The organism is Kumtagia ephedrae (assembly GCF_003012745.1).
In the GTDB taxonomy this organism is placed as follows: Bacteria; Pseudomonadota; Alphaproteobacteria; order Rhizobiales; family Rhizobiaceae; genus Kumtagia; species Kumtagia ephedrae.
Map to the genome: position 1 here is coordinate 1 of NZ_PXYK01000016.1, position 111,963 is coordinate 111,963.

107 protein-coding genes, 1 other RNA gene, 2 pseudogenes and 1 riboswitch are annotated in these 111,963 nt (G+C 67.6%); of the genes and pseudogenes, 48 read left to right on the top strand and 62 right to left on the bottom strand.

Annotation, left to right across the window (positions count from 1 at the left end):
• Positions 1–581 precede the first annotated feature (581 nt).
• From C7I84_RS16715 to C7I84_RS16730, 4 genes are all read left to right on the top strand, one after another.
• Positions 582–1,532, top strand: a complete 951-nt coding sequence (locus C7I84_RS16715; protein ID WP_106773358.1) for a ribokinase — start codon at positions 582–584, stop codon at positions 1,530–1,532.
• Complete coding sequence (gene rbsD, locus C7I84_RS16720) at positions 1,529–1,987, top strand: D-ribose pyranase (protein WP_106773359.1); 459 nt, start codon at positions 1,529–1,531, stop codon at positions 1,985–1,987. Before C7I84_RS16715 ends, rbsD begins: the two co-directional genes overlap by 4 nt.
• A 12-nt stretch (positions 1,988–1,999) precedes the next feature.
• Entirely contained in the window at positions 2,000–2,830 is an 831-nt protein-coding gene (locus tag C7I84_RS16725) for a 3-methyl-2-oxobutanoate hydroxymethyltransferase (protein ID WP_106773360.1), read from the top strand.
• A 786-nt stretch (positions 2,831–3,616) separates the two neighbouring features.
• Positions 3,617–4,468: an SDR family NAD(P)-dependent oxidoreductase gene (locus C7I84_RS16730; protein ID WP_106773361.1), complete on the top strand. Its 852-nt coding sequence runs from the start codon at positions 3,617–3,619 to the stop codon at positions 4,466–4,468.
• A gap of 216 nt (positions 4,469–4,684) precedes the next feature.
• Here the strand turns inward: C7I84_RS16730 and C7I84_RS16735 are convergent, their stop codons facing one another.
• Positions 4,685–5,494: a lytic murein transglycosylase gene (locus C7I84_RS16735; protein ID WP_106773362.1), complete on the bottom strand. Its 810-nt coding sequence runs from the start codon at positions 5,492–5,494 to the stop codon at positions 4,685–4,687.
• Positions 5,495–5,651: 157 nt separating this feature from the next.
• Here C7I84_RS16735 and C7I84_RS16740 point away from each other — a divergent pair, with 157 nt between their 5' ends.
• The gene (locus C7I84_RS16740) at positions 5,652–6,890 is read left to right on the top strand and encodes a flavin monoamine oxidase family protein (protein ID WP_106773363.1); all 1,239 of its coding nucleotides are present in this window, start codon (positions 5,652–5,654) and stop codon (positions 6,888–6,890) included.
• 181 nt (positions 6,891–7,071) lie between these two features.
• Positions 7,072–7,737: a DUF1236 domain-containing protein gene (locus C7I84_RS16745; protein WP_106773364.1), complete on the top strand. Its 666-nt coding sequence runs from the start codon at positions 7,072–7,074 to the stop codon at positions 7,735–7,737.
• A 128-nt stretch (positions 7,738–7,865) separates the two neighbouring features.
• Here the strand turns inward: C7I84_RS16745 and serA are convergent, their stop codons facing one another.
• Positions 7,866–9,464 (bottom strand): phosphoglycerate dehydrogenase, encoded by a 1,599-nt coding sequence (gene serA / locus C7I84_RS16750; protein WP_106773365.1) that lies wholly within the window; start codon positions 9,462–9,464, stop codon positions 7,866–7,868.
• A 173-nt stretch (positions 9,465–9,637) separates the two neighbouring features.
• On the bottom strand, positions 9,638–10,813 hold the full coding sequence (locus C7I84_RS16755; RefSeq protein ID WP_106773474.1) for a phosphoserine transaminase: 1,176 nt from the start codon (positions 10,811–10,813) through the stop codon (positions 9,638–9,640).
• Positions 10,814–11,080: 267 nt separating this feature from the next.
• On the opposite strand from C7I84_RS16755, the gene C7I84_RS16760 reads away from it, so the two are divergent.
• The 5 genes from C7I84_RS16760 (at position 11,081) to C7I84_RS16780 (ending at position 20,370) form a co-directional block, all read left to right on the top strand.
• Positions 11,081–12,214 carry a helix-turn-helix transcriptional regulator gene (locus C7I84_RS16760; RefSeq protein WP_106773366.1) on the top strand — a complete coding sequence of 378 codons (1,134 nt, stop codon included), beginning with the start codon at positions 11,081–11,083 and terminating at the stop codon, positions 12,212–12,214.
• 306 nt (positions 12,215–12,520) lie between these two features.
• Entirely contained in the window at positions 12,521–14,347 is a 1,827-nt protein-coding gene (locus C7I84_RS30875) for a calcium-binding protein (protein ID WP_106773367.1), read from the top strand.
• A 330-nt stretch (positions 14,348–14,677) separates the two neighbouring features.
• Positions 14,678–15,850, top strand: coding sequence for an efflux RND transporter periplasmic adaptor subunit (locus tag C7I84_RS16770; protein WP_106773475.1), 1,173 nt, complete (start codon positions 14,678–14,680; stop codon positions 15,848–15,850).
• Complete coding sequence (locus tag C7I84_RS16775; protein ID WP_106773368.1) at positions 15,847–19,032, top strand: efflux RND transporter permease subunit; 3,186 nt, start codon at positions 15,847–15,849, stop codon at positions 19,030–19,032. Before C7I84_RS16770 ends, C7I84_RS16775 begins: the two co-directional genes overlap by 4 nt.
• Before the next feature lie 492 nt (positions 19,033–19,524).
• Entirely contained in the window at positions 19,525–20,370 is an 846-nt protein-coding gene (locus tag C7I84_RS16780; protein ID WP_106773369.1) for a hypothetical protein, read from the top strand.
• 120 nt (positions 20,371–20,490) lie between these two features.
• Here C7I84_RS16780 and C7I84_RS16785 read toward each other — a convergent pair whose 3' ends face one another.
• The 3 genes from C7I84_RS16785 to C7I84_RS16795 all read right to left on the bottom strand — a co-directional run bounded on the left by C7I84_RS16785 (position 20,491) and on the right by C7I84_RS16795 (position 21,781).
• Entirely contained in the window at positions 20,491–20,799 is a 309-nt protein-coding gene (locus C7I84_RS16785) for a BrnA antitoxin family protein (RefSeq protein ID WP_106773370.1), read from the bottom strand.
• Positions 20,783–21,052, bottom strand: a complete 270-nt coding sequence (locus C7I84_RS16790) for a BrnT family toxin (RefSeq protein ID WP_106773371.1) — start codon at positions 21,050–21,052, stop codon at positions 20,783–20,785. Before C7I84_RS16790 ends, C7I84_RS16785 begins: the two co-directional genes overlap by 17 nt.
• Before the next feature lie 90 nt (positions 21,053–21,142).
• Positions 21,143–21,781, bottom strand: a complete 639-nt coding sequence (locus C7I84_RS16795; RefSeq protein WP_106773372.1) for a class I SAM-dependent DNA methyltransferase — start codon at positions 21,779–21,781, stop codon at positions 21,143–21,145.
• Between the two features lie 160 nt (positions 21,782–21,941).
• Between C7I84_RS16795 and xth the strand changes: the two genes are divergently transcribed.
• Positions 21,942–22,748, top strand: a complete 807-nt coding sequence (xth, locus tag C7I84_RS16800) for an exodeoxyribonuclease III (protein WP_106773373.1) — start codon at positions 21,942–21,944, stop codon at positions 22,746–22,748.
• A gap of 39 nt (positions 22,749–22,787) precedes the next feature.
• On the opposite strand, the gene C7I84_RS16805 is transcribed toward xth, so the two are convergent.
• From C7I84_RS16805 to C7I84_RS16820, 5 genes are read right to left on the bottom strand one after another with little or no spacing between them, the layout of a single operon-like run.
• Positions 22,788–23,927, bottom strand: coding sequence for an alanine racemase (locus C7I84_RS16805; protein ID WP_165816103.1), 1,140 nt, complete (start codon positions 23,925–23,927; stop codon positions 22,788–22,790).
• Complete coding sequence (locus C7I84_RS30045) at positions 23,924–24,580, bottom strand: GNAT family N-acetyltransferase (protein WP_165816104.1); 657 nt, start codon at positions 24,578–24,580, stop codon at positions 23,924–23,926. The genes C7I84_RS16805 and C7I84_RS30045 overlap by 4 nt, the downstream gene beginning before the upstream one ends.
• A gap of 47 nt (positions 24,581–24,627) precedes the next feature.
• Positions 24,628–25,632 (bottom strand): ABC transporter substrate-binding protein, encoded by a 1,005-nt coding sequence (locus tag C7I84_RS16810; protein ID WP_165816105.1) that lies wholly within the window; start codon positions 25,630–25,632, stop codon positions 24,628–24,630.
• Between the two features lie 4 nt (positions 25,633–25,636).
• Positions 25,637–27,622, bottom strand: a complete 1,986-nt coding sequence (locus C7I84_RS16815) for an MFS transporter (protein WP_106773376.1) — start codon at positions 27,620–27,622, stop codon at positions 25,637–25,639.
• The gene (locus C7I84_RS16820) at positions 27,619–28,221 is read right to left on the bottom strand and encodes a hypothetical protein (RefSeq protein ID WP_133170108.1); all 603 of its coding nucleotides are present in this window, start codon (positions 28,219–28,221) and stop codon (positions 27,619–27,621) included. The genes C7I84_RS16815 and C7I84_RS16820 overlap by 4 nt, the downstream gene beginning before the upstream one ends.
• 184 nt (positions 28,222–28,405) lie before the next feature.
• Between C7I84_RS16820 and C7I84_RS16825 the strand changes: the two genes are divergently transcribed.
• The 3 genes from C7I84_RS16825 to C7I84_RS16835 are packed head-to-tail and all read left to right on the top strand — an operon-like array spanning position 28,406 to position 33,193.
• A complete protein-coding gene (locus C7I84_RS16825) occupies positions 28,406–29,185 on the top strand; it encodes a hypothetical protein (protein ID WP_106773378.1) in 780 nt (259 codons plus the stop codon).
• The gene (locus tag C7I84_RS16830; protein ID WP_106773379.1) at positions 29,175–31,031 is read left to right on the top strand and encodes a hypothetical protein; all 1,857 of its coding nucleotides are present in this window, start codon (positions 29,175–29,177) and stop codon (positions 31,029–31,031) included. The genes C7I84_RS16825 and C7I84_RS16830 overlap by 11 nt, the downstream gene beginning before the upstream one ends.
• Positions 31,031–33,193: a SpoIIE family protein phosphatase gene (locus C7I84_RS16835; RefSeq protein WP_106773380.1), complete on the top strand. Its 2,163-nt coding sequence runs from the start codon at positions 31,031–31,033 to the stop codon at positions 33,191–33,193. Before C7I84_RS16830 ends, C7I84_RS16835 begins: the two co-directional genes overlap by 1 nt.
• Here C7I84_RS16835 and C7I84_RS16840 read toward each other — a convergent pair.
• The 3 genes from C7I84_RS16840 to C7I84_RS16850 form a co-directional block, all read right to left on the bottom strand.
• The gene (locus C7I84_RS16840) at positions 33,180–33,857 is read right to left on the bottom strand and encodes an amino acid ABC transporter permease (protein ID WP_106773381.1); all 678 of its coding nucleotides are present in this window, start codon (positions 33,855–33,857) and stop codon (positions 33,180–33,182) included. The two genes, C7I84_RS16835 and C7I84_RS16840, sit on opposite strands and share 14 nt — an antisense overlap.
• A gap of 156 nt (positions 33,858–34,013) precedes the next feature.
• Positions 34,014–34,814 (bottom strand): ABC transporter substrate-binding protein, encoded by an 801-nt coding sequence (locus C7I84_RS16845; RefSeq protein WP_207771014.1) that lies wholly within the window; start codon positions 34,812–34,814, stop codon positions 34,014–34,016.
• 70 nt (positions 34,815–34,884) lie between these two features.
• The gene (locus C7I84_RS16850) at positions 34,885–36,099 is read right to left on the bottom strand and encodes a pyridoxal phosphate-dependent aminotransferase (RefSeq protein ID WP_106773477.1); all 1,215 of its coding nucleotides are present in this window, start codon (positions 36,097–36,099) and stop codon (positions 34,885–34,887) included.
• Positions 36,100–36,370: 271 nt separating this feature from the next.
• Here C7I84_RS16850 and C7I84_RS16855 point away from each other — a divergent pair, with 271 nt between their 5' ends.
• The 5 genes from C7I84_RS16855 to C7I84_RS16875 all read left to right on the top strand — a co-directional run bounded on the left by C7I84_RS16855 (position 36,371) and on the right by C7I84_RS16875 (position 39,580).
• The gene (locus tag C7I84_RS16855; RefSeq protein WP_207771015.1) at positions 36,371–37,078 is read left to right on the top strand and encodes a GntR family transcriptional regulator; all 708 of its coding nucleotides are present in this window, start codon (positions 36,371–36,373) and stop codon (positions 37,076–37,078) included.
• A complete protein-coding gene (locus C7I84_RS16860; protein ID WP_106773382.1) occupies positions 37,075–38,169 on the top strand; it encodes an LLM class flavin-dependent oxidoreductase in 1,095 nt (364 codons plus the stop codon). The genes C7I84_RS16855 and C7I84_RS16860 overlap by 4 nt, the downstream gene beginning before the upstream one ends.
• Before the next feature lie 35 nt (positions 38,170–38,204).
• Positions 38,205–38,957: an HpcH/HpaI aldolase family protein gene (locus C7I84_RS16865; protein WP_165816106.1), complete on the top strand. Its 753-nt coding sequence runs from the start codon at positions 38,205–38,207 to the stop codon at positions 38,955–38,957.
• An 81-nt stretch (positions 38,958–39,038) separates the two neighbouring features.
• A complete protein-coding gene (locus C7I84_RS16870; protein WP_106773479.1) occupies positions 39,039–39,281 on the top strand; it encodes a type II toxin-antitoxin system CcdA family antitoxin in 243 nt (80 codons plus the stop codon).
• Positions 39,281–39,580 (top strand): CcdB family protein, encoded by a 300-nt coding sequence (locus C7I84_RS16875; protein ID WP_106773384.1) that lies wholly within the window; start codon positions 39,281–39,283, stop codon positions 39,578–39,580. Before C7I84_RS16870 ends, C7I84_RS16875 begins: the two co-directional genes overlap by 1 nt.
• A 22-nt stretch (positions 39,581–39,602) precedes the next feature.
• Here C7I84_RS16875 and C7I84_RS16880 read toward each other — a convergent pair whose 3' ends face one another.
• Both C7I84_RS16880 and C7I84_RS16885 read right to left on the bottom strand, forming a co-directional pair.
• Entirely contained in the window at positions 39,603–41,426 is a 1,824-nt protein-coding gene (locus C7I84_RS16880) for a hypothetical protein (RefSeq protein ID WP_106773385.1), read from the bottom strand.
• 69 nt (positions 41,427–41,495) lie between these two features.
• On the bottom strand, positions 41,496–42,785 hold the full coding sequence (locus tag C7I84_RS16885) for an adenylosuccinate synthase (RefSeq protein ID WP_106773386.1): 1,290 nt from the start codon (positions 42,783–42,785) through the stop codon (positions 41,496–41,498).
• Positions 42,786–43,342: 557 nt separating this feature from the next.
• Between C7I84_RS16885 and C7I84_RS16890 the strand changes: the two genes are divergently transcribed.
• The 4 genes and pseudogenes from C7I84_RS16890 to C7I84_RS16905 all read left to right on the top strand — a co-directional run bounded on the left by C7I84_RS16890 (position 43,343) and on the right by C7I84_RS16905 (position 48,492).
• On the top strand, positions 43,343–44,608 hold the full coding sequence (locus C7I84_RS16890; RefSeq protein WP_106773387.1) for a calcium-binding protein: 1,266 nt from the start codon (positions 43,343–43,345) through the stop codon (positions 44,606–44,608).
• Between the two features lie 229 nt (positions 44,609–44,837).
• Positions 44,838–45,558 (top strand): annotated as a pseudogene (locus C7I84_RS31045) (DNA translocase FtsK 4TM domain-containing protein); the annotation flags it as partial.
• A gap of 65 nt (positions 45,559–45,623) precedes the next feature.
• A pseudogene (locus C7I84_RS16895) lies at positions 45,624–47,510 on the top strand (DNA translocase FtsK); the annotation flags it as partial.
• Between the two features lie 298 nt (positions 47,511–47,808).
• Positions 47,809–48,492: an outer membrane lipoprotein carrier protein LolA gene (locus C7I84_RS16905; RefSeq protein ID WP_106773389.1), complete on the top strand. Its 684-nt coding sequence runs from the start codon at positions 47,809–47,811 to the stop codon at positions 48,490–48,492.
• Positions 48,493–48,551: 59 nt separating this feature from the next.
• On the opposite strand, the gene C7I84_RS16910 is transcribed toward C7I84_RS16905, so the two are convergent.
• The 3 genes from C7I84_RS16910 to C7I84_RS16920 all read right to left on the bottom strand — a co-directional run bounded on the left by C7I84_RS16910 (position 48,552) and on the right by C7I84_RS16920 (position 51,204).
• Positions 48,552–49,364: an amino acid ABC transporter permease gene (locus C7I84_RS16910; RefSeq protein WP_106773390.1), complete on the bottom strand. Its 813-nt coding sequence runs from the start codon at positions 49,362–49,364 to the stop codon at positions 48,552–48,554.
• 352 nt (positions 49,365–49,716) lie between these two features.
• Entirely contained in the window at positions 49,717–50,514 is a 798-nt protein-coding gene (locus C7I84_RS16915; protein WP_106773391.1) for a transporter substrate-binding domain-containing protein, read from the bottom strand.
• A 111-nt stretch (positions 50,515–50,625) separates the two neighbouring features.
• Entirely contained in the window at positions 50,626–51,204 is a 579-nt protein-coding gene (locus C7I84_RS16920) for a L,D-transpeptidase family protein (protein WP_106773392.1), read from the bottom strand.
• A gap of 100 nt (positions 51,205–51,304) precedes the next feature.
• On the opposite strand from C7I84_RS16920, the gene C7I84_RS16925 reads away from it, so the two are divergent.
• Together C7I84_RS16925 and C7I84_RS16930 are read left to right on the top strand one after the other, a co-directional pair.
• Positions 51,305–51,988 (top strand): response regulator transcription factor, encoded by a 684-nt coding sequence (locus tag C7I84_RS16925; protein WP_106773393.1) that lies wholly within the window; start codon positions 51,305–51,307, stop codon positions 51,986–51,988.
• A gap of 60 nt (positions 51,989–52,048) precedes the next feature.
• Positions 52,049–52,504, top strand: coding sequence for a cyclic nucleotide-binding domain-containing protein (locus C7I84_RS16930; RefSeq protein WP_106773394.1), 456 nt, complete (start codon positions 52,049–52,051; stop codon positions 52,502–52,504).
• 16 nt (positions 52,505–52,520) lie between these two features.
• Here C7I84_RS16930 and C7I84_RS16935 read toward each other — a convergent pair whose 3' ends face one another.
• From C7I84_RS16935 to C7I84_RS16955, 5 genes are all read right to left on the bottom strand, one after another.
• Entirely contained in the window at positions 52,521–52,859 is a 339-nt protein-coding gene (locus C7I84_RS16935; RefSeq protein WP_165816107.1) for an STAS domain-containing protein, read from the bottom strand.
• 26 nt (positions 52,860–52,885) lie between these two features.
• Complete coding sequence (locus tag C7I84_RS16940; protein WP_106773396.1) at positions 52,886–53,308, bottom strand: ATP-binding protein; 423 nt, start codon at positions 53,306–53,308, stop codon at positions 52,886–52,888.
• Positions 53,309–53,319: 11 nt separating this feature from the next.
• Positions 53,320–54,534: an adenylate/guanylate cyclase domain-containing protein gene (locus tag C7I84_RS16945; protein ID WP_106773397.1), complete on the bottom strand. Its 1,215-nt coding sequence runs from the start codon at positions 54,532–54,534 to the stop codon at positions 53,320–53,322.
• Between the two features lie 146 nt (positions 54,535–54,680).
• Complete coding sequence (locus C7I84_RS16950; protein WP_106773398.1) at positions 54,681–56,492, bottom strand: ABC-F family ATP-binding cassette domain-containing protein; 1,812 nt, start codon at positions 56,490–56,492, stop codon at positions 54,681–54,683.
• Between the two features lies 1 nt (position 56,493).
• Positions 56,494–57,132: a thiamine diphosphokinase gene (locus tag C7I84_RS16955; RefSeq protein ID WP_106773399.1), complete on the bottom strand. Its 639-nt coding sequence runs from the start codon at positions 57,130–57,132 to the stop codon at positions 56,494–56,496.
• Positions 57,133–57,217: 85 nt separating this feature from the next.
• A riboswitch (TPP riboswitch) is annotated at positions 57,218–57,334 on the top strand.
• Positions 57,335–57,378: 44 nt separating this feature from the next.
• Here C7I84_RS16955 and thiB point away from each other — a divergent pair.
• From thiB to C7I84_RS16975, 4 genes are all read left to right on the top strand, one after another.
• Positions 57,379–58,383, top strand: a complete 1,005-nt coding sequence (gene thiB / locus C7I84_RS16960) for a thiamine ABC transporter substrate binding subunit (RefSeq protein ID WP_106773480.1) — start codon at positions 57,379–57,381, stop codon at positions 58,381–58,383.
• 242 nt (positions 58,384–58,625) lie between these two features.
• Entirely contained in the window at positions 58,626–60,233 is a 1,608-nt protein-coding gene (gene thiP, locus C7I84_RS16965) for a thiamine/thiamine pyrophosphate ABC transporter permease (RefSeq protein WP_245428473.1), read from the top strand.
• On the top strand, positions 60,230–60,991 hold the full coding sequence (thiQ, locus tag C7I84_RS16970; protein WP_106773400.1) for a thiamine ABC transporter ATP-binding protein: 762 nt from the start codon (positions 60,230–60,232) through the stop codon (positions 60,989–60,991). Before thiP ends, thiQ begins: the two co-directional genes overlap by 4 nt.
• 202 nt (positions 60,992–61,193) lie before the next feature.
• Positions 61,194–62,615, top strand: a complete 1,422-nt coding sequence (locus tag C7I84_RS16975; RefSeq protein ID WP_245428474.1) for a M48 family metalloprotease — start codon at positions 61,194–61,196, stop codon at positions 62,613–62,615.
• A 70-nt stretch (positions 62,616–62,685) separates the two neighbouring features.
• Here C7I84_RS16975 and C7I84_RS16980 read toward each other — a convergent pair whose 3' ends face one another.
• The 3 genes from C7I84_RS16980 to rpmE form a co-directional block, all read right to left on the bottom strand.
• The gene (locus C7I84_RS16980; RefSeq protein ID WP_106773402.1) at positions 62,686–63,162 is read right to left on the bottom strand and encodes a DUF992 domain-containing protein; all 477 of its coding nucleotides are present in this window, start codon (positions 63,160–63,162) and stop codon (positions 62,686–62,688) included.
• Positions 63,163–63,320: 158 nt separating this feature from the next.
• Entirely contained in the window at positions 63,321–63,482 is a 162-nt protein-coding gene (locus tag C7I84_RS30050; RefSeq protein WP_165816102.1) for a hypothetical protein, read from the bottom strand.
• 111 nt (positions 63,483–63,593) lie between these two features.
• On the bottom strand, positions 63,594–63,815 hold the full coding sequence (rpmE, locus tag C7I84_RS16985) for a 50S ribosomal protein L31 (protein WP_106773403.1): 222 nt from the start codon (positions 63,813–63,815) through the stop codon (positions 63,594–63,596).
• 167 nt (positions 63,816–63,982) lie between these two features.
• Between rpmE and C7I84_RS16990 the strand changes: the two genes are divergently transcribed.
• Positions 63,983–65,767: an ABC transporter transmembrane domain-containing protein gene (locus C7I84_RS16990; RefSeq protein ID WP_106773404.1), complete on the top strand. Its 1,785-nt coding sequence runs from the start codon at positions 63,983–63,985 to the stop codon at positions 65,765–65,767.
• Positions 65,768–65,769: 2 nt separating this feature from the next.
• Here the strand turns inward: C7I84_RS16990 and C7I84_RS16995 are convergent, their stop codons facing one another.
• The 14 genes from C7I84_RS16995 to ssrS all read right to left on the bottom strand — a co-directional run bounded on the left by C7I84_RS16995 (position 65,770) and on the right by ssrS (position 76,661).
• Positions 65,770–66,201 carry a type II toxin-antitoxin system VapC family toxin gene (locus tag C7I84_RS16995; RefSeq protein ID WP_106773405.1) on the bottom strand — a complete coding sequence of 144 codons (432 nt, stop codon included), beginning with the start codon at positions 66,199–66,201 and terminating at the stop codon, positions 65,770–65,772.
• The gene (locus C7I84_RS17000; protein ID WP_106773406.1) at positions 66,198–66,476 is read right to left on the bottom strand and encodes a hypothetical protein; all 279 of its coding nucleotides are present in this window, start codon (positions 66,474–66,476) and stop codon (positions 66,198–66,200) included. The genes C7I84_RS16995 and C7I84_RS17000 overlap by 4 nt, the downstream gene beginning before the upstream one ends.
• 84 nt (positions 66,477–66,560) lie before the next feature.
• Positions 66,561–67,709, bottom strand: a complete 1,149-nt coding sequence (locus C7I84_RS17005) for an amidohydrolase (RefSeq protein ID WP_106773407.1) — start codon at positions 67,707–67,709, stop codon at positions 66,561–66,563.
• 13 nt (positions 67,710–67,722) lie between these two features.
• Positions 67,723–69,381, bottom strand: a complete 1,659-nt coding sequence (locus C7I84_RS17010) for an FAD-binding dehydrogenase (protein WP_106773408.1) — start codon at positions 69,379–69,381, stop codon at positions 67,723–67,725.
• 32 nt (positions 69,382–69,413) lie between these two features.
• Positions 69,414–70,433 (bottom strand): 2-dehydropantoate 2-reductase, encoded by a 1,020-nt coding sequence (locus tag C7I84_RS17015; protein ID WP_106773409.1) that lies wholly within the window; start codon positions 70,431–70,433, stop codon positions 69,414–69,416.
• 39 nt (positions 70,434–70,472) lie between these two features.
• A complete protein-coding gene (locus C7I84_RS17020; RefSeq protein ID WP_106773410.1) occupies positions 70,473–71,957 on the bottom strand; it encodes a carboxypeptidase M32 in 1,485 nt (494 codons plus the stop codon).
• A 162-nt stretch (positions 71,958–72,119) separates the two neighbouring features.
• Positions 72,120–72,632: a hypothetical protein gene (locus C7I84_RS17025; protein ID WP_106773411.1), complete on the bottom strand. Its 513-nt coding sequence runs from the start codon at positions 72,630–72,632 to the stop codon at positions 72,120–72,122.
• Positions 72,633–72,937: 305 nt separating this feature from the next.
• Positions 72,938–73,351 (bottom strand): META domain-containing protein, encoded by a 414-nt coding sequence (locus C7I84_RS17030; protein WP_165816108.1) that lies wholly within the window; start codon positions 73,349–73,351, stop codon positions 72,938–72,940.
• Positions 73,341–74,105 (bottom strand): TerC family protein, encoded by a 765-nt coding sequence (locus tag C7I84_RS17035; protein ID WP_106773413.1) that lies wholly within the window; start codon positions 74,103–74,105, stop codon positions 73,341–73,343. The genes C7I84_RS17030 and C7I84_RS17035 overlap by 11 nt, the downstream gene beginning before the upstream one ends.
• An 84-nt stretch (positions 74,106–74,189) precedes the next feature.
• The gene (locus C7I84_RS17040) at positions 74,190–75,020 is read right to left on the bottom strand and encodes a TIGR00282 family metallophosphoesterase (RefSeq protein ID WP_106773414.1); all 831 of its coding nucleotides are present in this window, start codon (positions 75,018–75,020) and stop codon (positions 74,190–74,192) included.
• 125 nt (positions 75,021–75,145) lie between these two features.
• Complete coding sequence (locus tag C7I84_RS17045) at positions 75,146–75,475, bottom strand: HigA family addiction module antitoxin (RefSeq protein ID WP_106773415.1); 330 nt, start codon at positions 75,473–75,475, stop codon at positions 75,146–75,148.
• A 9-nt stretch (positions 75,476–75,484) separates the two neighbouring features.
• Positions 75,485–75,775: a type II toxin-antitoxin system RelE/ParE family toxin gene (locus tag C7I84_RS17050; protein ID WP_106773416.1), complete on the bottom strand. Its 291-nt coding sequence runs from the start codon at positions 75,773–75,775 to the stop codon at positions 75,485–75,487.
• A 47-nt stretch (positions 75,776–75,822) separates the two neighbouring features.
• A complete protein-coding gene (locus C7I84_RS17055; RefSeq protein ID WP_106773417.1) occupies positions 75,823–76,428 on the bottom strand; it encodes a 5-formyltetrahydrofolate cyclo-ligase in 606 nt (201 codons plus the stop codon).
• A 76-nt stretch (positions 76,429–76,504) separates the two neighbouring features.
• Positions 76,505–76,661, bottom strand: a non-coding RNA gene (ssrS, locus tag C7I84_RS17060) — 6S RNA.
• A 114-nt stretch (positions 76,662–76,775) separates the two neighbouring features.
• Here ssrS and C7I84_RS17065 point away from each other — a divergent pair.
• Together C7I84_RS17065 and C7I84_RS17070 are read left to right on the top strand one after the other, a co-directional pair.
• Complete coding sequence (locus C7I84_RS17065) at positions 76,776–77,615, top strand: AAA family ATPase (RefSeq protein ID WP_106773482.1); 840 nt, start codon at positions 76,776–76,778, stop codon at positions 77,613–77,615.
• A 161-nt stretch (positions 77,616–77,776) separates the two neighbouring features.
• Positions 77,777–78,220, top strand: a complete 444-nt coding sequence (locus C7I84_RS17070; RefSeq protein WP_106773418.1) for a GNAT family N-acetyltransferase — start codon at positions 77,777–77,779, stop codon at positions 78,218–78,220.
• 15 nt (positions 78,221–78,235) lie between these two features.
• Here the strand turns inward: C7I84_RS17070 and C7I84_RS17075 are convergent, their stop codons facing one another.
• Both C7I84_RS17075 and C7I84_RS31050 read right to left on the bottom strand, forming a co-directional pair.
• Entirely contained in the window at positions 78,236–78,664 is a 429-nt protein-coding gene (locus C7I84_RS17075) for a type II toxin-antitoxin system VapC family toxin (RefSeq protein WP_106773419.1), read from the bottom strand.
• Complete coding sequence (locus C7I84_RS31050; protein WP_425351355.1) at positions 78,661–78,933, bottom strand: FitA-like ribbon-helix-helix domain-containing protein; 273 nt, start codon at positions 78,931–78,933, stop codon at positions 78,661–78,663. Before C7I84_RS31050 ends, C7I84_RS17075 begins: the two co-directional genes overlap by 4 nt.
• A gap of 56 nt (positions 78,934–78,989) precedes the next feature.
• On the opposite strand from C7I84_RS31050, the gene C7I84_RS17085 reads away from it, so the two are divergent.
• The 3 genes from C7I84_RS17085 (at position 78,990) to C7I84_RS17095 (ending at position 81,778) form a co-directional block, all read left to right on the top strand.
• Positions 78,990–80,180, top strand: a complete 1,191-nt coding sequence (locus C7I84_RS17085; protein ID WP_106773421.1) for a vWA domain-containing protein — start codon at positions 78,990–78,992, stop codon at positions 80,178–80,180.
• A 337-nt stretch (positions 80,181–80,517) separates the two neighbouring features.
• Entirely contained in the window at positions 80,518–80,928 is a 411-nt protein-coding gene (gene msrB / locus C7I84_RS17090) for a peptide-methionine (R)-S-oxide reductase MsrB (protein WP_106773483.1), read from the top strand.
• Positions 80,929–80,977: 49 nt separating this feature from the next.
• Positions 80,978–81,778, top strand: coding sequence for an MBL fold metallo-hydrolase (locus C7I84_RS17095; protein ID WP_106773422.1), 801 nt, complete (start codon positions 80,978–80,980; stop codon positions 81,776–81,778).
• Between the two features lie 3 nt (positions 81,779–81,781).
• Here C7I84_RS17095 and C7I84_RS17100 read toward each other — a convergent pair whose 3' ends face one another.
• The 4 genes from C7I84_RS17100 to C7I84_RS17115 form a co-directional block, all read right to left on the bottom strand.
• Positions 81,782–82,117 (bottom strand): hypothetical protein, encoded by a 336-nt coding sequence (locus tag C7I84_RS17100; RefSeq protein WP_106773423.1) that lies wholly within the window; start codon positions 82,115–82,117, stop codon positions 81,782–81,784.
• A gap of 14 nt (positions 82,118–82,131) precedes the next feature.
• Entirely contained in the window at positions 82,132–82,536 is a 405-nt protein-coding gene (locus tag C7I84_RS17105; protein ID WP_106773424.1) for a hypothetical protein, read from the bottom strand.
• A 138-nt stretch (positions 82,537–82,674) separates the two neighbouring features.
• Positions 82,675–82,857 (bottom strand): 50S ribosomal protein L32, encoded by a 183-nt coding sequence (rpmF, locus tag C7I84_RS17110; RefSeq protein ID WP_006203806.1) that lies wholly within the window; start codon positions 82,855–82,857, stop codon positions 82,675–82,677.
• A gap of 142 nt (positions 82,858–82,999) precedes the next feature.
• Positions 83,000–83,746: a biosynthetic peptidoglycan transglycosylase gene (locus C7I84_RS17115; RefSeq protein WP_245428479.1), complete on the bottom strand. Its 747-nt coding sequence runs from the start codon at positions 83,744–83,746 to the stop codon at positions 83,000–83,002.
• A gap of 114 nt (positions 83,747–83,860) precedes the next feature.
• On the opposite strand from C7I84_RS17115, the gene C7I84_RS17120 reads away from it, so the two are divergent.
• On the top strand, positions 83,861–84,796 hold the full coding sequence (locus tag C7I84_RS17120; protein WP_245428475.1) for a polyprenyl synthetase family protein: 936 nt from the start codon (positions 83,861–83,863) through the stop codon (positions 84,794–84,796).
• Positions 84,797–84,803: 7 nt separating this feature from the next.
• Here C7I84_RS17120 and C7I84_RS29725 read toward each other — a convergent pair whose 3' ends face one another.
• On the bottom strand, positions 84,804–85,070 hold the full coding sequence (locus tag C7I84_RS29725; protein ID WP_133170109.1) for a hypothetical protein: 267 nt from the start codon (positions 85,068–85,070) through the stop codon (positions 84,804–84,806).
• Between the two features lie 143 nt (positions 85,071–85,213).
• On the opposite strand from C7I84_RS29725, the gene C7I84_RS17125 reads away from it, so the two are divergent.
• A complete protein-coding gene (locus C7I84_RS17125; RefSeq protein WP_106773486.1) occupies positions 85,214–87,544 on the top strand; it encodes a response regulator in 2,331 nt (776 codons plus the stop codon).
• An 18-nt stretch (positions 87,545–87,562) separates the two neighbouring features.
• On the opposite strand, the gene C7I84_RS17130 is transcribed toward C7I84_RS17125, so the two are convergent.
• From C7I84_RS17130 to C7I84_RS17165, 8 genes are all read right to left on the bottom strand, one after another.
• Positions 87,563–88,396: a lytic transglycosylase domain-containing protein gene (locus tag C7I84_RS17130; RefSeq protein WP_245428476.1), complete on the bottom strand. Its 834-nt coding sequence runs from the start codon at positions 88,394–88,396 to the stop codon at positions 87,563–87,565.
• A 251-nt stretch (positions 88,397–88,647) separates the two neighbouring features.
• The gene (ispG, locus tag C7I84_RS17135; protein WP_106773425.1) at positions 88,648–89,901 is read right to left on the bottom strand and encodes a flavodoxin-dependent (E)-4-hydroxy-3-methylbut-2-enyl-diphosphate synthase; all 1,254 of its coding nucleotides are present in this window, start codon (positions 89,899–89,901) and stop codon (positions 88,648–88,650) included.
• Positions 89,902–90,283: 382 nt separating this feature from the next.
• Entirely contained in the window at positions 90,284–91,093 is an 810-nt protein-coding gene (locus tag C7I84_RS17140; protein ID WP_106773426.1) for an SDR family NAD(P)-dependent oxidoreductase, read from the bottom strand.
• An 11-nt stretch (positions 91,094–91,104) separates the two neighbouring features.
• A complete protein-coding gene (locus C7I84_RS17145) occupies positions 91,105–91,788 on the bottom strand; it encodes a nitroreductase (protein WP_207771016.1) in 684 nt (227 codons plus the stop codon).
• Positions 91,785–92,837, bottom strand: a complete 1,053-nt coding sequence (locus C7I84_RS17150; RefSeq protein ID WP_106773427.1) for a phosphotransferase family protein — start codon at positions 92,835–92,837, stop codon at positions 91,785–91,787. The genes C7I84_RS17145 and C7I84_RS17150 overlap by 4 nt, the downstream gene beginning before the upstream one ends.
• Positions 92,834–94,075, bottom strand: a complete 1,242-nt coding sequence (locus tag C7I84_RS17155; RefSeq protein WP_106773428.1) for an acyl-CoA dehydrogenase family protein — start codon at positions 94,073–94,075, stop codon at positions 92,834–92,836. The genes C7I84_RS17150 and C7I84_RS17155 overlap by 4 nt, the downstream gene beginning before the upstream one ends.
• 46 nt (positions 94,076–94,121) lie before the next feature.
• A complete protein-coding gene (locus C7I84_RS17160) occupies positions 94,122–95,759 on the bottom strand; it encodes an AMP-binding protein (protein ID WP_106773429.1) in 1,638 nt (545 codons plus the stop codon).
• Between the two features lie 150 nt (positions 95,760–95,909).
• The gene (locus tag C7I84_RS17165; RefSeq protein ID WP_106773430.1) at positions 95,910–96,698 is read right to left on the bottom strand and encodes an SDR family NAD(P)-dependent oxidoreductase; all 789 of its coding nucleotides are present in this window, start codon (positions 96,696–96,698) and stop codon (positions 95,910–95,912) included.
• Between the two features lie 106 nt (positions 96,699–96,804).
• Here C7I84_RS17165 and C7I84_RS17170 point away from each other — a divergent pair, with 106 nt between their 5' ends.
• The 7 genes from C7I84_RS17170 (at position 96,805) to C7I84_RS17200 (ending at position 103,254) form a co-directional block, all read left to right on the top strand.
• On the top strand, positions 96,805–97,230 hold the full coding sequence (locus tag C7I84_RS17170) for a VOC family protein (RefSeq protein ID WP_106773431.1): 426 nt from the start codon (positions 96,805–96,807) through the stop codon (positions 97,228–97,230).
• Between the two features lie 65 nt (positions 97,231–97,295).
• Positions 97,296–98,474, top strand: a complete 1,179-nt coding sequence (locus tag C7I84_RS17175; RefSeq protein ID WP_106773432.1) for a CaiB/BaiF CoA transferase family protein — start codon at positions 97,296–97,298, stop codon at positions 98,472–98,474.
• A gap of 165 nt (positions 98,475–98,639) precedes the next feature.
• A complete protein-coding gene (locus tag C7I84_RS17180; RefSeq protein WP_106773433.1) occupies positions 98,640–99,830 on the top strand; it encodes an ABC transporter substrate-binding protein in 1,191 nt (396 codons plus the stop codon).
• Positions 99,831–99,908: 78 nt separating this feature from the next.
• Positions 99,909–100,682, top strand: a complete 774-nt coding sequence (locus tag C7I84_RS17185; protein WP_106773434.1) for an ABC transporter ATP-binding protein — start codon at positions 99,909–99,911, stop codon at positions 100,680–100,682.
• Positions 100,675–101,367, top strand: a complete 693-nt coding sequence (locus C7I84_RS17190) for an ABC transporter ATP-binding protein (RefSeq protein ID WP_106773435.1) — start codon at positions 100,675–100,677, stop codon at positions 101,365–101,367. Before C7I84_RS17185 ends, C7I84_RS17190 begins: the two co-directional genes overlap by 8 nt.
• A gap of 10 nt (positions 101,368–101,377) precedes the next feature.
• A complete protein-coding gene (locus tag C7I84_RS17195) occupies positions 101,378–102,256 on the top strand; it encodes a branched-chain amino acid ABC transporter permease (RefSeq protein WP_106773436.1) in 879 nt (292 codons plus the stop codon).
• Positions 102,253–103,254, top strand: a complete 1,002-nt coding sequence (locus C7I84_RS17200; RefSeq protein ID WP_207771018.1) for a branched-chain amino acid ABC transporter permease — start codon at positions 102,253–102,255, stop codon at positions 103,252–103,254. The genes C7I84_RS17195 and C7I84_RS17200 overlap by 4 nt, the downstream gene beginning before the upstream one ends.
• A 112-nt stretch (positions 103,255–103,366) precedes the next feature.
• On the opposite strand, the gene C7I84_RS17205 is transcribed toward C7I84_RS17200, so the two are convergent.
• Positions 103,367–104,164 (bottom strand): enoyl-CoA hydratase/isomerase family protein, encoded by a 798-nt coding sequence (locus tag C7I84_RS17205; protein WP_106773438.1) that lies wholly within the window; start codon positions 104,162–104,164, stop codon positions 103,367–103,369.
• Between the two features lie 137 nt (positions 104,165–104,301).
• On the opposite strand from C7I84_RS17205, the gene C7I84_RS17210 reads away from it, so the two are divergent.
• Entirely contained in the window at positions 104,302–104,751 is a 450-nt protein-coding gene (locus C7I84_RS17210) for a PaaI family thioesterase (RefSeq protein ID WP_165816110.1), read from the top strand.
• Positions 104,752–104,894: 143 nt separating this feature from the next.
• Here the strand turns inward: C7I84_RS17210 and C7I84_RS17215 are convergent, their stop codons facing one another.
• Together C7I84_RS17215 and C7I84_RS17220 are read right to left on the bottom strand one after the other, a co-directional pair.
• On the bottom strand, positions 104,895–105,659 hold the full coding sequence (locus C7I84_RS17215) for an enoyl-CoA hydratase/isomerase family protein (protein ID WP_106773440.1): 765 nt from the start codon (positions 105,657–105,659) through the stop codon (positions 104,895–104,897).
• Positions 105,656–106,537 (bottom strand): SDR family oxidoreductase, encoded by an 882-nt coding sequence (locus C7I84_RS17220; protein ID WP_106773441.1) that lies wholly within the window; start codon positions 106,535–106,537, stop codon positions 105,656–105,658. The genes C7I84_RS17215 and C7I84_RS17220 overlap by 4 nt, the downstream gene beginning before the upstream one ends.
• Before the next feature lie 98 nt (positions 106,538–106,635).
• On the opposite strand from C7I84_RS17220, the gene C7I84_RS17225 reads away from it, so the two are divergent.
• Positions 106,636–107,976: an enoyl-CoA hydratase-related protein gene (locus C7I84_RS17225; protein WP_106773442.1), complete on the top strand. Its 1,341-nt coding sequence runs from the start codon at positions 106,636–106,638 to the stop codon at positions 107,974–107,976.
• A 270-nt stretch (positions 107,977–108,246) separates the two neighbouring features.
• On the opposite strand, the gene C7I84_RS17230 is transcribed toward C7I84_RS17225, so the two are convergent.
• The 3 genes from C7I84_RS17230 to C7I84_RS17240 all read right to left on the bottom strand — a co-directional run bounded on the left by C7I84_RS17230 (position 108,247) and on the right by C7I84_RS17240 (position 110,508).
• Positions 108,247–108,753, bottom strand: a complete 507-nt coding sequence (locus tag C7I84_RS17230; RefSeq protein WP_106773443.1) for a PaaI family thioesterase — start codon at positions 108,751–108,753, stop codon at positions 108,247–108,249.
• A 2-nt stretch (positions 108,754–108,755) separates the two neighbouring features.
• A complete protein-coding gene (locus C7I84_RS17235) occupies positions 108,756–109,901 on the bottom strand; it encodes an acyl-CoA dehydrogenase family protein (protein WP_106773444.1) in 1,146 nt (381 codons plus the stop codon).
• A 79-nt stretch (positions 109,902–109,980) separates the two neighbouring features.
• Positions 109,981–110,508, bottom strand: coding sequence for a MarR family winged helix-turn-helix transcriptional regulator (locus tag C7I84_RS17240; RefSeq protein WP_165816111.1), 528 nt, complete (start codon positions 110,506–110,508; stop codon positions 109,981–109,983).
• A 221-nt stretch (positions 110,509–110,729) separates the two neighbouring features.
• On the opposite strand from C7I84_RS17240, the gene kce reads away from it, so the two are divergent.
• Positions 110,730–111,662 carry a 3,5-dioxohexanoate:acetyl-CoA acetone transferase gene (kce, locus tag C7I84_RS17245; RefSeq protein WP_106773446.1) on the top strand — a complete coding sequence of 311 codons (933 nt, stop codon included), beginning with the start codon at positions 110,730–110,732 and terminating at the stop codon, positions 111,660–111,662.
• The last annotated feature ends 301 nt before the right edge of the window (positions 111,663–111,963 follow it).

Below are 111,963 nucleotides of genomic sequence, written 5' to 3' on the forward strand. Positions count from 1 at the left end.
GAATGCCGAGCGCGTGCTGGTGCTGCGGGCGGGGCGCATCACCGGCGAGCTCAGCGGCGCCGGCGTCAGCGAGGAAGCGATCCTGGCAAGGGCGATGGCGTCGTGAGATCGGAACGGACGCCCCCTCCACCGCCGGAGCCTGTCCTTGGGCCGGCCTTCGGCCGGACCCGGGGGGCGATCCCCCTTCCCCGCTTCATAGGGGAGGAACCAAGTTTTCAGCCGGCTGCGGCATCGATCCTCCCCCGTTTACGCAGGGCGATCGCATATGGAAGTTCTGGAAGCGTCGCCCGGCCGGCTACCCCCACCCCTGACCCCTCCCCTCAAGGGGGAGGGAGACGTTGCGGCCGCCACGCCGAGCGAAATCGTCACCGATTCATGTCTGGCGCAACAGCGGCAATATCCCCCTCCCCCTTGAGGGAAGGGGTTAGGGGTGGGGGTAGCTCCATATGCGATTGCCCTGCCCGCTTACGGTGGAGGGGGATCGCCCCCCGGGTCCGGCCGAAGGCCGGCCCAAGGACAGGCTCCGGCGGTGGAGGGGGCGCGCACCCCCTCAACGGCTCCGACCACACGGGCACATTGCAATGACGAAACCCAACATCACCATCGTCGGCAGCTTCGCGGTCGGGCTGACCATGCGGGCGCCGAAGCTGCCGATCTTCGGCGAGACCATGCTCGGCACCGATTTCGACATGGGCCCGGGCGGCAAGGGCTCCAACCAGGCCGTCGGCACCGCGCGGCTGGGCGCCTCGTCCGGGCTCGTCGCCCATATCGGCACCGACAAGCTGGCCGGCATCGCCACCGACCTCTACGCCGCCGAGGGCGTCGACACGCGCTTCGTCACGGGGCGCAGCGAGCGCGCCACCGGCGTCGGCTTCATCATCCTCAACGACAAGGGCGAGAACTTCATCATCCTCGACATGGGGGCGAACGAGCTGCTGGATGCCGGCGCTGTCGATGCGGCCGAGTCCCGCATCGCCGAAAGCGACGTGGTGATGACGGTGCTCGAAATTCCCATCCCCGCCGCCGCGCGCGCCATGGACCTCGGCCGCAGGCATGGCGCGAAGACCATCCTCAACCCGGCGCCGGCGCGCGCCCTGCCGGACGCGATCTTCGCCTCGGTCGACTATCTCACGCCGAACGAGAGCGAGCTGCGCATCCTGCTCGGCCTGCCCGCCGACGATCCGCGCTCGTCGCGCGAGCTGGCCGGCGAGCTGCGCCGCCGCGGCGTCCGCAACGTCGTGGTCACGCTCGGGCGGGCCGGCGCGCTGATCCTCACCGACGAGCTCGACGTCATGGTGCCGGCCGTGCCGGTCGAGGTGACCGACACCACCGGAGCCGGCGACGCCTTCAACTCGGGTTTCGCCGTGGCGCTGGCGGAAGGCCGCGGCATCGTCGAGGCCGTGCGCTTCGGCGTGGTGTGCGGCGCCATCGCCTGCACCAGGCTCGGCGTCATCCCAGGCCTGCCCGACCGCGCCAGCGCCGACGCCATGTACAGTGAAGCCCTGCAAACCGTGTGGAAGGACAAGCCGTGAACCGCAACCGACTGCTCAACGCCGAACTCGCGCACGCCGTCGCCTCGATGGGCCATGGCGACCTGATGATCGTCTGCGACGCCGGCTTTCCGATCCCGTCGAGCGCCTGGCGCATCGACCTCGCCATCACGCCCGACGTGCCGGACCTGGAGACGGTGCTGACGCCGATCGCCGAGAATTTCATCGCCGAAAAAGTGTCCTACGCAGACACGCTGCCCGTCCATAACGCGCCGCTGCTGGAGAAGGTGAAGCGCCTGTTCGCCGACGCCGAGCACGCGCCGATCAGCCACGAGACCATTCTGGGCGAGATGGCGGCCAAGGCCAAGGTGATCGTGCGTACCGGCGCCTTCGATCCCTGGGGCAACATCCTGCTCTATTCCGGCGTCGACGTGCCGAAATGGTTTTCCAAGCCCGGCGTGGTCGCGCCGGACTATTATGCGAAGAAGATGAAGTGAGCGGCGTCCCATATGCCCCGCATCTTCGATTTCGGCGGCCGTGAGGTCGAGCGCAGCACCACCGTCGCCGGCCTGCGCGCCCTGAAGGGCAGCGGTCGCCATGCCGCGCAGGTGACGGCGGAAACCGCCGACGAGGCGGCCGCGGCGGAAGCCGCCGGCATCGAGATGGTGGTGTGCCGCGCCGTCAACGTGCCGAAGGTGCGCGAGGGCTCGAAAAAGGTCTTCGTCACGGCGGCGCTCGGCTTTGCCGACGCCGTCACTGCCGACGAAGTGCTGCGCACCGCCTTTTCGGCGATCGTCGCCGGCGCCGACGCCGTCGTCACCGGGCGCGGCTGGGACACGGTGAAGATGCTGTCGGCCGAGCAGATCCCGGTCATGGGCCATCTCGGCTTCGTACCCAGGAAATCGACCTGGGTCGGCGGCGTGCGCGCCGTCGGCAAGACGGCGGACGAGGCGCTGGAGCTGTTCGACCGCTTCCGCCGGCTCGAGGACGCCGGCGCCTTCGCCGTCGAATGCGAGGTCATCCCGGCCGCCGTGATGGCCGAGATCAACCGCCGCACCGGCCTCGTCACCGTGTCGCTCGGCTCCGGCCGCGACGCCGACGTGATCTTCCTCTTCACCTCCGACATCTGCGGCGAGGCCAAACGCCTGCCGCGCCACGCCCGCGCCTGGGGCGACCTCGCCTCGCTGCACAGACAAGTCCGCGACGAGCGGGTGCGCGCTCTCTCCGGCTTCCGCGCCGACGTGGTTTCTGGCGGCTATCCCGGCGAGGCCGAGACGGCGCGGATCGCCGATGACGAGCTGGACAGGTTCCGGGCTGCCCTGGACGGCTCGAAGCTGTAGCGCAGGGACAGTTTACCTTCTTTCCGCAGAAAAGCGGTGCCGCTTCAAGGCTGGCTCTGGCGGAAAAAGTGAACTGTCCCCGGCACTCTGGGCGATTGAGCGGGCGAGAAGTAACGGACCAACCATAGGCGAAGCGCTCCGGCGGTCCAGAACTCCGAATGCGATTTCGGCAGAACAGGGGATAGCTTTTCTTGCCACCGTCGAGTGGTTGGAAGCGCCGCCTGCCGAAATGCAAATCATTCCAATGGCTTGCAATTTTACGGCATCTGCCGAAAAGCCGCGCGTCATGGTTTTCCGCCGATTTTTATCCCCGCCCTCTCCGCCTCCCTTATCCTTGCCGACAGTCCCTTCTGCGGGAACGCCGATCATGACGGTGGTTTGCGGGGAGGGATCGGTGTCCGGAAGGTAGCGGCTAACGTGGCCGCGAGAGCCGGCGCTGCTTCAGAGTTTCTAACGATCCCGAAGAATGAGCGGGACGGGGCTCCGGTATGGCCTGAGGAGCCGTCATGAGCGGGATATCGCCGGCGTCGCTTAAGTCGGAGTAGCGAGTACGATCCCATGACCCGGAAATGAAGCGGCGAAGAAGCACCGGATGGGCGGCCGTTGGGGTCGCATTAAAATTTAGATGAGCGAGCCTGCGGCCGCCTGTCTTTCCGACCTCTTCAATGGCCAGGGCTGAAAGGCAGCGTGGCGAGGATGGGGCTTGGCTGCCGCATGCCTGTTGTTTCCGCCGGGCGACAGGTGCAAAAACATCGCCACGAACCCGCAATTCGCAAGGAGCCCCGCATGCCCCACCCCGCTCTCGTTCCAGGCGCGGTCGCCGTCGTCACCGGCGCCGCCTCCGGCATCGGGCTCGCCGCGGCGAAGACGTTCGCCGGGCTCGGCATGAAGGTCTGCATCGCCGACATCGGCGCCAAACGTTTGGCCGATGCGCGAGCCCAGGTCATCCTCGCCGCGACCGGCGGCACCGATCACGTCATGGCGGTCGAGACGGATGTCAGCAAGCCCGACGACCTGGTGGCGCTGGAGAAGACGGTGGCGCGGGCGTTCGGCGGCACCGACGTTTTGATGAACAACGCCGGCATCCAGCCGGGCAGCGCCCTGTTCGGCCCGCTGGACAACTGGGAGCGCGTGCTTGCCGTCAACCTATGGGGCGTCATCCACGGCAGCCGGGTGTTCGCGCCGGCCATGATCGCGCGCGGAAAACCGGCTCTGATCATCAACACCGGCTCGAAACAGGGCATCACCACGCCGCCCGGGGATCCGGCCTACAACGTCTCCAAATCCGGCGTGAAAACCTTCACCGAGGCGCTGCAGCACGAATTGCGCAACACGGCCGGCGGCCAGGTCAGCGCGCACCTGCTTATCCCGGGCTTCGTCTATACGGCGCTCACCGCCAACGGCCGCACCGAAAAACCCGCCGGCGCCTGGACGCCGCAGCAGACGGTCGACTTCATGCTGGAAAGCCTGGAGCGCGGCGACTTCTACATCCTGTGTCCCGACAACGACGTGCCGCGCTCGCTCGACGAGCGCCGCATCCTGTGGGCCGCCGGCGACATCGTCGAGAACCGCCCGCCGCTGTCGCGCTGGCATCCCGATTTCGCCGATGCCTTCGCCGAATTCGCGGCAAAGCGCTGATCGGCGGCGGCCTGGCTCCCTCCCGGGGAGGGAGCTACCCCCACCCCTGACCCCTCCCCTCAAGGGGGAGGGGGATCTTGCCGTTGTTGTGCCAGACATGAATCGGTGACGATTTCGCTGGGCATCACCGCAGAGTCCCCCTCCCCCTTGAGGGGAGGGGTTAGGGGTGGGGGTAACGGCCCCCCTATGCGATTGCCCTGCAGGGCAGGGCCGGGATCAGCCGCCGTCGATGGCGTCGGCCATGATGATGATGGCCTGCTGGTAGACCGAGGCGGCGTTCCATCCGGCGATCGCGCCGCGATTGGCGCTGGCCGGCCCGCCGCCATAGCCATGGCCGCGCAGGAAGTTGGCCGTCGAGGCCAGCGCATCGGCCTTGTTCCTGAGATCGACGCGTCCGTCGCCATTGCCGTCGACGCCGTATTTCAGGACATTGGCGGGCAGGAACTGCGTGTGGCCGATCTCGCCATGGGCGGCGCCGACCGAGCCGGCGGAGAGGCCGCCGCGATCCACCAGCTTGAGCGCGCCGTAGAGGTGGTTGGTGAAGAATTCCGGGCGGCGGCAGTCATAGGCGAGCGTCGCCACCGCCGACACCGTGTTCTGGTTGCCCATGGCGGCGCCGAAGCCGGTCTCCATGCCCCAGATCGCCAGCAGCGGGCCGGCCGGAACGCCGTAGCGCTTCTCGATCGAGGCGAACAGCGCCGCGTTCTGCTTCTTCAGCGAGCGGCCCTTCGAGATGATGGCCGCGCCGCCCCGCCGCTTCATGAAGGAGTCGACCGATCCGCTGAAGGCCTTCCTGACCGCCCTGTCGACGCCGATCGTCTTGGTGGAATAGCGCGTGCCCGCAAGCGCAGCCAGACCGCGTTGTCCGACGCCGTTGGCGGCGGCCTCCCGCGCGAATTCCGCCTTCCACGCCTCGAAGCCGGCGGCGCTCTTGCCGCATCGGGCGGCCTCGGCCGCGACGGCCGAAAGGCCGAGCATGGCTGAGGCGGCGATCGCGAGGGTTAGTGTTTTGGCAGTGAATGCCATCCTCATCTCCTGGTTGCCTGAATACGTCGCGGGACATTGCCAGCAAACAGCCGCCCTGTCACCGCAGATACGACCGCGAATCCCCCCGGCCGCTGGTCAGTCTCGGGGAATTTCCCTACGATCAAGTATATGGCGTGGCAAGGGGTGGTCTAGGGCCATGGAAGATATCGATGTCATCGTCGTCGGCGCCGGTTCATCCGGGCTGGCGGCCGCGAAAGTTCTGCGCTCCGCCGGATTGACCTTCAAGGTTCTTGAGGCGATGGATCGCATCGGCGGCCGCGCCTTCACGTCCGATCAACATTTCGGCATTCCCTTCGACATCGGCTGCGCCTGGCTGCACGCGGCCGACCGCAACCCGTATTTCGCCGAGGCCGAGGCGGCGGGCTGGACCCTGCACCATCACCAGATGGATGTCGACCATCTCTATTTCGGCCGGAACAAGGCCTCGCAAACCCACGAGGCGGAAATGTCGCTGGCCGACCGGCAGCTCGCCGGGCTGATGGAAAACTGGTCCGGCGGCGACGACCGGGTCTCGTCCCTGCTCGCCTCCGGCCACGCGGCGCGCGCCGCCGCGACTTTCGCCGGGCCGCTCGATTTCGGCAAGGATTTCGACGAGACCTCGATCGAGGACTTTCGCGCCGCCGCCGACCTCGATCCGAACTACGTCAGCCGCGAGGGATTCGGTGCGCTGGTGGCACGCTTCGGTGCCGATGTTCCGGTGGAGCTCTCGACGCCGGTGCGCCGGATCGCGTGGGACGGGCCGGGCGTCGCCTGCGCCACCGATCGCGGCACTTTGCGGGCGCGCGCCGTGATCGTGACGACCTCGCCTGCGGTGCTGGCCTTCGAGGAGATCGTGTTCATCCCCGAGCTGCCCGCCGCCCATGTCGAGGCGTTCTTCGATCTGCCCATGGGGATGCTGACCAAGCTGCCGGTCGAGATCAGGGGTACGCGGCTCGGCCTTTCGCCCTTCGAAGACCTGCTGATCGAGCGGCAGGCGCGGCACGACGTCTATTTCCTGTGCTTTCCCTTCGACACCGATCTGATGGTCGGCTTCGTCGGCGGCGACTTCGCCTGGGAGATGTCGGCCGCCGGCGAGGCGGCGGGCGTCGACTTCGCGACAGACCGCCTGTGCGACATCTTCGGCTCGGACGTCAGGAACCATGTGGGCCGGGCGATGATGACCAACTGGGGCGGCGAGCGCTTCGTGCGCGGCGCCTATGCGGCTGCGCTGCCGGGCAGGGCGGCGGCGCGGCGCACTCTGATGGAGCCGGTGGCCGACCGCGTGTTCTTCGCCGGCGAGCATCTTGCCGGGCCGCTGATCCAGACCTGCGGCGGCGCCAGGTTGTCGGGCGAGGCGGTGGCGCGGCAGGTCGCGGCACGCCTTGCCGCGGCCTGAGCGAAGCAGTCCCGGCACCGGGCGGCTGCGGCAGCGCATCCCGGCTACTGCAGGTTGCAAGCGTGCCGGGGAATGTACATCAGCAGTAACAAATCGTTATTGCCGGAGAGTCGCGGCCCGGAACCATGACATTCCTACCCCGTTGGTGCGCCGAGGGAACATCAAACGTGGAGAATTCATCATGAAGAAGCTCGTGACACTTGCCGCGGCCGGCACGATGCTGGCGTTCGGTGGAGCGGCCTTCGCGCAGACCTCCGTCCAGGCGACGACCGAACTCAACGTCCGCGCCGGTCCCGGTTCCAACTATCCCGTCGTCGGCGTGCTTGCCGCCGGCCAGTCGGCGACCCTGCAGGGCTGCCTGAAGAGCGGCAAATGGTGCTCGATCGCCGAAGCCGGCGGACAAGGCTGGGTCTATTCGGACTATCTGGCCGGCGATTTCGGCGGCGAAACCGTCGTGTTGAGCCAGCGCCCGGCAAACGCCGAGGTGGCGATCGTCGAAGCACCCGACACCGGTTCGGCGGGCGCGATCGTCGGCGGCGCCACGGGTGCCATCGGCGGCGCCATCATCGGCGGCCCGGTCGGTGCGCTGGTGGGCGGCGTCGGCGGCGCGGCGATCGGCGGAACGGCCGGCGAAGCGGCCGAGCCGCCGGATCGGGTGCGCACCTACGTGACCAGCAACCGCCTCGATCCCGTCTATCTCGACGGCGAGGTCGTCGTCGGCGCGCGGCTGCCCGAGACGGTAACGGTCCGCGAGATACCGGACTACGACTATCGCTACGTCAACGTGAACGGGCAGGAAGTGTTGGTGGAGCCCGGCACCAACCGCATCGTCTACGTGATGCGCTGAGGCACGCAGCCCGAAAGCCGGGGCCCCGGCCCGGGCAAGAACGGACTGATAGCGCCGGGCCCGCGGGTCCGGCGCTATCTCATCGACATACCAGGCATTCCGCTACAGCGTAGGCGCAGCCGCTCCCTTCACCCGCCGTTGACGTCGAAATGCAGCGGCTTGGCCGAATCGATCAGCTTGTGGGCGCGCAGCTCCGCCAGCACGTTCTCCGGGAAGGGCGTGTCGAGATAGAGCAGCGCGATCGCATTGCCGCCCGGCCGGTCGCGGCCGAGTTGGAAGTTGGCTATGTTGACCTCGTTCCTGCCGCAGATGGTGCCGAGCAGTCCGATGATGCCGGGGGCATCCGGATTGGTCGTGTAGAGCATGTGCTGGCCGACCTCGGCATCGAGATTGATGCCCTTGATCTGGATGAAGCGCGGCTTGTGGTCGGAAAAGCAGGTGCCGGCGATGGAGCGGGTCTGCTTCTCGGTGGTGACGGTGAGCTTGATGTAGCCGTCGAACACGCCCGACTTGTCGCGCTTGACCTCGGCGACGATGATGCCGCGCTCCTTCACCATGATCGGCGCCGACACCATGTTGACGTCCGAGACCTGCGGCCGGATCAGGCCGGCAAGTGCCGCGCTGATGAGGGCGCGGGTGTTCATGGTCGTGGTCGAACCGTCGAACAGGATTTCGACCGACTTGATCGGCTCCTCCGTCACCTGGCCGACGAAGGCGCCGAGCACCTCGGCGAGCTTGACGAACGGCTTCAGCCGCGGCGCTTCCTCCGCCGTGATCGACGGCATGTTGATGGCGTTGGAGACCGCGCCCTTGATCAGGTAGTCCGCCATCTGCTCGGCGATCTGCAGGGCGACGTTCTCCTGCGCCTCGGTCGTAGACGCGCCGAGATGCGGCGTGGTGACGACATTCTCCATGCCGAACAGCTCGTTCTCGGTCGCCGGCTCGGTCTCGAACACGTCGATGCCGGCTCCCGCCACCTTGCCGCTCTTCAGCGCGGCGATCAGGTCCTTCTCGACCACCAGGCCGCCGCGGGCGCAATTGATGATGCGCACGCCGTCCTTCATTTTTGAGATCGCCGCCGCGTCGATGATGTTGCGGGTCTTGTCGGTGAGCGGCGTGTGCAGCGTGATGAAGTCGGCACGTGCGAACAGCTCGTTCAGCTCGACCTTCGCGACCCCGAGCTCCTCGGCCCGTTCCTCGGAGAGGAAGGGGTCATAGGCGACGACATGCATCTTCAGGCCGACGCCGCGCGTCGCCACGATCGAGCCGATGTTGCCGCAACCGATGACGCCGAGCGTCTTGCTGGTGATCTCGACGCCCATGAAGCGGTTCTTCTCCCACTTGCCGGCATGGGTCGAGGCGTTGGCCTCCGGGATCTGGCGGGCCAGCGCGAACATCAGCGCGACGGCGTGCTCGGCGGTGGTGATGGAGTTGCCGAACGGCGTGTTCATGACGATGATGCCGCGGCGCGAGGCGGCGGGGATGTCGACATTGTCGACGCCGATGCCGGCGCGGCCGATGACTTTCAGATTGGTCGCGGCGGCGATCAGCTTTTCGGTGACCTTTGTCGCGGAGCGGATGGCGAGGCCGTCATAGTCGCCGATCCTGGCGAGCAAGGCATCCTTGTCCTTGCCCAGATCCGGCAGGTAGTCGACCTCGACGCCACGATCCTTGAAGATCTGCACGGCGGTGGGGGAGAGTTTGTCGGAAACGAGAACGCGGGGCATGGGCGTGATCCTCTGCGATTGGCTTCCCTCCCCCTTGAGGGGAGGGTGGTCGCGCAGCGACCGGGTGGGGTGAGTGCGGCCGTGCTCGGCCTGCTTGTTTCAGGAGGTCGGCGAGGTGGAGGTGACCCCACCCGGCCGCTTCGCGGCCACCCTCCCCTCGAGGGGGAGGGAGATCAGGCCGCGGCCTTGAGCGCCGCCTTCTGCTGTGCGAACGCCCAGTCGAGCCAGGGCGTCAGCTTGCGCAGGTCGTCCGTCTCGACGGTGGCGCCGCACCAGATGCGCAGGCCGGGCGGGGCGTCGCGGTAGCTGGCGATGTCGTAGGCGACCTTTTCCGCCTCGAGCGCGGCCGTTAAGGCCTTCACGAAGGCCTGCTGGCCGGCGTCGTCGAGGGCGGCGACCGCCGGATCGACGAAGCGCAGGCAAACCGAGGTGTTGGAGCGTGTCGCCGGATCGCCGGCGAGGAAGTCGATCGCCGGATTGCTTGCGACCCAGTCGGCCAGCACGGCGGCATTGGCGTCGGCGCGGGCGATCAGGCCATCGAGGCCGCCGACCGACTTCGCCCATTCCAGCGCGTCCAGATAATCCTCGACGCACAGCATGGACGGCGTGTTGATGGTCTCGCCCTTGAAGATGCCTTCGATCAGCTTGCCGGCCGACGTTAGGCGGAAGATTTTCGGCAGCGGCCAGTCAGGCTTGTAGGTCTCTAGCCGCTCGACGGCGCGCGGCGACAGGATGAGCACGCCATGCCCGCCCTCGCCGCCAAGCACCTTCTGCCAGGAGAAGGTGACCACGTCGAGCCTGGCAAAATCCAGGTGCTGGGCGAAGGCGGCGGAGGTCGCGTCGCAGATGGTCAGGCCCTTGCGATCGGCCGGGATGAAGCCGGCGTCGGCAACGCGCACGCCGGAGGTCGTGCCGTTCCAGGTGAACACCACGTCGCGGTCGAAATCGACCTTCGCAAGATCGGGCAGCGCGCCATAGGGCGCCTCGAAAACCCGCGCATCCTTCAGCTTGAGCTGCTTGACCACGTCGGTCACCCAGCCGGCGCCAAAGCTTTCCCAGGCGAGCATGTCGACGCCGCGGGCGCCCAGCAGCGACCACAGCGCCATCTCGACGGCGCCGGTGTCGGAGGCCGGCACGATGCCGATGCGGTAGTCGGCCGGAACCTCGAGCACCTCGCGCGTCAGCGCGATCGCCTGTTCCAGCTTGGCCTTGCCGATCTTGGCGCGGTGGGAGCGGCCCAGCGCGGCCTTCTTCAGCGCCTCGACCGACCAGCCGGGGCGTTTCGCGCAGGGACCAGAGGAAAAATTGGGATTTGCCGGACGCACGTCCGGCTTGGAGATCGTCGTCATCATTCTACCCTTCCAGATAGCAAGCCCCTCGTTGGGGAGGGGTGGCCCACTCGCGGCATTAGCGGAAGCGGGGGCGGCGCGCAAGAGGGGATGTCGCATCGGGGACAGAAAAGGGCGCGCGACGATTACTTGCGCCGGCGGCCCGACAATTGCCAAATCCAAGCAAAACCTGCAGTATTGCTTGGGGCCGGACGCTCGACTGCCGGAAGCCGGCCCCTGCCGAGGGGGCGGCGTATCCGGGGTGGGAGGGGCATCGGCCCGGCGACGATGGATCACGATGGCGTTTCCCTGCTTGCCGCCAGGATGGCGGGCGCCATCGACGCGGCCTCGCTCGGGTCCGGCCCTTGGAACGAGGTCCCGAAGCTGTTCGCGCAGGCCTTTCCCGGTTCCTTCTCCTCGCTTCACAGTATCGGTCTTACCGACGGCCGCGTTGGATTCCTCACCGCCCACAACATCGATCCCGATTTCCTGCGGACGTTCGTCGAGCACTACACCTTCATCAACCCGTGGAACGAGTCGCACTGGACAAGGGTGCCGAGCGGCACGGTCAACCTGTCCGAGGAGGTGTCGCCGGCGCGCCTGTTCTCAAGGAGCGAATTCTACAACGACTGGCTGGCGCCGCAGGATGTCGATGCGGCGGCGGCGGTCAAGATCGACGGCGGCAACGGCCAATCGGCCCTGTTCATGATCCATTATCCGCTCGCGCTGGCGGACAACTACAACGCCGCCGTCGCCGAGGTGCTGCGGCGGGTGCGCGGCAATCTGCAGCGCACGGTCGAGATCGCGGGGCGCCTGCGCTCGAGCGCCGAGGGTGCCGCGGCCAGCGCGGCGCTGGTGGAACGCGGGCGTGGCGCGGCCTTCGTCATCGACGGCGAGCGCCGCTTGCGCGACGCCAACACGGAGGCCGCCAGGCTCTTCACCGCGGGGCGGGCTGTGGTCGTGCGGTCGGGACGCTGCCATCTCGCGGCCAAGGAGGCCGACGAACGGTTCGGCGCAATGCTGTCGGCACTGGTACGGGGCGTTCCGGCGGACGGCGCCCGGCTGTCGTTCCGCGATGCCGAAGGCGCGTGGCAGGTGGCGATGGCTGCCTTGCCGGCACCTCCGGACGCCGGCCTGGCCTCGCTGTTTTCGCCGCGCCGCATGGTCCTGGTGCTGGTCACCGATCTTGGCGCCGCGTCGCGGGCGTCCGGCGATTTCTCGGCGCTCGCGGCGACCTTCCATCTCACCCCGGCCGAAATCGCCTTCTGCAACCGGCTGTTCCAGGGCGACTCGGTCTCGGAGGCGGCCGACCGTCTGGGAATCGCGCTGGAGACCGCCAGGACCCGGCTGAAATCGATCCAGCAGAAGACGGGGACGTCCCGGCAAGGCCAGCTTATGCTGCTGCTTTCGCGCTTGTCCTGACAAGCGGAAAAGCAGCCGACGGCAATATCCCCACCCCCGAGGCCCTGGGGCTGTGACTGCCGTCGGCTCACGCTGATCGCGTCGGTGAGGACGCACATCGCACCGCCAATAAGGTCAAGCATGCGGCGGTTACTCAACCCCCATTTGGGGGATGACGAGGAATTCTTGCCGCGCAAGACTTTTCCGTAGGCCAAATAAACCAAGTTTGAAAACGGTCTCTCGGATTCTTAGGAAATTCTTTACCATCTCCTTCTGAACGCATACACATCTTTTATTGCGTTGGGGATCAACGGGCGGAGTAGAGAAATGGCAACCGTGACGATGTCTTTTCCGGGCGGGACATACCTGCCGGAATTTGTCGACTACAACCCGTCGCTTGGCGAGTTGATCGATCTCGAAGGGGCGACGCTTGTCGGCACGCCGACTGCCACGCGGATCGTGTTCCAGTTGGAGAATGGCTTGGTGCTGCGGATAAACGGCACCGGCTTCAGCTTCAGCGGCAACGATCCGACTGGAGGCACGGTGACCGGGTTGCAGCTTTTCCTGAGCGACGGCACGACGGTGCTGCAGGCCATCACTGGCCTCAACCGGCCACTCATCGACGTCAATGACGCCGCCCAAGCCTTTGAAACCGATCCGTGGGCAATGAATCAATGGCTGATGAGCGGCAACGACACCATCAATGGATCGGCCGGCAGTGACGATCTGTATGGACATGGCGGCAACGACACGCTGAAGGGCGGCGGCGGAGACGATTTCATTCGCGGCGGGGCCGGCATAGACACATACGATGGCGGCGCCGACTTTGATGTCCTGGCATTCGATGAATACGACCCCACTGCCCTTCGCGGAATCTCCCTCAATGTTCAGGCGGGCACGGTGGTTGATTCCTGGGGCAACAACGAAACCTTCAAGAATTTCGAATCCTATCGCGGCACACAATTCGCCGACGTGCTGAACGGTTCGTCCTCCGATGAACAGCTCTTCGGACTGGGCGGGCGCGACAAGATCGACGGAAAGGGCGGCGTCGACGAGGTGCGTTACGACCGTGACTCGCGATGGGGCGGCTTGGACGGCGTCACGGTCAACCTGACTGACGGGACGGCCATCGACGGCTTCGGCAAGCAGGACACGCTGGTCAGCATCGAGAGGGCCCGGGGAACCTGGACCGACGATGTCCTGATCGGCAGCAGCGGCGCGAACCGCCTCCGGGGCCTCGACGGCAAGGACGTGCTGGACGGCAAGGCCGGCGCCGACGACATGCGCGGCGGCGGAGGCGACGACACCTATGTCGTCGACAATTCCGGCGATCTCGTCGACGAGAATCCGAATGCCGATTTCGCGTGGGGCATCGACACCGTGCAGTCGTCGATCACCTTCAGCCTGGCCAACACCGCACGGGTGTTCGGCGACGTCGAGAACCTGACGCTCACCGGCACGGCCGCGATCAACGGCACCGGCAACGCGCTGAACAACACCATCATCGGCAATGGCGGCAACAATTCGCTGAGCGGCGCCAACGGCAACGACCGGCTGGAGGGCGGCGTCGGCAACGACACGCTCAACGGCGGCAACGGCGCCGATGCGCTGATCGGCGGCACCGGCGGCGACACCGCCTCCTATGCCGGGGCCAGCGCCGGGGTGACGGCGAGCCTCGCCAGCCCGGCGGCCAACAAGGGGGCCGCCGCCGGCGACACCTACTCGTCGATCGAATATCTGCTGGGCTCCAGCCATGCCGACACGCTCATCGGCAACTCCGGCAACAACATCATCAACGGCGGTCTCGGCAGCGACAAGCTGACCGGAGGTGCCGGCGCCGATTCCTTCCGCATCGCCACCACGCTCGGCGCCAGCAATGTCGACACGATCACCGACTTCAGCGCCGCGGATGATGTCGTCCAGCTCGAGAACGGCGTCTTCCTGGCGCTGGCCACCACCGGGACCCTGGCCGCCACCGCGTTCCGTGCCAACACGACCGGGCTCGCCGGCGACGCCACCGACCGGATCATCTACGAGACCGATACGGGAAAGCTGTTCTACGACGCGGACGGGAACGGCGCCGGGGCCGCGATCCATTTCGCCACGCTGACAGGAGCGCCGTCGATAACCAGCGCCGATTTTACCGTGATCTGAGCGGCGGACCTGAGTCCCGGCGGGCGGCCTCCGGCCGTCCGCTGGCTTGGGCGGAGATCGCCCCCTAACCCCTTGTACAAAATCACTTGTTACCCGAATCCCCCGCCTCGCCCGCGGCCTCGCCTCCGACCGTCCCATCGGTCCGCAGGATCGCGCCCGTGCCCTGTTCCGGTGCAACGGATGTCAGGAGCTGACAGGATGTTGCATCGCAGCAGAGCTTGAACGACGCTCGCCCTCTGCATAAATCGATTGTAAGATACTCCGGACTGGACCCGGAATTCCGCGAGAGGGCCTCCAATGGAATATGCCGCCGGCACATCGTGTTTTCGCATGACCTGGCCGGGCGGAGGGGGCCTCGGCTTCCTGACCGCGGGCCTGCTTGCGGCGCTGCTGGGCGCGGCGCCGTCGACGGCGTCGGCGCAGGAACAGCAGGCGCCGACCGTCACCGTCGCCAAGCCGATCACCCGCGACATCGTCGAGGACGACCAGTTCGTCGGCCGCTTCGAAGCCGTGGACGAGGTCGCGGTGCGCGCTCGCGTCGCCGGCTACCTGCAGGAGGTGCACTTCCGCGACGGCGCGATCGTGAAAGCGGGCGACCTGCTGTTCACCATCGACCAGCGGCCTTACCAGGCCGCCTACGACGCGGCGAAATCGCAGGTCGATTCCAGCACCAGCCTGCTCGACTTTTCCAGAATGCAGCTCGAGCGGGCCGAGCAACTGGCCAAGTCCGGCAATCTGTCGGTGTCCACGCTCGACGACCGGCGCCGCGAGTTCCTGGCGGCGCAGGCGCAGAACCAGGGCGCGCAGGCTTCCCTGCGCACCGCCAGCCTCGACCTCGAATTCACCGAGATCAGGGCGCCGCTCGCCGGCCGCATCGGCCGCCGGCTGATCTCGCAGGGCAACCTCATCCAGCCGGACTCCACCTTGCTGACCACCATCGTCGCCACTGATCCGATCGACTTCTACTTCGACATCGACGAGCGCTCCTACTTCGCCTATGCGCGCGACGCCCGCACGCGCGGCGGCTCGATGCAGGAAGGCGGCGGCGGAATCGACGTCGTCGTCCACCTCGCCGACCGCAACGAGAAAGCGTTCAACGGCAAGCTCGACTTCGCCGAGAACCGCATGGACCAGGGCACCGGCACGATGCGGGTGCGCGCCCGCTTCGACAACAAGGACGGCGTCCTGCAGCCAGGCATGTTCGGGCGCATCAACGTGCCCGGCTCCCTGCCGCACCCTGGCGTGCTGCTTCCCGACGAGGCGGTCGGCGCCGACCAGAACCGCCGTGTCGTCTACGTCGTCGACGATGCCGGCAAGGTCTCGATGAAGCCGGTGCGCACCGGCCCGCGCATCGACGGCTACCGCGTCATCCGCGAGGGCCTCAGCGGCGACGAAACCGTCGTCGTCAACGGCCTGATGCGGGTCAGGCCCGGCGTGACCGTCAAGCCCGAGATGACCACCCTGCCGCCCAAGGCCACCGAGACCGAAGAGCCGTCGCAATGAGGTTCGCACATTTCTTTGTCGACCGCCCGATCTTCGCGGCGGTCCTTTCGATCGTGCTCGTGCTTGTCGGCGGCATCGCCTACACGCAGCTTCCGGTCGCGCAATATCCGGAGATCGCGCCGCCGACGATCGTGGTGCGCGCCTCCTATCCGGGCGCCGACGCCGAGACGATCGCCGCCACCGTGGCGACGCCCATCGAGCAGGAGATCAACGGCGTCGAGCACATGCTCTACATGTCGTCCTACTCCTCCGGCGACGGCTCGATGTCGCTCACCATCACCTTCCGGCTGGGCACCGACCTCGACCAGGCGCAGGTGCTGGTGCAGAATCGGGTGTCGGTCGCCGAGCCGCGTCTGCCCGAGGAGGTGCGGCGCCTCGGCGTCACCACGGCGAAGAGTTCGCCCGACCTGATGATGGTCGTGCACATGCTGTCGCCCGACGATACCTACGACCAGCTCTACGTCTCCAACTATGCGCGCACCCGCGTCCGCGACGTGCTGCTCAGGCTGGACGGCGTCGGCGACGTCATCATCTTCGGCGAGCGCGAGTATTCGCTGCGCATCTGGCTCGATCCGGAAAAGCTGTCGGCCTACGGCATGACCGCCGGCGACGTCGTCGAAGCGCTGCGCGAGCAGAACGTGCAGGTTTCCGGCGGCTCGATCGGCGCGCCGCCCATCGGCGACAACTCCGCCTTCCAGTACACGGTCACCACGCAGGGACGCTTCGACGACGCGCGCGACTTCCGCTACGTCATCGTCAAGTCGACCGAGGATGGACGGCTGATCAAGCTGGAGGACCTCGCCCGCATCGAGCTGGGTGCCCGGGACTACGTCACCAACTCCTATCTCAATGGCAAGCCGGCGGTGGCGCTGGGCATCTTCCAGCGCCCCGGCACAAACGCGCTGGCCGCGGCGGAGGAAATCCAGTCGACGATCCACAGGCTTTCCGCCGACTTCCCGCAGGGGCTCGCCTACGACATCATCTACAACCCGACCGAGTTCATCGCCGAGTCCATCAACGAGGTCTACAAGACCATCGTCGAGGCGATCCTGCTGGTGGTGATCGTCATCATCGTCTTCCTGCAGTCGTGGCGAATGGCGCTCGTGCCGATCGTGGCCATCCCGGTGTCGTTGATCGGCACGCTGGCGGTGCTGCTCGCCTTCGGCTTCTCGCTCAACATGCTCACGCTGTTCGGGCTGGTGCTGGCGGTCGGCATCGTCGTCGACGACGCCATCGTGGTGGTGGAGAATGTCGAGCGCAACATCGCGCTCGGGCTGTCGCCGAAAGCGGCGGCGCACAAGACGATGGACGAGGTCGGCACCGCCGTGCTGGCGATCTCGCTGGTGCTGATCGCCGTGTTCGTGCCGACGGCCTTCATCCCCGGCATCTCCGGCCAGTTCTACCTTCAGTTCGCCATCACCATCGCGGTCTCCACCGCGATCTCGGCGTTCAACTCGCTGACGCTGTCGCCGGCGCTGGCGGGCGTGCTGTTCAAGCCGCATCACGGCGGCCACGAACCGCGCTTCTTCCTGGCGCGGTTCGGCCGCACGCTGGCCGACGGCTTCAACCGCGGCTTCGACGCCATGGCCCACGGCTATGCGCGGCTGGTACGCTTCCTGGTCGGCTCGACGGCGATGCTGCTGGTCATGCTCGCCATCTTCGCCGGCCTGCTCTACGCCACCTTCCACATGCTGCAGACGGTGCCGCGCGGCTTCATCCCGACCATGGACCAGGGCTACGCGATCGTGGTGGTGCAACTGCCGGAAGGCGCCTCGCTCGGCCGCACCGACGCCGTCATCCAGAGGGCGTCGGACATCATCCGCAACACGCCCGGCGTCGCCAACGCGGTTGCCTTCGCCGGTTTCTCCGGCGCCACCTTCACCAATGCCAGCAATGCCGGCGTGATCTTCGCGCCGTTCGAGAGCTTCGAGCACAGGCTCGAGGCCGGCCTGTCGCAGGACCGGATCATCGGCACGCTGTTCGGCAGCCTGCAGAGCATCCAGGAGGCCTTCATCATCGCCCTGCCGCCGCCGCCGGTGCGCGGCATCGGCAATTCCGGCGGCTTCAAGATGATGATCCAGGAGCGCAACAGCGCCGACATGCGGCCGATCCTGGCGCTCACCCAGGAGGTCGCCGCCAAGGCCAACCAGACACCGGGATTGGCGGGTGTGTTCACCACCTTCTCCACGTCCAGCCCGCAGTTCTACCTGGAGATCGACAGGGACAAGGCACGCATGCTCAACGTGCCGATCCCCAACATCTTCGAGACGCTGTCCATCAATCTGGGCACCGCCTATGTGAACGACTTCAATGCCTTCGGCCGGGTCTACCAGGTGCGGGCGCAGGCCGACCAGGCCTTCCGCCTCGACCGCGACGACATCCTCAAGCTCAAGGTGCGCTCAGCCGCCGGCGCCCTGGTGCCGCTGGGCACTCTGGTCGAGATCCGCGACGTCACCGGTCCGTCGCTGGTGCAGCGCTACAACATGTATGTCTCGGTGCCGCTGCAGGGCAACGCCGCGCCCGGCGTTTCCACGGGCACGGCGCTCGACAGCATGGAGACGGTCGCCAGGGAGCTGCTGCCGCAGGGTACGGCCTTCGAATGGACCGAGATCGCGCTGCAGGAACGCCAGACCGGCAACACCGCCATCTTCATCTTCGGGCTGTCGGTGCTGTTCGTCTTCCTGGCGCTGGCGGCGCAGTACGAAAGCTGGGTCATGCCCTTCGCCATCGTGCTGATCGTGCCGCTCGGCGTGCTGGCGGCGCTGCTCGGCGTGGCGTTCCGGGGGCTCGACAACAACATCCTGGTGCAGATCGGCTTGATCGTGCTGATCGGACTGGCGGCGAAGAACGCGATCCTGATCGTCGAGTTCGCCCGCCAGGGCCAGGAGCAGGGCGCCAACCCGGTCGACGCCGCCGTCGAGGCGGCGCGGCTCAGGCTGCGGCCGATCCTGATGACCGCCTTCGCCTTCATCCTCGGCGTGGTGCCGCTGGTGATCGCGACGGGTCCGGGGGCGGAGATGCGGCAGTCGCTGGGCACGGCCGTGTTCTCTGGCATGCTCGGCGTCACCATCGTCGGCCTGTTCCTGACGCCGGTGTTCTACGTCACGCTGCGCCGGCTGGTTCCGTATCGCCCGCCGGCCGAAGCGAGCCACGACGCGCCTTCGCCGGCGGCGGCGGAGTAGGCTCTGGAGGGCAGAGCCGGGCCTGCCGCCGGGGTGCATGCGGCGCCAAGCAGGTTTGCATCGGCCTGGCCAACGGATGGCCCGGCCGATGCAATCGGCGTCATGCGTCGCGGCCGACGCGATCGTCCGGGCGCGAAGAATCGCTTGATGGACACCCCACCCTTCCCCCTTGTGGCAGGGCAATCGCATGTGAACCTACCCCCACCCCTAGCCCCTCCCCACAAGGGGGAGGGGGACAAGCTGGCATCTCCGCCAGTCGCCAATCATCAACGGTTTCGCGCGGCATGGCGGCCGCAAAGTCCCCCTCCCCCTTGTGGGGAGGGGTTAGGGGTGGGGGTACGAAACAGCGAAATTCATCGCCGTTTGCCTACGCGATCCCTCTGCGCCACGAGCGCTAACTGTCAGCATCCGTCAGGATTATTTTCGCGGTTTTATCCCCGCCCTGCCGAGCGGAGCGATACTTTCGCCGCCCGTGCTGGAAAGGAAGCGGCGATGAACTGGACTGTGGCGATCGACAGGAATCGCGAGGCGCTGAAGCGCATCCTCGCCATGCTCGTCGCCATGGCCGGGCTGGGTGATGGGGGACAGTTTCCTTTCTTTCGGCAGAAAGGCCGCGGCAGTCCAGAAGTCGCGCGGGCCGAAAAAAGCAGACTGTCCCCGGCACTTACGCCGGCGCTTACCCTGCCGCGCCATCTCCACCGCGCCGTGCTCAAGCTGCTGTATCCGGCCGAGGCGGCGGTGCGGCGGCTGATCGTCGTGGCCGCGCGCGGCCTGGTGGTCGCCCTGCCGACGCCGCGCCCGCGCGAGCCGAAACCCGCGATCCCGCGCAAGGCCGGCCGCCCCGGCATGCCGCTGCCGCCGCAAAACCTCGCCCGGCGTGTCGCGGCGCTGCCCCTGCTCGATCCGCTGCGGATGCCCCGGCCGTGGAACGGCCGCGCCTGGTGGGTCCCCAGAAGCGTGCCGCGTATCTCCTTTCCCGGCTACAGCGTGCCGTTCCGCATACCGCCCCCGCCGTCGCCCGACGATCCGGTCGACGCGACGCGGCTGGCCCAACGCCTGCGGGCGCTGGCCGCCGCACTCGACGATCTGCCGGCCCAGGCAAGACGTTTCGCCCGCTGGCGGGCCCGTCGCGACGCCGCCTTCGCCCAGGAGAGAGGCATCGACGCCGGTACGCAAGACGGAAAAGCCGGCGGCACGCGCCGGCTCCAGCGGCTACGGCCGCTGAAGCCCGGCCGGCCGCCGGGCTGGCGGCGAAAACCCGACCACCCGGTGCACGAGGTGCTGAACGAACTGCACGGGCTCGCCTTCGACGCTTTGCAGCGCCCCGACACGTCGTGACGGCACCTCGGTCGGCCCGAGAAGCGAAGCATAAACGGCCGGCGCGGATTTTTTCGCGGCCTAGCGGCGATAGGTGCTGTCCGGCAATGCCGTTTCGCTTGGCGAAGCCGGCAAACCTGCTTAGAGGCCGACTGCCTTGCGCAAGATCTCGCTCATGCGCGATTGCCAGCCCGGCCCGTCGGCCTTGAACCGCTCGATCACCTCCGGATCGAGCCGCAAGGCGATCTGCTTCTTGACGACGTCCTTGCGCGGTCGTCCCCCCTTGTTGCGGGCAAATAGCTCGTCGACCGGCTGCGCGTCGGGATCGGCCAGCGCGGCGGCGGTGATCGCCGCGTTCTCTTCGTCGGTCATGGATTCGAGCGCGGCCCGCGCCCGGCGCCTGGCCTCCGTCTTCTGCGCCGCGGTTGCCTGTCTAGAGGTTTTCCACATAGAACCTGATTTCCTTCCGGTTGGCCTTGCGCAACGAAATGACCCGGACGACATCCCCGCGCTCGGTGTAGACGACAACCATGATCCGCGTATGGATCAGTCCGATGCCGACCAGCCGTGTCTCGCCGTAGTCGAAACGATCATCCTCCACGACCAGAGCGGTGAGGATGTCGAAGTCGTGGATGAGATCGAAAACAATACCGTGCTTGGCCTTGTTCGTTTCATATTTCTCCTCGTCCCACTCAAATTTCATCAGCCGCTACCCGAGTTTCTGTATATGCAAAAAAGACGATCGTCAATGTTTTTGTATATGCAAAAAGGGTAGGTCGCCTGAGCGTGAGGCTCACACCACCTCGAACACGAAGGTCTTCACCAGCGCCTCCGGGTCGGCGATGGCATAGGCGCGGAACCACGGGCTCTGCTCGACCGGTCGCCAGCGGCCCTGCCGCTCCAGCTTGTCGAAGACATTCTGGAAGCCGCCGGCCTCGAACACCTGGTCGCGGACGGTGAAGATGGCGTGGCCGCCCTCGCGCGTGATCCGCACCAGCTCGTGCAGGCCGGAAGCCGGCGCATGGCCGATGGTAAAGACGCCGGTCGAGAAGAAGGCGCGGAAGTGACCGTCCGGCCAGGGCAGCGGCCCGCCCAGCGCCGCCTGCCTGAGATCGCCATAGGCGCCGCGCGAGCCGGCGATGGCGAGCATGTCCTGCGACAGGTCGAGGCCGCCGAGATCGCCGTAACCCAGCGCCTTGAGGCAGGGTCCGGACAGGCCGGTGCCGCAGCCGGCGTCGAGCAGCGGCCCTTCGCCCGCCGGCACATGACGTGCCACCCAGCTGGCGATCAGGAAGGGCAGGCAGTAGCCGAGCGCGGCGGTCTCGCCGTCATAGCTCGCCGCCCAGGCGGCATAGGCCTTCGACAGCTCCTCCGGCGTTTTGGCCGAATAGACCATGTCGAGGGCTGCGTTGGCCTGGTCTTCGATCGACATCGCGTTTCCTCCGTTGGCGACCGGAGGTTGGCATCGGCGGCATGCCGCCGCAACCCGCACCGGAAGTTGCCCCTTGTGAAATCACCGCCGCCGCCAGCAAAGCCTTGCCATTCGCCGCCGCCGCTGCCAGTTTCCGCGCCGCCTCCAACCGGATACCGCAATGCCTCTTTCCGTCGCCACCTGGAACATCAATTCCGTCCGCCTGCGCATGCCGATCGTCGAGCGCTTCCTCGTGGAGAACGCACCCGATGTGCTCTGCCTGCAGGAGACCAAGTGCGTGGACGACCAGTTCCCCTCCGCCGCCTTCCGCAAGATCGGCTATCGTCACCTCGCGATCAGCGGCCAGAAGGGCTATCACGGCGTCGCCATCGTGGCGCGGCGGCCGATCGAGGTGGTCGAGCGGCGGCGCTTCTGCGACAAGGACGATTGCCGGCATATTTCCGTGCGGGTTCCGGTCGGCGACAAGTCGGTGCTGCTGCACAATTTCTACGTGCCGGCCGGGGGCGACGAGCCCGATCCCGAGATCAACTGGAAGTTCAGGCACAAGCTCGACTTCGTCGCCGAGATGAACGCGGTGCGCGCCGAGCACGACGCCAACTCCGCCTCCATCCTGGTCGGCGACCTCAACATCGCGCCGCTCGAGCATGACGTCTGGTCGCACAAGCAGCTGCTCAACGTCGTCAGCCACACGCCGGTGGAGACGGAGAGCTTCGAGGCCATGCGTAAGGCCGGCAGCTGGGTCGACCTGATGCGCCACAATGTCCCTTACGAGCAGAAGCTCTACACCTGGTGGAGCTACCGCGCGCGCGACTGGGAGGCGTCGGGCCGCGGGCGGCGGCTGGACCACATCTGGTCGTCCGAAAACCTGCTGCCGGTGTTTTCCGGTTACGACATCCTGCGCGACGCCCGCGGCTGGGAAAAGCCGTCCGACCATGTGCCGGTGATCGCCCGCTTCGACATCGGCTGATCCGACGGACGCGGGGCGGCGCCCGGATGAGCGGCGACGCTATTCCTCGACATAAGCCTTGCGCGTGCCGGCGCCGATCTGCGTCAGCAACACGTTGGGCGCGCAGCCCAGCTGCTCCGCCACCGTCTCGATCGGCTGGGCGGCATCGAGCAAGACCGCCCGCTGGCCGGCGAGCGGCATGCCGGCCGGCAGGTCGGTGAGGTCGAGCATGGTGAGGTTCATGGCGATGCCGCCGACCAGCGGAACCGTAAAGTCGCCCAGCCGCGCCGTGCCGGACTCGGCAAAACGCTGCGGCAGGCCGTTGGCGTAGCCGATCACCGCGGTGGCGATGCGCGAAGGCCGCGTCAGTTGCGTGACGCCGCGATAGCCGAGCCGTGCGCCGGCCGGATAGTCGGCGACCCGGATCAGCGGGGCGCTGAGCTCGTAGCAGGGCTTGAGCCCGTCCTGCCAGGCAGCCGATGTCTGCACGCCGTACAGCGCGCTGCCGACGCGGGCCATGTCGAAATGCCAGTCCTCGCCCATGTAGACGCCGGAGGAGGCGGCGAGGCTTACCGGCGCTCGCGGCAGGCGCGCGATCCAGGCAAGCAGCCGGCGGCGCTGCTCGGCATTTCCGGGATCGCCCGGAAAATTGTAGGCGGCGAGCTGGGTGACCCAAAGGCGGATGTCCAGACCCTCCAGCATATCCGGCCGCCCGGCCAGCCAGGCGAGCTCGTCCTCGCCGAGACCGAGCCGGCCGAGACCGGTGTCGATCTGGATCGCCACGGCGAGCTTCTTCCCGGCGCGCACGGCGTGGCGCGCGCACTGCTCGACGTCCTCCATGCTGGCGAGCGCCGGCACCACGCCCGAAGCCTCGAAGTCGCGGACATGGTCGTTGCCGAGCCCCATCAGCGTGTAGGCGGTTGCTTCCGGCGCGATCGGCCGGAGGCGCACGGCCTCCTCCAGGTCGCTCGTCCAGAAAGCCCGGCAGCCCACCGCGGCGAGCGTTCGAACCACCGGCTCCAGCCCGGTGCCGTAGGCATCCGACTTGACGACGGCCGACAGCACCTGGCCGCGATAGCGGCGGCGCATCTCGAGATAGTTGGCGCCGATGGCCGCGAGATCGACGCGCAGCACCGGCGCGTTGTCCGGGAGCGATGTGCCCGCCTGCCGGCGCTTGGCGAGGGAGACCACGCCGGTCATGCCGGCCTCCCGTAGAAGAGCTCGCGAGCGCCGTCGCCGCCGCGGCGCCAGCGCAGACCAGTCAAGCCGGCGTCCAGCAGTTCGCGCTGCCGTTGCGTGTCGCCCGCCGCGCACCATACGCCCTCGCCGGCGGGTGCCGCAGGCCTGCCCAGGTCGCGATGAAGCAGATAGCGCAGGTGGCCGCCATACTTCTCGAACAGCAGGCGCACGGAAAATCCGGCGTCGACCAGGTTAGCCCAGCTGCGCGCATTGCCGGGTGCCGCGGTGGCATAGAGATGGCCGATCCCGGCGCGGCGCGCCTGCTCGACGCGGATGTCGATCAGCGCGTCGTGGATGCCCGCTCCCCAGGCTTCGGGCAGCACCCCGGCGCCGGCCAGCTTGGCGAGGCTGTCGCCGGCGGAAAGACCGATCAGCAGCCGAGCATCCTCCGACGGCGGCAGCTCCGTCTGCAGGACGCCGTAACCTACCAATCTACCGTCTTGGAAGAAGCCGGTGATGCGGCCGCCGCCTTCCAGGATGCCCCTGAAGAAATCGTGCGACTCCGGCTTGATCAGGTCGGGCCGGCCGACGGCGGCTGTCGCCGCGAGATGCAGCGCATAGACGTCGTCCAGGTCGGATGCCGAAAGCTCGGCATACCCCTCTGCTGCGGCCATTGCGGCCTTTGCCTCGACCATGGAGGACGCCCCCGTCCAGAAAGCGGTTAGCCCGTCAGCACTTCCGCATAGTTCAGCATCTCGATCGGCGGATAGAGATCGAGCTTCTTCGCCACCGGCATATTGATGATCAGCGAGAAGCGCTTCAGCGTTTCGATCGGGATCTGTTCGACCGGAACCTCCTTGCGCAGGATCTTTGCCGCCTTGGAGGCAGCGAGCTGTCCGACCGAATAATAGCGGCTGATCAGCGCCACCAGCGCGCCGCCCTGGCGGATCGCCAGCTCGGCGGCGCCGAAGGTCGGCAGGCGCGCCGCCATCGCCGCCGGCGTCACCCGGTCGTATTGCGTGCCGAGGAAGGTGTCGGGCAGCAGATACAGCCAATTGGCGCCGTCCCCGGCGATCTCGCCGACCAGCTCCTCGATCCCGTCCGGCGACGGCCGCCCGTCGGCGCCCAGCCGGAACTGCCGCTCGACCAGCGAAAAGCCCATCGGCTCGCGCAGCGCCTGCAGCTCCCCGACGATGGATAGCGAATTCTGCTCCGTCGAGGAGTAGAGCACGCCCAGCCGCTCGATCGGCCGGTAGGAATGCATCGCCCTGAGCTGGGTATCCGTCGGCACGACATGCACCGCACCGGTCAGGTTGCGCCCCGGGACGGCGCGGTCGGCCACCAGCTTGGCATTGAGCGGCGCGGCGACCAGCGCGAAGACGATCGGGATGTCGGTGATGAAGTTCTGCTTGTCCTCGGCGTCGTAGCGTCCGGCGATGCCGAGCGTCACCGGCGTGCCCCAAGTGTAGACCAGGTCTGGCTTCAGGTCGCGGATCTCCTCGACGAAGCCGGAGAGTTTTGCCGCGCCGCGGTCGGCGTCGCGCTCGATGAACTCCACCGCGATGCCGTTGCTGGCAAGGTAGTCGTCGAAGCCGTCCTCGACCTCGGTGCGGCCGCGATAGGTGACACGGTAGATGCGGAACGGCTTGTCCTGCGCGGCGAATGCCGGCGCGACCATGCCGGCGATACCTGCCGCCGTGGCTCCCAGGAACGTCCGCCGTCGCATCATCTCAACCCCCTGCCGGCAGTTCGAGTTTGGTCGTGCGCATCAGGCCGATGGTGGCCAGGAAGGTCAGCGCGCAAACCGCCATCGCAGCGCCGATGATCATGACCGTGGTCGAGAACCCGTAGGCGCCGAGCAGGACGCCGGCGACCAGGGGCCCAAGCGCATTGCCGGTGCGCTCGACCAGGCGGAATATGCCATAGATCGTGCTCTCGCTGATATCCCGCGGCAGGTCGCGGCCGAGCTCGCCGACGAGGCCGGAGAGCGGCGCGATGCTGATCGCCTGTCCGAGCCCGAGGCCAAGCAGCATGGCGGCGATCGGCAGCGTCTCGTCGCCGCCGAACAGGACGACGAAGGCGCTGAGCCCGGCGATCAGCCCGCCGGCCGCGACGAACTGCGCCCGCATGTTCCAGCGGTCGGCAAGCGAGGCGAAGAACGGGACCAGCAGCACCATGGCGATCGGATAGATCATCAGCATCCGCCCGGTCGTCGCCTGGGTGGCGCCGAGCGCCTCCATCTGCAGCGGCACCAGGAAGAAGCAGAAGGCGACCAGGATGATCTTCGCCGGCATGGCGCACAGGAAGAACAACGCCGCCAGCGGCAGCGACGAGACGATCCGGCCGAAATCGCGCCAGCGGATCGCCGGCCCCTGCATCCTGCGGGCGGAGGACGCCGGCATGCACAGGAAGGCGAGCAGCAGGCTGCAGGCGCAGAACAGGCCGGCCACCAGGAAGGTGCCGGGAATGCCGATGCGGTCGGCCAGGATGCCGCCGATCGGCGGCCCGCACAGGCCGGCGACGAGGATGGCGCTGATGAACATCGCCATGCCGCTCGAGCGCTGCCGCACGTCGGTGGCGTCGATGACGAAGCCCTGGGCGCTGACGAACACCAGCGCGAAGCCGAGCGCCGAGACGACGCGGGCGAGCGTGAGGCCGATGAGGTCGCCGACCACCGCCGAGGCGCAATAACCGGCGAGCCCGAGCGCCGCCCCCGCCATCAGGCAGTGGCGGCGGCCGACACGCTCGGTGAGCGCGCCGAGCAGCGGCTGCGCCAGCGCCACCACGATGAGGAAGGCCATCATCGGCAGGCTGACCACCAGCTCCGGCGACAGGCCCGGCACCGGCGTGGCGAGCGTCTTGATGTAGACGGGCAGGAACGGCCGGGTCAGCTCCTCGGCCAGCATGAACACGAACAGCGGGGCGCGCACCGCCACCACCTGCGCCGGCGCGGCGATCACGCCCTCGCCGAGGCCGAAGCGGCCGCGCAGAAGGTCGAGTGCCTGCTGCGCGACCTGGTCGCTGCGTTCGTTGACACGCCTGCGCAGCGCCGCATAGGTCTCGTGCAGCCGGCCGAGCCGCTCGTCGAGGGCGCGCGCGAAGCCGCCGAACTCGCTGCCGGCCTCCACGGCCGGATGCAGGCGCAGGTCGCCCTTGCGGATCGTCTTCAGCCGGCTCTCTATGCCTTCGATGGCGCCATAGAGCCCGGCCCCGAAGCCGACATAGACGAGCTCGAGGGCGATCACGGCGGTGACGAACATGACGATGGCGAGATCGATCCACAGTGTCGAGACCACCTGCCGGGCATAGGCCGGGTCGAGGCCGACCGCGAGCACCTGCGAGCCGCCGCCGCCGATCGCCATGGTGACCGTCGGCACCTCGGTAACGGCCGCCGTGCCGTTACCCTGCACGGCCTGCGTCCCGTAGAGCACGGCGCCGTCCGCGCCGCGGACCGCGATGAAGGAGAGGTCCGGGTTGGCTTCCAGGATGCGCTGCAGATAACCGTCGAGGCCCTGCAGGCGATCGAGCGGGATGCCGAGCTCCAGCGCCCGACCGATCAGCGACGCGGTCGAACCGGCTACGGTGAGCGCCTTGCGCTTGAGCTCCGGCTCGAGGATCACCTCGGCGCGGTTCACGGTCTGGAAGGACAGCACCACCAGCGCGGCGACCAGCACCGCAAGCACCGCCGCCGAAAGTCGGACGCGGAGGCTGCTCATGGCCGTGCGTCCAGGCCGAGACGCTCCATCTCGGTTGCGGCATGCGCGATCGGGTCGTCGCCGGCCCCCGTGGCCGAGCGCCGGGCGCGCCGGTGCAGGCCGGTGAGAAGCAGCAGGCAGGCGAGGCTGCCGGCGATCACCGCGCCGATGCCGGCGGGGATCGCGCCGTTGAGGATGTCGCGGCGCAGCCCGTCGATCGTGCCGTCGATCGTGCCGCGGTCGAGGCGCACCAGCACGGCGCCGACGGGGGCGCCGAAATCGTTGACGAGCCGGCGCTCGTCCCGGAACGCGCCTGGATCGTCGCCGGCACGGTCAGGCACACCGACCCGACCGGCATCGCTGCTGAAGACCACGGTGCCGTCTTCCGAGAGCACGTCGATGGAGAGCGTCAGCGGGTCGCTCGCCGCCTGCCGCGCCAACAGGCCGGGCAGCGTCGTCTGCTCGGTCAGCCGGATGCCGAGCGCATGCGCGGTGGAGACGTCGGTGCCTATGCTTTCGGCGACCATCGCCATGCGCGAGCGGATGAGGTCGAGATAGGCGGAGCGCACGCCGCTGAAATTCATGTAGGCGGCCAGGAACATGGCGAAGCCAATGATCACGGCGAAAACCGGTAAGGTGCGGATGGCTAGCCGAAACATCGCAGGATAATTGAAGCAGACATGTCATTGAAGCACGGCGAGATTAGCAGAGTGTTATGCTAACCGGTAGGTTTTGCAGGATGACAGGGATGAATCCGTCGAATACCGTTGTCACGGTCTGCTCCGATTCACTAGAAAATCCGCCATGGCGCCAAGTTCGCGGATCATCCTGGCCATTCTCGGCGCGACCTGCGCCGGGCTGGCGCTATGCGCGGCACTGGTCTTCGGCAGCCTCGACCGCCTCAGCCTGCGCACGGCCGAGGCCAATGTCGACTTCCTGCTGACGCAGCTCGGCGACACCGTCGAGGCCAATGTCGGCCTCGGCCTGCCGCTTGCCGACATCCGCGTCGTGCAGGATCTGATCGAGCGGGCCAAGGTGGCCGACGCGCAGGTGCTCGCCGTCGAGGTGTTCTCGCCGGACGGCGTGTCGCTGTTCAACACCGACCGCGGCAGCATCGGCGAGCCCATCCCGCCGGTCTGGCAGAACGCCGTGCGCTTCCGGGTCGCGAACGAGCGCTGGCGCGTCGAGGAGCCGGGCAGCATCGTCGTCGGCCAGGTCATCCGCAACGATTTCGGCGAGCCGGTGGGTTATCTGGCCGTGACGGTCTCGGGCGAGGCGCGCGGCGAGCATGCCGAATCGGTGCTGGCCGGCCTCGCCAGGCAGGCGGCGGTGGTGGTGCCTCTCGCCCTGCTCGCCGTGCTTGCCGTGGCGATGGCGCTCGCCCGCTACAGCGGGCGCGGCTTCGCCCGCCTGGCCGAACGGCTCGGCGACGCCCAGCAGCCGCCGAACCGCGCCTTGCCCGCCGATCTCGCCACGGAAGCCGACCGTGTCCTGGCGTCGGTCCGCCAGGCGACCGACGATTTCGATCGCGCCACAGCCGACGTGCTGAAGGTCGACGAAAGCGAAGAGCGCCATGCCGCCTGACGCCGCAGTACACGAACCGCATGTCTCGGATCCGATGCCGTCCTGGCTGCCGGTGCTGCTGATAGGCATGGTCGTGGCCCTCGTGGTCGGCCTCGGCGGATATCTGTTCCTGCAGGCGGGCCTTCATCGCAGCGCGCCGACCTTGGAGCAGGCGACCCGCACCGGCGCCGCGGCTGTCGGCCAGGCCGTCGCCGGGCAGTTCGCGCATGCTCTGGCGCTCGGCATTCCGCTTGCGGAGCTGCCCGGCGTCGAGCCCTACCTGCGGCGCATCGCCGAAAACTCGCCGCAGGTGGAGGGCATGGCGTTGCTCGACGCCGACGGCCGGACGATCTCCTCGACCATGCAGGGGACGGAAGGCACGCGCTTTCCCATTTCGGCGGGCGGCACGCGGGCGACGCTCGTGGTCGCGCCGGAGACGCCGCTGATCGATCGTGCGATGCGGCGGGTATGGATCGCGCTCGCCGCCACCGCGCTGTTGGCCGGAGCCGTCGCCGGCGGGCTCGTCGCCTTCGTCACCCGGCTGCACCAGGAGCCGGCGCAGCGCCGGTTTCTGGCCGACATGCGCGGCATCGCCGACGGCATCTTCGCGGTGCAGCCGTCTGGCGTCTATCGCGGACCGCTGGCGGATGCCGCCCGCGCGCTTGCCCAGTGCGTCGAGGGCGTCCGGGCGGCCCGGCGCAACCTGGTCGAGGCCGCCGCCACCATCCGCGCCATCGACTTCGACGGCAGCCTCGGCCGCCGCGTCGACGTGATCCTGCAGCCGATCGACCGCCGCTACGCCTTCCCGGAGACGGACGACGACGCGTCGGCGCGCACGCAAGGCAGCAGCGTGGCCTGGCGCCTGGCGCTGCTGTTCGGCCTCTATGCGGCCGCCTTCCCCTATGTGGCCAACTTCGCCATCGACCGCGAGCCGGAAGGCATCGCCGCCGCCTGGGCGCCGGTCCTGCCGCTCCTGGCCGAGCTCGCCGCCGCCTGCCTCGGCGCGCTGGCCGGCGCCACCCGGGCCGGACGCAATGGCGGTGCGCTTCTCGCGTTCGCGCTGCTCTTCGGCGTCTGCGTCGGCGCCACCTACTGGTGCCGCGACTACGGCGTCTTCATCGCGCTGCGCTGCGGCGCCGGCCTTTCGGCCGGCTTCGTCGCCGCCGCGCTTCTCTGTCGCTACCGGCTCGACATCCGGCCGCGCGAGCTTGCGACGCTGCTGATCTTCGCCGCGCTGTTCGCCGCGCCGCTGCTCGCCGGCCTCTATGGCGAGGCGATCGGCCGACGCTCGGGCTTCCTGCTGCTCGGCATCGTGACCGTCGTCGCCGCGCCATTCATCGCGGTCGGGATGGGTGCATCGGAAAACGGCGCGACCGCCCGTGCCGCATCGCGCTTCGGCCGCGGCGACGTCCTGCTGGGCATGGCCGTCCTGCCGGCAGCCGCGATGATCCTGGTCGAACTGCCGATCGGCGTCGGTTTCGACGACTATCTGAGCGGCGGCGGCGCCATTGCGCTGCTCGCCGCCGCTGCCCTGGCCGCTCCGGCATTGTCACCGCTTGCCTGCGCGGCGGCGATGCTGGCCGCGGCTGCCGTGCTCCACCTGCCCGTGCCTTACCCGGGCGTTTCCGTCTTCGCAGCCTGTGCACTGCTGGGGCTCGCGGCAGGCGGGATGTTCAAGCAAATCGTCGACGCTGCGAACCGTCCCTGGATCGCGATTGCCGTGGGCGTTGCCGGCGGCCTGGCCCTCATCGGCGCATTGCGCCATGCGGAGCTGCCTTTTGCCTACCTCGCCGCCGCGGCGGCGCTGGTCGTCATCGCCGTCAATCTCGCCGGCCGCCACCGGCCGGCCACGGCCGGTGCCGCCTGATGCTGCTCAGCACCCGCATCGCCCTGTTCGTGTCGCTGGCCTTCGTCGTCGCCTTCGGCCTGCTGGCGTTCATCGGACAGCAGCGCGAGACCATCGCCGCCCGCCCGTACACGCGCATCGCCATCGCCGGCCAGGAGGCGCTGTGGCGCGAGATCCTCGTCACCGAAACGCGCCGACTGGTCGAGCTGCGGCAGCAGTTCGTCGGTGATCCGGCCATCACCGATGCGATGCACAAGGGCGATCTCCCGGCGCTGCGGCGCATGGCGCTCGGCCGCACCCAGGGCTGGCTGACCTCGGGCGAGCTGTCCGACCTTCAGATCCTCGATCGGCAGGGTCAGATCGTGTTCGCGAGCTCCGTGCAGGCGGAGCCGCCCAGGCTGCTCGACATCAGCACCATCGGCGCCATCCTGGATGGCGCCGAGCCGAGCGGCATCCGCCAGGTGTCGTCCGAGAACTTCCGCATCGTCGCGGCACGGGCCTATCAGAACTGGGACGGCGAGACGACGGTGCTGGCGCTCGGCGCGGCGGTCGAGCGGCCGCTGCGCAGCTTCGCCGACGCCATGGGAGCGGAAAGCTATCTTCTCAGCACTCGCGGCCGGCTGGTCGAGGGGACGGAACCGCAGCTCTGGCAAAACCTCGCCCTGACATTCCCGCAGCGTGTCGGCTCCGTCCGGCAGGCGGCACTCGACGACCGCCTCTATGCCGTCACCGCCATCCCGCTGGCAGACCTGTCGGCCGGCTCGGCCGGCCTGCTGGTCGCCGCCCAGGACGCGACCGAGAGCCTGCGCGCGCTCGACCGCCTGACGACGCTGACGCTGGCCGTCATGGCCGCCGTCGCGGTGCTCACGGTCGGCGGGCTCTATCTCTATCTGCGCCACAGCTTCAACCCGCTGCGCCGCGCCGTGGCGACGCTGGCCGCGCTCGCCCGCGGCGATACCTCGGTGGCGCTCACCAGCCGCAGCAACGACGAGATCGGCCAGATCGCCGCGGCGATCACCGAGCTGCGCCGCAATCTCGTGGCCCTCAACGACTCCCGCCGGCAGCGCGAGCTGCAGCGGCGGCGCCAGGAGCGTTTCGTGCGCCGGCAGATGGAATCGCTGGCCGAGACGCTGGAGCCTGGCGCCCGCGACGAAGTGCTGAGCGACCTCGGCCGTATCGTTGCGGCAACCAGGGGCGCCGCCGAACCGACCGAGGCGGCCGACACCATGTCGCGGCTGATCCGCGAGGACGACCAACTCGGCCCGATCGCCGCCGTGCTGCAGCAGATGTCGGGCCGCGTCGTCGAGCAGCACCGCCGGCTGTCGGAACTGGTGGCGCGGCTGCGCGAGGCGCTGGTGCGCGAGACGCAGCTCGCCACCTTGCAGCAGGAGCTCGCCATCGCCCGCGACCTGCAGCGCTCGGTGCTGCCGGCGGATTTCCCGCCGCGCCCGACCTTCGCGGTGAAGGGGCTGATGCAGTCGGCGAACGAGGTCGGCGGCGATTTCTACGACTTCTTCGAGCGCGGCGACGGTCGTCTGGTCTTCGTCATCGCCGACGTCTCCGGCAAGGGCGTGCCGGCTGCCTTCTTCATGGCGATCTCGCGCACCCTGCTGAAGGCGATCGCGCTGTTCGAGAACGACCCGGCCGTCTGCATCCGCCAGCTCAACGACCTGCTGGCGGTCGACAACGACCAGATGATGTTCGTGACGCTGGTGTTCGGCGTGTTCGATCCGAAAAGCGGCCGCGTCGACTTCGTCAATGCCGGCCATGCCGCGCCGGTGCGGATCGCCGCCGACGGAACGGTCGAGCCGCTTCCGGCCGACAGCGACGTCGCCGTCGCCGTGCTGGAATCCGTCGAGTTCACCAGCCGTTCGATCCAGCTCGCCCCCGGCGAGATGCTGGTGCTCTATACCGACGGCGTCACCGAGGCCTTCAATGCCGAGGGTGAGGCGTTCGGCGAGACGGGGCTGCTGCACAGCCTCGAAAAGCTGGACGGCCCGGCGGAGCCCGACGCGGTGGCGCAAGGCGTGCTGGCGGCGGTCAAGGCATTCGAGGCCGGCGGCAGCCAGTCGGACGACATCACCCTTCTGGTGGTCGGCTACACCGGCGCGCCACAGCAGGCGCAGCCTCAGCGCAGGAAACGCCTCGCCGCCGTCTCCGGCGACCCGGTCAGCGCGCCGTGAGCTGGCGCTTGCCGCGCTCCTCGAGGTAGCTCACCAGCCGCACCAGCGGCCACAGGAAGGCGAGATAGATCAGCGCCGCGCCGATCAGCGGCGACGGATTGGCCATCAGCGCCTGCGCGTCGGTCGCCTGCTTCAGCAGATCCGGCATGGCGACCACCGAGGCGAGCGCCGTGTCCTTGTAGATCGACACGCAATTGCTGGTGAGCGGCGGCACCACGGTGCGCAGCGCCTGCGGCAGGATCACCTTGCGCATGGCGGTCCAGAACGGCAGGCCGAGCGCCGAGGCCGCCTCGAACTGGCCTTTCGGCACGCTCTCGATGCCGGCCCGGCACACTTCGGCGGTGAAGGCGGCGAGCACCAGCGACAGCGCCAGCGTCGCCGAGGTGAAGGCGGAGAGGCGGATGCCGACGAAGGGCAGGGCGTAGTAGATCAGGATCAGCACCACCAGGATCGGCATGGCCCGGAATATGTCGATGAAGCCGACCGCGGCGAGGCGCAGCGGCTTCGGCGCGTAGAGGCGCATCAGGCACATCAGCAGCCCGCCTATGCCGCCGAAGACGATGGCGGCGCAGCCGAGCAGCAGCGTGTTGACGAGGCCACGCATCAGCATCGGGAAAGAGCGGACGAGCACGTCCCAGTTGAAGAAGGTGGCGAACAGGTCCATCGCGCATGTCCCCGGGACTGAAGTAAGCCGAGCGACGGCCGCTGCTGGCGCGCCACGCGGGCATCATCGGCAGCCTTGGGGCTGCCGGCAAGAGATTGGCGCCCGGATCGATGTCCGGGCGCCGAACGGTCGGTTCGTTCGAGGAGAGGCGGTCGCCTACTGCGCCTGCGGGATCGGCAGGACCTTGTTGATCGAGGCGTCGGCGCCCGCCTCGGCGCCCAGCCATTTCTTGTGCAGGGCGGCCATGGTGCCGTCCTTCTTGATCTCGTCGATGGCGGTGTTGACGCGCTCCAGCAGCGGCGAGCCCTTCTTCATCATGATGGCGAACTTGTCGCCGGTCGGGATCGGCTCGACCACCTTCATGCCTTGCATCTTGGTGAAGGCGAACTGGAAGCCGGCGATGTCGCCGATCGCCCCTTCGAGACGTCCGGACTGCACGTCGAGCAGCAGCTCCTGCTGGGTGTTGTAGCCGCGATACTCGGCGATGCCGTATTTCTCGGTGTTCTCCTTGATCCAGGCCTCGCCGACCGAGGCGGAGATGGCGCCGATCGTCTTGCCCTTCATGTCGGCCAGCGTCTTCAGCGCCGTGTCCGACTTGGCGATCAGCGAGATGTCGCTGTCGTAGTACCCTTGCGTGAAGGACTGGTTCTGCAGCCGGTCGTTGGTGATGCTGATCGAAGAGATCGCCATGTCGATGCGGCCGGACGAGGTCGCCGCGAACAGCGCCTGGAAGCCGAGATCCTGGAACTCCACCTCGGCGCCGATGCGCTTGCCGATCTCCTTGACCAGGTCGACCTCGAAACCCTCGAATTCGCCGGTCTCCAGCTTGTTCTCCCATGGTGGGTTGGCCGGATAGGCGCCGACGACCAGCGTCTCGGCATGCGCGGCCGATGTCAGCCCCAGCCCGAAAGCGAGCGCGGCGAGCGCCCCGAACAGTCCACGACGATCGAGTATCATTGCTTTGTTCCCCAATTTTGCCGCCGCCCATGGGCCGCGGAGGTGAGCCCGGCAGGACGCGGGCCCGTCGTCATCCGAGCGCCTCGACCATCCGGTCGAGCGCTGTGCGAATATCCCCGGTGTCGCGCAGCACGCACATGCGCAGGAAGGCGCGCGAGGCGTCGCCGAACAGATAGCCGGGCGACAGCCCGACGCGCGCCTTCTCCAGCACGCGCGCGCAGGCTTCCCGCGAATCCGTCTCGCCTTCGAAGGCGAAGAAGGCATACATGCCACCCTTCGGCTTGGCCGGCAGAACGGCACCCGGGATTTTTCCCAGCGCTTCGTAGGCGAGGTCCAGCCCCAGCCTTGCCTTGTCGCGGATTTCCGCCACCAGCGGTTCCCCCCGGCGCAGCGCCGCCTCGGCGCCGGCCTGCACGAAGCCGGCAGTGCCGCTGTTGGCATATTGCGTCATCGCCGCGAGCTGATCGGCGACCTCGCTCGGATGAGTGAGCCAGCCGACGCGCCAGCCGGTCATCGCCCATGCCTTGGAGAAGCTGTTGACCGTCAGCACCCGGTCGCCGTCCTCGGCGATCTGCAGCATCGAGGGCGCGATCGCGCCATGGAAATAGAGCCGTGCATAGACCTCGTCGGAGATGATCCATATGCCGGTGCGCCGGCTGAAGTCGAGCAGCGCCTGAAGCTCTTCCCGGCTCGCCGTCCAGCCGGTCGGGTTACACGGGCTGGAGAACGCGATCGCCCGGGTGCGGGCGTCGCAGCGGGCGAACAGCGCGTCGAGGTCGAGTCGCCATTCGCCGTCGAACCGGAGCGGCACCGGCCGCGGCTCGCCGCCGACCTGGTGGATGGTGTTGTGGATGTTCGGCCATTGCGGCTCGAGATAGACGACGTTGGTGCCGGTATCGACCAGGAGCTCCATCGCCAGGAACAGCGCCTGCATGCCGCCGGGCGTCACGGTCGTCCGCTCGACAGCGACCGGGCGGCCGTGCATCCTTGTCTGGTAGGCCGACAGCGCCTCGATGAGGCCGGCCATGCCGCGCATGTTGGGAATGTAGAAGGTGTTGCCGGCATCCAGCGCGGAGGTCGCGGCCTCGCGGATGAAGGCCGGCGTCACCATGTCGCCTTCGCCATACCAGAGCGGAATGACGTCGCCGAGCGCCCGTGCCTTGGCAGCGAGCTGGGCGATGTTCTCGGTGCGCAGATCCTGGATCTGCGGACGGATGCCTTCGAGCGGCGGAAAGGGCCGGATATTGGCCGGATAGGTCGATGCGCGCCGACTGCTCGAAGCCATGCTGGTGGTGCCCTCCCATAGCGCCGGAGCGCTGCTCGTCATGGATTGCGTGCGCTGCCGATCGACGCCGCGCAGGTCAAAGACAATCATATAACAGTATACGGTTCAAGCTTAAAATTTATCGTGATGGCCGCTTGAAATGACGTGGCCTTCGCGGGATAAAAGCTGAACAAGCACGAAAATCGGCAATCTCGGAAATGAATGCAGGATTCGTTTCGCCGAGAGCCCGCCGGTTGTGATCGGAAACAGTATACACAACTTGGAGGCGCCGATGGTCGCGATGACCCGATTGCAGCGCGCTGGAAACGGCAGCCTGCGGGCGCGCATCTATGAGGAGATCCGCGACCGCATCCATCACGGCGATCTCGGCCGCGACGAAAAGCTGGTCGACGTCGACATCGCCGGGCGGCTCGGCGTGTCGCGCATGCCGGTGCGCGAGGCGCTGCTGCAACTCACCCACGAGGGCTATCTGGTTGGGACGACGCGCGGCTTCATGCTGCCGCGCCTGACGCCCACCGACGTCGCCAACATCTTCGAGGTCCGCCGCTGCCTGGAGCCGCGCGCCGCCGCCCATGCCGCCCGCGACATCGACGCCGACGGCATGGCGCGCCTCGCCGCCGCGCTGGACGATGCCGAGAAGGCTGCCGCCGAGGGCGACGCCGAGTTGCTTTACCAGGCCAATGTGCGCTTCCGCCGCTGCTGGCTGGAGGCGGTGCGCAACGACCGCCTCGCCTCGGCCATCGCCCGCTTCGCCGACCATGTGCAGACGGTGCGGCTGGCCACGCTGGCGCATCTGCCGACGCAGGCCGTCGTGGTCGCCGGCATGCGCAGGCTCCACGATGCCTTCGCGCGGCGCGATTCCATCGCCGCCTTCGACCATATGACCCGGTTCATCGAAACCGCCGAGGAGCGTTTCGTGGCGCTGACCGAAAGCCTGGAGGCGGAAGAGGCGGCGGCCAACCGGGAGCGGGCATCTTGATCAGGCCGCATCCGCTCAAGGGACCGAACCGCTTCAAGCTCGGCGTCTTCTCCATGAACGCCGATGGCGGACTGGCCATGACGACGGTGTCCGAGCGCTGGGCGGCCCGCTGGGAGGACAATCTCCAGGCGGCGCGCATCGCCGATGCCGCCGGGCTGGAGTTCCTGCTGCCGATCGCCCGCTGGCGCGGCTTCGGCGGCGTCACGCGGGCGCGCGAATGGTCGTTCGAGACCTTCACCTGGGCGGCCGGCCTGGCGACCGCGACGAAGGACATCGCGCTGTTCATGACCGTGCACGTTCCGCTCGTCCACCCTTTGCAGGCGGCCAAGGCGCTGGCGACGGTCGACCACATCTCCGGCGGGCGCGCCGGCCTCAACATCGTCTGCGGCTGGAACCCGGACGAGTTCGCCATGTTCGGCCAGACGGTCGGCAGCCGCGCCTACGACCAGGCCGAGGAGTGGATCACCGTCATCGAGCGTGCCTATGCTGCGCAGGAGCCGTTCGACTTCGCCGGCGAATTCTACGACCTGAAGGGCGTGGTCAGCCGGCCGGCCAGCTTGCAGGCGCCGCGTCCGGTGACGATGAACGCCGCCTTCGGCGCGCCCGGCCGCGCCTTCGCCGCGCGCCACTGCGACTACCTGTTCTCCACCTTCTCGGAGATCGAGGAGGGCCGCGGCCATCTGCTCGACATTAGCGGCCGTGCGGCGGAAGCGGGACGGGAGGTCGGCGTCTACACGGTCTGCCACGTGGTGTGCCGGGAGACGCAGAAGGAGGCGGAAGACTATTACCGCCGCTATGCGCTGGAGGAAGCCGACCACGGCGCCGTCGACGAGCACATGCGCAAAAAGAAGGATTTTGCGCATTCGCATGACGAAAAGGCGTTTGTGCAATACCGGCAGCGTTTCGCCGGCGGCGCCGGCACCTATCCGCTGGTCGGCACGCCCGAGCGCATCGTCGACGACCTGATCCGCGTCGCCGAGCAGGGCTATGCCGGCGCGGCGCTCAGTTTCGTCAATTACAGCGCCGAGCTGCCTTTCTTCCGCGACCGCGTGCTGCCGCTGATGCGCCAGGCCGGCCTCAGGCTGACCTGATGGTCGGCGGCGACCATACCGGGAGGACCATGCCGATGCCGAAACTGCTGTCGGGCCGGTTCAAGGCGGATTTGGCCACCGGCAAGACGATCGGCGTGATCTGGCTGGCGCTGGGCCATGCGCCCATCGCCGAGATGGCTGGGCGCGCCGGCGCCGATGCGGTCGTCCTCGACCTGCAGCACGGGCTGTGGGACCGGCTTTCCCTTGAAATGGCCATCGGCCTGTCGGCGGTGCCGGCCGTCGCCCGCGTCCGCGAGAATTCGACCGCTGCGATCGCCGAGGCGCTGGATGCGGGTGCGGAGGGCGTGCTGGTGCCGATGGTGGAGACCGTCGCCGAGGCAGCCCGCGCAGTCGCCGCCGCACGCTTCCCCCCGCACGGCCATCGCTCGGGCGGCGGCGTGCGGCCACTCTCGACCGGCTTCGCCGACTATATGAGCCGGTCCGATGCGATCACCGTCGGCGTCATGATCGAGACTGTGGCCGGCGTCGACGATGCCGAGGCGATCGCCGCGGTTCCCGGCCTCGACTACATCCTGATCGGCACCGGCGATCTGGGCATCTCCTACGCGGCGCGCAACGGAAGCGCGGACGCGGTCGAGTCCGCCTGCGCCCGCGTCAAGGCGGCTTGCGACGATGCAAAACTGCCTTGCGGCATCTTCACGCCGGGCCTGCGCGAGGCGGCGGCGCGGCGCGACGAGGGGTATCGCCTGGTCGTCCTCGCCAATGACGTCGACACGCTGCGCGGTGCCTTTGCCGGCGCCGCCGCCGGCTTCGCGAACGGCGCGTGACCAGCCGGATCACGTATCGCCCAGCACGTTGCAATCCGAAAATCATGCGCATATCGTATGCGCATTGAAACGGAGAGCGCCATGCGGCCCGGGGACCGTTCCATCCAGCGCAAATCCACCAACCTGTCGCTCGACGCCCGGCTGGTCGCCGAGGCAAAGAACCTCGACATCAACATCTCGCGCGTCGCCGAGGAAAGCATTGCCCGGGCGGTCGGCGAGGAGAAGGCGCGGCTGTGGCGGATCGAGAACCGGCGGTCGATCGAGGCGTGGAACGACTATGTCGAGCGTAGCGGCCGCCCGCTGGCGACGAACCGGCAGTTCTGATGGCTCGCTACGATCTCTATTCGCTGGTCGACGGCGAAATCCTGCTCGTGGACGTGCAGGCCGACCTGCTCGACCAGATGGCGACGCGCGCCGTCGTGCCTTTGCTGCCGGCCGAGCAGACGCCGACTCCGGTGCGCAAGCTCAATCCGGTCTTCGACATAGGCGGGCGCAAATATGTGATGGCCACGCAGCTGCTCTCGGCCGTGCCGGTGCGCGAACTCACGCCGCGCCACCACAGCCTGTCGCCGCACCAGGAGCAGATCCTAGGCGCGCTGGAGATGCTCTTCCACGGCTTCTGAGCCGTGGCGCGGAGAACTCGGATCAGCCGCTGCTCGCCGCCTGCCAGGCTTTCAGCGCCTCGTCGAACACCTTGGCGCCGGGAATGCCCTTCTCCATGGTGAACAGGGCGCGGCGGCCAGACTTGTACTGTACCGGCACGTCGATCCAGGCGCGCGTGCGAAGCAGGTTGGTGTTCGCCTCGATCTCGGGCTTGCTGTCGTTGAGCGCGATCAGGAAGAAGCCGTCGGCGATCTTGGCCGGGATGCCGAGCAGGGGGCTGCCGGCCTCCTGCTCCGATCCCTTCAGCGACAGGCGCAGCACGTTGTCGATGCTGCCGCCCTCGAAGCCCTGCGGCGTCAGGAAGATCATCTCGACGATATGGCTGGCCGGCAACGTCTGGTCGGCATTGCGCCGGATGGTCATGCGAAGCTGCAGGTCCTTGCCGGGAATGGTCGCCTCGGCCCGGATCGCCGGCTCCGGCGGCAGGTCGCCGCCGGGCGATTCCTGCACCAGCGACCAGACGATCGAACCGGATTCGGCCGACGCATCGGCGACGTTGGTGCGCTCCTCGTAGAAGATCGCCCGCTGGCCGACCGGAACCGCCTGCTCGGCCGACTGGCCCGGCTCGGCCGATGGCGCGGGCGTTGCCGGCGCGGCCGTGTCGGGGGATGCGGGCGGAGTGCCCGGCTCACCCGGCGGCGTAGCCGCGGCGCCCGGCGAATCCGATGGCGGCGTGGCCGCGGCGTCAGGCGCCGGCGGAACCTGATCAGGTTCGGCAGGCTGCGCCGTGTCCGGAGCCGGAATGGACGGCTGCGTGACAGCCGCGATGGAAGTACCCTCGCCGATCACCGGAGCGCCGCCGGCAGGGCCGGGATCGGTTTCCGTGCCGTCCGGGCTGAGCCGTTGCGTGAACTTTTCGGGCCCCCTGGCGGCCGGCTCGGCCGGGGCCGGGCTGGCGGGGGCCTCGTCCGGCTCCTCGGCGGGCGGCGCCACCGCCGCGACATCCGGGGCGGGTGGGGTGTCCGCTGCCGGCGGCGCGGCAGCAGTATCCCCCGAAGGCGGGGCAAAGCCCGGAATCCCCGCACCGGCCAGGAGATCGCGAACCCTGTCCTGGTTTTGCCAGGCTGCATATCCGCCGCCGGCGAGCAGCACGACGATGGCAGCGGCGGCCGCTAGCCGGCCATAGCCGCGCCGGCGTTCCGGCCTCTCTTCCTCGATGGTCTCGCGTTTGTCCTGCTCGTTGGGATAGGCGGGCTCGGCCTGGCTATCGGCGAAAGGCTGGTCCTCGGGTCCGTCGTCCGGCCGGAACCATTCGGTCGGCGGCACGGGAGCAGGCTCGGGCTCGATCGGGGCCTTTGCTACCGGGGGAGGCGGGGGAGCCGCTTTATCGACGGCCGGTTTCTTCTCCGTCGCCACCGGCTTCTCGGCTGGCGCGTTCGTCTCGGCCGGCGGGACCTTGGCGGCCGGGGTCACCTCCGGCGCGGGCTTTGGCGCCGGTGCGGCCGGAGCCGGCTTCTCGACCACGGGCGGCTTCGCGGGCGGCGCGGGCTGCACGGACGGTGCCGGCTTGGCGGGCTCCCTGAGCATGGCGCGCGCGTCGGGGTTCTTGAGCGAGGCGAAGACGCTTTCGAGCTCGGCGAGCGGATCCGACGCTTTTCGCGCGTATTCGCCCTCGACCTTGACGATCGCTTCCTCGAGCGCCTGCTTCTGCTTCTCGATCACGGCGTCCGGCAAGGGCGGGTTCATCGTCGCCAGCTTGCTGGCGATGGTGATGCGCGCCTTCTCATAGACCTTCTCCCGCATCTGCGGGGTGGTGTCGGAAAGACCGTCAAGCGTCTTCTTCAGGACCGCTACGAAATCTGCCATTCTGGTGTCGACCTGTGATCCCGTTTCTCGCGGGCGTCTCGATAAACGTCGGTTAGGGGGTTGCCAAAACTAGTCTTGAAACGGATCGGTCACAAGTATCGTGTCGTCCCGTTCAGGGCTGGTGGAGAGCAGCGCCACCGGTGCGCCGATCAATTCCTCGATATGCCGCACATATTTCACCGCCTGCGCCGGCAATTCGGCCCAGCTTCTCGCCCCGGCCGTCGTCTGCGACCACCCTTCGAGAGTTTCGTAGATCGGCTTAGCCGCGGCTTGTGCCCGCATTGAGGCAGGCAGATAGTCGATTCTCTGCCCGTCCAGCTCGTAGCCGACGCAGACCTTGATCTCCTTGAGGCCGTCGAGCACGTCGAGCTTGGTCAGCGCGATGCCGGTGATGCCCGAGGTCTTGACCGTCTGGCGCACCAGCACCGCGTCGAACCAGCCGCAGCGCCGCGGCCGGCCGGTGTTGACGCCGACCTCACGGCCGACCGTCGCCAGGTGGCGGCCGATCTCGTCGTCGAGCTCGCAGGGGAACGGCCCCTCGCCGACGCGCGTAGTGTAGGCCTTGGTGATGCCGAGCACATAGCCGATCGCCGTCGGCCCGAGGCCTGAGCCGGCCGCCGCCTGCCCCGCAACCGTGTTCGACGAGGTGACGAAGGGATAGGTACCGTGGTCGTTGTCGAGCAGCGCGCCCTGGGCGCCCTCGAACAGGATGCGGGCGCCGGCGCGGCGCTTCTCGTCGAGCACGCGCCAGACTTGGTCCATGAAGGGCAGGATCTTGTCGGCGATCGAGGTCAGCTCCCGGTGGATCGCTCCGGCCTCGACCTCCGCCAGCCCAAGGCCGCGGCGCAGCGCGTTGTGATGCGTGAGCAGCCGCTCGATCTTCGGCATCAGCGTGTCGGGATCGGCGAGGTCGACCAGCCGGATCGAGCGGCGACCGACCTTGTCCTCATAGGCCGGGCCGATGCCGCGCCGCGTCGTGCCGATCTTCAGGCCCGAATTGCTGTCCTCGCGGAAACCGTCGAGCTCGCGGTGCAGCGACAGGATCAGCGGCGCGTTGTCGGCGATGCGCAGTACTTCCGGCGTGATGGTGATGCCCTGTCCGCGCAGCTTCTCCACCTCCTCGACGAAATGGTGGGGATCGACGACCACGCCGTTGCCGATGACCGACAGCTTGCCCTGGACCAGGCCGGAGGGGAGCAGTGCGAGCTTGTAGCTGACGCCGTCGATGACCAGGGTGTGGCCGGCATTGTGGCCGCCGTGGAAGCGCACGACCACGTCGGCGCGGTCGGCCAGCCAGTCGACGATCTTGCCCTTGCCCTCGTCGCCCCACTGCGAGCCGACAACCACCACATTGGCCATTTCACTTTCCTTCTACTGCGTCGGGACAGTCCGGCAAGCCGGGCGCCGGCGCTTCTATAGCGGCAAGGGCGCGCGAGCGCGACCGTAGATGTTGGCCCGGCGGCATGGGAGCGAAGATTTTTTTCTTGCATGGCATGGTTTGCGATCGGCGGCAGACCGGTTCTGCTTGCATCCCCCGACCGTTCCGCAGGCGATGATCTCCGAACGGGCGCCAGGCCAGATTGCTGCGGTCTGTCATGCCGAATGCCCTCAGTCGCAAATACAGGTTGTAGGTTAAGTGATCATCTGCTAGCTTTTTGTGCATCTATTGCTTTGGGGACTTGTAGGCGGGAAAGCAATGATCGCGGGTGCACGGGCTTTCTTGCCCGGCCATCCGGCGAAAGCTTTCCTCTCTACCCACAAGGGCGTGAAGGTCGGATCCCCTCGAGTGCGGCGAAGGCGGGCCGCAGGAGGCGTGATCCGCCTCGCCGGAACGATTTGGAACGCTACAAACACGCGATCCTACGGACGGCAGCGGAAGGCGCCGTCCGCGATACAAGCTGAACCGGGAGGGTTTCATGCAGGTCAGCAAATACATATCCGGGATTTCGCCCGATTTTACCCTGACACGCGACGGCAATGAGGTGATGGCCACCTTCTTCTACGGCCTGACCGGCTATTATGACGAAGATCTCGGCTATTATCTTTGGGACGGCGAACTGGGCGCCGAGATCGGCGCGTTCGCCAACTACCTGCACCAGACGGCCGACTATCCCATGGATCTCGAGCTCGCCGCCACGCTGGCGCCGGGCGTCACGGCGGCGGGCAGCTACTTCGTCAACGACAACATCGGTGGCGCCTCCTTCGACCAGAAGTTCAACGTCACCCTGTTCGACGTTGCCGCCAATTTCACCGGCACCGCTACCGTCGACCTGGTGTTCGGTTCGGCGGCGGCCGATACGTTCCGCTCGGTGGGCAGCGGCGACATCTTCGAGGGTGGCACCGGCAACGACCTCTACCGTGTCTACAGCGCCGACACCCAGGTGGTGGAGATTGCAGGCGGCGGCAACGATCAGATCGCGGCGGCGGTCTCCTACGTGCTCCGTGCGGGTGTGGACGTGGAACAGCTGACCACGACCAGTTCGACCGGTAGTGCTGCAATCAATCTCACCGGAAACACGCTTGCCCAGACGATCATCGGCAACGCCGGTGACAACATCCTGCATGACGGGGGCAAGGGCGCAGCGGACATCCTGCGCGGGCTGGCGGGCAACGACACCTACCGTATCTTCAACTCCGGCGACACGATCGCCGATGGCGCTGGACAGGGCGCCGACAAGGTCATCGCCGCCGTCGACTATGCGCTCGGCAACGGCGTCGAAATCGAGACGATGCAGACGAACGGCAGCACGGGCACGGCCGGGATCGACCTGACGGGCAACGGCTTCGACCAGTCGATCACCGGCAATGCCGGCAACAACAGGCTGGACGGCAAGGGCGGCACCGACGTACTGCGCGGCCTGGGCGGCAAGGACACCTTCGTCTTCTCCTCCGCGCTCGGCGCCGGCAATGTCGACACCATCGTCGACTTCAAGGCCGTGGATGACACGATCGAGTTGAAGAACACGGTGTTCGCGGCAGTCGGCACGGGTAGCCTCGCGGCGTCGGCCTTCAACGCCAACAGCAGCGGTACCGCCCTGGAGGCCGACGACCGCATCATCTACGAGACCGACACCGGCAAGCTCTTCTACGACGCCGACGGCAACGGTGCTGGCGCGGCAGTGCAGTTCGCGGTGCTGACCGGCAATCCGACCATCACCGCTGCCGATTTCGTGGTGGTCTGAGGCCGGCAGGACCTCCTTTTTCACTCGGAATTGGCGGCCGTGGGGGGAGGCGAGGCCGGCCGTGCCCGATACCGGACGCGGACAAGCCGAATCCAGCGCCGGAGGCGTGGAATGGTGGGCGCATGGTTAAAGCGCCTTTAACCCTGTCCGCCTAGTCTCACGGTCGATTCTGCCGGCTTGCGCTTCGGCGCGGGCCGGCGGCCATGGGAAACGACCACGAGGAACCCGCATGCGTTCTGGGGCTGCCGCGCCGCTCGCGCTTTCCGCCGATTCGGGCAATGGCATAGCCGCCTTCCTGCGCCGCCAGGTCGGCCGGGCGATCGGTCTCGGCATCTTCGCCGGCATCGCCTTCGCGCTGGCCAGCCTCGGCACCTGGAACGTCGCCGATCCCAGCCTCAGCCACGCCACCGACAATCCCGTCACCAATGCCATGGGCTTTGCCGGCGCGGCCTTCTCCGACCTCGCCATGCAGTTCTACGGCCTGTCGGCGGTGGCAACACTTGCGCCGGCCGTGGTGTGGGCGATCCTGTTCGCCACGGCGCGCGGCGTCGACCGCAAGCTGAAGCGGGCCGCCGCCTGGTTCGGCGCCTCGCTGTTCGCCGCCGGCGTCGCCGGCTGCGTGACGCCGCCGGACACCTGGCCTCTGCCGTCCGGCCTCGGCGGCGTCTTCGGCGACCTGGTGCTCAAGATCCCGGCGCTCATCATTGGCGGCTATCCCAGCGGCCTGGTCGCCTGGGGGCTGGCCGCAGCGCTGGCGCTGCCGGCGCTCGGCCTCGCCGCCTTCGGCTCCGGCCTGCTGTTCCGTCGGGCGGCTCCGGTCGAGACCGCCCGGCCGGCGCGCGAGGAGCCGGCGCTCGACGATGCCAATTTCGAGGACGAGGAGGAGAGCGAGGGTATTTTGGCCCTCGGCGCGCTCACCCACTGGTGGCTGTCGGCACGCGCCTTCCTGCGCCGCACGCTGGCCAGCCGCCGCGCCAGGGAAGACGACTTCGACCTGCCGGCACCGTCCGGCGGCTGGCGCCAGGCGGCCGAGCGCGTCGACTTCGCCGAGCGGGTGGAAGCGCGGGTCAGCGCCGGCGGCCGGGCGCGCGTCGAGCCCGAGTTCTTCGCGGCGATGGTCGCCGACGGCAGCCGGCCGCAGCCGCAGCCGGCGCTCGACGAGGAGAACTTCGACGCCGAGGAGGATTTCATGCAGCCGCGGCCGGTCGAACGCGGCCAGCCGGCTCATGTCCAGCACTTCCGCTCGCCGGCTTCCGGCGCGCCGGTGGCGCCGACCATGCCGAGCCGCGTCGAAAGCCCGGCACCACGCCCCGCACCCGGCGCCCGCGTGCAGCGCGAGGCGCAGACGACGCTGATCGGCTCCGACAATTTCGAGATGCCGTCGCTGTTCTTCCTGTCCGAGCCGAAGAGCGTGGCGCGCGATCCGAGCCTGTCCAAGGACGCCCTGGAGCAGAACGCGCGCATGCTGGAGGGCGTGCTCGAGGATTTCGGCGTCAAGGGCGAGATCATCCATGTCCGCCCCGGCCCGGTGGTGACGCTCTACGAGCTGGAGCCGGCGCCCGGCATCAAATCCTCGCGCGTCATCGGGCTCGCCGACGACATCGCCCGCTCGATGAGCGCCATCGCCTGCCGCGTCGCCGTGGTTCCCGGCCGCAACGCCATCGGCATCGAGCTGCCCAACCCGAAGCGCGAGACCGTCTACCTGCGCGAGATCCTCGCCAGCAAGGATTTCGAGACGACCAAGTCGAAGCTGGGGCTGGCGCTCGGCAAGACCATCAACGGCGAGGCCGTCGTCGTCGACATCGCCAAGATGCCGCACGTGCTGGTCGCCGGCACGACCGGCTCGGGCAAGTCGGTCGCCATCAACACGATGATCCTGTCGCTGCTCTACCGCATGACGCCGCAGGAATGCCGGCTGATCATGATCGACCCGAAGATGCTGGAGCTGTCGGTCTATGACGGCATTCCGCACCTGCTCACCCCCGTCGTCACCGATCCGAAGAAAGCCGTGGTCGCGTTGAAATGGACGGTTCGTGAGATGGAGGACCGCTACCGCAAGATGTCGAAGGTCGGCGTGCGCAACATCGACGGCTTCAACGCCCGCGTCAGCCAGGCCGAGAAGAAGGGCGAGCGCATCACGCGCACCGTCCAGACCGGCTTCGACCGCGAGACCGGCGAGGCGATCTACGAAACCGAGGAGATGGATCTCGCGCCGCTGCCTTACATCGTCGTCATCATCGACGAGATGGCCGACCTGATGATGGTCGCCGGCAAGGACATCGAGGGCGCGGTGCAGCGGCTCGCCCAGATGGCGCGCGCCGCCGGCATCCACGTCATCATGGCTACCCAGCGCCCGTCGGTGGACGTCATCACCGGCACGATCAAGGCGAACTTCCCGACCCGCATCTCCTTCCAGGTGACGTCGAAGATCGACAGCCGCACTATTCTGGGCGAGCAGGGCGCCGAGCAGCTGCTCGGCATGGGCGACATGCTCTACATGGCCGGCGGCGGCCGCATCCAGCGCGTGCACGGCCCCTTCGTCTCCGACGACGAGGTCGAGAAGGTGGTCAACCATCTCAAGCTGCAGGGCGTGCCGGAATATCTCGACGCCATCACCGAGGACGAGGACGGCGACGACGAGGACGGCGGCTCGCGCGGCGGCGGTTCGTCCGGCGGCGGTGGCGGCAATTTCGACGACTCGGACGATCCCTACGACCAGGCGGTGGCGGTGGTGCTGCGCGACGGCAAGGCGTCGACCAGCTACATCCAGCGGCGGCTGGGCATCGGCTACAACAAGGCTGCCTCGATCATCGAGCGGATGGAGAAGGAAGGCATCGTCGGCGCCGCCAACCACGCCGGAAAACGCGAGATTCTCGTACCGACCGACGAGGACAAGATGTGAGGGTTCTTGTAGGTCAAAAGGAACCGCGGCTGAAATCACCCCCACCCCTAACCCCTCCCCACAAGGGGGAGGGGGACCGGCTGGCCTTTCCGCTAGGAACCAATCGCGGATGGTTTCTTGTGGCATGGCGGCCGCAAAGTCCCCCTCCCCCTTGTGGGGAGGGGTTAGGGGTGGGGGTGATTTCTGCCGCGCTTGCCTTCAGAGAGAAGACCGACCTTTGCCCGCCCCTTGCCTTCGCCCAACTAACGCCCAACTACATTCCTAGCTCAATTCCGACACGGAATTAGCGATTCTCGGGATGAAGAACATGACAACAACGCCCGCAAGCTCCAGGACCCTCACGCGCCGCGGTCTGGTCGGCATGGCCCTCGGTCTGTCTGCCGCGGCGGTGCTGTCGCTGCTGCCCGTCGCGGTGGCGCCGGCCGCCGCGCAGGCCACCGCTACCGCCCAGAAGATCGCGGATCATTTCTCCTCGATCCGCACCATGTCCGGCGAGTTCGTGCAGTTCGATCCGCGCGGACGGCAGACCGGCGGCAAGTTCTATCTCCAGCGGCCCGGAAAGATCCGCTTCAACTATGACGGCGGGGCGGGCTTCCGGGTGATCTCCGACGGCAGGTCGGTGGTGTTGGAGAATCCGCGGATGAAGACGATGGATCTCTATCCGCTGTCCAAGACGCCGCTGAACCTGCTGCTCGCCGACCGTATCGATCTCACCGGCAACCGGGTGCGCAGCGTCAAGGAGGAGGACGACCAGACCGTCATCCAGCTCGTCGACCGCTCCGCCTTCGGCAACGCCCGCATCACCATGAAGTTCGATCCTTCGAGCTACGAGCTGAAGGAATGGACGATCACCGATGCCCAGGGCAAGGACACCACGGTCATGATCTTCAACGTCCGCCGGGACGTGAAGCTCGACCAGGGGCTGTTCTCCATCGACTACAAGAAGAACCTCGAGCTCAACAGCAAGAAGTCGAACCGGTAGCCGCATGATCCCGAAAAGTTGCAGACTTTTCGGACAAGATCATGCGCAAGCAGACACTCTCACCGCACAGCGCGGCGCATGCGCCGCTCCAGGCCGCGCAGCGCCAGCGACAGGCTGATGGTGAGCAGCAGGTAGATGTAGGCGACGATCGAATAGGTCTCGAAGAAGCGGAACGAGCCGGCCGAATAGATCTTGCCCATCTGGGTGATGTCGGCGACCCCGAGGACCGAGACGAAGGACGAATCCTTGACCATGGTGACGAAGTCGTTGCCGAGCGGCGGCAGGATCACCCGCATTGCCTGTGGAAAGACGACAAGGCGGAAGCGCTGCCCACGCGACAGCCCGAGCGCCTTGGCCGCCTCGATCTGCCCCATGTCGACCGACTGGATGCCGGCGCGGAAAACTTCGGCGATGAAGGCGCCGTAGCCCAGCGTCAGCGCGATGATCGCGCGCCAGAGCAGCGACACGTCGCGCACCAGCAACTCTTCCAGCAGCCCGGCTTCCCGCAGCGGCGTCGTGACCGCGTTCCACAGCGCCACGAAGGCCGGCACGCCGGCAAAGGCGATCCAGAACAGCAGCACCAGGAACGGAATGCCGCGGCAGATCTCGGTGTAGAAGCGCGCGATCTGGCGCAGCCAGATCGAGTCGGACAGCGCCATCAAGGCAAGACCGAGCCCGAGCAAGGAAGCCAGGGTGAAGCCGACGATCGTGACGTAGATGGTGATCCAGATGCCCTGCGCGACCGTCAGGAAAATCTGCGAATAAAGCGTGCTGGAAGCGATGGCGATCGCCGCCGCCAGCCCCACCAGGACGATGGCGGCGAGCCAGTAGGGGAAGTCCTGCTTGCCGGAGGACGAGTGAGCGCCGGCCATGCCTCAACACGCCGGAGAGTTCGGCGTGTGCATACCCCTGGCTTCCGCATCTCTCTCGGTCCTGGCGGACAGCTCCCTCTCAAGAGCAGGATAGTCGCATACGGGTCTACCCCCACCCCTAACCCCTCCCCACAAGGGGGAGGGGGACTTTGCGGCCGTCATGCCGAGCGAACCCGTCGACGATTGGTGCGGGGAGGAGAGGCCAGCCAGTTCCCCTCCCCCTTGTGGGGAGGGGTTAGGGGTGGGGGTAGACCCGTATGCGACTATCTTGCTCTTGAGGGGGAGATGTCCGCCGGACCGGAGGGGGTCGTGAGGGTTCACGGCACCGAATATCCAACGAGAGCCGAAGCGGTCACTGCGCCGGCTTGTAGTCGACGAACCATTTCTGCGTGAGCTTGTCGAAGGTGCCGTCGGCCTTGAGCGCGGCGATGCCGGCATTGATCGGCGCGACGAGGTCCGAGCCCTTGGGGAAGATGAAGCCGAACTCCTCGGCCTGCAGCGGCTCGCCGATCAGCTTCAGCTTGCCGCCGGAATTGGCGGAGAGCGACTTGCCGGCGGCCGAGTCGGTCAGCACCAGGTCGACGTCGCCGGCCTGCAACGCCGCCACGGTAGACGCGAAGGTGTCCATCAGCTTGATGCGCGGGTTCTGCTCGTTGCCGTCGAGCACGTTGTAGACGGCGACATAGAAGGGCGAGGTGCCGGCCTGCGCGCCGACCAGCAGCTTGTCGTCGGCGGCGAAGCTCTTCGCGTCGGCGAAGCGGCTCTCGTCGCCGCGCACCAGCATGAAGATCTCGGACAGCATGTACGGATCGGAGAAGTCGACCTTCTCCTTGCGCTCGTCCTTGATGGTGATGCCGGTCATGCCCATGTCGTACTGCTTGTCGGACACGGCCTGGATCATCGCGTCCCAGGAGGTGTTCTGGTACTCGACGGTGAAGTTGAGCTTCTTCGAAAGGGCGTCCACGGCGTCATATTCCCAGCCGACCGGCTTGCCGCTGGCGGGGTCGACGAATTGCAGCGGGAAATAGGCGTTCTCGGTGACCACGACGACCTTCCTGCCGGCGAGGTCGGGCAGCGTCTGCGCCAAGGCGGCGAGCGGGAACAGAATGGCCGCCGCGAGAACGGCCACGAGGATTTTCGCACGGTTCATGGATGCCCTCCTGAGGCGAGCGCCGGCGCCCCAGGCCGGCGGTTTTCCGCGACTTTAGCTGGCCATGGACAGGTTTCAAGCGAAAGCATTCCATTGGCGGGGCGCTTGCCGCTATCGCCTCACCTCCAGCACCGTGCGCGTCGACAAATAAGGCAGCAGGCGCTGCATCGCCTGCCGGGTCACCGCGACGCAGCCTTGCGTCGGCGTGAAGCCGGGGCGGGCGAGATGGAAGAAGATGGCGCTGCCCCGCCCGCGCCGGCGCGGCGAAATGTTCCAGTCGAGCACGATGCAGAAATCGTAGAGCCGGTCGGCGCGGCGCATGGTCTCATGGCTGGCCGCATAGGGCATCCTCACCGGCCGGTTGTAGTTCCGGTCGTCCGGCACCTCGCACCAGCCGAGATCGGCGCGAATCGGTTGCATCGGCAGCCGCGTCGCGCCGGCCCGGACATGGTCGTTGCGGAAGAAACCATGCAGCAGGCGCATGCGCGCGAGCGGCGTTGCGCCGTCGCCCTCGCGCTTGCCGGCGGCGATTCCGCCCTCGCCGAGGGCGCAGGGAAACCGCGCATTTCCGGCCTGCAGCAGTCCCTGCGTCGGCACGCCGGGCCGCGCCCGCACCACCAGATGCGGCAGTCCGCGTCCCTTTGCGGCAAATGTCTGCTTGCTCTCACGTTTTTTGGAGTATGATCGCATTCGCCGACAAATCACCGTGAGCGGGCTGTTTGGAGGGGCAGGTTCCGCATAAACGGACAACGGTCAATTGAAATGTGATTGCAGGACAACGGATTGGATCATGACATCGCGTACCATCCTGATTGTTGACGATGATGACGACCTCCGCGCCACCCTCGTCGAGCAGCTGTCGCTCTACGAAGAGTTCGACGTGCTGCAGGAAGCCACCGCCGGCAAGGGCGTGGCGACGGCGCGCGGCGGCATGGTCGATCTGCTCATCATGGATGTCGGCCTGCCCGACATGGACGGCCGCGAGGCGGTGAAGCTGCTGCGCAAGGGCGGCTACAAGGCGCCCATCATCATGCTCACCGGCCACGACACCGATTCGGACACGATCCTCGGGCTGGAGGCGGGGGCCAACGACTATGTGACCAAGCCCTTCCGGTTCGCGGTGCTGCTCGCCCGCATCCGCGCGCAGCTGCGCCAGCACGAGCAGAGCGAGGACGCCACCTTCTCCGTCGGGCCCTACACCTTCAAGCCGAGCCAGAAACTCTTGCTCGACCAGAAAGGTTCAAAAGTTCGCCTCACCGAGAAGGAAGCCTCCATCATCAAGTATTTGTACCGGGCCGGAGAGAAAGTCGTCACGCGCGACATCCTGCTCGAGGAAGTATGGGGCTACAATTCCGGCGTGACCACCCACACTTTGGAGACGCATGTCTATCGCCTGCGCCAGAAGATCGAGCGCGATCCTTCCAATGCCGAGATTCTTGTGACAGAAAGCGGCGGTTACAAGCTGGTTCCCTGACCGGTTGAGGCGGTAGGGGGCCGCCTCGGGGAGTGGGCCGGCCAGCGAATCGGGGACCGGATGGCGCTGGATGACGATATTCGCATCCTGTCCGGCGTGAGGCTGTTCGACGGCTTCACGGCCGAGCAACTGCGCCTGCTCGCCTTCGGCGCCGAGCAGATATCGCTGCCCGCCCACCGCCGGCTGTTCCGCGAGGAGGACGAAGCGGACGCCGCCTATGTAGTGGTGGCCGGCGAGATCAGCCTGTTCCGCGAGGAGGACGACGAGCGCCGGCCGGTGGCCGTCGCCGGGCCCGGCGCGATGGTGGGCGAGTTGGCGCTGATCGCCGACACGCGCCGCCTCACCAGCGCCGAGGCACGCAGCAGCGCCGACCTGCTGCGGCTCAGCCGAAAGATGTTCCGGCGCATCCTCGAGGAATATCCGGATACGGCGGTGATCCTCTACAAGCGCATCCACGCCGATTTCATGGCGCTGGTCGAGCGCATCGAGCAGATGGCGCCGCGGTTCGAGGGTTAGCGGCGCCGTCTAGGGCTCATCCTGTCCCGCCCGCCGCAAGCGCCGCTGCCCGATCCGCGTGGATCTGGAACAGTTTTGCAAAGCCGCTGATCTTGAACACCTCGTCGACCGCCTTGCTCATGCCCGCCAGCCGGAGCGGAACGCCGGTCGCCTTGCTGCGCCGCGCCGCCAAGAGCAGCACCCTGAGCCCGGCGCTGGAGATGTAGGTGAGCGCGGCGAAATCGACGAGCACCGGCCGGGGCTGGTCGAACAGCGGCAGCAGCGCCTCCTCCACCTCGCGCGCCGAATTGCTGTCGATGCGGCCGACCGGCGTGAGCACCGCGACCCCGTTTTCCGTCTCGTTCCGGATCTCCACGTCTGTCTCCTGTCGGTTCGCCGCCGTCACGCCCCGGCACGCTTGATGAGCGTCAGCAAATTATGGCCGTCAATGCGGCTGTAGCGGATGTCGTCCATCATGGCGCGCACGATATGGATACCGAGCCCGCCGACGGCGCGCTCGTCGATGTCGGCGTCGAGGTCGGGCTCGGCCGCCGCGGTCGGATCGAAGGCGCGCGCGTCGTCGCGCAGCCTTACCGTGAGGCCGCCGCTGGCGACACTGAGGTCGACCTGGATCTCATGTCTCCCCGCGTCTTCATAGCCGTAGCTGATCGTGTTGGTCAGCAATTCGTCGAGCGACAGGTTGACCGCATGGGCCAGCTCGTCGCCGAGCCCGTTGTCGGCGCAGAACGCATCGATGATCGGCGCGATCCGGCTGATCTCGGCGAGATCGTTGTGGATGGTCAGGTTGAGGACGGGACCGGACATCGCTGGGATTTCTACGCGGAGGCGGCGGGATCGGCAACGGGCAGGATTCGGTAGACGGCCTCGCGGCCGAACTTCTTGGGCAGGTCGAGCAGGCCGACATAGTCGGACCGGTAGGGCGGCCGGTACGGCTCCCCGAGCAGCCGCGCCTCGTGCTGCAGCGCGTCCATCTCGGCCTGCAGCAGCGCCACGAAATGCTGCGACGCGTAGACCTCGCCCGCCGAGCCGACCGCCTCGATGCGCGCCGCCCGGTTGACGTGATGGCCGTAGATCATGCTGCGCCCGGTGAGCGGATGCAGCCCGACATAGACCGGGCCGGCATGCAGCGCCACGCGGAAGCGCGGCCGGTTCGCCAGCCCGAAAACGTTTGGCTCGGTCACGCGGATGGTTTCCATCAGGGTCGCGGCATAGCCGGCGAGGTCGAGAGCCGTCTCGGCCGCGGCGTGGACGGCGTCGCCCCAGGTGTTGATCAGGATCGGCGCCGTGGCCCGCTGCTCGACGGTCTGCTGAACCTCGGCCAGAAAATCCCACAGGAACGGGATCTCGTCGTCGCGGATCGACGAATAGGTCGCCATGTCGGCGAAGAAGATGGCACGCACCACCAGGGTGCTGGTGCCCATCGCCAGCGCATTCAGGTCGGCCGCGATGTCGGCATTCCGGATTCCGGGCTGCGGATTGAAGTGCTCGTCGAGATCGTCGAGGTCGATCAGCGACAGATGCTCGAGCTCCGGCCACTGGTCCATGAAGTCGGCCGGGCTGCCGGGCTCGGCGGGCGCGGCCGGGCTCCAGACGGCGAGCAGCCGGGCGTGACCGCCGATCCGTCCGGCATGGACCCGCGCCATGCCTTGCAGCATCTGGTTGTTGAAGCGCAACAGCGTCTCGTCGCCGGGCAGCCGCTCGTCGCAGCTGACCTCGACCCGCGCGGCGGCGCCGCGCACCGCCTCGAAGCGGGCCTCCCACTCGGCGCCGGCCGGAGCGACATACTGGCCGACGAAGTCCTCGACCGGACATGGCAGGAACAGGTTGAGCTCGCCCGAGCGCGCCAGCAGTTCCTCGGCGAACAGCAGCTCGGGGCCTGCCGTTCCCGACGTGTAGCCGATGCCTGCCTGGTGGCGGTCCAACTCGCCGCGAATCTCCTGGCGCAACGCGGCCACCAGTTCCGCCGGACAGGCCTGCCCGCCGAGGCGATGGCCGGCGCAGAGCATGATGGTGGTTCCGGCGCTTGCCATGATGCTGGACGCGACCTACCCTGCGATTCCTCGATCGCCGCGACAATGCACCAGGATGCAGCGAGATCAAACAGGATCGCTTCGTTCGGTTACTTTTCCGGTTCGTGGGTTGTTCGCCCCAATTCCGCCGCGCTCGCCCAGCCTCCTCAGCTGCCTTCCATCTCCTCGCGTAGCATCTCCAGCTCCAGCCACTCGTCCTCCAGCGCCTGCAGCGTGGCGCGCTCCTTGTCGAGCGCGGCGATGGTCTTCTGGAAGCCGCCGGGATCGCGTGTGTAGAAGGCCGGGTCGGCGATGCGGTCCTCCAGCGAAGAAATGGAGGCCGAGACCGCCTCGATCTTCTTCGGCAGCGTCTCCAGCGCGAATTTCTGCTTGTAGGAGAGTTTTTGCGCCGGTGCCTTCGCTACCTGCGCCTCCCCGGCTGCCATACTGGTCGCTGCCGGCTTCTCCTGCTTGCGCCGGTCGGCCAGCCTGGTGCCGCCGCGTTGCGCCAGCATGTCGGAATAGCCGCCGGCATATTCTATCCAGCGCCCGCCGCCGTCCGGGGCGATCACGCTGGTGACGGTGCGGTCGAGGAAGTCGCGGTCGTGGCTGACCAGCAGCACCGTGCCGGCATAGCCGGCGACCAACTCCTGCAAGAGGTCCAGCGTCTCCATGTCGAGGTCGTTGGTCGGCTCGTCGAGCACCAGCAGGTTGGACGGCCGCGCCAGCACGCGGGCGAGGATGAGGCGCGCCCGCTCGCCGCCGGACAGCTCGCGGATCGGTGTGCGCGCCTGCTCCGGCTTGAACAGGAAATCCTTCATGTAGGAGACGACGTGCTTCTCCTCCCCGTTGACGACCAAGGTCTCGCCGCGTCCGTCGGTGAGGAAATGTCCCAGCGTCTCCTCCGGGTCGACGGCGCGCTTCTGGTCGAGCGTGGCGACCTCCAGGTTGGCGCCGAGCCGTACCGAGCCGATGTCCGGCGCGAGCTCGCCGGTCAGCATCTTCAGCAGCGTCGTCTTGCCGGCGCCGTTCGGGCCGACCAGGCCGATGCGGGCGCCGCGGGCGATGCGGGTCGAGAAATTGTCGACCACCGTCAGGTCGCCATAGCGCTTGCCGATCGCCTTGGCCTCGATCACCAGCTTGCCGGACTCCGCCGCATCGCTGGCCGCCAGGCTGACCAGCCCTTCCGGCCCGCGATGGCCGCGCAGGCGCTTGCGCATGTCCTGCAGGTCGCCGAGGCGCCGCATGTTGCGCTTGCGCCGCGCGGTCACGCCATAGCGCAGCCAGTGCTCTTCGCGCACGATCTGGCGCGCCAGCTTGTGCTGGTCGCGTTCCTCTTCTTCGAGGATCTGGTCGCGCCAGGCCTCGAAATGGCCAAAACCCTTCTCCAGCCGCCGCGTCTGTCCGCGGTCGAGCCACACGGTGGCGCGGCTGACGCGCTCCAGGAAGCGGCGGTCGTGGCTGATCAGGATGACCGCCGAACTCGTCCTGCCGATCTCCTCCTCCAGCCATTCGATCGTCTCGAGGTCGAGATGGTTGGTCGGCTCGTCGAGCAGCACGATGTCGGGCTGCGGCGCCAGCACGCGGGCGAGGGCGGCGCGGCGCGCCTCGCCTCCGGACAGCGAATCCGGCGTTTCCTCGCCGGTCAGCCCGAGATTTTCGATGAGGTAGGTGGCGCGGTAGGGATCGTCGGCCGGCCCGAGCCCGGTCTCGACATAGGCGCGGACGCTGGCGAAGCCCTCCATGTCGGGGATCTGCGGCAGGTAGCGGATCGTCGCCGACGGCTGGCGGAACACCTCGCCGTCCTGCGGCTCGACCAAGCCGGCGGCGATCTTGAGCAGCGTCGACTTGCCGGAGCCGTTGCGTCCGACCAGGGCGATGCGGTCGCCGGCGGACGCCGACAGCGCCGCCCCGTCGAGCAGCGGTGTGCCGCCGAAGGTCAGCCTTATCCCGTCGAGGGCAAGCAGCGGAGGGGCCATGTCAGTCCTGCAATACCGGATGCGCGATCAGCATGGCGCGGCCGCCGCCCAGCGTGATGGAGAGCCGGCCGCGCGTCTCGTTGGAGATTGTGAGCGACGAGCCGAAGGCGACCTCGACCTTGTCGAGCGGCCATTTCGCGCCGCCGACGGAGAGGCCCGAAAGCTCGGAGAAGGCGATGATGCTGAACAGCGTACCGGCGGGATAGCTGAACTCGGCCTCGCCCGGCAGCAGCGGGTATCCTTCCTGCGTGCCGCTGGTGAGCGAAACCGGCACGCCGCTTTCGGCAAGCCGCTGCGCCAGCGATAGATGCAGGAATTCGTGGTCGCTGCGCGGGCCGCCGAAGGCGCCGACCATCAGCAGCGCGGTGGCGCCGCGCTCGAACGCGATGTCGACCGCGAGCTCGCCGTCGGTCTTGTCCTTGTCCTGGGGGAAGCCCTGCCGCTGCACCGCCCGGAGATGCGCCGGCAGGCCATCCGGCTCGGAATCGAAGTCCCCGACCCACAGTTCGGGCACGACCCCGAGCGCCTCGGCATGCCGGATGCCCGCATCGGCGGCGATGATGCGCGTGCCGGCGATCTGGCGCGACACTTTGGGCGTCGGCACGAGATCGCCGCCGAGAAGCAGGGTGAACAGGCTCATGGGCCTGCGCTCTATCACGGGCGCGGGCGAAAACGGAAGCCGACAAAGCCGCTTGCGTGCAACACGGCCGAAGCCTATTGTCCGCGCCGCTCTAACGGGGTGTCGGCTGCGGATTTTTCGCGGTCCGGCTGAGAGGCGAGAACGCCAACCCGCTGAACCTGATCCGGCTCATACCGGCGGAGGGATTAGAAGCGATCGGAACATCCGGCGCCCAATTCCCTTCAACCCGAGAAGATGGAGGCGCCGATGCGCGGACTTTTGATGATCCTGTCCACCGTCCTGCTTGCGGCTGGCCTTGCGCCCGCCGCCGCGCAGGACAAATCCCTCACCGTCTACACCTATGAGAGCTTCACCGCCGAATGGGGGCCGGGTCCGCAGGTGGAAAAAGCCTTCGAGGCCGAATGCGGCTGCGACCTCAATTTCGTCTCGGTCGCCGACGGCGTGGCGCTGCTCAGCCGGCTAAGGCTGGAAGGCGCCGGCACCAAGGCCGACGTCGTGCTCGGCCTCGACACCAACCTGACCGCCGAAGCCAGGGCGACCGGCCTGTTCGCGCCGTCCGGCGTCGACCTCTCCGCCGTCACCGTGCCGGGCGGCTGGAGCGACGACATTTTCGTTCCCTACGACTACGGCTATTTCGCCGTGATCTACGATTCGGAGAAGCTGCAAAATCCGCCGGCGAGCCTGAAGGACCTTATCGAAGGCGACGCTTCGCAGAAGATCGTCATCCAGGATCCGCGCACCTCGACGCCCGGCCTTGGCCTGCTGCTGTGGGTGCGCTCTGTCTATGGGGACCAGGCGCCGGAGGCGTGGGCGAAGCTCAGGAAGCGGGTGCTCACCGTGACGCCGGGCTGGAGCGAGGCTTATGGCCTGTTCACCAAGGGCGAGGCGCCGATGGTGCTGTCCTACACCACCTCGCCTGCCTACCATGTCATCGCCGAGGGCACGGACCGCTACAAGGCAGCCGCCTTTCCGGAGGGCCACTACCTGCAGGTCGAGGTGGCCGGCATCACCACCCGGGGCGCCGACAACCCGCTGGCGAAGCAGTTCCTGGCCTTCATGACCGGCCCGGCTTTCCAGGACGTCATCCCGGAAACCAACTGGATGTTCCCGGCCGGCAAGACCGACAAGCCGCTCAACGCCGCCTTCGGCACGCTGGTGAAGCCGGAGAAGACGCTGGTCTACAGCCCGCAGGAGGTCGAGCAGAACCGCAAGGCCTGGATCGACGAGTGGCTGAAGGCGATGAGCGAGTAGGCTTGAGATAGCCTTCCAGGTGCCCGTCCCTTCGCACCCCCCTCTGTCCTGCCGGACATCTCCCCCACAAGGGGGGAGATTGGCCGTCATCGACGATTTCGCAAGTCACCAGCGTTGCAGGACAAGCGCCGAGCGCGAAGCCGCCAATCTCCCCCCTTGCGGGGGAGATGTCCGGCAGGACAGAGGGGGGTGCGAAGGAGCAGCAACTCTCGAGACTAGCCCAACAAGGCGAGTGCGGCGCCGTGCTTGACGCCCGCTCCGACCCCCGCATCCTCGCCGGCATCGTCGCGCTGGCGGCGATCGGCGTGCTGATCGGCGGCGCTTTCCTCGGGCTTCTGGTCGAGGGCATGCGCGACTGGTCGGGAGCGCTCGCCGCCTTCGATTCCTACCTCTTCCGCATCGCCCGCTTCACCGTCTGGCAGGCGGCGCTGTCGACGCTGCTCTCGATCGTCCCGGCGATGCTGCTGGCGCGCGCCCTGTCGCGGCATCCGGACTTCTTCGGCCGCGCCTTCATCCTAAAACTGTTCGCCCTGCCGCTGGCATTGCCGGCGATCGTCGCGGCACTCGGCCTGCTCGAGCTCTACGGACGGGCCGGCTATTTCGCCGGCCTGCTCGGCTGGTTTTCCGGCGGCGACTGGCCGGGCATCTATGGGCTTTCGGGCATTCTCGTCGCGCACGTCTTCTTCAACCTGCCGCTGGCGACCCGCCTCTTCCTCGAGGCACTCGACACGGTGAGCCCCGACCAGTGGCGGCTGGCGAGCCAGCTGGGCATGAGGGCGGGGCCTTCCTTCCGCTTCATCGAATGGCCGGTGCTGCGCGCCGCCCTGCCGGGCATCGCCGGCCTCGTCTTCATGCTATGCATCACCTCGTTCACGCTGGTGCTGACGCTGGGCGGCGGCCCGCGGGCGACGACGCTGGAGGTCGCGATCTACCAGGCGCTGCGCTTCGACTTCGACCCGGCCCGCGCCGTGGCGCTGACGGCGCTGCAGGTGGCGCTCACCGCCGCGGCCGTGTTCGCGCTGTCACGCCTCGGTGCCAATGTCACCGGCGAGGCCAATCTGAGTGTCGCCGCGCCGCGCCCGCCGGCCGCCGGCCCCGCCGAAACAGGCGTCAACGCGCTGCTGCTCGGCGCCGCCCTGCTGTTCGTCGCCGGGCCGCTCGTCGCGACTCTGCTTTCCGGCCTGCAGGCCGATCTCCTGCGCCTTGCCGGCGAGGCGACCGTGCGCAAGGCGGCCGCGACCAGCGTCGTGCTGGCGCTCGCCGCCTCCGTGCTGTCCGTGGCGCTGGCCTTCGCGCTCGTCGCGGCGCGGCGGGCGCTGGCCGTTGCCCGGCCGGGATCGCTGCTGGAGCGCGCCATGGACACCGGCGCCGGCTTCGTGCTGGTTGTGCCGCCGATCGTCATCGGCGCGGGCTGGTTCGTGCTGGCCCGGCACTTCGCCGACGTGTTCGCGCTCGCCCCGGTCATGGTGGTGACGGTCAATGCGGTGATGGCCATGCCGTTCGCCGTACGCGCCATCCGGCCGCGCTACGACGCCGCCGCCGAGCGCCACGACCGGCTGTGCGCCGCCCTCGGCATAAGCGGCTGGACCCGGGTCAGGCTGGTCGATGCCCCGGTGCTGAAGCGCGCCGCCGCCACCGCCGGCGCCTTCGCCATGGCGCTGTCGCTCGGCGACCTCGGCGTCGTCGCCCTGTTCGGCAGCGATGCCGTGCAGACCCTGCCCTACCTGCTGTTCTCCCGCATGGGCAGCTACCGCACCGCCGACGCCGCCGGCCTGGCGCTGCTGCTCGGCCTGCTCTGCCTGGCGCTGATGATGGTCGCCGACCGCCTCGCCCGGGAGAAGCCGCAATGAGCGGGCTGGACGCCGGAATCCGCATCGACGACGTCCGCTTCGATTATCCGGACATGAAGATGCTGTTCGACGTCGACATCCCTCCCGCCGTCGTCACCGTGGTGATGGGCGCCAGCGGCTCGGGCAAGTCGACGCTGCTCGACCTCGTCGCCGGCTTTCGGCAACCGGCGAGCGGGGGCATCCTGATCGCCGGCGCCGACGTCACCGCGCTGCCGCCCGACCGCCGGCCGGTGTCGATGATCTTCCAGGAGAACAATCTGTTCGCCCATCTCGACGTGGCGAAAAATGTCGGGCTCGGCCGCTCGCCGTCGCTCCGGCTCTCCAAGGCCGACCACGAGGCGGTGGCGCAGGCGCTCGCCCGCGTCGGGCTCGCCGGCAAGGAGCGGCGTCTGCCGCGCGAGCTTTCCGGCGGCGAGCGCCAGCGCGTTGCGATCGCCCGGGTGCTGGTGCGCGACCGGCCGGTGCTGTTGATGGACGAACCCTTCGCCGCGCTCGGACTGGCGCTGCGCGACGACATGCTCGACCTGATCGCCGCGCTGCAGTCCGAGCGCGGGCTCACGGTCGTGCTGGTGACGCACCATCCGGACGACGCCCGCCGCATCGCCGGGCACATGGTTTTCCTGGAGGATGGCCGGGTCGCCGCCGCCGGTCCGGCCGCCGCATTCTTCACCGAGGGTGGACCGGAGGCATTCAGGCGCTATATTGGCGCCGAGAGTCGCTCCGCCGAAACGCCGAGCGCTGCCCGGAAGCCGACATAATTGTGAGGCAGACGGGGCCGAACGGCCTCGCCATGCTGTCGGTCGTAGGCAGGCCAGCGACTCGCAAGGCCCGGCAGGCAGAATAGTCGGCTGAAGCGAAGGAAAGGAACCCGATCTGACCGATACCCTGACGAGACGCGAACTTTCGCAGGCCAAACCGCTTGCGAACGCCCGGCGTCTGGCATCGGTCGGGCTTGTCCTCGTGCTCGCCGGCTGCCAGGGTTTCCCGTCCGACGTGCGCGAATCCAACTTCCAGCCGTCCAACAATCCGGTCACGGTCGACAGCGTCAGCCGCAACAACAAGCTGGCCGAGCTGGCGCGCGCCCAGCACCCGCGCATCCTCGCCACCTATGGCGGCGAGTACTCCGATCCCAAGCTGGAGCGCATGGTCGCCAAGGTGGTGGGCAGCCTGACCACCGTATCCAACAACCCGACGCAGACCTACCGCATCACCATCCTCAACTCGCCCAACGTCAACGCCTTCGCGCTGCCGGGCGGCTACCTCTACGTGACGCGCGGCCTGCTGGCGCTCGCCAACGATTCAGCCGAGCTGGCGGCGGTGATCGCCCACGAGATGGGCCACGTCACCGCCAACCACGGCCTGCAGCGGCAGCAGAAGGAGGCGGAGGAGGTGCTGGCCACCAAGGTGGTCACCGACGTGCTCGGCGAGACGCCGAACGCCAAGCTGGCGCTGATCCGCGGCAAGCTCAGGCTCGCCCAGTTCTCGCGCAACCAGGAGCTGGAGGCCGATGCCATCGGCATCAAGACCAGCCAGCTCGCCGGCTACGATCCCAATGCGGCGGCGCGCTTCCTGCAGTCGATGTCGGACTACACCAATTTCCGCAACATCAGCGGCGCCACCGACCCCAGCCTCGACTTCCTCGCCAGCCATCCGAACGCACCGCAGCGCATCGAGCTGGCGCGCGCCCATGCCCGCCAGTTCGGTCCGCCTGGCACCGGCGCCACCGACCGCGACTCCTTCCTGGCCGGCATAGACGGCCTGCTCTACGGCGACACGCCGCAGGAGGGATTCGTGCGCGGCAACACCTTCCTGCACCCGAAGCTCGGCATCTCCTTCTCGGTGCCCTCCAATTTCGCCATCGACAATTCGGCGGCCGCGGTCACCGCCACCGGCCCGGGCGACATGGCTATCCGCTTCGACGGCGTCACGCTCGATGCCAAGGTCACGCTGCCGGACTACATCCGCAGCGGCTGGGTAACCGGCCTCGATCCGACGAGCGTGCGCTCCGAGACGATCAACGGCAACGAGGCGGCGATCGCCAGCGCGCGTGCCGAAGGCTGGCAGTTCGACATCACGGTGATCCGCGTCGGCGGCCAGGTCTACCGCCTGCTCACGGCGGCGCCGCTCGCCAACACCAGCATGAACGTGATCGCCCGCCAGGTCGGCGGCAGCTTCAAGGCGCTCAGCGACAGCGAAAAGGCGGCGCTGAAGCCGCTGCGCATCCGCGTGATCACGGTGAAGCCTGGCGACACGGTCGGCAGCCTGTCGGCGAAGATGGCCGGCGTCGACCGCAAGCTCGACCTGTTCCGGCTGCTCAACGCGCTGTCGCCCGTCGCTTCGGTCTCGGCCGGCGACAAGGTGAAGATCATTTCCGATCAGTAGCCCGCGGCCGCGTCGTCGAGTTTTCACGCGGCCGCGAAGTCTATTGCCCGGAAGCGGTGCTGGTCGAGCACTATCTGGAAGCCAGCTCGAACCCGGCCACGCCGAGGGCGACGTTCAGTCCGGTCTGGCCCTGCACGCTGACGGGCTGCAGCACGAAGTCGCGTGCCGACTGGCGCACAAGCACATTGGTGCCGACGCCCAGCGCCGCCGTCACTTCCGCGCCGACGCCGCCATAGCGGCCGGCGAGAGCGCCCGGGCCGTAGGCGTCGAAGCTGGTCGCCAGCACGGCCCATTTCATCACGCTCCCGCCGGTGAAGCCGAGATCGACGCCGTAGCGGCTGATGACGCCGGAGTAGGTTTCCGGAGGCAGGTTCGGCAGGGCAGGGTTGTAGGTGCAGGCGACCTGCTTGGTCGAGCCGAAGACGAAGCCGTCGCCGCCGGCGACGTTGCAAACCAGCATGCCGATCTCGACGTTGCCGGCCTGCGCGAAGGAGGCGCTGCCTGCCAGCGCGATTGCGGCGGTCGCCGCAAGAACAATTCTCTTCATCGGTCGAAACTCCTCAACAAAGGCCGCCCATCCCTCAACCGGCAACCCCGGCGGGCGGTTCCATCCGGAGCGGAGCCACGGGGTAGCTCACGGCGTTTTGAATTGGCCGATACCCGGGCCGTAAAGCCCGCGATCCCTAGGTGCCGAATGCTATTCGCCTACCGGCGGCGGTAACCGGTCCACATCCAGCCCAGCGCGGCGCCGAGGGCTATTCCGATCGTTGTGCCGATGGGCGTGCTGTCCATCGCCGAGCCGACGACGGCTCCGGCCCCGGTGCCCAGCGCGATGCCGAGAGCCATTCCGAAATATCGATCGATCATGGCCGTAATGATAGACCGCCCCTGAGGCGGGAATGCGATATCGCTTCCGCGAGCGGCACAAAACAAAAACCCCGCCGAAGCGGGGTTCCGGTAGCAACGAAAAGTTTCGGCTCAGATGCCGAGGCCTTCGTAGCGCTTCTTGAACTTGGAGAGGCGGCCGCCGCGGTCGAGCAGGGTCTGCTGGCCGCCGGTCCAGGCCGGATGGGTGGTCGGGTCGATGTCGAGATTCATCGTGTCCCCTTCCTTGCCCCAGGTCGAACGGGTCGTGTATTCCGTGCCGTCGGTCATGACGATCTTGATCGTGTGGTAGTCGGGGTGGATCTTCTCTTTCATCGGTCTGGTCCTGGCTGTCGCGGGGCGCTTGCCTGCCTGCGGCGATGCGCGCACTGTCAAAACGAATGAAGCCGCAGCTATTGGACGGCCGCGGCTACAAAAACGGTCGGCGGGCCTATACACCAGCCCGGTTTGAAGCACAAGCCGCCCGACCCGGAAGGACGACGATGGAGGAAACGAAACGGCGGTCGCTGAAGCCCCTGCGCCGCCTCATGCCCTATGTGGTCCGCTATCGCGGGCTGGCGATCGGCGCGGCCGTTTCCCTCGTCGTCGCGGCCGTCACCACGCTGACCCTGCCGCTCGCCGTGCGGCGCATGATCGACCATGGCTTCTCCTCGCCGGATTCGACCTTCATCTCGAACTACTTCGGAATGCTGGTGGTGATCGCCGCGGTGCTGGCGGCGGCTTCGGCTGCGCGCTACTACTTCGTCATCACGCTCGGCGAGCGCGTCGTCGCCGATCTGCGCCGAGACGTCTTCTCCCACGTCACGAGCCTGTCGGCCGGCTTCTTCGACACGGTGCAGTCGGGCGAGATCGTGTCGCGGCTGACCGCCGACACCACGCAGATCAAGGCGGCCGTCGGCGCCAGCGCCTCGCTGGCGCTGCGCAACGCCATCCTCGGCATCGGCGCGGTGGCCATGATGGTCGTCACCAGCCCGAAGCTCTCCGGCCTCGTCATCGTCGCCATTCCGGTGATCGTGCTGCCGCTGGTGGCCTTCGGCCGTTCGGTGCGGCGCCGTTCGCGCGCCGCGCAGGACATGCTGGCCGAGGCCTCGGCCTATGCCAGCGAGCAGATCGGCGCGGTGCGCACGCTGCAGGCCTATACCAACGAGCGGCTGGTGACCGGGCGCTTCGCGGGCGCCGTCGAAACCGCCTTCGCGGCGGCTCGATCGTCCGTTCTGGCGCGCGCTCTCCTCACCTTTTTCGCCATTTTCACCATCTTCGCCTCGGTGGTGGCCGTGCTGTGGTTCGGCTCGCGCGACGTGCTGGCGGGCGCCATGTCGCCGGGCACGCTCGGCCAGTTCCTGCTGTTCTCGGTCTTCGCCGCCGGCGCGCTCGGCGCGCTGTCGGAGACCTGGGGCGAGCTCAGCCAGGCCGGCGGCGCGGCCGAGCGGCTGATGGAACTGCTTGCGGAAGAGCCGGCGATCGCGAAACCGGCAAATGCCGTGGCGTTGCCGGCAAGGCCGCTCGGCTCGGTAGCCTTCCGCGGCGTCTCCTTCACCTATCCGTCGCGCCCCGACCTGCCGACGCTGCACGACCTCACCTTCACCATCAAGCCGGGAGAGAAGGTCGCTCTGGTGGGCCCGTCCGGGGCCGGCAAGAGCACGATCTTCTCGCTGATCCTGCGCTTCTACGACCCGCAGGCGGGTTCGGTGCTGGTCGACGGGGTCGACGTGGCGGCAGCCGATCCTGCCGAGCTGCGCGGCCGCCTCGCCATCGTCCCGCAGGACGTCACCATCTTCGCGGCCTCGGCAGGCGACAATATCGGCTTCGGCCGGCCGGGCGCGAGTGCCGCCGAGGTAGAGGCCGCGGCGCGCGATGCCTTCGCCGACGACTTCATCCGAAAGCTGCCCGACGGTTATGCCACCCAGGTCGGCGAGCGCGGCGTGACGCTGTCGGGCGGCCAGCGCCAGCGCATCGCGATCGCCCGGGCGATATTGCGCGATGCGCCGATCCTGCTGCTCGACGAAGCGACGTCGGCGCTCGACGCCGAAAGCGAGAGCGCCGTGCAGGAAGCGCTGGAGCGGCTGATGCAGGGGCGCACCAGCATCGTGATTGCCCACCGCCTCGCCACCGTGCTCAAGGCCGACCGCATCCTGGTGATGGACGAGGGCCGCATCGTCGAGGAAGGCACCCATGCCAGCCTCGTCGCCAGGGGCGGGCTCTATGCGCGGCTGGCCGAGCTGCAGTTCGCCGACGGCAAGGCCGGGTTCGCCAGGGCGGCGGAGTAGGCTCAGGCGGGCCGCCAGTCGGCCAGCAGCGTCGCGTGGCCAAACCGCGCCGTCTTCGCGACATGGCGGGCGTCGGCCGTGACGAAAATCCCGCCCCGCTCGATCGCCATGGCGTGATAGAGGCTGTCGAACAGCGTGGGATAGCCGCCGCCGGGAGACTGTGTTCGCGCGATGGCTTCCGCCAGCGTCAGGTCGGCTTGGTTCGGTTCTTCGAGGACGAGACCCAAGGCGCGAAATTCCTCGAAAAGGCTGCCGACCGTGGTCAAGGGCACTCCGACGTGGAGCGAGGCGGACAACGTCTCGTAGAGGACGAGCGACGGAGTCAGATAGCCATCGCCCTTTGCCAGCATGTGATCGACAAAGGACCGAGCGTGATCACTGTCGTCCTCATCCTTCAGCAATTTGACGAAAATGGAGGCGTCGATAACGATCACTCGTGCCTGCCTTCGAGAACGTCAATCGGCCGGCCGTCCCACTCCATTCGCTTTCTGCGTAGGAATTCGCTTCCGGACTCCTCAGCCGTTGCGGGTCGACGTATCTCATCCAGGGTCTTCTGCAGGTTCCGGATCGCGACATCGCGCAACGCCTGATCGATCGCTTTCTCTACGAACCGCGACCGTTCATTCTTCGGCACGACTGCTTCCAGCTTGCTCTTCACATCTGCAGCGATCGAAAAGGTCGCGCGCTCCTTTGGGCCGGATGCATTCATGGCTGCGCCTCCTGGAAAGCGTATCTTATCCTCATACTCTTTCGTACGCAAATTTCGCACGCACGCCCACTGCCCCGCTCGCGCTCACCCCAGCAGGTTGCGGGCGATGCGCATGAAGATGCGCGCGCCGATGGCGATCAGGTCGTCGGGGAAATCGTAGTCCGGATTGTGCAGCGCCGGCCGGTCGACGCCGGCGCCGAGGAAGAACATCGCCGATTTCGAGGAGTGGCCGAACACGCCGAAATCCTCGGAGGCGCGCAGCGGCAGCTGCTCCTCGTCGTGGGGAATGCCCTCCGCATCGAGCGCGGCGCGCAGGTGCTCCACCGCCTCCGGCGCATTCAGGCTGGCCACGAAGATCTCGTGATAGTCGACCGTGTGGCGCAGGCCGTCTTTCCCGGCGGCTTCATGCACCAGCGCTTCCGCCGCCGCGCAGAGGTCGGCCATGCGCTCGTCGAGGCGGGTGCGCAGCGTGGCGCGGATCTCCGCGCGGCCCGGCGCGATGCCGAAGACCGGCTCGCCCATGGACGCATGGGTGACAGTGACCATGGCGAAGTCGTCGTCGTGAAAACTGCCGCCGCCGAGCTTCGCCAGCGCCGGCATCAGCCGGCTGACGGCGAGCATCGGCGAGGTTCCTGTCTCCGGCATGGAGGAATGGGCGGTCTTGCCGTCGAGCACGATGCGGATGCCGCGCGAGGCGCAGTTGACGACGCCGGGCTTCAGCCGGACATGCCCGAGCGGCGTGCCGGGCACGTTGTGCAGCGAGAAGGCGAAATCCGGACGGATTTTGTCGTAGCGCGGATCGGCCACCACGCCGGCGGCGCCGTTGCCGGTTTCCTCCGCCGGCTGGAACATCAGCACGACGCGGCCGCGGGCCGGCGGGCGTCGGCCGAACTGACGGGCGAGGGCGGCGAGGATGGTGGTGTGGCCGTCATGGCCGCACATATGCGACTTGCCGGGCACGGTGGAGCGATGCGGGATGTCCGGCAACTCCTCGATGGGCAGTGCATCGAGCTCGCTGCGGAACAACACGGTCGGCCCTGGGCCGGCGCCCTCGTAGACGATCGCCACGCCGTGGCCGCCGAGGCCCGTGAGCACGGCGCTCGGGCCGGTGCCGGCGAGGAAGTCGACGACGCGCCGCGCGGTCGCCTCCTCTTCGTTGGAGATTTCCGGAAACCGGTGCAGCTCGCGCCGGAACGCGACGAGATCGGCGATGTCCTGATTGGTCAGTTCCATGATGTCTTCCGTCCTAAAGGTTCGACGCGCCATGTCGGCCGGCATTGCGCCCGGAAAAGATGCAGCCGCCGAGGAAGGTGCCTTCCAGCGCATTGTAGCCGTGGTATCCGCCGCCGCCGAAGCCGGCGGCCTCGCCCGCCGCATAGAGGCCGGTGATCGGCTCGCCCACCGTGTCGAGCACCCGGCCATCGAGGTCCGTGTGGATGCCGCCGAGCGTCTTGCGGGTGAGGATGTTGAGCCGCACGGCAATCAGGGGGCCGCTGGCCGGATCGAGAATTTTGTGCGGCTTGGCGGTGCGGATCAGCCGGTCGCCCAGATAGTTTCGAGCGCCGCGGATGGCGATCACCTGCGCGTCCTTGCAGAATGGGTTGTCCAGCTCGCGGTCGCGCGCCTCGATCTGCGCCTTCAGCCGGTCATGGTCGATCGGCGGCGCCGCGGCCAGCCGGTTCATGCCGGCGACCAGCTCGGGCAGGGTGGTCGCCACGACGAAATCCTCGCCATTGCGCTTGAAGGCTTCCACCGGCGGCGGTGCGCCCGCGCCGCGGCGGCTCTTCAGCACCTTCAGCCAGCTGCCGGAGGTGAGGTCGGGGTTCTGCTCCGAGCCCGACAGCGCGAATTCCTTCTCGATGATCTTCTGCGTCAGCACGAACCACGAATGGTCGTAGCCGGTGGCCAGGATGTGCTTCAGCGTCGCCAGCGTGTCCAAGCCCGGCAGGCAGGGCGCCGGCAGCCGTTCGCCGCGCGCGTCGAACCAAAGCGACGACGGCCCGGGCAGGATGCGGATGCCGTGGTTCGGCCAGATCGGGTCCCAGTTGCGCAGGCCCTCGGTGTAGTGCCACATGCGGTCGCCGTTGATGACGGCCGCCCCCGCCTGTTGTGCGACGCCGATCATGCGGCCATCGACATGCGGCGGCACGCCGGCCACCATGAAGCGCGGCGGCTCGCCCAGCCGGCCGCGCGGCCAGCTTTTCCGCACCAACTCGAGATCGCCGCCGATGCCGCCGGAGCAGACGAGAACCGCGCCGGCCTGCAGCTCGAAGTCGCCGACGACATTGCGGCTCGAGGGCTGGCCGCGCAGCACGTCGGAGGGCTCCAGCACCTCGCCGGCGACGCCGACGACCGCGCCTCCGGACTTGACCAGCCGGCTGACGCGGTGGCGGAACTTCAGCGCGATGCGGCCCTGGCCGGCATGCTCCTGCACGCGGCGGATGAACGGCGCCAGCACGCCCGGCCCGGTGCCCCAGGTGACGTGGAAGCGCGGCACCGAATTGCCGTGGCCGTGCGCATGGCCGCCGCCGCGCTCGGCCCAGCCGACCACCGGGAACCAGCGCATGCCCTGTGCGTGCAGCCAGGGCCGCATCCCGCCCGCGGCGAAGTCGACAAAAGCCTCCGCCACCTTGCGCGGCCAGAAATCCTCGGGTCGATCGAACTGCGCAGAGCCCATCCAGTCCTGCAGGGCGAGATCGCGGCTGTCGCGGATGCGCATGCGCCGCTGCTCCGGGCTGTCGACGAAGAACAGGCCGCCGAGCGACCAGAAGGCCTGGCCGCCGAGCGAATTCCCGCCTTCCTGCTCGACGACGACGACGCGCCGGCCGGCATCCGCCAGCTCCGCCGCCGCGACCAGGCCGGCCAGCCCGCCGCCCACGATGATGGCATCGGCCGTCTCGGCCATTGGTGTCCTCCCGTTCCGGCGCAGCCTACCGGCTATCGGGCGGAACGCAATTCCTTCAGCAGCTCCGGTCCGCTCCAGTGCCGGCGCTGGCCGCTCTCGGCCTCGTGTACCAGCTCCACCAGCCGGCGATTGACCGGTGCGTGCATGCCGTGCCGGTCGGCCAGGCGGATGACCTCGCCGTTCAGCCAGTCGACATCCGTCCTGCGGCCGGCGTCCAGCGCGTCGATCATCGAGGAGCGGGCGGCCGGATCGACCTCCAGCACGCTGCCGGCGAGCCGCAGGAACAGCCAGTCGGGCAGGCCGAGAAGCCAGGGCACGAGGCCCGGCGGCAGCGCGGTCAGTCTTGCCGGGCGGATGCCGTCGGCCTTCATCGCCGCCAGCGCCTCGCGCTGCGCCATGGCAAGACACCGCCGGTAGGCGCGCTGCGACAGCTCTTCGCGCAACGTCAGACCGGACAGGCCGCTGACGGCGTTGTTGAGGTTGAGCAGCAGCTTGCCCCATTGCACCGGCCGGAACGCGGCATGCCGGGCGAGCGGCAGTCCGGCCTTGGCGAAGGTCGGCAGGAAGGGTGTCAAGGCGGCATTGTCCTCGACGTCGAGCGCGCCCTGCGTCGCCTGCTTGAAGGTCGGACCCGGAAGCTGCACCACGTTGAAAGGCACCATGCCGGCGAGCACCGTCCGACCGGGGAGTGCCGCGCGCAGGATCTCCTCATTGCCGATGCCGTTCTGGAAGCTGATCACGATCGCCTGCGGGGGTGCATGCTCTGCCAGCCCGGCAGCCGCGTCGCCCGTGTCGCCGGCCTTGACGGTGACCAGCACGAGGTCTGCCTCCGCAAGGGCCTCCGGATCGGTGCGATAGTCGACCACGCCCGGCTCCAGCCAAAAATCGGCGCCATGATGATCGGCTAGGCGCAACCCGCCGGCCGCGATCGCCGCGCCGAAGCGTTCGCGGCCGATGAAGCGCACTCTTGCGCCCGCCGCCGCCAGCCGGCCGCCGACATAGCAGCCGATGCTGCCGGCGCCGAAGATGCAGATCAGGGGCGGGGTCTGCATGCGCTGCCTCCTCTCGGCGCTACGCCGGCCGCCGATGCATCATCCGCCGTAGCGGGTTTTCAGGTGATCGATGAAATGGGCCGCGTTCAGCCGCTCGCCGGTCGCCCGCTCCAGCAGTTCCGGCGTCGACCAGCGCGAACCCTGCGACCAGATTCTCTGCCGCCGCCAGTTGTTGATCGCCTCGAAGCGGCCTTGCGCGATATCGTCGTCGAAGGCTTGGTGCTCGCGCCGCAGCGCCGCCGCCTGCTGCGCCGCCATCATGGCGCCCAGCGTGTAGGAAGGGAAATAGCCGAAGGCCCCTGCCGGCCAGTGCACGTCCTGCATCGGCCCGTCCTGGAAATTGCCGGCGGTCGACAGGCCGAGATAGTCGCGCATCTTGGCGTCCCAGGCATCCGGTATGTCGGCGGCCTCGAGACGCCCGGCGACAAGCTCCTGCTCCAGTTCGAAGCGCAGGATGACGTGCAGCGGATAGGTGACCTCGTCGGCCTCGACGCGGATCAGCCCGCGCTCGACATGCAGCACATGGGCAAGGATATCGTCGATGCTCCAGCTTTCGCCGAGATGACGCTCGACGAAAGGCAGCGCCCAGCGCCAGAAGGCGGGATTGCGGGCGAGCTGCATCTCCACGAACAGGCTCTGGCTCTCGTGCACGGCCATGCCGCGCGCCTTGCCGAGCGGCCAGTGCGACCACTCCTTGGGCAGGTTCTGCTCGTAGAGGGCGTGGCCGGTCTCATGCAGCACGCCCATCAGTGCCGACAGGAAGTCGGACGTCTTGTAGCGCGTGGTGATGCGCACATCCGTCGGCACGCCACCGCAGAAGGGATGATGCGAGACCGACAGGCTGCCGTGGGTGAGGTCGAAGCCCACCGCCGTCATCATGGCGAGGCCGAGTTCGCGCTGCTTGTCGACCGGATAAGTGCCGGAAAGCTCCCGCCGCGGCGTTTTTTCCAGGCGTTTTTGCTGCACCGCGAGCGCCTGCGGGACGAAATCGCGGAGAAAAGCCTTCAGTTCGGTGAAGATCGGAGCGATTTCCGCTACCCGATTGCCGGGATCATATTGTTCCATCAGCGCGTCATAAGGCTCAAGGCCGAGAGCGTCGGCGCGCAGCGCCGCCTCTTCGCGCACCAGCTCGACGATGCCGGACAGCGCCGGGAGGAAGCCGCCCCAGTCGTTCTTGGCGCGCAAATCGCGCCAAAGCTGCTCGCAGCGCAGCCGCGCCCCGGTCTGCCGCTCGACGAATTCCGGGGGCAGGCACGTCATGTTGGTGTATTGGCGGCGGAATTCGCCCAGCGCCGCCGCCTGGTTCTCGTTCAGCACCTCCTGTTCCGCCGCGGCGATCCAGTCGGCGATCTCCGGGGCGATCGCCTGGCGGTGGTACATGCCGGCGAGCGCGGCCAACGCCTCGGCGCGCTTCTCGCCGCCACCCGGCGCCATGTGGGTGGCCTCGTCGGCGCCGAGGATCGCCAGCGCATGCTCCAGCGCCTCCAGCTTGCGGCCGATCTCGTCGAGTTTTGCGAAGGACATGGACACTCCTCAATGCTGGAAGCGAGGGGACACGAACCGCGTCTTGTCCGCAAGCCCCGGCCGGAAGTCAGAGCCGTCTTTACCGGAACCGGCCGCAACGGCAAATCGGCCGCCGGCGGGTGCCGGCGGCCGATTTGCGATCGGGTCCGCGTAGACGCGGGCTCAGCTCATGGCATCGTGATGGATCGCGCTGTCGAGCCGCGCGATCCGATCCTGCAGGACGATGTAGCGCGCCCTGGGCAGGGCGCCGTGGTGGTTGTCGGCCGTACGGATGGCATCCCTGCGGATGTCATGCGCGCGAGCCGCCAGATCGCGGTACTCGGCGCGCGTCAGCGTGCCGCGATCGCGATCGACCCGTATCCGGGAGTTGGCCGTTCCGAGCTCGTTGACGACGCGCTCGAGCCGCGGTCGGTATTCCGGCGCCCTGACGACCTGCGTGGCCACCATATGCGTGGCGGCGACGGGCGGCGAGACCGACGGTATCGGGGGCGGACCCATGGTCATGTGGTCGAAATAGCCGCTGTCGTCGGCCTGATCCGGCGGCTGGAATTCATGCGACCGGTGCGAGCCCAGGCCACGATCGTGGTCGTGATCGCGGTTGGCCGCGTAGGCACCGGCGAGCGAGGTTGAGACGAGGATTGCAGCAAGGGCTGCCTTTAGGGTGAAGGAACGCATGGATGCGTCTCCTTGTGCAGGCGCGAAGACACGTCTTCGCGGAACGGCTGTCCGGTCCTGTCGCGTCGCGATGCGTCTCCCTCGGCCACGGCGCGGGAGGTGTCGTCCGTGGCGATCGGGAGAACCAGGCATCGCCGGCAGTTCCCAGCCGCAGGCGCGACGCTACGCCCGCCGGCTTGCCATCGGCAAATTACAAAATGATAATTTTTCGAAGGGCTTGAACGGCGTCGCCGGCGGCGCAGTTACAACCGGATTGCGTCCATGCCCGCGCCTCCCACAGGTGCTCGCCGGAACCCCGGAAGCGGTCAGGAGGCGGCGCCGAGCCGCAGGACGGTCTTGCCGGCGGCGTCGAGCAGGACGAGCCCGGGGCCGTCCCATGTCCAGTTTCGCACCTGTTCGAGGGCGTGGAAGAATTTCGCTTCCTGATCGGAAACGTCCGGGGCGCACATCATCTTGGTCGAGGCCATCGGCCCGAATGCGATCGCGCCGTCGTCGATCTTCGCCGAACCGCTGAAGCGGTTGCAACCGCCGGTTCCGGTCGCCCGGCCGTCGGCGCCGAGGTCGATCGTCACCCGTGACCCGGCAGCGACCGGCTGGCCGCCGATCTCCTCGACCGCCCATGCTCCGTAAGGGCCTGCCGGCGGGGAGTCGGCCATGGCGGGCGCTCCCATCGTCAAGGTGACGGCCAGCAACGCAGCCACCATACCGCTACGGATCATGCCGCGTCTCCCCGCTGCGCTTTCTGCGCCGCGCCAGCATGTTGAGGCCCTCGACCAGAGCCGAGAAGCCCATGGCGGCATAGATGTAGCCTTTCGGCACGTGGTAGCCCATGCCGTCGGCGATCAGCGTCATGCCGATCATCAGCAGGAAGCCGAGCGCCAGCATGACGATGGTCGGGTTCTTCTCGATGAAATTGGCGAGGGGGGTGGCCGCCAGCAGCATCACCGTGACCGCGACGATGACGGCGATGTACATGATGGCGATCTCGTCGGTCATGCCGACGGCGGTGATGATGGAGTCGATCGAAAACACCAGGTCGAGCAGCAGGATCTGGAAGATGGCGCCGCCGAGGGTGAACTGCACGGTCTTGCCGAGCATCTCGTCCTTGTGGTCGTCGGGATCGACGGTGTGGTGGATTTCCTTGGTCGCTTTCCACACCAGGAACAGGCCGCCAGCGATCAGGATCAGGTCGCGCCACGAGAAGCCGTGGCCGAACAGGGTGAAGACCGGCTGCGTCAACTGGACGATGAAGGAGATGGTGGCCAGCAGTACCAGCCGCATGATCAGCGCCGCCCCGATGCCCAGCCTGCGCGCCGGCACCCGCTGATGCTCGGGCAGCTTGTTGGTGAGGATCGAGATGAAGATCAGGTTGTCGATGCCGAGGACGACCTCCAGCACCACCAGGGTCAACAGCGCCACCCATGCCGTGGGATTGGCCACCCACTCGAAATGCATCGCAAGGAAGTCGGTCATTGGCCTCTCGTCAATCCGTCAGTGGGCAATGGGCTGAGCTGTAATGAGAAATCGCGACAGAGGTATGAGAGGTCCTGGCGCGCGTCAACGGGCATGCCAGAATACCGGAACGGTTTCTTCGAGCCGCGGCCCGAGCCTGAGCGGCGCGATGCGCTCGGCCAACCCGGTGCGGTCGGAGATGTCGACGCCGACGCCGCAGATCGTCGCCGGTCCGCCCGCCGCCTCGAAGCGGCCCTTCGGAACCTTGGAGAGGAAGCGGTTCAGCGGCTCCTCCTTGTCCATGCCGAGCGAGGAATCGTAGTCGCCGCACATGCCGGCATCGGTCAGGTAGCCGGTGCCGCCGTTGAGGATCTGGTGGTCCGCCGTCGGCTGGTGCGTGTGCGTGCCGACGACCAGGCTGGCTCGGCCGTCGACGAAATGCGCGAAGCACATCTTCTCCGAGGTCGCCTCGGCATGGAAGTCGATCACCACCGCGTCGGCCTGCTCGCCGAGCGGGCAGGCGGCGAGCTCGCGCTCGGCCGCCTGGAAGGGGTCGTCGAGCTCCGGATGCATGAACACCCGGCCCATGATGTTGGAGACCAGCACGCGCGCGCCATTGCGGGCGAGATAGACGCCGGAGCCGCGTCCCGGCGTGCCCTTCGGGAAATTGGCCGGGCGCAGGAAGCGCTCCTGGCGCGGCGCGAACTCGAGCGCCTCGCGCTGGTCCCAGACATGGTTGCCGGTGGTCACCACATCGGCACCCGCTGCGATCGTCTCCCGAAAAATCTCCTCGGTGATGCCGAAGCCGCCGGCGGCGTTCTCGCCGTTGACGATGACGAAGTCGAGCTTGAGGTCGGAGATCAGGCCCGGCAGCCTGTCCCACACCGCGGTGCGGCCGGACCGCCCGACCATGTCGCCAAGAAAGAGGAGTCTCATCGTCAATCCGATCGCTGCCGCCGCTCGGGCGGTCTGAAGCGTGTGTTTATATGGTCTTCCAGATAGCCGGTATGAGCAGGCGTCGCTAGTTCGGGCGCTTTAATATAGGGGGTGGCGCCGTCGGATCACGTTGCAGCGCGGGGCGGCCGTGTCCTGGGCTGGTAGGGCGCGACGTCGATTTCCCCCTCTCGCTTGCGAGCCTGGGCGATGTCGTAGCTATTTTGCATGCGCATAAGCGTATCCATGCTGACGCCGAAGGCCTTTTCCAGGCGGAGCGCCATCTCGGGGGAGAGTGCCGAGCGCCCGTTGAGAAAGGACGAAAGCGCCGGGCGTGTCACGCCAAGCGCTTCCGCCGCAACTGTCACGGATAGGTCGGCCGGCTCCATGATTTCGGCACGCACGAAGCTGCCCGGATGTGGTGGATTCTTCAGGCGGAAAGTGGTCGTCTCGTTCATTGTCGCGCCTCAGTGATAGTCTTCATAGTCGAGATCGACGATCTCGATTCCGGCCGGATCGATACGGAAAGTCATCCGCCAGTTCTTCGTGACAAAAAGGCTCCAAGTCCCTTTGCGGTCGCCGGTGAGTTGATGCGCTTTCCACGTAGGCACCCCGAGAAGTTCGGTCTCTCGCTCCATGTCCTGCAGGAAGGCGATGATGTTACGAATCTTGCCGACGAATTGCGCAGGGAGCCCGCTCGCATCGTCATCCAAAATCAGCCGGCGCAAGCCTTTGTGCCTAACAGATCGAATCCGCATCGGATCTCGAATGTAGAATTTTCCGGGCCATCCTGTAAAGTGTGCCTTTACGGGATACGGCTGCCGTTCGCCGTTTCGAACCGCCTCAACCCGCTCTCCGTCAAAATCTCCGGGATGATCACGTCGTGGGTCTCGTCCGGCACCTGCGGCACCTCCTGGCAGTCGAAGGCGATGCCGACGAGCCGCGGCGAGCGGCCCATGTCCTGGAGCCTTGCGATGGCGCGGTCGTAGTAGCCGGCGCCATAGCCGATGCGGTGGCCGCGCGCGTCGAAGGCGGCGAGCGGCACCAGCATGATCGACGGGTCCAGCACTTCCGCTTCGGGCCCCGGGCCGGACGTGCCGAAACCCATGTCGATGAGCGCGGCGCCGCGCACCAGCTCGCGGAACACGATCGTGGTCCTGTCGAGGATGGCCGGCAGGCAGAGGCGGGCGCCACCTTCGCGCAGCGCGAACAGGATGGGCCGCACGTCGACCTCGGACCGCATCGGCCAGAAGCCCGAGACGATGTCCTGCGGCCCGGTCTCGATATGCCGGCGCGCCGTCTCGGCCATGGCAAGTGCCGCCTCGATGCGCCATACCGGATCGAGCGCGTCGCGGCGCGCTAGCGCCTCCTGGCGCAGCAGCTTCTTCAGGCTTTTCGGCGTATCCGTCATCGTGGCCTCTTTGCGCGTCACGATAGACGATGCGGTCGGGCGGGAGTTGCCGGAAATGCGGCAGGAAGAGGTGAAGCGACGATCCAGGCAACCGGTGGAGAAGTCGATCCCGGGAACCTACAAAGTAGGTGGGCGCCGTTTGTCCGAGCCCACGGGCCCGGCCAGGGACAGCTCCCTTCGAGATCGATAAGGCCCCGGGGAAATGTCTCTCCTGCCGCGAAGCCCAGACCGTCGCAGCGAATATAAGCCGGCGGTGCGGCGCCCGCCAGAGGCGCCTTGCACATTTGCACGGCTTGCGCAGTGCAGCATCGCTCCTTACGGTCGCCGCGACGAACGGGATGGTTTTCATGCGCTTCGAAGGCACGGCGGCTTACGTCGCCGACAAGGATCTGATGGTGGCGGTCAACGCGGCGATTGCGCTGGAGCGGCCGCTGCTGGTCAAGGGCGAGCCCGGCACCGGCAAGACCGAGCTGGCGCGCCAGGTCGCGGCGGCGCTCGGCCTCGACCTGATCGAATGGAACGTGAAGTCCACGACCAAGGCGCAGCAGGGCCTTTACGAATATGACGCGGTCAGCCGGCTGCGCGACAGTCAGCTCGGCGACGGCCGCTTCAACGACATCCACAACTACATCAGGCGCGGCAAGCTGTGGGACGCCTTCGCCGCCGACCGCAAGGTCGTGCTCCTGATCGACGAGATCGACAAGGCCGATATCGAGTTCCCGAACGACCTGTTGCAGGAACTCGACCGTATGGAGTTCTTCGTCTACGAGACCGGCGAGACCATCTCGGCGAAGCACCGGCCGATCGTCATCATCACTTCCAACAACGAGAAGGAACTGCCCGACGCCTTCCTGCGCCGCTGCTTCTTCCACTACATCCGCTTCCCCGACGCCGAGACGCTGCAAAGAATCGTCGACGTGCATTATCCCGGGATCAAGCAGGCGCTGGTGCGCGCCGCGCTCACGCGGTTCTACGAGATCCGCGAGGTGCCGGGCCTGAAGAAGAAGCCGTCGACCTCCGAGGCGCTCGACTGGATCCGGCTGCTGGTCGCCGACGACGTGGCGCCCGAGGACCTGCGCACCGATCCGAAGAACATGCTGCCCAAGCTGCATGGCGCGCTGCTCAAGAACGAGCAGGACGTACATCTGTTCGAGAAGCTGGCGTTCATGGCGCGGCGGCAGGGATAGATTCCCGACCGGATAGCTCTCAGCCGGTCCTTCCCTGCGCGACATGCAGGTCAGGCGCAGCCATTCCCCTGGCCGTGGACCGTTGCGGCCTGTCGTCGCCGGCCGCATCCTGCCTCGAACTGGCTCAACGGTTGAGGCCAGGCCTGCCCGAGGGGAAGAGAATGAGCGTCACCATCCGCCCGCTGCAACAATCCGATCATGCCGATTGGCGTCGGCTGTGGACCGCCTATCTGGAGTTCTACAAGGCCACCGTCTCCGAGGAGGTCTACGCCACGACCTGGCGGCGGCTGTTCGCCGAGGGCGAGTTCGAGCCGCGCGGCTTCATCGCCGTGCTGGACGGCAAGGCGGTCGGGCTCGTGCATTACCTCTACCATCGCTCCTGCTGGTCGCTCGAAGGCAACTGCTATTTGCAGGACCTGTTCACCGACGCCGAGACGCGCGGCAAGGGCGTCGGCGCGGCCCTCATCAAGGTGGTGCAGGACGCCGCCGCCGAACGGGGCGTCACCAACGTCTACTGGATGACGCACGAGACCAACGACACGGCGCGCAAGCTCTATGACCGGGTGGCGCGCAAGACCGGGTTCATCGAGTATGACCTGCTGTAGGTTGGTTTCGAGATTTCAAACGGCTTGGAGGTCGACGGCGACATCCCTCCACTCCGCCTGACTTGACGAGCGAAGCTTCCTGAGCAGGCGCTCATCGGCGGTCACCATGATAGTATCCAGTCTGGCGGCCAGGCAGAGATAGAAGCAGTCGTAGGTGGGATGATCGAGCAGCCTGGACAGGCGCAGCGCCGCCGGCCCCAGCGGTTCCGTTCGCTCCACCTGCAGCTTCGCGAAGCTCAGCGCGCCAACGGCATCGTCGCCATCGGCTTCGGTCAGTTCGCCGCGCCGCATCTTCTTCCAGAGGATGTTCGCCACTTCAGCGAAGAGGATGTCCGGAACCGCGAAGCTATAACTGCTTCGCAACGCAACAGCCTTGAGCGAATGCTCTTCCGGCACAAGCCATTTTGCGACGACGCTTGCATCGACGACGATGGTTTGGGTCACCGCTCGTCACGGCTTTCGCGAAGCAGGATTTCGGAAGGCGTGTGATGACGCCCCTCAAGCCGCTTGCGCAGCCTCGCCGCAAGCTGATCGAAATCCTGCCCGGGCTCCTCGAAAAGAGCCTGCTGGAGGATGGCGCGGTGCTCCGCTTCCGCCGAGCGGCCATGCGTCTGGGCGCGCTGCTTCAAGCGCGCGACAAGCTCGTCATCGACATTTCGCACATGCAAGCTGGCCATTTCCGATGCTCCGCTTGGATACGGGATTGCTAGCATTTTGCTAGCATTTTGTCCAGCTTGCCTTTGGGAACGAGTCCGCGCAAAACAGTCCCATGTTCCTCCCCTTCTTCCTCGAACTGAAGGCCGCGCGCGTTCCCGTCTCGCTGCGCGAATACCTGACGCTGCTGGAAGGCATGGAGGCGGGGCTGGTCGACTACGACGTGGAGGGGTTTTATTATCTCGCCCGTTCGGCGCTGGTGAAGGACGAGCGCCATATCGACCGCTTCGACCGGGTTTTCGCCCATGTCTTCAAGGGCGTCGAGGCGGTGTCCGGCGAGGCGCCGATCGATGTCGCGGCGCTTCCCGAGGAGTGGCTGCGCCGGCTTGCCGAAAAGCACCTCACCGAGGACGAGAAGAAGCTGGTCGAGGCGCTCGGCGGCTTCGAAAAGCTGATGGAGACGCTGAAGAAGCGGCTGGAGGAGCAGAAGGGCCGACACCAGGGCGGCTCGAAATGGATCGGCACGGCCGGCACCTCGCCCTTCGGCGCCTATGGCTACAATCCCGAAGGCGTACGCATCGGCCAGCACGAAAGCCGCAATCGCCGCGCCGTCAAGGTGTGGGACAAGCGCGAGTTCAAAAACTTCGACGATTCCGTCGAGCTCGGCACCCGCAACATCAAGGTGGCGCTGAAGCGGCTGCGCCGCTGGGTGCGCGAGGGCGCGGAGGAGGAACTCGACCTGCCCGGCACCATCCACGCCACAGCCGAGCACGGTTACCTCGACGTGAAGACGCGGCCGGAGCGCCGCAACGCGGTGAAGCTCTTGATGTTCTTCGACGTCGGCGGCTCGATGGACGAGCACATCAGGATCGTCGAGGAGCTGTTCTCGGCGGCACGCGCCGAGTTCCGCCAGCTCGAATATTTCTACTTCCACAACTGCCTCTACGAAGGCGTGTGGAAGGACAACCGGCGGCGCCACTCGGAGGTGATCCCGACCTTCGACGTGCTGCACAAATACGGCCACGACTACAAGGTGATCTTCGTCGGCGACGCCTCGATGAGCCCCTACGAGGTTTCCATGGCCGGCGGCTCGGTCGAGCACTGGAATCCGGAGGCCGGCGCCGTCTGGCTGGGGCGCGTGCTCGCGCAATGGCCGAACGCGGTCTGGCTGAACCCCGTCCCGCGCCAGCACTGGGGTTACACGCATTCGGTCGGTCTGATCCGCGAGGTTTTTGCCGACCGCATGTATCCGCTGACGCTGGCCGGGCTGGAGGCGGCGACGAAAGAGCTGTCGAGGAGGCATTGAAATGCCGAAAGATCGCTATACGAGTGTCGAGGAACAGGTCGAACACGGGCTCGACACGATCCCGGAAGATCGCGTCGTTTCAGTTCCGCTGCGGGATCTGATGTACGCCTTCGAAACCCTTGGTGAACTCGTCCGCTTTTTCCACCAGCCGCTGCATTGGCAGTCGCGCGAGGACGTTGCCGAGTTTATAGGGAACAAGGACAGTGGCGCGTTGCATGTCATCTTTGAAAGTTATTATCGCAGTTTGAGAGACGCCCTGCCGCCGGACATCGAAGCTGCGTTTGATACCGACCGTTTCAACCTATATCGGGGCAAAACCGAACATCGGGAAGAAGCAATGGAAGCCACCACCTATCCCGTCACCCGCACCGATGCCGAATGGCGCGCGCTGCTCACCCCAGAGCAGTATGCCGTCATGCGCAACCATGGCACCGAGCGTCCCGGCAGTTGCGCGCTGCTCCACGAGAAGCGCGCCGGCACCTTCCGATGCGTCGGCTGCGACCAGCCGCTGTTCGAATCCAAGCTGAAGTTCGAGAGCGGCACCGGCTGGCCGAGCTTCAACGATCCGGTGCCGGGCTCGGTGGAGACGACGGTAGACCGCAGCTACGGCATGGTGCGCACCGAGGTGCATTGCGCGCGCTGCGGCAGCCATCTCGGCCATGTCTTCGAGGACGGCCCGCCGCCGACCTATCTGCGCTACTGCATCAACGGCGTGGCGCTGGATTTCGAGCCGGCGCAAGCGGATTGAGCGGGTACGCGGCCGTCCCGCTGCGGATTTCCATCAGAGGACAGGTGCGATGGCCCATTTCATCTGCGTGACCTGCGGCGTCCAGTTCGCCGAGAGCGAGACGCCGCCGGCCCATTGCCCGATCTGTGAGGACGAGCGCCAGTGGGTGCGCTGGGAGGGCCAGGCCTGGACGACCGCGGAAGAGGTCGCGGAGAAGCACAGGCTGGCGATCCGCGAGGACGCCGGCGTGCTCGCCTTCGGCATCGAGCCGCGCTTCGCCATCGGCCAGCGCGCCCTGCTGGCCGAGACGCCGCACGGCAACGTCCTGTGGGACTGCATCAGCATGGTCACCGACGAAGCCGTGGCGGAGATCGAGCGGCGCGGCGGCCTCTCCGCAATCGCCATCTCGCACCCGCACTATTATTCGGTGATGATCGACTGGAGCCGCGCCTTCGGCGGCGTGCCGATCCATATCCACGAGGCGGACCGGCAATGGGTGATGCGCCCCGACCCGGCGGTGAAATTCTGGAGCGGCGAGCGCTTCGCCCTCAATCCCTCGCTGACGCTGGTGCGCTGCGGCGGCCATTTCGCCGGCGGGCAGGTCCTGCACTGGAAGCGCGGCGGCGGCGACGCGGTACTCTCCGGCGACATCCTGCAGGTCGCGCCGACGCGACGGCGCGTCTCCTTCATGTACAGCTATCCCAACCAGATTCCGCTCAACGCCCGCGCCGTGCGGGCCATCGAGTCGGCGCTGGCAGGGTTCGAGTTCAAGGATATTTACGGCGCCTGGTGGGGCCAGAACGTTCTCGGAGAAGGACGGGCGGCGCTTGCCGCTTCGGTCGAGCGCTATCTCGCGGCGATCGCGGATTGAGGATCAGATCAGCGTCGCGACGATCAGCCAGAAAACCGCGCCCATCTGGTAAGCGAAGGCCGTGCCGCCGCCCCGCCGCTCGGCGGTCCGCCACACGGCGAAGGTCAGGAACAGGTTGTAGGGCAGCGCGGCGAAATGCACGGCAAGCGCCGCCGGCAGCGGCAGCCCTGCCGCCAGCAGGACCAGCGACGCCGCGGTGGTAGCAAGGTTGATCGCAGTGCCGATCACCACCATGTCGCGCCAGAACAGCCGCTTCAGCGGCACATTTCCGCGCCAGCGCGCGGCGAAGAATCCGGCTAGCCCGGCTTTCGGGTGCCCGATGTCCTCGCCCGCTTCCATTTCGCGGCTCCCGCTCATCCGACGTTGAGGTCGCGCCCGGCGGAGCGGATCGACACGGAGAAGCCGGCAAGCACGTCGATCAGCGCGATCACCGTCAGCGTGAAGAACACGGGATGGGCGGCACCGCGCACCAGCAGGAATTCGACGAGGAAGGCCACGAACACGAAGGTCGACAGCAGATGGTCGATGATCGAGGCGTTCGTGCTGCGCGTCGATTTCATCATCTCGACGAACAGCAGCACCAGCGCGGCGACGACCAGCAGGTCGCCGGCCGACATGGTCCAGACCCCGCCCGACATCATGGTGACCGAAAAGAGCTCTCCGCCGAACGGGTCGGCGCCGCTGCCGCCGAACAGGCCGGCGAGGCCGAGATTGTAGATCAGGAAGGGGATGATGAGCAGCGGGACCATGCCCAGCATGTCGGATCTCCTCGGCATCGACGGCCGGTATTTCGAGCCGCATGCTCCCGCCGTCAAGTCCGAATGCCGTCAGGCGGTCTCAAATACAAAAAGACCGGCGCGAGGCCGGTCCTTCGGACGTTCGCCTGGAAGAAAGCCTCAGCTTTCCTTCGGCTCCAGCACCTGGCGGCCGCGATACATGCCGGTCTTCAGGTCGATGTGGTGCGGGCGGCGCATCTCGCCGGAATTCTTGTCCTCGACATAGGTCGGGGCCTTGAGCGCGTCGGCGGAACGGCGCATGCCGCGCTTGGACGGCGAGGTCTTTCTTTTTGGCACAGCCATGGACGTATTCCTTCGGTCAATGGGCCGGGCTGCTCAGGCAAAGGGAGCCGCGCGTTCCGGGCCGGAATGAGAAATCCGGCGAGCCTATACACGCGCTGAACGGCTTTGGCCAGCCTTCCCCGCTGCTTTTTTTGCCGCTGGATCAGCTCACGCAGTCCACATAGCCGCCGGCCCTGGCGGCGCGGCGCTGGATGAGATTGGCGACCCGTCTCAGCCCGGCCGACGGCTTGGCCGGATTGCGCATGACCGGATTGGGCAGGGTGGCTGTAAGCAGCGCCGCCTGCCGGGCGGTGAGATTCTTGGCCGAAACCCCGAAATGATGCTGCGCGGCCGCCTCGATGCCATAGATGCCCGGTCCCCATTCGGCGATGTTGAGATAGATCTCCATGATCCGCCGTTTCGGCACGACCAGGTCGAAATAGCCGGCGAGCGGCAGTTCCACCACCTTGCGGACGAACGAGCGGCTGTTCCACAGATAGAGGTTCTTCACCGTCTGCATGGTGATGGTCGAGGCGCCGCGTGTCGGCTCGCCGGCCAGCGCGTCGTTGACCACGCCGCGCAGCTCGCCGAAATCGATGCCGAGGTGACGGCAGAACTGGCCGTCCTCCGACATGATCACCGAGTTGACGAGCACCGGCGCCACGTCTTCGAGCGGCACCCAGCGCCGGTCGTAGCCCTGCAGGGTGACGAGGTCGGCAAGCATCAGCGTCGAGACCGGCCGGACGAAGGACGGCAAATAGAGAATTGTCAGCACCACCGGGATCAGCGCGACGATGACGGCGAGCTTGGCGATGCGGCGCAGCCACAAGCCGATGCCGCGGCGTGAGCGGCTTGTGCCCTTCCCTGCCAGCTCCAATCCCTCGGTTTCCGGTTGAACGGTCTCGTCCAAGCCCACCCCGTCCTCGCTCGCTTCCTCCGGAATAAAGATGAGTTGCGGCGAGCGCAACGCCCGAAGCCGCCCGCCCGGCTTGACCGCCACCGTATATTGCCTAAACGGGGCGGCATGACGATCCCGCCCCCACTTTCCTTCGAAGAGCGTCTCGACCGCCGCGCCCGCGAGATCGAGGCGCTGCTCAGCCGGCTGCTCGACGACAAGGCGTCGGACGGCGAGATCGCCCGGCCGGCCGCCTTGCTTGCCGCCATGCGCCATGGGGTGCTCAACGGCGGCAAGCGCCTGCGCCCGTTCCTGGTGCTGGAAAGCGCTGCCCTGTTCGGCCACGACGGCGAGCCCGCCATGCGGGTCGCCGCCGCGCTGGAATGCGTCCACTGCTATTCGCTGATCCATGACGATCTGCCGGCCATGGACGACGACGATCTGCGGCGCGGCCAGCCGACGGTGCACCGCGCCTTCGACGAGGCGACCGCGATCCTGGCCGGGGACAGCCTGCTGACGCTGGCCTTCGACATTCTTTCCGACGTTCCGCCAGCCGCGCCGCGCGAGGCCGCGACGGCCGCAGCAAGGCAGCTGGAGCTGGTGCGCGGGCTGGCCCGCGCCGCCGGGCCGGGCGGCATGGCCGGCGGTCAGGCGCTCGACCTGCAGGCGGAGAAGGCCGCCCCGGACGAGGCCGGCATCATCACGCTGCAGACGATGAAGACGGGCGCGCTGATCCGCTATGCCTGCGAGGCGGGCGCCATCGTCGCCAACGCCTCCCCGGCCGACCGCGAGCGGCTGTCCGAGTTCGGTGCGGCGATCGGGCTTGCCTTCCAGCTCGCCGACGATCTGCTCGATGTCACGGCGACGGCGGAAGCCATGGGCAAGGCGACGCGCAAGGATGCCGCGGCCGGCAAGGCGACGCTGGTCGCCCTCCATGGCACCGATTGGGCGCGCCGGCAGCTTGGCGGGCTGGTCGCCCAGGCGCAGGCTCTGCTGGAGCCTTATGGCGAGCGCGCCGCCGTGCTCAGCGCCGCCGCCGCCTTCATCGCCGACCGGGAGAACTGAACGGGGATCAGCCGACCACCCAGTCGAACGGCACCGCTTGCGTGGTCGGCACCATGCCAGGCTGAATGCCGCCGGTGCCACTCGCGCCTTTGACCGGCGGCATGTCGATCTGCGAGAGCGTGGCCACCAGCCGCCGATGCCCCGAATTTGCAACCGCCACCCAAAGAAACAGTTTCCTGTCGCTCTGATCCCAGTCCCATTCGCCCTGGTCTCTTCCCGTTCGACAGAGCAGGCCAGCGTGCCCCACCAGGCGCACCGCGTCCGAAAGGTCCACGTCAGAATGGCCCTGTCGGCACAGCCTCGCAAGTCCCGATCCGACTTGAAGGACAAAGGGCCGAGGCCGCCTCCCGAAACGGTTTCTTAAGGGGAATAAAGCGTAATCGACGCCGGGGCATTTTAAGCATTTCGGGGTTGGGCGTGCCGGGCTACGCGACATTCGTGCGATCGATCAGGACACGCTATCTCTCGGGGCTGGTGCTGTTCGCCGTCAGCACGGCCGCGATCATGATCCTGCTCGACAGCCTCAACGACTACCGACGCGACGTCGACCGGCTGGGGCTCGACCTTGCCGTGCTGGCGCGCGACCTGAACAGCGCCGCCGCCTTCGCCGAAGGCGCGAGCACCGCCTGGCGGGAGCAGACGCGGGCCGACCTGACCGCCGCCGCCGCCGGCCATGCGTCGCGGCTGGCCGTCGCCATCGACGTTCTCGACACGGAACTCGACGGCGTTCGGCCGGACTTCTCCCCTGGCGTCGCCCGCGAGATCGACTCGGCCGCGGTCAACGGGGACCTGTTCTGGTCGGCGCGCGACATGGTGCGCAATCTCGGTCTGCTGGCTGGCGCCAAGCAGCTCGACGAATGGAGCTCGCGCGAGATCCGCAACCAGAACGCGCTGTTCGCCCAGCCTCTTCTGGCGCGGGCACGCGCCGCCCTGGACGCCGAGCGCAGCACCGTCGCGGCGCATGCCGACCGGCTGCTCGTCTATTCGAGCCTGCTGATGCTGGGCGTGCTCGCCTTCGTGGCGCTCTGGATATTTCGGCCGATGGAGAACGCCATCCGCCGCGCCTTCGCCGAATCGGCCCGCTCGCTGGAGCTCGCCGAAGCCGCCGACCGCGCCAAGTCCGAATTCCTTGCCAATATGAGCCATGAGATCCGCACGCCGATGAACGGTGTGCTCGGCATGGCCGAGCTGCTGGCGAGGACCGATCTCACACCGCGGCAGAAGACCTTCACCGACGTCATCGTAAAGTCCGGCAATGCGCTGATCACCATCATCAATGACATCCTCGACTTCTCCAAGATCAATGCCGGGCAGCTGACGCTCGATCCCGCCCCCTTCGCCATCGCGGAGGCGGTGGAGGACGTGGCGACGCTCGTCTCGAGCCGGGTGGCGGAGAAGAACCTCGAGCTGATCGTGCGCGTCGATCCGCGCCTGCCGACGCATGTCGTCGGCGATGCCGGCCGCTTCCGCCAGATCGTCACCAATCTCGTCGGCAACGCGGTGAAGTTCACCGAGCGCGGCCATGTGCTGGTCGACGTCTCCGGCGACGTGGTCGGCGGCACCGTGCAGATGAGGCTGCGCGTCGAGGACACCGGCATCGGCATTCCGGCCGAGAAGCTGCAGGGCGTGTTCGAGAAATTTGCCCAGGTCGACGGCTCGTCGACCCGCCGCCACGAAGGCACCGGGCTCGGCCTGGCCATTGCCGCCCGCCTCGTCGACCTGATGGGCGGCCGCATCGGCGTCGAGAGCGAGATCGGACGCGGCTCGGTGTTCTGGTTCACGGTGTCGCTGCCCGTCCACGAGGCCGGCATCGCGGCCGATCCCGTCCCCGTCGACATCACCGGCGCGCGCGTCCTGGTCATCGACGACAACCCGGTCAACCGCGATATCCTGGTCGAGCAGCTGCGCAGCTGGGGGTTCGACTGCGCCGCGGCGGAGAGCGGCGCGATCGGCCTCGCCTTCCTCGATCGCGCCATGAAGCTCGGCGCCTCCGTCGACTGCATCATTCTCGACTACCAGATGCCGGGCATGAGCGGCAGCGACGTGGCGCGCGCCATCAGCGCCGACCCGCGGCTGGCGATGATTCCGGTCGTGCTGCTGACCTCGGTCGACCAGATCGATTATGCCAGGCTGATCGTCGAGTACGGCATCGCCGCGCACCTCACCAAGCCGGCGCGCTCGGCGCAATTACTCGGCACGCTTGTGGCGACCATCCAGAAGGCGCGGATGCGCGACGGGGTGCCGGCACAGTTCGTGCGCGAGGCGCCCCCGCAGCCGCGGCGCGAAGCCGCTGCCTTCACCGTGCTGCGCGCCGCAAGTCCGGCCCAGGAGCTGCCGACGGCTTCTCCGGCCGTCCCCGTCGACATTCTGGTGGCGGAGGACAACGAGGTGAACCAGCTCGTCTTCGGCCAGATTCTCAGCGGCCTCGGCCTGACCTACCGCATCGCCGGCAACGGCCGCACGGCGGTCGAGATGTATCGCTCGCTCAACCCGAAACTCATCCTCATGGACGTCTCCATGCCGGAGATGAACGGCTACCAGGCCTGCCGCGCCATCCGCGAGATCGAGGCCGCCTCGGGCACCCGCATCCCGATCATCGGCGTCACCGCCCATGCGCTCAAGGGCGACCGCGAAAAATGCCTCGACGCCGGCATGGACGACTACCTGCCGAAGCCGGTGTCGCCCGACCGTCTCGGCGCCAAGATCGGCACATGGCTCGGCGAGACGGCTATGGTCAGGACGGCCTAACGCCGGCGAGGCCGCTCTTCACCGGTTGCGCAGCACCACGCAGGCGCCGCCTGCCGACCGCAGCGTCGCGCAGATGCGGTCGGCCGCCGCGCGACTGTCGGCGCCGATGCGCACGGCATAGATGCCGCGCCGCCCGCGCGGGCTGCGCACCCGGCTGACCACCGGGTCGGCGCCCTTCAGCACGGACTTGAACCGAGCCGAGATCCGCTGCCACTGCCGGATCGCAGCGGCGCGGCGGAAATTGCCGGCCACCTGGATGCCCCACGGTTTCGTCACGATCGTCGCCATGGCGATCGTCCGGGCATAGATGGTTCGCATTTGGCGGCAGGCTTCGCCGAACGGCAGTTTGGGGTCAAGCGGCCGCACCGTGCCGGCATAGTCGCGCGCGGTGAAGTTGTCGGCCGGCTCGCCCATGATGTCGAGCACGTACTCCTCGGTCTCGAGCGGCAGGAAGCCGCCCGAGGCGAGCCAGCGCGACACGCGGGTCTCGCCGGCATTGTAGGCGGCGGCCGCCAGACCGAGATTGCCGAAGCCGCGCTTCAGCTCGGCCAGATAGCGCGCCGAGGCGGGCAGCGCCTGCGCGATGTCGAAGGAATCGGCCAGCCCGCGCATCTTCGCTGTTCCCGGCATGAACTGGGCGATGCCCTCGGCGCCGACCGGGCTGACGGCGTTCGGATCGAAGCGGCTTTCCTTCCAGATCAGCCGGGCGAAGAAGTCGCTGGGCAGGCCGTTCGAGCGGGCATGCAGGTCGATCAGGTCGCAGATGCGGGCGGTGGTGACGATGCGCGACTTCGGCGGGTCGGCGAGGGCGGGGGTGCAGGAGAGAAGGAGGGCAGCCGCACACGATGCCAATCCTTTGCCTGGCCTCGTCGCACCCCCCCCTGTCCTACCGGACATCTCCCCCACAAGGGGGAAGATGGGCAGCTTCGGCGGTGCGGCTTCTTCTGCACCGCTAGCGATTGGCGAAACCGAAGCGGGCAGCCAATCTCCCCCCTTGTGGGGGAGATGTCCGGCAGGACAGAGGGGGCCCAAGTAGGGCGCCGGAGGGCAAAGATCGCGCCCAAGCATCGACACGACGGACAAGACGGCCCGCCGCAGCACGGCTACTCCGCGGCCTGCCTGCCGCCCTGTCCGAAGCGGGCCTCGATATAGTCGGCGACCATCTTCTCGAACTCGGCGGCGATGTCGGCGCCGCGTAGCGTCGCCGCCTTGCGGCCGTCGATGAACACCGGCGCCGACGGCGTCTCGCCGGTGCCGGGCAGCGAGATGCCGATGTCGGCATGCTTGGATTCGCCCGGGCCGTTGACGATGCAGCCCATGACGGCGACCTTGAGCTCCTCGACGCCGGGATATTTGTCGCGCCACAGAGGCATGTTCCTGCGCAAATCGGCCTGGATGTTTTGCGCCAGCTCCTGGAACACCGTCGAGGTGGTTCGGCCGCAGCCGGGGCAGGCGGCCACCACGGGCACGAACTGGCGGAATCCCATGGTCTGCAGCAGCTCCTGCGCCACCTGGACCTCGCGGGTGCGGTCGCCGTTCGGCTCGGGCGTCAGCGAGACGCGGATGGTGTCGCCGATGCCCTGCTGCAAGAGGATGCCCATGGCGGCGGACGAGGCGACGATGCCCTTCGAGCCCATGCCGGCCTCGGTCAGGCCGAGATGCAGCGCGTGATCGCTGCGCCCGGCGAGCGCGGTATAGACCGCGACCAGATCCTGCACGCGGCTCACCTTGGCCGACAGGATGATCCTGTCGCGCGGCAGGCCGATCTCCTCCGCGGCTTGCGCCGACAGCAGCGCCGAGCGCACGATCGCCTCGCGCGTCACCTCGTCGGCGGTCAGCGGCGCGCCGGCCGCCTGGTTCTCGTCCATCAGCGCCGTCAGCAGCTCCTGGTCGAGCGAGCCCCAGTTGACGCCGATGCGCACCGGCTTGCCGTAGCGGATCGCCGTCTCGACGATGGCGCCGAACTGCCTGTCCTTCTTCTCCTTGAAGCCGACATTGCCGGGGTTGATGCGGTATTTCGCCAGCGCCTCGGCGCAGGCCGGATGGTCGGCCAGCAGCTTGTGGCCGATATAGTGGAAGTCGCCGACCAGCGGCACGTCGAGGCCGAGCCGCTCCAGCCGCTCGCGGATGCGCGGTACGGCGGCCGCGCTCTCGTCGCGGTCGACGGTGATGCGCACGATCTCCGAGCCCGCCTTGGCGAGCGCGGCGACCTGCGCGACGGTGCCGTCGACATCGGCCGTGTCGGTGTTGGTCATCGACTGCACCACCACGGGGGCGCCGCCGCCGACCGTCACGCCGCCCACGTCCACGCCGACGGAACGCCTCCGCGGCAGGGGAGAGGATTGATATCCGGTCATGGCCCGGGCGCCTCGTGGGAAGATGGAACCGGCCATGAGGTGGCGGATGCCGGCCGCCTTGTCAATGGCGTGGGGTGCCGCACGGTACGTCGGGGGGTGTGCGATGGGCGGCGCTTAGCGGCATGGTTGCGTTCGAAAACCGCGATTCCAGGCCGCAGCGCCGGAAACGGATACGAGGTGGCGATCATGGCTTAAGCCGCCGGGTGGGGTTGTCGCCCAGCATCGCGGCGAGCCGGCTCGTGGCAATCGACGAGACGTGCGACCGCCTTCGCCGGACGCCGCCGCATGTGCGTCCTGAAATCCATTGCTTCCAGCTCGCCTGCATCCTGGAGGCACCGTGAGGCGGCGGCTGGGATGACGGCCCGGACTCTTCGGTGCCGCCTCAGCTCGGATGCAGCACCGCGCCGCCGCAGACGGAGATGACCTGTCCCGTCACGTAGCCGGAGAGGTCCGTCGCCAGGAATTCCAGCACGTTGGCGAGGTCCTCGGTCTGTCCGAAACGCCTGAGCGCGATGGCCTCGAGCTGCTCCGGCGTGCCGATCCCCATGGCGGGGTCGAGGCGCTTCAGCCGCTCGGTCTCGACGATGCCCGGCGCGATGGCGTTGACGCGGATGCCGTAGGGGCCGAGTTCGGCGGCAAGCGCGCGGGTGAGATAGGCGACGCCCGCCTTGGCGGCGCCGTAGACCGCCAGATTGCCGCCTTCGAGCAGCGAGATGCCGGTCTGCGACGAGATGTTGACGATGATGCCGCTGCGCTGCGCCTTCATCGCCGGGGCGGCCGCCGCGCAGCAGAGCTGGGTGGCCTTCAGGTTGACGCCGATCAGGTAGTCGAAGCCGTCGGGCGTCGTCTCGGTCGCCAGCGTGCCGCTGCCGCGCGCCACCGCCACGCCGGCATTGTTGACCAGGACGTCGAGCCGCCCGAACGCCTCCAGCGTGGCGGCGACGAGGCGCTCCGCCTGCTCGGGCTGTCTGAGGTCGCCCTCGACGCCGAGCGAGTGGCGCCCCAGCGCCTCGACCTCCGCCATGACGCTCGCCGCCGTCAGTTCCTCGCCGATGCGCGCCGCGCCCTGCAGGTTGAGGTCGGCGATGACGACGTCGGCGCCGAGCCGCGCCAGCCTGAGCGCATAAGCGTGGCCGAGGCCGCGCGCCGCGCCGGTGACGATCGCCACCTTCCCCTTCAGCGGTTCGGGCATCTCGAAGCTCCTCAGCGGTGGAACACGACGGACTGATCCAGCTCGGCGCGTCCGACCCGCGCCCTGTTGGCGGCCACGCCCCCGTCCTCGTAGCCAAACGAAATGCCGAAGATCAGCCGGTTGGACGGCGGCAGGCCGAGATGCTCGCGGATGATCGTCGGGTAGAGGCTGAGCGCCCCCTGCGCGCAGGAGGCGATGCCGCGCGCCGTCATGGCGAGCATCAGCGTCTGCGCATAGATGCCGAGGTCGACCGCCTCGCGCTCCTCGAACGCGCCATGCATGAAGACCAGCACCGCATGCGGCGCGCCGAAGAAATTCAGGTTGCGTCGATAGGCCCAGTCGCGGCGCGGCCGGTCGTGGCGCTCGATGCCCATCGCCCCGTAGAGCTGGACCGCCGCGTCGACCTGGCGCTCGCGGTAGACGCCGGTGAACCTGCGGTCGGCCGAAAAATCCGGATCGGGCGGGATGCCCGCCTCCGACGCGGCCACCATCCTTTCGCCGAGCGCCCGCAGGCTCTCGCCGGACAGAACATGCGCGATCCAGGGCTGGATGTTGCAGTTGGACGGTGCGGCCTGGGCAAGCTGGAAAACCGCGCGTATGGTCTGTTCGGGCACCTCGGCCGGGAGATAGCCGCGGACCGAACGCCGCAGCGCGATGGCCTGGTCGAGAGGCATGGCCGCTCCGTCGTGGTTCATCGCATCCCGCTCCGCTCGGCGATCGCCATGCCGCGCCGGGCATAGGCCCCTGCCAGGAACCGGCCGACCCGCGCGGAATCCGGCAGCGTGCTGTTGCCCTGCTCGCCGCGCACCGCGACGCCGGCGCTGCCGACGGCGCCGCGGAACATGGCGAAGACGCGGTGGAAATCCGTCATCCGTTCCGAGCTGCCTGCATCGGCGTAATAGGCGGCGAGATAGTCCTCTTCGGCCGGGATGCCGAGCCCGGCAAGATCCTCGCCGAGCAGGCCGCCGTTCTCGTCGGCGCCCATGTGCCAGGCCTGGGTGTTGAAGGCGACGTCGACCAGCGGATGGCCGAGCGTCGACAGCTCCCAGTCGAGCACGCCGGCGACGCGCGGCTCGGCCGGGTGGAACATGACGTTGCCGATGCGGAAGTCGCCGTGGCACAGCGCCAGCAGCTCGCTGTCGGGAATGCGCGGTTCCAGCCAGGCAATCATCCGGTCGAGATCGGGATTGTCGTCGTCGCCCTTGCGATACTGCGCCCAAAGCTGCGACCAGCGGCTGATCTGGCGCCGGAAATAGTTGCCCTCGCGGCCGTAGTCGCCGAGGCCGGCGGCGCGGAAATCCAGCCGGTGGATCTTCGCCATGGTCTGGCACATCGTTGCGTAGAGCGCCGCCCGCTCGGCCGCCGGCAATCCCGGCATTGCGTAGGCGGTGAACACCCGGCCTTCGAGCCATTCCATCAGGTAGAAAGGCGTGCCGAGCACGGACGCATCCTCGTGATAGTGATAGGCCCGCGGCACCGGAACGTCGGTCTGCGCCAGCGCCTTCAGCACGCGGAACTCCCGGTCGATGGCATGCGCCGACTTCGCCAGCTTCATGCGCGGCTGCTTGCGCAGCACCGCGCGCCAGCCGTCGGCGTCGACGAAATAAGTGGGGTTCGACATGCCGCCTTCCGTCGGCCGGATCGCCAGCGCGCCGATGGCGCGGCCGAGGAAGCCTTGCAGGAAGCCGCGCAGCGCGTCCGGCTCGAAATCCGGCGCGGCCGCGGGTGTCACGCGGGCGTTCACGAAGCCTTCCCGCCGAAGCCGAACAGCGCATGCGCGATCCGCCGCTTCTGCACCTCCTCCGAGCCCTCGGTGATCTTGTAGCGGCGGTGGTGGCGGTAGATGTGCTCGAACGGCATGTGGCGGGAGTAGCCGAGCCCGCCATGCACCTGCATGGCGAAGTCGGCCGCCCGGCACACCAGGTCGTTGGCCTTGTAGTTGCAGATCGAGACCTCGTGCGAGAACGCGGCCGGGTCCTGCCGGTCCATCTTCCAGGCCGTGCGGAATATGTAGTTGCGCACCGTCTCGCAGTCTGCATGCAGCTCGGCCAGCGGGAACTGGATCGCCTGCCGCCTGGCCAGGGGCTCGCCGAACAGCACGCGCTCCCTGGCGTAGTTGACCGCCTGCTCGATGCAGTAGCGCGCCGCGCCGGCGCTCGCCGCCGCCTGGCGGATGCGGTTCTCGTGGATGAACATCATGGCGATCTGCAGCCCTTCGCCCTCCTTGTGCAGGATCGCCGTATCGGGCACGCGCACGTCCTTCAGCTCGACCTCCGAATGGTCGGTCGGCATGTTGAAGGTCCAGTGGTTCATCACGATGGTGTGGCCGGGCGTGTCGGTCGGCACGATGAAGGCGGTGATGCCGCTCGCCTCGCCGTCCCTGCCGCCGGTGCGGGCGAAGACGAGGTTGGCCTCGGCCCGGCCGACCTGGGAGTTCCAGCGCTTGCGCCCGTTGATCACCCAGTGGGCGCCGTCCCGCACCGCGCGCGTCTCCAGCCAGGTCGCGTCCGAGCCGTGGTTCGGCTCGGTCAGCGCGAAGCTCAGGTGCCGCCTGCCGGTGATGATGCCTTCGATATAGACCTTCTGGTCCTTGGTGCCGTAGCGGGCGATGGCCGGCACGATCGGAAAGTTACCGACGATCGAAGACTCGTCCTGCAGGTCGTTGTGCAGGCCGAGCCCCTTGGCGGCGAGATGCTCGCGGATGGCCGCATTCATCAGATTGCCGGCCGCCTGGCCGCCGCAGCTTTCGGGCAGGCAGAGCCGCAGGTGCCCGGCCTTGTCCGCCCGCCGCTCCATTTCGGCGATCAGCGCCCGCCAGGCGTCGGCCGGCCGGCCGTCCTCCTCCCAGTTGGTGCGCGCCCATTCGCGCCGGTGGTCGAAGAACTGCATGTTCTCGCGCTCCAGCGGCCTGATCTCGGCCTCGATGAAGGCATCGAGCTCGGCGAGCTTGTCGACGATCGTCCGCGGCAGGTCGAAATCCATCTTCACGCCTTTTCCATGGGAGAGGGGGCAGCCGTTCGGCGGGGCGTCAGGCGTCGGCGTATTTCGCCGCCTTCTCCCGCAGCACGAATTTCTGGATCTTGCCGGATGCGGTGCGGGGCATGGCGTCGAGCACCTCGACGGCCTCGGGCCAGTACTGCTTCGCCGCGCCGCTCTTCTCCATCCACCGGCGCAGCTCGTCCAGGGTGAAGGCGCCGCCGTCCTTCAGCACGACGAAGGCGCAGCCGCGCTCGCCCATGCGCTGGTCGGGATAGCCGACCACGGCCGCGTCGGCGACCCGCGGGTGGCGGTAGAGGATCGATTCGATCTCGACCACCGGCACGTTCTCGCCGCCGCGGATGATGATGTCCTTGGTGCGCCCGTCGATGCGGATGTAGCCTTGCTCGTCCATGTAGGCGAGATCGCCCGAGTCGAACCAGCCTTCGGACCCGCGCCCGTCGAGGCCGGGCTTCCTGTAGTAGCCGAGGAACTGCTGGGCGCCGCGGAAATAGAGCCGCCCGGTCTGCCCGGCGGGCAGGGGCTCCAGGTTTTCGTCCGCGATGAGCACTTCGACGCCGTCCACCGGCCGGCCGTCGCTCGACACGGATTTCACCGAGGCACGTTCCGGCTCGGTGAGCGAGCCGCCGAGGCTTTCGGTCATCCCCCAGCACGAGGAGACGTTGAGCCCCAACAGCTTTCGGGCGTTCTCGATGATGACGGGCGGGATAGGCGCGCCGGCGCACAGGAACGTGGCCAGCGGGGCTTTCTGCGCGCCCTCTTCGATCAGACGAACGATATCGGCGAGGAACGGAGTCGCGGCCGCCATGTGGGTGATGCCCTCGCGTGCCATGATCGCTACGCCGGCCTTGGGTTCCCAGATGTCGGGGAAGACGACGGTGTTGCCATGGTACAGCGCCTGGACCATCACGGCGGCATAGCCGGTCATGTGGCCGAAAGGGGTGGACCCGAAATGGATCACGTCGTTGCCATGACCGAGACGGGTGCCGAGCGCCTTGGCGCAGGCGACCAGCGTGTTGAAGGCGTGCATGACACCCTTGGGCTCGCCCGTCGTGCCGGAGGTGTACATCAGCACCGCCAACTCGTCCGGTGCCTGCGGGGTGCCGGCGGAGGCAGGGACGGCTGTCGCGCCGGAATTCATCACCAGCCCGTCAAAGGAGCGCGCAGCTTCGCCATCGACGACAATGATGTGCTGCAGCTTCGGCAGTTCCGGCTTGAGGCCGTCGAGCATCCTTTCGAAGTCGTGGCCCCGGAACGTTTTCGGGATGAGGATGGCCTTGGTGTCGGCGAAGCCCAGCATGAAGCGAAGCTCGCGTTCCCTGAAGATGTGCATCAGCGGATTGCACACCGCGCCGATGCGCGCCAGGGCATAGGCCGAGACCACGAACTCCCACCAGTTGGGCAGCATGAGCGCCACGATGTCGCCCTTGCCGATGCCCATCGCCCGGAAGGAGCCCGCTGCCTTGGCGACCGCGTCGCCGAGCTCCCGGTAGGTCATCACCTTGGCCGGAGCGTCGAAACCCTTGTCCATGCGGTAGGCGACCAGCGCCTTCTTGTCCGGATTCCGGGCAATGGCTGCCTCCAGCAGGTCGTCGAGCGTCTTGTCCTGCCACCAGCCCTCGGCCCGCATCCGCTTTGCGTGGGCCGCGAAATCGAAGCCTTCGGCCATGCCTGTTCCTCCCGATATCCCGAGCGGCCGGCTTCCTCTCTCCAGCCGCGCGGTACATTATAGTAATCTAGATTATCATACAAAACCACATGAAATTGGAATCCGTCAAGCGGGAGGGGCACGGCGGTCCGGATGGAGGGCAGGAGATACCTAATAGATGAACTTCCCGGCCGGATGCGTCGCCGAAATCCCTCCGTCGACCGGGATGAGCTGACCGTCGACGTAGGCGGCGTCGTCGGAAGCAAGGAAGGCAACGACGGCAGCCATATCCTCGACATGGCCCGGCCGCTGCATCGGCGTCAGCCTGCCGAGCCGGTCTTCCTTGCCGTTATCGCGCGCCCAGTCGAACATCGGCTTGGTCAGTCCCGTCTCGGTCAGGCCGGGAAGGATGGCGTTGACGCGCACCTTCTTGCCGGCGAAGGCGCAGGCGGCCGTCATCGTCAGGTGGTTCACACCCGCTTTCGCCGCGCCATAGGCCTCGGTGCCGCCGCGGGCGCGCAGCGACCCGGTGGACGAGTTGAGGATGATCGAGCCGCCGCCGTGCTCGGACATGTACCTGCCCGCCAGCTTGCAGGCGACGAAGGCCGTCACGACGTTGTCGCGGAACATGCCTTCCCATTGCGCCACGCTCTGCTCCAGAAACGGTTTTACCGAATCCGTGTTGCCGGCATTGGCGAAGAAGATGTCGAGGCCGCCCAGCTCCCTGACGCACAGCTCGATCGCGGCACCGATTCCTGCCTCGTCCGCTGCGTCGGCCACATGGTGGATGCAGGTGCCGCCCGCCTCGCGCGCCGCATGCACGGTCGCCTTTAGCGGATCCTCGCGCCGGCCGACGACCAGCACGCTGGCGCCTTCGGATGCCAGGCGCAGCGCGCTGGCGCGCCCGATGCCGCTGCCGCCGCCGGTGATGATCGCGCGGCGCCCGTCCAAACGTCTCATGGCTGTCCTCCCGTCGCCGGGCAGACCATGCCCGTGTTGCGGAATGCTATTGTAAGGTACGTAAGATGAAAGTAAACTAGCTATACATTTTCCGGAAGGAGAAGCGATGACGGGAAAGCTCGACCATATCGGCATCTTCGTGGAGAGCTTGGAGCGGGCGGTTCCGTTCTACGAGACGCTGATCGGCCGCGGCGCCCCGGTCATCCGCGAGGTCCCGGAACTCGGCCTGCGGCTCGCCTTCTTCACCCGGCAGGGCGGCGAGATCGTCGAGCTGGTCGAGGCTTCCGGCAGGACGGAGATGAAGCATGGCGACGTCGTCGTCGCCCTGGAGGTCGACGACCTCGAAGCCGAGATCGCCAGGCTCCGGGCGGCCGGCATCAAGGCCTACCACCAGAAGCCGACCGACAACCTGCCGCTGCATCGCGGGTGGATCACCAAGGGCGACGGCCACGGCACCATCATAGAGCTCTGTCCGAAGGGGGAGGTGGCCCGCTTCGTCGCCGGGGGCGCAGGCGGCGCGGTCGCCGGCTGAGGACGTCCGTTACAGGTCCCGCCGCGCCAGCGAGCGGCAAACCATCCGACTAGGGAGTTCAGTGCATGACCGGACCACTCGCCGGAGTGAAAATCGTCGAGCTGGCCGGGCAAGGGCCGGCACCCTTCGCCGGTGCGCTGCTCGCCGATTTCGGGGCCGACGTGGTGCTGGTCGACCGCCCGCCGGGATCGGGCTGGGCGCCGCAGGTGCCGCGGAAATACGATTTCTACATGCGCAACAAGCACTCCCTCGGCCTTGACCTGAAGGCGGAGCGCGGCGTCGCCACGGCCAAAGCGCTGATCGGCAAGGCCGACGTTCTGATCGAAGGCTACCGGCCCGGGGTCATGGAGCGGCTGGGCCTCGGGCCGGCGGAATGCCTCGCCCTCAACCCGCGCCTCGTCTATGCCCGCATGACCGGCTGGGGCCAGGAAGGGCCGATGGCCCAGGAGGCAGGCCACGACATCAACTATCTCGCCCTCACCGGGGCCCTGCACGCGATCGGCCCCGCCGGTACGCCGCCGCCTCCGCCGCTCAACCTCGTCGCCGATCTCGGCGGTGGCGCCATGTTCCTGGTCGCCGGCATTTTGATGGCGCTGATCGAGGCCAGGGCGACGGGCAGGGGTCAAATGGTGGACTGCGCCATGCTGGACGGCGTCGCGCAGCTGATGTCGGCCTTCCAGGCGTTCCGCCAGCAGGGAAGCTGGTCGGAGAACCGCCAGGACAACATCGTCGATGGCGGCGCGCCGCATTACGGCACCTACGCGACGAGCGACGGGCTTTACATATCGGTCGGCGCCATCGAGCCGCAGTTCTACGTCAATCTCGTCAAGGCGCTCGGGCTCGATCCCGCGCAACTGCCGGACCGCGACGACCGGCGCAACTGGCCGCTGCTGCGGCAGCGCTTCGAAAAAATCTTCGCCACCAGGACGCGCGCGGAGTGGGACGAGCTCATGAAAGGCCGCGACGCCTGCTTCGCGCCGGTGCTGTCGATCGACGAGGCCTGGGACCATCCGCAGATGCAGGCGCGGCGAACATTCGGGCAGATGGGCGGGCTACGCTATCCCGCCCCCGCGCCAAGATTGTCTGGCACACCGGGGCGCCTGCGCAATCCGCCGCCGGAGCCGGGCGCCGACACCGCCGCGGTGCTGGCCGACTGGGGCGTAGCGGCCTCCGCGGCGCAGCCAGGACATCCGGTCCGGTCCGCCGGCAGATCGGCAGCGGGATCAAGCCGCACCTGGAAATGATCATCAGCAAAATACGCTAGCATATTTTTCATTGGCACATACAATTAGATACGCTAATGTACGATATGCTGCCGATGCTGAGGCGGCAAAGCCTCGCCGGTGTCAGGCGCCGAGGCATCTCGAAGTCGAACGGAAATCAGAACCCTTGGTGAGGGAGGAAGCACTATGGCGTTCGTGAATGTGAAGGCGGCCCTGTCGGGGCTCGCCGCGGCGGCGGCAATGGCCGTGCCGGCGCTGGCCGACGTGAACATCGGCTATCTCTCCGACATGTCGGGCCCGACATCGGTGCTGACGGGGGAATCCAGCCAGCGCGCCATCGAGATGGCGATCGCCGATTTCGGCGGCGAGGTGAATGGCGAGAAGATCGTGCTCACGGTCGCCGACCATCTGTCGAAGCCCGACGTCGGTCTCGGCATCGCCCGCGAATGGGTCGACAAGGGCGACATCGACCTCCTGTTCAGCGTCGACCAGTCGGCGGTAGCGCTGGCCGTCTCGGACCTCGTCCGCGACAAGAACATCACCTTCCTGCACGGCGCCTCGAGCGCGGCGCTGACCAACGAGAAATGCGGGCCCTACCAGGTTCAGATGATCCTCGACACCTATGGACTGTCGCGCGCCATCTCGATGCCGCTGGTCGCGACCGGCCACAAGAAATGGTACTACATCTCCGTCGACTATGCGCTCGGCCACGACCTGCAGGCCAAGGGCGAGGCGGCGGTCGCCGCGGCCGGCGGCGAGATCGTCGGTTCGGCACGGCACTCGCCGCAGACCACCGACTTCTCCGCCTTCCTGCTCGAGGCTCAGTCCAGGGGCGCCGACACCATCGGGCTCGCCACCTTCGGTTCCTGGCAGATCGCCGTCGCCAAGCAGGCGCAGGAATTTGGCCTCAGCATACCGCTCGCCCCCTATTTCCTCGGCGACACCGACATCAAGGCCGCCGGCCTCGACAGCCTGCAGAACGTGTCGAGCGCGATTCCCTTCTACTGGGACCAGAACGACAAGACGCGCGCATTCGCCAGGCGCTACCAGGAGCGCTACAACCGGCCGCCGACCTTCCCCAACGCGATGCACTACGAGTTCATCTCCCATTACCTCAACGCGGTGAAGGCGGTGGGCAGCACAGATGCCGCCGCGGTCGTCGCAAAAATGCGCGAGACGCCGATCCGGATGATCAACGGCGACACCGCCACCATCCGCGCCGACGGCCGCACGCTGCGGCCGATGTATTCCTTCGTCACCAAGACGCCGGCGGAAAGTTCCGGCGACTGGGATTTTCTGAAGATCACCGGCACCATCCCCGCCGACACGCTGGCCCCGCCGCTCTCCGAGAGCAAGTGCCCGCTGGTCAAGGGCTGACGTCGTCGACGGCGCGGGTCGGCGTTGCCGGTCAGCGCCGGACGGAGCCCGACGTCCCGCCGACGGGGCGGCACGGGTATGAAGACCGGGGAGGAACGGTTGAAGGACGCGGTACTCGAGGTTCGGGGCATCACCAAAAGGTTCGGCGCCTTCAGGGCGGTGGACGGTGTTGACCTCGACATTGCCGAGGGTGAGATCCATGCTCTCATCGGCCCCAACGGCGCCGGCAAGACGACTTGCTTCAACCTGTTGACCGGAAACCTGTCGCTGACGGCGGGCGAGATCAGGTTGCGCGGCGAGGTGATCTCCGGCCTGCCGATGGACGCCATCGCCCGCCGCGGCCTGGTGCGTTCCTACCAGATCTCCTCGATCTTCCCGGACTTCACGGTGCTGGAAAACCTGCGCTTCGCCCTGCAGCGCAAACGCCGCGGCAATTTCGATTTCTGGCGCTCGGAGCGGCATCTCCACACCCTCGACGGGCGCGCCCTCGAGCTTCTGGAACAACTCGGCCTCGCCGAGTGGGCTGGGACGCGGGCCGGCGACCTTCCCTACGGCCGCAAGCGCGCCCTGGAGATCGCCACGACGCTCGCCCTCGATCCGCAAGTGCTGCTGCTCGACGAGCCGACTTCCGGCATGGGGCGCGAGGACATAGGCCGCGTCGCCGATCTGATCCGCAAGATCGCCAGGGGCCGCACCGTCATCATGGTCGAGCACAATCTGCCGGTCGTAGAGGGGCTCTGCGACAACGTCACCGTGCTCGCCCGCGGGCAGGTGATCGCGCGCGGCACCTACAGCGAAGTGTCCGCCGATGCCAGGGTCGTCGAGGCCTATCTGGGGACGGCCCATGCTTGAGATCCGCGGCCTCCACGCCTGGTACGGCGACAGCCACGTCCTGCACGGGCTGGCGATGGACATCCCGCGCGGCCGCGTCGTCTCGCTGCTCGGCCGCAACGGCGCCGGCAAGTCCGCCACCATGCGCACCATCATGGGGCTGCTCGGCAAGGCGACCGGCGAGATCAATTGCAACGGCGTCAACCTCCTGAAGCTGCGCCCCGATCAGATCGCCCGCAAGGGCATCGCGCTCTGCCCCGAGGACCGCGGCATCTTCCCCTCGCTCACCGTGACGGAGAACCTGTTCCTGCCGCCGGTGGTAGCGGCGGGCGGCATGGACATCGCCAGCATCTACGCGCTCTTCCCCAACATCCGCGAGCGCGGCGCCAGCCGCGGCACGCAGCTCTCCGGCGGCGAGCAGCAGATGCTGGCGATCGCCCGCATCCTGCGCACCGGCGCCCGCCTGCTGCTGCTCGACGAGCCAACGGAAGGGCTCGCCCCGGTCATCGTCCAGCAGATCGCGCGGGTCATCCGCGAGATCAAGGAGCTCGGCTACACCGTGCTGCTGGTCGAGCAGAAGGCGCATTTCGTCGAGAGCCTCGCCGACATCCACTACCTCATCGAGAACGGAACCATCGTCGACCGGCTGGAGAGCGCGGAATTCGCCGCGAGCCGCGATCGCGTCGAACGGCTGCTGGCCGTCTGAGGAGGAGCGCATGTTCGAACTCGACCTCAATCTCATCCTCGGCCAGATGGTGCTCGGCCTGGTGAACGGCGTCTTCTACGCCATCCTCTCGCTCGGCCTGGCGATCATCTTCGGCCTGCTCGGCGTCATCAATTTCGCGCATGGCGTGTTCTTCATGCTCGGCGCCTTCGCCGCCTATCTGCTCGCCCAGACTCTTGGCATCGGCTACTGGGGCGCGCTGCTGCTGGCGCCGCTGATGGTCGGCGCGCTCGGCCTCGTCGTCGAGGTGGCGCTGATCCGCCACCTCTACCGGCTCGACCATCTCTACGGGCTGCTGCTCACGCTCGGGCTGGCGCTGTTCGTCGAGGGTTTCGTCCGCATCGTCTTCGGTCCGCAGGGCCTGCCCTACGAGGTTCCGCCCAGCCTGCGCGGCGCCATCAATCTCGGCTTCATGGTCCTGCCCTATTACCGCGCCTGGGTGGTGGCGGCCGGCATCGTGCTGTGCCTCGCCACTTGGTTCGTCATCGAGCGCACGCCGCTCGGTGCAAAGCTGCGCGCCGCCACCGACAATCCGCAGCTCGTCCAGGCCTTCGGCATCAACGTCCCGGTCATGCTGACCCTGACCTATGCCGCCGGCGTGGCGCTGGCGGCGGTCGGCGGCGTGATGGCGGCGCCCATCATGTCGGTCGACCCGGCGATGGGCACCAGCATCGTCATCGTCGTCTTCGCCGTGGTGGTGATCGGCGGCATGGGCTCGATCCTCGGCTCGATCGTCACCGGCCTCTGCCTCGGCCTGCTCGAAGGCCTCGCCAAGGCGGTGTTTCCGCAGGCCTCCTCGACCGTCATCTTCGTGGCGATGGTGATCGTGCTGGTCCTGCGCCCGCGCGGCCTCTTCGGGAAAATGGCATGAGCGGCCCAGACGCAACCACCATGGACAAGCCGGCCGTTTCCGCGGCGGCGTCGCGCCCGGCGCAATTTCTCGGCTTCACGCCGGCGCGCGCCATCTTCTTCCTGCTGTTTGCGGCTTTCGTCGTGGTCGCGCCGGCGCTGCTCTATCCGATCTTCCTGATGAAGGTGTACTGCTTCATCATCTTCGCCTGCGCCTACAACCTTTTGCTCGGCTACACCGGGCTGATGAGTTTCGGCCATGCCGCCTTCTTCGGCATGGGCGCCTATCTGTGCGGCTACGCAGCCACCCGCTGGGGGCTGCCGTTCGAGCTGGCGGTGCTGACCGGTACCGGCACCGCGGCGCTGCTCGGCCTGCTGTTCGGCTGGATCGCCATCCGCCGCACCGGGCTCTACTTCGCCATGATCACGCTGGCGCTGGCGCAGATGGTCTATTTCGTCGCGCTGCAGGCGCCGTTCACCGGCGGCGAGAACGGCATCCAGTCGGTGCCGCGCGGCTCGGTCCTCGGCATCGTCGACCTGTCGTCCAACACCGCGCTCTACTGGACCGTGTCGATCGTCGTGCTGGCGGTGCTGGCCCTCTACAACCGCATCGTCCACTCGCCCTTCGGGCGGGTGCTGCGCGCCATCCGCAACAACCCCGAGCGCGCCATGTCGCTCGGCTACGACGTCGACCGCTTCAAGATCGCCGCCTTCACGCTCTCGGCGGCGCTGTCGGGCTTCGCCGCCTCGCTGAAGACCGTCGTCTTCGGCATCGCCACGCTCACCGACGTCTCCACCGTGGTGTCGACCGAGGTGGTTTTGATCAACCTCGTCGGCGGCATCGGCACGATCTTCGGGCCGGTGGTCGGCAGCTTCGTCATCCTGTCGCTGGAGCATTTCCTGGCGCCCTACGGACCGTGGGTGCTGCTCCTGCAGGGTCTCGTCTTCATGCTGTTCGTGCTGGTCTTCCGCCAGGGCATCGTCGGCGAATTGCAGAAACGGCTGCGGGTCGGGCTTTGAGCCGGCGCTTTCTCCAGCCTGGGTTCCTCGCCCCCACGAAGTGGGGGAGAGGTGGCGAGCCCGGAGGGCGAGACGGAGAGGGGGTCTTCTCCGCGTCACGCCGCCGCGTAGCTCACCGCCCCTTGAAAACCGGCTTGCGCCGCTCCGCGAAGGCGCTGATGCCCTCGCGCGCATCCTCCGTGCCGGCCAGCGCGGCGAGTGCCTGCGCCTCGTGCTCGAGCTGCGTCTCGAAGGGCTCGCTGCGCGCCGACATGAAGGTCCGCTTGATCGCGCCATAGGCGAGCGTCGGGCCGGCGGCGAGTTTTTTGGCAACCGCCTCGGCACCCGCCATCAGCTCGGCGCCGGGCACGACATAGTCGGCGAGGCCCGCCTGCCTCGCCTCGCCCGCCTCGATCGCCTCGGACAGCATGATGAAGCGTTTCGCCCGCGAAAATCCCATGCGGCTCGACAGCGAGACGGTGGAGCCGGAATCGGCGCAGAAGCCGATCATCGAGAAGGCGGCGTTGAACTTCACGCCCTCGGCGGCGAAGACGATGTCCGACATCGCTACCAGCGACACCGCCCCGCCGGCGACGTCGCCTTGCACGGCGCAGACGACCGGCGCGTTCATGCGCTGGAAACGGCCCAGCGCCATGTGCAGGTCGGCCGTCCACGCCTTGACGATGCGCGGGAGCTGCGACAGATCCTTGACGAAAGCCCGGATGTCGCCGCCCACCGAGAAATAGCGTCCTTCGGCGGCGAGCAGCACGGCCCGCACGTCGTCGCGGCTGGAGAGCTCGACAGACAGGTCGCGCAGGTCACGGCACATGCGCCCGTCCATCGGGTTGCCGCGCTCCGCCTGGGTCAAGGTGACCCGCGCCAGGCCGTCCTCGATCCGGCAGGCGAGTGTCTCCATCGTCAGCCCGGTCATGCCATGCGCTCCTTCCCGCTTGCTCAAAAAAGATATAGTAACATACTATTTTATAGCGCATGATTTGCAAGGCTTCGCCTGCCGATCCGAGCCCTGAGCTTGTCGAAGGCGGGGAATGCGAGTTGTCGGGAGGGGATGTGATCACGGAAACCGTCGCCGATTTCGGGACCGACAGGCCGCCCGCCGGCTTCCGGCCGCTGCTCGGCCGCGCCGAGGTGGAGATGGTCGCGGGCCCGTTCTACGAGCGCCGGACCGCCGGCGGCCAGTGGCAGCTCGGCTTCCGGGTCACCCCGCGCAAGCTCAACCGCATGGGTGTGTGCCACGGCGGCGTGCTGGCGGTCTTCGCCGACATCCAGGGCAGCGCGCTGAAGAAGTCGCTGGACCTGGTCGCCGAGTCGCCCACGGTCACGCTCGGCATTGACTATGCCGCCCCGGCTCATGCCGGCGCCTGGGTGCAGTCGCGGCCGGAGCTGGTGCGCCAGACCGCGACGCTGCTGTTTTTTCACGCCCTGTTTTATGCCGACGACACGCTGTGTGCGCGGGCCAGCGGCATCTACTATCTGAGCAGCCGCCGATTGGATGTGTGATCCGGAGGCTGGATTGAGGTCGCACTCCGTCCGACACCCTCATCCGGCTTCCCCGGTGGTGAGCTTGTCGAACCACGAGGGCGTGGGCGCCGATCACCCTGCTACAACGGAGGTGAAAGGTGGCGGCATTCCAGTCCGCGCACTTACTCGTGTTTCAGAAAACCCTTCGCCGCGGCGCGGCTGGCGAGAGCGCCGGTGCCGGCCAGATAGGCCTGCGTGCGGTTTTCCAATTCGACCGCCGCCTGCAGGCTGGCGGCTTCCAGATTGGCCCACATGCCCCGCTTGGTCATCCAGGTCGCCATGCGGCCGTTGTCGGCGACGGCGCGGGCCAGCGCGACGGCTTCGCCCATCAGCGCCTCAGGCTCGGCCAGCCGCAGCACCAGGCCGATGCGCTCGGCTTCCTCGGCCTCCACCATCCGCCCGGTCAGCATCATCTCGAAGGCGCGCGTCGTGCCGATGGCGCGCGGCAGCAGCCAGCTCACGCCGATGTCGCAGCTCGACATGCCGACCTTCACGAAGGCCGAGTTGAAGCGGCAGCGCGTCGAGCCGATGCGCGTGTCGCAGGCGAGCGCCAGGCCGAGCCCGGCGCCGGCCGCTGCGCCGTTCACCGCCGCGATCGTCGGCTGCGGGATGCCCCGCAACTTCGTTGCCAGCGATCCGAATTTTTCCTGCCGCGCCATCCAGAAGGCGGCATCGCCGTCGCCGCCGGCCAGCGACAGGTCGAAGCCGGCGCAGAAGCCGCGTCCTTCGCCAGTGAGCACCAGTACCCGCGCTTCCGACCCGGCAACCGCGTCGAGCCGCGCCAACAGCTCGTCCACCATCGCGTCGGACAGGGCGTTCAGCTTGTCCGGCCGGTTGAGCCTGAGCGTGGCGATGCCGTCCGTCTCTTCGAGAAGGACGTCGGTCATCGGCCCTGCCGCTCCTTCTCGGCCGATTTGCGCAGCGTCTCGCGCGCCGCCGCCCAGTCCTCCGCGCTCATGTCGGAAAGCTCTGCGAAGGTCGACGGCGCGGTCAGCCGGTGGCCGCCATCGATCGGGATGGTGGCGCCGTTCACGTAGGAGCATTCGTCGAGCATCAGGAACACCAGGATGGTGCGCAGCTCGTCCATCTCGCCGTAGCGGCGCAGCGGCACCTTGTCCGGCTGGGTCGCGCCGACGGAGGAGCCGGGGATCGGATTGAGCTTTTCCCAGGCGTTCTCTGTGGGGAAGGGGCCGGGGGCGACGGCGTTCAGCCGGATGCCCTTCGGCCCCCATTCGGCGGCGAGCGACATGGTCATGGCATGGACGGCGGTCTTGGCCATGGCGCAGGGCACGACATAGGCCGAGCCCGACCAAACCCAGGTCACCAGATTGGAGACCACCGTGCCCTTAGTACCGCCGGCGATCCAGCGCTTGCCGCAGCCGAGGGTGGCATAGAAGCTGCCGTCCATCACGGTGGCGCGCACCGCGTCGTAGGCCCTGTGCGAGATCGATTCGGTGGGCGCGATGAAGTTCGCGCCGGCATTGTTGACCAGGCCGGTGAGCGGGCCGCCTTGCCAGAGGTCCGCGAGCATGGCGTCCACCGCCTCGGCGTCGCGGATGTTCACCACCCGGTATTCCGCGGTGCCGCCCGAGCGCCGGGCGATCTCCGCGCAGGCGTCGGCCAGCACCTGCTCGCGCCGGCCGCAGATCGCCACATGCGCGCCATGCGCGGCGAAGCCGACCGACATCTCCTTGCCGAGGCCGGTGCCTCCGCCTGTCACCAGGATGCGCTTGCCCTTCAGGACGTCGCTGCGGAACGGGCTCATGCTTCCTCCCTGTCGGTTTCCCCGGCGACCATAGCCGAGACTTGATTGCAAGTCTAACGTATAGTACGCCAGAGTACGAAATCGGAGGAGGGAGCTGGATGTCCGCATTGCCCGAGATGACGAACTTCCGCACGCGGCGCACGGAGGACGGCATCCTGCATCTCGTCTTCGACATGCCGGACCGGTCGATGAACGTCTTCTCCAACCGGGCCATACACGAGATAGACGCATTCGCCGACTGGCTGAAGGGGGCCGACGTCGCCGGCGTCGTCGTCTCCTCGGGCAAGCCGGGCGCCTTCTGCGCCGGCGCCGACCTCACCGAGCTGTCGGCCGCCTACGACATGATCATGGCGGCGCCCGAGGCGGAGCGCGACGCCCTGACGGTCGCGCATTTCTCGCCGATCGGCCGCGCCTTCCGCAAGCTGGAGACGGCGGGCAAGCCGGTCGCGGTCGCCGTGCACGGGCTGGCACTGGGCGGCGGCTGCGAGTTCGTTCTGGCCTGCCACCACCGGGTGCTGACCGACGCGAAGGAGACGCAGCTCGGCCTGCCGGAATCGCTGGTCGGGCTCTTGCCCGGCGGCGGCGGCACGCAGCGCCTGCCGCGCCTGGTCGGCGTGGAAAAATCGCTCGGCGTGCTGCTGGAGGGCGCCCGCCTCGACGCGAACCGGGCGCGGGAAACAGGCGCGGCCAGCGAAACGGTGCCGCCCGGCCGGGAGATCGCGGCGGCGGAGGCGTGGATCCGCTCGAAGCCCGAGCCGCTGCAGCCTTGGGACCGCATGGACTGGAAGCCGGTCGGCAGCGCCGAGCTCCTCGGCATCACCGGCCCGCTGCGCGAAAAGATCCTGCGCGAGACCGGCGGCCACTATCCGGCCGAGCTGGCGATCCTCGACTGCCTCGACCGCGGCCTGCCGCAAGGCATGGACGAGGGCGTCGCCGCCGAAATCGACGGCTTCAAGGATCTCGTGCAGCGGATCGAGCCGCGCAACATGATCGCGGTGATGTTCCTCGGCCGCGTCGACTACGACCGGCGCCGGCGCAAGGACGCGCTTCCAGCCGGCCTCGATGCCTTCGCCGGCAAGGTGGATGCGGCGATGCAAGCAAAGGTCGCGGCACTCGGCGAGCGCGGCGCCGCGGCAAGAAGCTTTGCCGGCATCGCCGGCGCCGCGCCGGGCGATGTCGCGGCGGCGCAGCAGGTCGCGGATCGCAAGCCGCAGTGGTTCGAGGCCCCGCAAGGCGTGATCGAACGCGCCGCGCTCGCGGTGCTCGCCGCCGGCGCGCTTGCCGCGGCCGAAGAAGCCAGGTCATTCGCCGAAGACGAGCGCAACCTGGTCGATTTCCACTGCCAGCAGGCCGCCGGCTTCCCGCGTTATCTCGGCGGCCCCTTCACCTTCCTGGCGCGCTACGGCGAGGCGCGGTGCCGGGTGTTGGCCGCCGGCTGAGGCTCGCAGCGACGCCGGCGCTGAGCGAGCCGACCAGGGCAATCGCCTGCGCTTTTACCCCCACCCCTGACCCCTCCCCTCAAGGGGGAGGGGGATCGGCTGCGTCTCCGCTAGGCACCAATCGTCGATGATTTCGCATGGCATAGCGGCCACAAAATCCCCCTCCCCCTTGAGGGGAGGGGTTAGGGGTGGGGGTGCGAGGCACCGAATTCCCCGCCAAGTGCCATATGACCGTCGGCGAAAAGGTCGGCCCAGGGGCCAGCCCACGCCTCACCCCTTGCCCAGCACGCCGGACAGCACCTCCAGCCCCTGCGGATCGTGCGTGGCCTGCACGAAGATGCCGCTGGCGGTGAACACCGCCGTCGCGCCGACGCTGACCGTCGTGCGCGAGAACAGCAGGGTGCGCCCGCGCTTGGTCAGCTCGGTGCGCGCCTCGACCCAATCGCCCAACCGCACCGGCCGTAGATACTCCATCGACAGCGACGCGGTCGGGATCGACGTCTCCGGCAGGTCGGCGGCGAGCCGCACCGAATAGGCGGCGAAATCGGCGAATCCCGCCAGCATGCCGCCGTGGCAGGTGCCGTGGTTGTTCATGTGCCGGGGCGAGCAGCGGAAGGCGACGACCAGCCCGCAATCCTCCACCCGCCCGTAGAACTGCGCCATCATCAGATGGAAGCCGATGCGCGGCGCGATCGGGCGAAAACCCGCCGGCGGATCGTCGGGCAGGTCGCGCGCCGCCAAGGCGGCGATCTGGTCGGCGCGGGCGTCTCCGGTCATGCTCAAAGATTCCTCGAGATCAGTTCCTTCATGATCTCCGAGGTGCCGCCATAGATGCGCTGCACCCGTGCGTCGGCATAAAGCCGACAGATCTCGTATTCGCGCATGAAGCCGTAGCCGCCATGCATCTGCACGCCGACGTCGACCACGCGCCCCTGCATCTCCGAGCACCAGAGTTTCGCCATCGAGGCGTCGAAGGTGGTCAGCCGGCCCTCCAGATGTCGGCCGATGCACTGGTCGACGAAGGCCCAGCCGACGGAAAGCTCGGTCTTGAGTTCGGCCAGCCGGTAGCGCGTGTTCTGGAAGTCGGCCACCGCCTGGCCGAACGCCTTGCGCTCGCGCACATAGTCGCGGGTGATGTCGAAGGCCTTCTGGGCGGCGGCGATCGAGGTCACGGCGATGATCAGCCGCTCCTGCGGCAGCTCGCTCATCAGCATGCCCATCGCCTGGCCCTCGGCGGCCAGCGTGTTGTCGACCGGCACGCGCACGTCGTCGAAGAACAGCTCCGAGGTGTCGGCGCTGATCTGGCCGAGCTTGTCGAGGTTGCGGCCGCGGCGGAACCCCACGCGGTCGGCCTCGACCACGATCAGCGTCATGTTGCCGGAGCCGCGGCCCTCGCCGGTGCGGCACACCACGATGACGATGTCGGCGTGCTGGCCGTTGGAGATGAAGGTTTTGGCGCCGTTGATCACCCAGTCGTCGCCGTCCCTGACAGCGCGCGTGCGCACGCCCTGCAGGTCCGAGCCGGTTCCCGGCTCGCTCATGGCGATGGCTGAGACCAGCGAGCCGTCGACCATGCCGGGCAACCAGCGCTGCTTCTGCTCCGGCGTGGCGTGGTGCAGCAGATAGCCGAGGCAGACGTCTGCATGCACCGAGACGTCGGCCGCCGGTCCCATGAAGCCGGAATAGGCGAGCTCCTCGGCGACCACCGTGTGCATGCGGAAATCCGCGCCGAGCCCGCCATGCTCCTCGCCGACGCTCGGGCACAGGAAGCCGGCGGCGCCGAGCTTGCCCCACAGCGAGCGGTCTACGATGCCCGCTTCCTCCCAGGCGTCGAAATGCGGGGCGATCTCCTCTGCAATGAAGCGGCGCAGGCTGTCGCGCAGGCCGTTGTGGTCCTCGCCGTAGAGCGCGCGGTTCGGCAGCATAGGGTGTCCTCCGGCAATCCGGGGAGCACAATGGCCCTCCGGCTTATACCGGAAGATTATAATATGCTAGCGTATTAAATTACAAGACTGAAAGCCGCGGCTCGCCGTGGTCTTCCAGCAGCTCGTCGTCGAGGCCGCCTCCCGCCGCGCCGTCGAAATTGCGGTCGGCGACGAGGCCGATCAGGTTCTTCTTCATGGCGTAGAGCGTGCGCGACGTCAGCTCCAGGTCCTCGCGCGGAATGCCCTTGAGGATGCGGGTGTTGAAGCTGTCGTTGATCGGGCCGATCTTGTTGATCAGGTCGCGCGCCTTGTCGGTCAGGTAGACGCGCTTGACGCGCCGGTCCTTCTCGTCGGCGCGGCGCTCGACGAAGCCGGCGCTCTGCAGCCGGTCGATCAGCGAGCCCAGCGCCACCTTGCCGACGTCGAGTTCATTGGCCAGTTGCGTCTGCGGCAGCCCGTCGTTGCGCGAGACGAATGCCAGCACCCACCATTGCGAGCGGGTGATGCCGAGCGGCGCCAGCTCGCGATCGTAGGAGACACGCCGCAGCCGCGACACGTCATGGATGAGATAGCCGAGCCTCAGATCCCAGGAGCGCGTCTCGTTCATATGGTTCTCCCGCCTTTTCTCTGCGGAGATTCGTAAGATTTCGAGCTTGTTAGCTATCATATTTTTCGCGTGGCGCAATGTACGCCCGCGTTTCTTGAGGTTCCATGCCATTCCCGTGGGGGAGGGCATCGCCGGCGGCGATTACCGCCCCATCCGCTTTACAAAAAAGATAAGGCAGCATATCGTGCGATAGAGTATTAGTTTGAGATCCGGAGGAGACCATGCGGAAATCGAAGAAGGTCATCGTCAGCTGCGCGGTCACCGGCTCGATCCACACGCCCACCATGACGCCCTACCTGCCGATCACGCCGGACCAGATCGCCAGCGAGGCGATAGCGGCGGCGGAGGCCGGGGCGGCGATCCTGCACCTGCATGCGCGCAACCCGCGGGACGGCTCGCCCAGCCAGGACCCCGAGCACTTCCGCATGTTCCTGCCGCGCATCAAGCAGAGCTGCGACCCGGTGGTGAACATCACGACCGGCGGCGGGCTCGGCATGACGCTCGACCAGCGCCTCGCCGCCGCCCTCTGGGCAAAACCCGAAGTCGCCTCCATGAACATGGGCAGCCTGAATTTCAACATTTCCGGCGCCGCCGACAAGATCAAGGACTTCAAGGAGCCGTGGGAACGGCCCTATCTCGAGCGGACGAAGGATTTCATCCTCTCCAACACCTTCACCCAGATCGAGCGCGGCATCACGGAACTGTCGGCCAACGGCACCCGCTTCGAGTTCGAGTGCTACGATATCGGCCACCTCTACAACCTCGCCCATTTCGTCGACCGCGGCATGGTGAAAACGCCGTTCTTCATCCAGGGCGTGTTCGGCATCCTTGGCGGCATCGCGCCCGAACTGGAGCATCTCCTGCACATGCGCGACACCGCCGATCGGCTGTTCGGCGACGACTACTATTTCTCCTGCCTGGGCGCCGGGCGCCACCAGATGCCGCTGGCGACCGTCAATGCGCTGAAGGGCGGCCACGTCCGCGTCGGCCTGGAGGACTCCATCTACATCGGCAAGGGCGAGCTGGCGAAATCCAACGCCGACCAGGTGGCGAAGATCGTGCGCATTCTGAAGGAGCTGTCCATCGACGTCGCGACCCCGGCAGAAGCCCGCGAGATGCTCGGCCTCAAGGGCAGCGACAATGTCGGGTTCTGAGGCCGGCGGGCTTCATGGCCGAGGCGCCGGACTCGCCGCTGCTGATTCTGCACCGGCTTTGACCGCGTCGCCGTTCCGGCATGGATCCTAGGGTCTCCGCGACGGCCTTCGGCCTGCTCCGCCCTAGGATGACGAAGGCGTTGATGTTCTTGGCCAATCGCTAACGTTGGAGATTGGCGGAAGCACCCCTCCCTTCGTCATCCTAGGGCGAAGCCAGGCCGAAGGCCGTCGCGGAGACCCTAGGATCCATGCCGGAACGGCGACGCGGTCAAAGTCGGTGCAGAAGCGAACCGAGCGCGAA

Bases quoted from the DNA above. Each gene is read 5' to 3' on its own strand.
- C7I84_RS17145 (WP_207771016.1), bottom strand. From the start codon at position 91,788: ATGAACCACGACGGAGCGGCCATGCCTCTCGACCAGGCCATCGCGCTG.
- C7I84_RS17155 (WP_106773428.1), bottom strand. From the start codon at position 94,075: ATGGATTTCGACCTGCCGCGGACGATCGTCGACAAGCTCGCCGAGCTC.
- msrB (WP_106773483.1), top strand. From the start codon at position 80,518: ATGGAAGCCACCACCTATCCCGTCACCCGCACCGATGCCGAATGGCGC.
- C7I84_RS16735 (WP_106773362.1), bottom strand. From the start codon at position 5,494: ATGGCATTCACTGCCAAAACACTAACCCTCGCGATCGCCGCCTCAGCC.
- C7I84_RS17220 (WP_106773441.1), bottom strand. From the start codon at position 106,537: ATGAGCCCGTTCCGCAGCGACGTCCTGAAGGGCAAGCGCATCCTGGTG.
- C7I84_RS17180 (WP_106773433.1), top strand. From the start codon at position 98,640: ATGGCGTTCGTGAATGTGAAGGCGGCCCTGTCGGGGCTCGCCGCGGCG.
- C7I84_RS16865 (WP_165816106.1), top strand. From the start codon at position 38,205: ATGCCGAAACTGCTGTCGGGCCGGTTCAAGGCGGATTTGGCCACCGGC.
- C7I84_RS17120 (WP_245428475.1), top strand. From the start codon at position 83,861: ATGACGATCCCGCCCCCACTTTCCTTCGAAGAGCGTCTCGACCGCCGC.
- C7I84_RS17190 (WP_106773435.1), top strand. From the start codon at position 100,675: ATGCTTGAGATCCGCGGCCTCCACGCCTGGTACGGCGACAGCCACGTC.
- C7I84_RS16840 (WP_106773381.1), bottom strand. From the start codon at position 33,857: ATGGACCTGTTCGCCACCTTCTTCAACTGGGACGTGCTCGTCCGCTCT.
- C7I84_RS16755 (WP_106773474.1), bottom strand. From the start codon at position 10,813: ATGACGACGATCTCCAAGCCGGACGTGCGTCCGGCAAATCCCAATTTT.
- C7I84_RS30050 (WP_165816102.1), bottom strand. From the start codon at position 63,482: ATGATCGATCGATATTTCGGAATGGCTCTCGGCATCGCGCTGGGCACC.
- C7I84_RS17240 (WP_165816111.1), bottom strand. From the start codon at position 110,508: ATGAACGAGACGCGCTCCTGGGATCTGAGGCTCGGCTATCTCATCCAT.
- xth (WP_106773373.1), top strand. From the start codon at position 21,942: ATGCCTCTTTCCGTCGCCACCTGGAACATCAATTCCGTCCGCCTGCGC.
- C7I84_RS30045 (WP_165816104.1), bottom strand. From the start codon at position 24,580: ATGGCCGCAGCAGAGGGGTATGCCGAGCTTTCGGCATCCGACCTGGAC.
- C7I84_RS17165 (WP_106773430.1), bottom strand. From the start codon at position 96,698: ATGAGACGTTTGGACGGGCGCCGCGCGATCATCACCGGCGGCGGCAGC.
- C7I84_RS16950 (WP_106773398.1), bottom strand. From the start codon at position 56,492: ATGGCCCCTCCGCTGCTTGCCCTCGACGGGATAAGGCTGACCTTCGGC.
- C7I84_RS17025 (WP_106773411.1), bottom strand. From the start codon at position 72,632: ATGCGTTCCTTCACCCTAAAGGCAGCCCTTGCTGCAATCCTCGTCTCA.
- kce (WP_106773446.1), top strand. From the start codon at position 110,730: ATGCGGAAATCGAAGAAGGTCATCGTCAGCTGCGCGGTCACCGGCTCG.
- C7I84_RS16740 (WP_106773363.1), top strand. From the start codon at position 5,652: ATGGAAGATATCGATGTCATCGTCGTCGGCGCCGGTTCATCCGGGCTG.
- C7I84_RS17030 (WP_165816108.1), bottom strand. From the start codon at position 73,351: ATGATCCGTAGCGGTATGGTGGCTGCGTTGCTGGCCGTCACCTTGACG.
- C7I84_RS17000 (WP_106773406.1), bottom strand. From the start codon at position 66,476: ATGAATGCATCCGGCCCAAAGGAGCGCGCGACCTTTTCGATCGCTGCA.
- C7I84_RS16760 (WP_106773366.1), top strand. From the start codon at position 11,081: ATGGATCACGATGGCGTTTCCCTGCTTGCCGCCAGGATGGCGGGCGCC.
- C7I84_RS16780 (WP_106773369.1), top strand. From the start codon at position 19,525: ATGAACTGGACTGTGGCGATCGACAGGAATCGCGAGGCGCTGAAGCGC.
- C7I84_RS17105 (WP_106773424.1), bottom strand. From the start codon at position 82,536: ATGCTGGGCATGGTCCCGCTGCTCATCATCCCCTTCCTGATCTACAAT.
- C7I84_RS16955 (WP_106773399.1), bottom strand. From the start codon at position 57,132: ATGAGCCTGTTCACCCTGCTTCTCGGCGGCGATCTCGTGCCGACGCCC.
- C7I84_RS16825 (WP_106773378.1), top strand. From the start codon at position 28,406: ATGGCGCCAAGTTCGCGGATCATCCTGGCCATTCTCGGCGCGACCTGC.
- C7I84_RS16990 (WP_106773404.1), top strand. From the start codon at position 63,983: ATGGAGGAAACGAAACGGCGGTCGCTGAAGCCCCTGCGCCGCCTCATG.
- C7I84_RS16835 (WP_106773380.1), top strand. From the start codon at position 31,031: ATGCTGCTCAGCACCCGCATCGCCCTGTTCGTGTCGCTGGCCTTCGTC.
- ispG (WP_106773425.1), bottom strand. From the start codon at position 89,901: ATGACCGGATATCAATCCTCTCCCCTGCCGCGGAGGCGTTCCGTCGGC.
- C7I84_RS16885 (WP_106773386.1), bottom strand. From the start codon at position 42,785: ATGGCCAATGTGGTGGTTGTCGGCTCGCAGTGGGGCGACGAGGGCAAG.
- C7I84_RS16795 (WP_106773372.1), bottom strand. From the start codon at position 21,781: ATGTCGATCGAAGACCAGGCCAACGCAGCCCTCGACATGGTCTATTCG.
- C7I84_RS17175 (WP_106773432.1), top strand. From the start codon at position 97,296: ATGACCGGACCACTCGCCGGAGTGAAAATCGTCGAGCTGGCCGGGCAA.
- C7I84_RS17225 (WP_106773442.1), top strand. From the start codon at position 106,636: ATGTCCGCATTGCCCGAGATGACGAACTTCCGCACGCGGCGCACGGAG.
- C7I84_RS16725 (WP_106773360.1), top strand. From the start codon at position 2,000: ATGCCCCGCATCTTCGATTTCGGCGGCCGTGAGGTCGAGCGCAGCACC.
- C7I84_RS17020 (WP_106773410.1), bottom strand. From the start codon at position 71,957: ATGTCCTTCGCAAAACTCGACGAGATCGGCCGCAAGCTGGAGGCGCTG.
- C7I84_RS17140 (WP_106773426.1), bottom strand. From the start codon at position 91,093: ATGCCCGAACCGCTGAAGGGGAAGGTGGCGATCGTCACCGGCGCGGCG.
- C7I84_RS31050 (WP_425351355.1), bottom strand. From the start codon at position 78,933: ATGCTAGCAATCCCGTATCCAAGCGGAGCATCGGAAATGGCCAGCTTG.
- C7I84_RS16905 (WP_106773389.1), top strand. From the start codon at position 47,809: ATGAAGAACATGACAACAACGCCCGCAAGCTCCAGGACCCTCACGCGC.
- C7I84_RS16745 (WP_106773364.1), top strand. From the start codon at position 7,072: ATGAAGAAGCTCGTGACACTTGCCGCGGCCGGCACGATGCTGGCGTTC.
- C7I84_RS17200 (WP_207771018.1), top strand. From the start codon at position 102,253: ATGAGCGGCCCAGACGCAACCACCATGGACAAGCCGGCCGTTTCCGCG.
- C7I84_RS16930 (WP_106773394.1), top strand. From the start codon at position 52,049: ATGGCGCTGGATGACGATATTCGCATCCTGTCCGGCGTGAGGCTGTTC.
- C7I84_RS16910 (WP_106773390.1), bottom strand. From the start codon at position 49,364: ATGGCCGGCGCTCACTCGTCCTCCGGCAAGCAGGACTTCCCCTACTGG.
- C7I84_RS16855 (WP_207771015.1), top strand. From the start codon at position 36,371: ATGGTCGCGATGACCCGATTGCAGCGCGCTGGAAACGGCAGCCTGCGG.
- C7I84_RS17185 (WP_106773434.1), top strand. From the start codon at position 99,909: ATGAAGACCGGGGAGGAACGGTTGAAGGACGCGGTACTCGAGGTTCGG.
- C7I84_RS17235 (WP_106773444.1), bottom strand. From the start codon at position 109,901: ATGCTGCCGAACCGCGCGCTCTACGGCGAGGACCACAACGGCCTGCGC.
- C7I84_RS16920 (WP_106773392.1), bottom strand. From the start codon at position 51,204: ATGCGATCATACTCCAAAAAACGTGAGAGCAAGCAGACATTTGCCGCA.
- C7I84_RS17100 (WP_106773423.1), bottom strand. From the start codon at position 82,117: ATGGAAGCGGGCGAGGACATCGGGCACCCGAAAGCCGGGCTAGCCGGA.
- C7I84_RS17195 (WP_106773436.1), top strand. From the start codon at position 101,378: ATGTTCGAACTCGACCTCAATCTCATCCTCGGCCAGATGGTGCTCGGC.
- C7I84_RS16870 (WP_106773479.1), top strand. From the start codon at position 39,039: ATGCGGCCCGGGGACCGTTCCATCCAGCGCAAATCCACCAACCTGTCG.
- C7I84_RS16845 (WP_207771014.1), bottom strand. From the start codon at position 34,814: ATGATACTCGATCGTCGTGGACTGTTCGGGGCGCTCGCCGCGCTCGCT.
- C7I84_RS16715 (WP_106773358.1), top strand. From the start codon at position 582: ATGACGAAACCCAACATCACCATCGTCGGCAGCTTCGCGGTCGGGCTG.
- C7I84_RS17005 (WP_106773407.1), bottom strand. From the start codon at position 67,709: ATGGAACTGACCAATCAGGACATCGCCGATCTCGTCGCGTTCCGGCGC.
- C7I84_RS17170 (WP_106773431.1), top strand. From the start codon at position 96,805: ATGACGGGAAAGCTCGACCATATCGGCATCTTCGTGGAGAGCTTGGAG.
- C7I84_RS17230 (WP_106773443.1), bottom strand. From the start codon at position 108,753: ATGACCGGAGACGCCCGCGCCGACCAGATCGCCGCCTTGGCGGCGCGC.
- C7I84_RS17205 (WP_106773438.1), bottom strand. From the start codon at position 104,164: ATGACCGGGCTGACGATGGAGACACTCGCCTGCCGGATCGAGGACGGC.
- C7I84_RS16770 (WP_106773475.1), top strand. From the start codon at position 14,678: ATGACCTGGCCGGGCGGAGGGGGCCTCGGCTTCCTGACCGCGGGCCTG.
- C7I84_RS17045 (WP_106773415.1), bottom strand. From the start codon at position 75,475: ATGAACGAGACGACCACTTTCCGCCTGAAGAATCCACCACATCCGGGC.
- C7I84_RS17215 (WP_106773440.1), bottom strand. From the start codon at position 105,659: ATGACCGACGTCCTTCTCGAAGAGACGGACGGCATCGCCACGCTCAGG.
- C7I84_RS17095 (WP_106773422.1), top strand. From the start codon at position 80,978: ATGGCCCATTTCATCTGCGTGACCTGCGGCGTCCAGTTCGCCGAGAGC.
- C7I84_RS16980 (WP_106773402.1), bottom strand. From the start codon at position 63,162: ATGAAGAGAATTGTTCTTGCGGCGACCGCCGCAATCGCGCTGGCAGGC.
- thiQ (WP_106773400.1), top strand. From the start codon at position 60,230: ATGAGCGGGCTGGACGCCGGAATCCGCATCGACGACGTCCGCTTCGAT.
- C7I84_RS16875 (WP_106773384.1), top strand. From the start codon at position 39,281: ATGGCTCGCTACGATCTCTATTCGCTGGTCGACGGCGAAATCCTGCTC.
- C7I84_RS16850 (WP_106773477.1), bottom strand. From the start codon at position 36,099: ATGGCTTCGAGCAGTCGGCGCGCATCGACCTATCCGGCCAATATCCGG.
- C7I84_RS16815 (WP_106773376.1), bottom strand. From the start codon at position 27,622: ATGAGCAGCCTCCGCGTCCGACTTTCGGCGGCGGTGCTTGCGGTGCTG.
- C7I84_RS17055 (WP_106773417.1), bottom strand. From the start codon at position 76,428: ATGACGGATACGCCGAAAAGCCTGAAGAAGCTGCTGCGCCAGGAGGCG.
- rpmF (WP_006203806.1), bottom strand. From the start codon at position 82,857: ATGGCTGTGCCAAAAAGAAAGACCTCGCCGTCCAAGCGCGGCATGCGC.
- C7I84_RS16890 (WP_106773387.1), top strand. From the start codon at position 43,343: ATGCAGGTCAGCAAATACATATCCGGGATTTCGCCCGATTTTACCCTG.
- C7I84_RS16940 (WP_106773396.1), bottom strand. From the start codon at position 53,308: ATGTCCGGTCCCGTCCTCAACCTGACCATCCACAACGATCTCGCCGAG.
- C7I84_RS16915 (WP_106773391.1), bottom strand. From the start codon at position 50,514: ATGAACCGTGCGAAAATCCTCGTGGCCGTTCTCGCGGCGGCCATTCTG.
- C7I84_RS16775 (WP_106773368.1), top strand. From the start codon at position 15,847: ATGAGGTTCGCACATTTCTTTGTCGACCGCCCGATCTTCGCGGCGGTC.
- C7I84_RS16810 (WP_165816105.1), bottom strand. From the start codon at position 25,632: ATGCGACGGCGGACGTTCCTGGGAGCCACGGCGGCAGGTATCGCCGGC.
- C7I84_RS17070 (WP_106773418.1), top strand. From the start codon at position 77,777: ATGAGCGTCACCATCCGCCCGCTGCAACAATCCGATCATGCCGATTGG.
- serA (WP_106773365.1), bottom strand. From the start codon at position 9,464: ATGCCCCGCGTTCTCGTTTCCGACAAACTCTCCCCCACCGCCGTGCAG.
- C7I84_RS16880 (WP_106773385.1), bottom strand. From the start codon at position 41,426: ATGGCAGATTTCGTAGCGGTCCTGAAGAAGACGCTTGACGGTCTTTCC.
- C7I84_RS16790 (WP_106773371.1), bottom strand. From the start codon at position 21,052: ATGAAATTTGAGTGGGACGAGGAGAAATATGAAACGAACAAGGCCAAG.
- C7I84_RS17065 (WP_106773482.1), top strand. From the start codon at position 76,776: ATGCGCTTCGAAGGCACGGCGGCTTACGTCGCCGACAAGGATCTGATG.
- C7I84_RS16925 (WP_106773393.1), top strand. From the start codon at position 51,305: ATGACATCGCGTACCATCCTGATTGTTGACGATGATGACGACCTCCGC.
- C7I84_RS17160 (WP_106773429.1), bottom strand. From the start codon at position 95,759: ATGGCCGAAGGCTTCGATTTCGCGGCCCACGCAAAGCGGATGCGGGCC.
- rpmE (WP_106773403.1), bottom strand. From the start codon at position 63,815: ATGAAAGAGAAGATCCACCCCGACTACCACACGATCAAGATCGTCATG.
- C7I84_RS17085 (WP_106773421.1), top strand. From the start codon at position 78,990: ATGTTCCTCCCCTTCTTCCTCGAACTGAAGGCCGCGCGCGTTCCCGTC.
- C7I84_RS16785 (WP_106773370.1), bottom strand. From the start codon at position 20,799: ATGTGGAAAACCTCTAGACAGGCAACCGCGGCGCAGAAGACGGAGGCC.
- C7I84_RS17015 (WP_106773409.1), bottom strand. From the start codon at position 70,433: ATGCAGACCCCGCCCCTGATCTGCATCTTCGGCGCCGGCAGCATCGGC.
- C7I84_RS16945 (WP_106773397.1), bottom strand. From the start codon at position 54,534: ATGGCAAGCGCCGGAACCACCATCATGCTCTGCGCCGGCCATCGCCTC.
- C7I84_RS16730 (WP_106773361.1), top strand. From the start codon at position 3,617: ATGCCCCACCCCGCTCTCGTTCCAGGCGCGGTCGCCGTCGTCACCGGC.
- C7I84_RS17040 (WP_106773414.1), bottom strand. From the start codon at position 75,020: ATGAGACTCCTCTTTCTTGGCGACATGGTCGGGCGGTCCGGCCGCACC.
- thiB (WP_106773480.1), top strand. From the start codon at position 57,379: ATGCGCGGACTTTTGATGATCCTGTCCACCGTCCTGCTTGCGGCTGGC.
- C7I84_RS30875 (WP_106773367.1), top strand. From the start codon at position 12,521: ATGGCAACCGTGACGATGTCTTTTCCGGGCGGGACATACCTGCCGGAA.
- C7I84_RS17010 (WP_106773408.1), bottom strand. From the start codon at position 69,381: ATGGCCGAGACGGCCGATGCCATCATCGTGGGCGGCGGGCTGGCCGGC.
- C7I84_RS17050 (WP_106773416.1), bottom strand. From the start codon at position 75,775: ATGCGGATTCGATCTGTTAGGCACAAAGGCTTGCGCCGGCTGATTTTG.
- C7I84_RS17035 (WP_106773413.1), bottom strand. From the start codon at position 74,105: ATGACCGACTTCCTTGCGATGCATTTCGAGTGGGTGGCCAATCCCACG.
- C7I84_RS16805 (WP_165816103.1), bottom strand. From the start codon at position 23,927: ATGACCGGCGTGGTCTCCCTCGCCAAGCGCCGGCAGGCGGGCACATCG.
- C7I84_RS16830 (WP_106773379.1), top strand. From the start codon at position 29,175: ATGCCGCCTGACGCCGCAGTACACGAACCGCATGTCTCGGATCCGATG.